We start from the raw sequence: 90,605 nt of genomic DNA, 5'->3' as shown, positions 1-90,605 counted from the left end.
GGGTTTAATGCAGATAAGGCTTCACGCTCTATCTCCTCGAACTGTTCGCGTCGGGAGTAGCTGCGCCCGGAGAAGGGCTTATTGTTGTGCATTTCAAGTGCCGGGAGTATCGATTCGTTAAGCGATACAAGGTTATCGAAGCTAAGACCTTCCAGACGGGTGTAAATGCTGCGGTAGATGAGTTTTACCGCACCTTCCACCAAAGACTTGTCACGGGGCTTATAAACGCGCGCAGGCACTATGGTAACACCGTAGTGCTCGGCAAAGGCAGCAAACTCATCGTTGAGTACTGCCTCATACTTGCTGCCCCGTGTTACTGCCGAGCGCAGGTTGTCCGGCACGATGGCCTTGGGCACCCCACCAAAGTAACGCAGGGCGTTTTGGCAGGCAAGGATCAGGTCTTCCTTACGCTGGCTGTCCACTGCTTCAACATAAGTAAGCTGGCTACAGCCCAGTATGGCTACAAAAACCTCCACCTCACGTGCAGCCTCTCCCTGGCCAACCCTGAGCTTGCTGCCGGCAAAGTCGATGTATATCTTATCACCGGCCTTATGTTCCACATGCATGACCGGTTTGGAGAGTTGAAGGTACGTATGGATGGCATTATTAAAACTCGAACGGCTATAGCCATCCGGATGTTTTTCGAGATATTCCTTGTAGAGGATCTCACGGGTCATACCTTTCTTTTTAAGCCTTTTACAGAGTTCAGGCAACAGTGGTTCCAGTTCCCGCATGCGCGGGCTGCTGTGGATTTTGGCAACAGGGGTGGTAAAGATAACCGAGAGTTCGCTGTCACTACGGGCGCTAAAGGCTTCAAAATCCATGTCCAGCGTGTTCCAGACCCGGACGTACTTCTTGATGGTGTTGCGGGAGGTACCCACCATCCCATGGATGGTCTTAATGCCTGTACCCTGGCAGTACAGACGGATAATCTGTCTTAATTTATTCATCTTTATCGGCTTATTGGACATGGTCTATCTCAGGATTAGTTTATCAAAACGCTAAACTAATCCTTGTTCCAAAAGCCCGCCACAAGACTACTTTTTCTACTTTTTTTGAGGGGTCAATTTAAACTGGCCAACAGGGGTCAGTTTGCTCCGGCGAAAGGGGGTCAGTTTCAGCCGGCGAGAGGGGTCTTTTTAAATCGGCCAAGAGGGGTCAGTTTGCACTGGTTTGTCCAGGCAGCGTCCAAACCCCAAGTACGCTTGACAGCTGAATAATATGCCCGCTTTTCTGCGCACGGAATATAGGCAACGCGGCTTGTGTTACCCAAAGCGTACCAAAAACATTCGCTTCAAAAATATCTTTAGTTTCCTGTTCCCCGGCTTCTTCTATCGCTCCAAATAAGCCATAACCAGCATTGTTTATAACCACGTCCAGGCTGCCAAAATGCCTATGAGCGTTGTTTACGGCTTCGGTTACCGCCTTTTTATCGGTAATATCTAACTGAATGGGCAAAAATTGTGTTGGGTACTGTTCAGTCAGGTCCTTATAGGCGGCTATGGTTCTTGAGGTTGCGGCTACGTTGTCGCCCCGTTTTAAAAGGGCTTCTACCCAAAGTTTTCCAAACCCTCTTGATGCCCCTGTAATAAAAATTGTTTTCATGATAATATATTTTTAATTTGTGATTTATATATGCAAATCTATTGCGGTTAAATGCGGTAGAATTGTCTGTTTGTAGGAAGAAATAGCACAGATTTACGTATCCTGTTTTTAATTATGATAAGGTTTATCCGTTCATAAACCTGTAAGGTTATGCCAGTCCCATTTTACTTTTTTTAAACTCAAGAGGGTTTAGTCCTACCTGTTTTTTAAACAGGCGGGTAAAGTAAGAACTGTTTTCAAAGCCCAGTAAATAAGCTATTTCGCTCACATTATTACCACTTGCCAAAAGCATGTTCTTAGCCATGGTTACCAAATGAATATGTATATGCTCTATAGCGGTTTTCCCTGTTTCCTGTTTTAGCAGGTCGCTCAGGTAGCGCGATGATATGTTTAACCCTTTTGCGAGCAGGTTCACCGATGGCAAACCCTGCTCTTTAGGTAAATCGCTGTCCATATACTTTTTAAGGGCGTCATTAAATTTTGTAATTGTTTTGCCCGAAAGATTGGTACGGTTTATAAACTGCCTTTTAAAAAAGCGCTGGGCATACGTAAGCATCGAGTCAATATGGCTCAGTATAATTTCCCTGCTGTACTCATCGGTATTGTTATAATATTCCCGTTTAATTTTTTCATACAGGCTTAGTACAGTTTCTTCTTCGGTGGGCGACAGATGCAGCGCTTCATTAACCTCATATTCAAAATACCCATACTTCTGTATGCTGCTGTGCAGTTCGTGGCCGTTTAAATAATCTTCGTGAATAAGCAGCATAAAGCCGTCTTCCTCCAGTTCCAGGTTTTTCATTTCTATAATCTGGCGCGGTTTTACAAACATCATTGCGCCATTACTGTGGTCATAACTTGTACGGCCATAAAGTATAACGCCCGACTTCAGCTTTTTAAAGCCTATCATATAACAGTCGGCTGTAAACTCCCGGTCTCCCAGCGGGCAGTCAGACTGGCAGCCTACAATACCCAGTAATGGGTTTTCCGGTGGCGGCCAGCCGTTGTCCCGGTGCATTTCACTAAGTGTTTTATAGTGTTTCATTTTTAGTGTTCAAAAATAAATTTATGTAACCCGCTGTTAGCACAGGCTCCTGATGCTGTGGGCCGTGGCCTGCATCGTTCAATATAATATGTTGTGCAGATGGCGCGTTGCGAAGCAGCGGAAACCAGTTTTCTACGGCAAAGCTTATATCGTGGTCACCAGAGATTATAAGCACCGGATTCTGTAGTGTTTTATATTGCCCGCGGAAGCCGTCTTTGTCTTCTTTTATCATGGCCGATCCGCCAAAATAGCGCTGAAACTGCTCTTGTGTTGCAGGTATTTTGTTCCTGTCAAGGCGCTCGGCAATGCGATTGTGAGAAGCTTTTGCCGCGGCTTTGCTTTGTTCAGATTCAGGCTCAAAAAACAGTACATATTCATCCTCAAGGTCGTTAACCGGTTTAAGGGCACGTTCAAAGAAGCTCTTTTCAAAAGGCACTTCGTTATTGCCTACCGGATTAGTACCTATAAGTATGGCTTTTGATATTCTTTGTTTGTTAAGAAACAATGCCGCCTGTGCAACCAGACCTCCATAAGACCAACCCGCCACATTATATGTGTCTATTTTCAGGTAATCCATAAGTTTAATGCCCGTACCTGCTACCTCATAAATATCGGTAGGCAATGTACCTTCAGAGTCGCCCACACCGGGATAGTCAAAAAGTACTATGGTGTTTTTCTCTGCCAGGGTATCAAGAAAAAGTGGGTCCCAGGTGTCAAGTATACCGCGGAAGCGATTGTAAAAAAGCAGGTATTCCCCTTGCCCGAAAACACGGTATGCTATTTTATTACCATTGATTTCAGTAAATTTTGTTTCAGTTTTTGATGGAGATGTTTTCATGATTTTCATAGTTTAATTATCTGATGTAAAATTACTTACTATCTGCCCAGCATGATAATACGCTTTAACGGGATGATAGCACAAATTTACGTTTGGGTTTAAGCGCTTAGTAGTTCAGGAAATAGTTTGCCTGGTTTACAAATACTTCCGGATACTGGTAAAAAGAGCCGTGTGCCGAATCAGGATAATAATTTAGCAGCGCATTGGGCAAGGCTTTAAACAATTGGTATGAATTGTCAGAGTCCATCATTTCATCTTTACTGCCCTGTACTATTAATATCGGGTGCTGTATGGTTTTAAGGTCTATAGTTACCGGGTCAGATCCCCAGCGGGTGATAGCAGTCATTTGTGCCAATACACTTTCCTGTACCGTTTCGCGGTCGCGGTCTTCTGTCCTGGTAAATAGCCTTTGCAGGGTTTCTTTACCTTTGGCACGGCTTGCCTCAGTAGCGGTGAAGAAAATATATAAAAAGCGTTCAGCCGGGTCTTTTTGCATGGCTTTGTATATAAGTTCAGGAAAACGTTCTAAAACCTTTACTCCCTGTGGTGCTGCACCTATAATTATGATTTTTCGTATCAGGTCAGCATACTTATCCGCCAAATATTGTGCAATGAACCCGCCAAGCGAAAACCCAAGTACATCAATTTTAGTTATGCCCAGTGCTTTCAAAAAGTCTGCGGCATCGTGTGCCATATCGGCTACGTTATCAGGTGTCTCTCCGGTGCTATTTCCTACGCCTGCATTGTCAAAAATCAGTATCTCGCGTTCCTGTGCCAGGCCATCAAGAATTATGGGGTCCCAATTATCTAGCGTACCTGTAAAGTGCTGGAAACCTACGAGGGGAATATCAGACGGTTTGCCAAACCTTCGGTAGGCGTAGTTAGTGCCATTTACATTTATGTATTGTGTGGGTGCCGATATTGCATTTATTAGAGTGCTCATCTTGTTTATTGTTTTAATGTGTTGGTAATGATTTATTATTCGAAGCTTACATCAAGTATGTCTATAGACACCAGTACAGGGTCAGTCTGGTAGCTGTTGTCGGCATCGTTAAGGATGTAGATGTTTCTTTTGGTACCGGTTTTTACACCCTGAAATTCTTTATAATCTTCTATTATTTGCGTTGCAGATGAGCCACCCAAAACTACCGGCCAATAGTCATGGCGCTTTAGCAGGCTGTTTTCATCAAAATAAAATACCTGGCGTTTGCTGTGTGTGGCAAAACCATCGGGGTATATAACCTCAAGCCTACTAAGGGTTTCACCCTTTTCATTCCACGGCTCCAGCTCGTTGATTTCTACGCCCAGTACAAGAAAGTTAAAAGGCGCGGTAGCATAATTCCATGTGGCATAGCTCGAAAAGTATACCAGTTGCGCCCTTGTCCATGGGGTTTCTACGGTATGGCCTTTAAATGATTCGCGAGGGTTTATAAGCTCTTCGAGTACTTTACCGTTTTCATCAAGCAGTTGTACTTTTCCTGGTTCAAATGTAGAGGTATACCCCGGTTGAAAAAGGTTTTTCCAGCTGCTCTTCTGTTCGGTTAATGAGCCGGTAAATGCTACATCGGCAAGGGCGCCGTCGTGCCCTTTTATGGGCCATACCACACCACCTATATTGGTGTGTATTTTTAATGTTTTATAGTTGGCTGCGTTGGCGCCTCCGTGTGCGGCAATAACTTTGTTTACTAATTGTTGGGTTGAAGTTGTCATGATTGAATATTTTTTAATGTTGATATAATGGTTTAGATGGTAACAGATTAATGTCCGTGGGCGGCTATGCTTACTTCTTTCCAAGCCTCTATGTTGTTTAGCCTTTCGGTATACACCTGTTTTACTACGTTATAGGCTATACGCCCAAACAGCAGCCTTTGCGGCGGGTTTGCATTATCTGCAAGGTCAAGCACTATGCTTACCGTGGCTTCGGGCTTGCCCCAGGTATCAGGATTTTCGCCGGTGGTAGCAAATGCCTCGCGAACCGGATTATAATCTGTAATACCGTTATCGGTTTGGTTTGCCGATGCCCCGGCCCAGTCTGTAGCATAACCGTTAGGCTCTATAAGTGTAACCTTAATGCCCAGGTGTGCTACTTCGGTAGCTATAGTTTCGCTAAGCCCTTCCACTGCAAATTTTGATGCGTTATACAGGCCCAACATGGGCAGCGTGGTAAGCCCTAAAAAGCTTGAAACCTGAATAATATGGCCGCTTTTTTGAGCCCTCATTACCGGCAGTACCGCCTGTGTTACCCACAGCAGGCCAAAGAAGTTAGTTTCCATTTGCGCCCTGGCCTGTTCTTCAGTAGTTTCTTCAACGGTACCAAACAAGCCATATCCTGCATTGTTTATAAGTACATCTATGCGGCCAAAATGATTTACAATATTGGCTACAGCCTCATTTACACTTTCGCGTTTTGTAACATCAAGTTTTACAGGCAAAATGTTATTGCCATACGTTGCCACAAGATCGGCAAGGTCTGCCGTATTGCGTGCGGTAGCGGCTACTTTGTCGCCGCGTTTTAAAAAGGCTTCTGCCCATAGTTTTCCAAATCCTCTTGATGCTCCGGTAATAAAAATTGTTTTAGACATGATTATAAGTTTTTATGGTTATTGTTTTTTGATATAGCAAAGTTAGTGTCGTGACTAAAGGCGGAATGGTTCATTTGTAGGGAGTAATAGCACAAAACAACGTTTAGGCTATCCTGGCTTTTACATAGTGCTTAAAAGCAACTATTACCATTAGCAAAAGCGCTACAATGCCAAGGTTTACAGCCGATAGGGCGTGAACTGATTTAATACTCAGGGTATTTATGAGCCCATAGCCCACTACAGAGCTAATTACATAAATACTGCCTCCCGTAAGGCCACTGGCTGTACCGGCATTGTGCGTAAAACGCTGTAGGCTGTAAGCGTACACATTATTAAATATAAAACCCGACATAAGGTGTATGGGTACGGTAAAGCCTATTAATACCCAAATGCTTGTTGCAGATATAGATGTAAGCAACATGGCTACGGCAACTATAAGCTGTATTGCAATTGCGGTATTGAGTTTTGTAAACAGAGGTTTGTTTAACAACGATTTGCTTATAATGCCACCACTCATGAGTGATACACCCGATAGTAGCGAACTGTACCCGGTTTCAACCGATGAGTAGCCGTAAACCTTTTCAATAATAAAGGGACTTACCATGCCATAGATTACAAGCAGCGAATAAGTAAACCCTATAATAAGAAGGCCGAGGCTAAAATCGGGTGTGGAGAGCATTGTTTTATAAACCTTTGATATGTTTACCCAATTAAACGGCTGGAAGTTTTTTAACGATTCTCCTGTATACTTCAGCTCAAAAAACAGCACTATAGCGGTTAAAATGCCAAGCAGGTAAAAGTTAGATTCCCACCCAAATAATTGCTGAAGATAGCCTCCTATAAATGGTGCCACTATGGGCGCGGTTGCCCATACTATAGAAAAAAGGCTGGTGTAGTTTTTTAGTGCATGCCCGGTGTACATGTCTACAAAAAAGGCACGCTTGCCCACTATTATAAGCGATACGGTTATGCCCTGTATTACACGCATAGCATAAATCAGGTATATGTTTGGCACCATGGCGATAATAAAACTTGATAAGGAAAACAGTACAAGTGCAACAATATTAATTTTATACCTGCCAAAGCTGTCAAGAATACTGCCTATGAACAACTGGCTTAAGCCGGAACTGATCATAAAAATCAGTAAGGATAATTGTACCGACTCAACCGAAACACTGAGCTGTTGTGCCATTGCAGGGAGAGATGGTATATAAATATCTGTTGTAAGGCCACCCAGCGGAATAAGTATAAATGCCAAGAGGCTGCTGATGCGAAGAAACTTGAGGTTTTGACTTTTCATGATTACAGGAATTAGTTTCGCTTATTTAATACATCAAAATTAGTATTAGCCCTGCCAGAAAAATGGTTCATTTGTAGGTAAGAATGGCACAAAACAACGTTGCTGGTAAAATCAGGATATTTTATACTAACAGTTGCGATTCACAGGAATTTGTGTTAATTTTCGTAATCTATAAACACAAACCCTACCATCTATAAAACCACCTATTATGGAAAAAATAGCCCACTACAAAAGCATTACTGAGCTGCATGAAAAAAGTGGTTTTGAACCGCCCTTGCACCCGCATATAAGTATGATGACCTGTAAAGAACTTATGACCTACTCTGTAGGGCAGTCAAGGTTTACGGGCGATTTTTATATGATAGCTCTAAAGAAGATTATGGATGGTTATATGCTTTACGGCAAAACCAAATATGATAACGACAACGGCTCTATGGTATTTGTAAAACCAAGGCAGATTATAGAGGTAAGCAATGTAAAGTTTGCTGAAAAAGGCTTTGTGCTGTTTTTTCATGAAGACTACCTGTCTGGCCACCACCTGCATGACCTGATTAAAAAGTATGGTTATTTTGAGTATGAAATTAATGAAGCGTTACACCTCTCGCCACAGGAAGAAACTGTAATATGGGACTTATACTATAAAACCCGAGCCGAATATGAAAACAACGAAGACGAACTTAGCCGTGATATTATACTAAGCCATATAGATTCGATACTTAAATATTCTGACCGTTATTATAAAAGGCAGTTTATTAACCGCAGTACCAATGTATCGGGCACTACGTTAAAAAAGTTTCAGGATTTACTGGGAAGCTATTTTGAAACCATGCTGCACCAAAGTAAAGGCTTGCCCACGGTAAACTACCTGGCTGATAAGCTAAGCATATCGCCCCGGTACCTGAGCGACGTACTAAAACAGGAAACCGGTAAAACCGCGCTCGACCACATACACATCTACCTTATAAAAGAGGCCAAAAACCTGCTCCTGAGCAGTGATAATAACGTGGCGCAAATAGCTTATGATCTGGGTTTTGAAACCCCTTCTTATTTTACAAGGCTGTTTAAAAAAGTGGTAGGCCACACACCGGTGCAGTACAAACAGCAATATGGAGCGCAGGTTTAACTATAGTCTGTATATAAAACAAAAAGATAAGCTGTTTTGGCTTATCTTTTTTGTTTAACGCAGTTGCTTAACACTACTTATTTTAGCGTGTTTTTTATTACCGTAGCTGCCTGTAGCACAGCTGTTTTTACTGCCGGTACACTCGCTATAGGGTTTAGCAGGCCATAGTCGTGTATAAGACCGCTGTAGCGTGTAAGCGTCACAGGTACACCTGCCTGGTCAAGCTTGCGTGCATAGGCTTCGCCTTCGTCGCGCAATACATCATTTTCTGCGGTTTGTACCAATGCCGGTGGCAGGCCTTTAAGCTGATCTAAGCTTGCCTGTAGTGGCGATGCATATATTTCTTTTCTTTTGGCTGCATCAGGCAGGTAGCTGTCCCAAAACCATTTCATCATGTTTTTAGTAAGGAATCTTCCGTTTGCGTAAGCATTGTAGGATGTTGTTTCAAAGTTAGCATCGGTTACGGGCCATAGCAGTACCTGTAGCTTTATTTCAGGGCCTTTTTTGTCTTTCGCCATTAGGGCAATTACTGCCGACATATTACCACCTACGCTATTACCCACCACGGCAAGGTTTTTACCGTCAACTCCTATCTCTTTACCGTTTTTAGCAACCCATTCTGTTGCTGCATATATTTCGTTTATAGCGGTAGGGTACTTAGCCTCGGGCGACGGGCTGTAGTCAGGGAATACGGCTACGGCACCGCTTTCTACCACAAGGTCGCGCACCAGCCTGCGGTGTGTAGGGTAATCGCCCAGTACCCAGCCACCACCGTGTATAAAAATAAACACCGGTGCATTGGGCTTAGCTCCTTTAGGTTTGGTAATGTGTATTTTTACCTTATAACCGTTTTGGGTAATTACCCTTTCAGACTCTTCAATGCCTGAATAATCAACCTCCACTGATTTTTGAGCACCTATCAGTATCTGTCGTGCCTCAGCCGGAGTCATTTGCTCCATAGGTTTACCACCACCTGAGTTAAGCGCTTTTAAGAAAGATTGTACTTCTTTAAAAACCTCAGGATCGTTTTCGCCTTTATATGGCCTTTCCTGTGCCATCAGCACATTTGCGGTTAGCAATACAATTGCCAGTACCACGTGTTTTAAATTTAAAGCTTTCATGGTTAAAATTTTATTGTGTTGTTTTAATTAGTTAAGTGCGGGTGCAGCGGGAAAGTCTACAGGGATTTCGGTTTGGGCATACACATAGTTTGTAAAGGTGCGCACGGTAATTATACCTATAAGGTCTATAAGGGCAGCTTCGGTGTAACCTGCGGCAAAAAATGCATCTTTAACGTCGGCATTGGCAGCGCCTTTATTTTCGGCTATAGATTTGGCAAGTTGCAGCGCGGTTTCAAATTTAGCATCAGAAGAAAAACCTTTACGCATGGCTATAACTTCATCGGCTTTAAAACCTTTAAGTCCGGCAAGCATGGTGTGGGCAGCCAAACAGTAGTCGCAGCTGTTAACCTGAGAAACCACAAGGTTAATACCCTCACGCTCTTTAGCGGTAAAGGCACTGTGGCTAAATGCCTCTTCAAACTCCAGTATACCTTTAAGCGCGTTTGCCGAATAGCCTATGGTAGCATAGAGGTTGGGCACTTTTCCCATTTTTTTAGAAATGGCTTCAAATAGTTGTTGCGATTGTTCGCTTACCTGTTCTTTTGCAGGAACGTTAATTGCTTTCATGATTATTAATTTTTTAATGTTATTGATTGTTTCAATTTGATAAGGCAAAGTTATGATGCCTGTTTGCCACAGGATGCTTCATTTTTCGGGAAGAATAGCACAGAATTACGTAGCTGTAATTTTGTGCAAAACGTTATGCTTTATTTCTTTTCAGGTAAAGCTGTGCCGACTGGCTCATGGTAATAAGCGCACCGCCCAGTATTACAAGGTCTTTAACAACCAGCCTGCCACGCCCGGACAGGAATGGGAAACCATAATCAGTATCGCCCAGGTTAGGTACCCAGCTTTCGGGTGTGGTAATAAGAAATGAGAGTGTACCCAGCGTCATTAAAAACACCAGCAGGCTGCCCACCATACTCCATAGCGGTGCAACTTTGTGCAGGGCAACAAGAACGCCCACGCCAATTAAAAAGATGCCAAGCCCTTTAGAAAAACCATAGGTATTGTTTTCAATATGCCACTCATGGTTTTCGGCTATAAATTCGCCTTCTTTATTCTGGTGGGTTTTATAATCTTCAGGGTGATTATAAAAGGAGCTCATAAAAGGGCTGTTTGCCACAAAGGGCACTATACCATCGGCCTCGTAGGTAAAAAACTTAAGGCTGCCTATCCATATAAAAACTACTACTATGGCAAAACGGGTTGCGTTTTTGGCAAGGGATTCTAAATGGGCTATTTGTTGAATTAATCGTTTCATAATGTAATTTGTTATTGTTGAAACAAAGTTACACCGGGCATAAACCCTGAAACATGGACAAAGAAGGATATTACCTGTACAAATCTGCCACTATAGATATGCCTGTTTTATCTCTAAAGGTTTGGGGAGACTCATTAGTATGTTTTTTAAAAACGCGGCTAAAGTAAAACTCATCCTGAAAGTTAAGGGCGTAGGCTATTTCCTTAATGCTTTTTCGGGTAAGGTGCAATTGTTTTTTTGCTTCAACAATAAGGCGCTCTGTAATAAGTTGCGAAGGTGTTTTTTTAAAGTACTTTGTACATCGTTTAGTAAGTGTGTTAGGTGCCATGATAAGTAAATCGGCATAATCGGCAGGTTTGCGCAGGGTAAGGAAATGGGCTTCCAGTAGCTCTTTAAAGCGTTCCATTTCGTCATCGCGCTGGCTTATGTGGGCGGTACTGTTCAGCTCCCTGTTTTTTACGCGGCTCGATTTTGCCAGAAACAGTTGCAGTAACGATTTTAAAACAATATCCGAAGGTGTGGTCATTGTAAACTCTTCGGTTATCTGCTCCATAAGCTGGTTAAAACCCTTATGGTCGGCATCGCTAAGTTGTAGAGAAGGCTCTATATATATGTTGTTAAACAACAGGCCGTTGCACGCCACTTCCTCACGGTGGTATTCCATACAATAAAAATCACCATGAAACTGTAGTACGGTATATTGAGCGGCAATTATCTCTTCTATATATATTAGTTGCATGGGTGTGGCAAAGAACAACATTGGTCCATTGAATGGAAATGCGCCAAAATCTGAATAGAATGTGCCCTGTCCCGCGTTTACAAAAATTATACTGTATTCGCTGAACCGTATTGGTGTACCCAAAATATTTTCGCCTGCATTGTACAGGCTTATTAGCTTGGTTCCCGTTCCAGATGTTAACTGCCCCATAAGTGTGTTTGGTTTGTTGCATAATGCAAGCACAAATTTAGTTTCCTTTTCAATAAGTTGAGAATAAAGAATACAATTATGTCTGGATGTAAATTGGCCTTTTTTACAAAGTTGTTTTTGGCCTTTTTAGCAAAGTAACCAAGCTGTAATCTGCTTACCTTTGTATAAGCAATTAAGTTTTAACTATGATTAAGCAAGATACATTTACCCCGGTTAGTTTTGCATGCCATGCTTCAGACTGGAAAGATGGCGAAGAGTTTGTTGCGCTGCACAGCTTGGGCCTTGTGGTTTCCGGCCAAATGGAACTGGACTACGGCACTACCAAAAACGTGCTTACAGCAGGCGATCTGTTCTTTATAAAAAAGAACCAACTACTAAAATTTAAAAAGCTTAATGGTTCTGAAACCGATTTTAAAACTATTACTCTCTTTTTTGATGATAATACGCTGCTTGACTTAGCTTCAGAATTTGGCTATAAAACAGCGGGGACTGCGGGAAAGCCGGAAATGAAAAGCCTGGGAAATTATGAAACCATAAAAGTTTTTATGGAATCGCTTTTGGCTTACGAAGGTTTCCTTGAAAATGATATAAAGTTGTCGCAACTAAAACAGAAGGAGGCATTATTACTGCTCATGCAAAATGCGGCTACATGGCAGGATGTGCTGTTTGATTTCACCCAGCCTGTAAAAGCCGACCTGAGCCCGTTTATGGAACAAAACTTTTTGTTTAATGTGCCTTTAGAACGTTTTGCCTACCTCACCGGGCGAAGCCTTACATCTTTTAAGAGAGCAATGGCTATCAGTTAGTGCCTAAGCAATGGCTGTAACACGCAGCAATACTGAATAGTTAAACTATAATCCTGTCCACAATCCTTCTGGGCAGGATTTGTTTTATGGGGCAGGTAAATAAACCTGTTTTTATACCTGCCTAACCCAGAAACGTACCATAAACACCACCCTCTTGCTACCGAACTTTGCATTGTAAGGTTAACGTACCTGCAATAACAATTTTAAAACATTAATTATTAGTACCATGAAAACTATTTCATCTGTAAAAAACATTTTTTTAGGCACGCTGTTATTAGCAGCAGTTGTGCTACAGGCGCAAACATCTCCTAAAACATTTACCCTTAAAAGCGCTACGCTGGGCGGGCAGCTAACTAACGATTTTTATTATAACGACTGGGGTGTAAAAGGCGGCAACATTTCGCCCGACCTGAGCTGGGATAACGCCCCCGACGGCACCCAGGCATTTGCCATAACCATGTATGATGCCGAAGCCCCAACAGGTAGCGGCTGGTGGCACTGGGTGCTGTTTAACCTGCCTAAAGATACAAAAGCGCTAAAGGCCGGTGCAGCCAGTACACACCCAGAACTATTACCTGCCGGCAGTATATCGTCTTTAAACGACTTTAAACAGTATGGCTACGGTGGCCCGGTTCCTATACCCGGCAGCGGCTACCACCCGTATGTAATTACGGTATATGCCCTTAAATCTAAACTTAACCTGGACAAAGATGCAAACCCCGCGCTGGTGGGCTTTAATCTTAGTGCTAATGTTATAGCAAAGGCATCTATAATAGCATATGTTTATGTGCCTTAATGTGGGTTTAATACACCGCCCGGATACGGGCGGTCACCCTTTTTTAAAAACAAGAAACGTGATTTTGTACTATTAAATCCTAAAAACGTACTAGACTAACGGCATACCCCAAAACTAACTTTGTAACATCAAAATACATAAACCCACAGTATCATGAAAAAATATATTATAGGATCTGCACTTGCCATAGCAGCTTTGCTTTTGGCCTGCGGTAACAAAGAAAAAACAAATGAAATGGCACAACCGGCTGCTACTGATACTATTCAGGAAACGCCTGTAGCCCAGCTTGAGGAGGTGTTTGCAGACAGTACCTATCAACTTACCGGCGTGGCAGTATCGCCGGACGGCAGGGTGTTTACTAACTATCCGTACTGGCTTGATAAACACAGCTATTCGGTTGTTGAAGTAAAAGACGGCAAACCGGTGCCTTACCCGGATGCCAACTGGAACAGCTTTAAAAAAGGCGACAACGGCGACAACAAATTTGTTTGTGTACAGGCAGTGGTGGCCGATGAAAAAGGCTACCTATGGGTGGTAGACGCGGCGGGTATAGGACTTGGCCCGGTATACCAGAAAAGTAACAAGGTCATTAAAATAAAACTTGCTGACAACAGTATAGAGCGCATATACAAATTCCCCGAAAGCGTAGCCGGAAAAGACAGCTACATAAACGACATAAGGATAGACAACACAAACGGTTTTGCATACATGACTAGTTCTTCTAACGGTGGTATTGTAGTGCTTAATACTAAAACGGGTGATTCACGCTTTGTACTGCACGATTCGCCATCGGTACTGTCTGACCCGGCCTATCATTTTACTTTCAACGGAAAAGAATTTGCCAAGGTAGACGGCAGTATACCTAAAATAAATTCAGATGGTATAGCGCTTTCGCCCGATAAAGCATGGCTGTACTATAAACCCCTTACCGATGATAAGTTGTACCGCGTAAACACCACGTTATTGAGAGATTTTACTACTCCACTTAAAACCATTAACGATAAAGTAGAAGACCTGGGGCATTTTATAACTACCGATGGTATGGAGTTCGATAAAGACGGTAACCTCTACCTGGGCGACCTTGAGAAAAGCAGTATTGTAAAAATGACACCCGACCTTAAAATGCATACGCTGATTACCGATACAGATAAACTGATTTGGCCGGACAGCTATAGCATTTCTAACGATGGCTACTTGTATATATCTATATCGCAAATACAGCTTATGCCGTGGTTTAACAACAACGTAAACAAAACCGAAAAACCGTATAAAATTTTAAGGTTAAAACTGTAATGCCATGGCAAAGAATTTAATAACAGCCATAGCCCTTGCTATTGCATGGGTAGGGCAGGCGCAGCAGGTACAGCACTTTTCGTTTAAAAGCCTCCCCGTAAAACAGGTAAATGAGTTACTGACTCGCGGCACTATTTCGGGCGAATCAGGCACCATAGGTTATTTTACCTATAAAAAAGGCGCAGTGGTACCCGTACACCAGCATATAAACGAGCAATATTCGGTCATAACACAAGGCAGTGTTAAGGTTTTGGTTGAAGGAAAGGAAGTAATTGTAAAAGCAGGCGAAGGTATCATCATTCCAGCTAATGTGCCACACAGTTTTATAGCTCTGGAAGATAATACTATAGACATCGATTTTTTTACTCCTGCCCGTATGGACTGGATTGCCGGAACCGATAATTATTTTACCAAGACAGATACAAAAGCAACCGTGTCTGCCAAATGGAACGGCAAAGTAACCACACCTGAAGTTTATGCAACGGTAGAAAATGCCGTAGGTAACATAGCCTACACATCACAGGGTGATCTGGTTTACAGCAACCACCCATTTTTTAACCCTGATATAAGAGTTGTGAAATATGATGCAAAGGCCAAGACAAGCAGCCCATTTCCTAACCTGGAATGGAATACCCCACGGGATACTGACGACCATTACCTGAGTAATGTATTGGGCATCCGCAACGATGCTAATGGTATTATCTGGATGCTCGATATGGGGCAGCGCAATGCCATAACTCCTAAAATTGTAGGTTGGAACACGCGAACCGATAAGCTTGAAAGAATTTATTACCTGCCACAAACGGCAGTTGCTACTACATCGCAGCCTAATGATATGGTGGTAGATACCAAACACGGTGTGTTTATTATTGCAGATGAAGGCATAGGCAACGGCGGCGACGGCAACAAAGCAGCCCTTATTGTGGTTGATATGAAAACCGGAGCCACACGCAGGCTTCTGGAAGGCACCCGCACCACTTTGCCGGAAAATACCCCCACAGTTATTAATGGAAAACCGTTAGCCATAAACGGTAAAAACCTTTTGGTAGGTGCCGATGGTATTACTGCCGATGCAGGGTTTGAATGGCTGTATTATGCACCTCTAAATGGTAGCAAGATTTACCGTGTAAAAATTGATGATATTTTAAACGAAACCTTTTTGCAAGCGGAGTTAGACAAGCGCGTTGAAACCTATTCAGCTAAGCCAAACAATGGCGGACTAAGTATTGATGCTGAGGGTAATATTTATCTCACAGCACTTGAAACAAATAGTATAGATGTAGTATTGGCTAAAGACCGCAGTGTGCACAGATTTGTAATTGATAATAACATGCTGTGGCCTGATGGCGTAAGCTACAACGCTGCCGATGGTTACATGTATGTATCGGCAGCGCAGGTGCACCTGGGCGAAGTGTTTAACAATGGCCAAAACAAAGCAACGGCGCCGTTTTATATTTTCAGGTTTAAGCCACTTGTAGCAGGCGTGCCATTTAGGTAATCAAATAAAAAAATCAACATTAAAATACATAACAACATGAAAGCTATTATTATAAACGAACCGGGTGATACTAAAAAACTGGTTCATACAGAACTTCCTACACCATCTATAAACGAAGACCAAGTGCTGGTACAGGTTAAAGCCATAAGTATAAACCCCGTAGACGTAAAAAGCCGTGCCGGCAAGGGTGTTTTTGGCAGGCTTAAAGAAGAACTTCCACTTATACTGGGCTGGGACATCAGCGGCGTGGTAGTCCAGGCAGGCAGTAATTCAGGATTCAAAAAAAGCGATGAAGTTTTTGGTATGGTAAACTTTCCCGGTCATGGTAAAGCTTATGCCGAATATGTTGCCGCACCCGCTGCACACCTGGCACTTAAACCAGCCAACATTAGCCATGAAGAAGCCGCGGCAGCTACGCTCGCAGCACTTACCGCTTACCAGGCTATAGTACACAACGCTAAGGTGCGGCCGGGGCAAAATGTACTGGCTCACGCTGCATCGGGTGGTGTGGGGCACTATGCCGTACAGATAGCGAAACACCTGGGTGCTAATGTTACGGGTACCTCATCGACTAAGAATAAAGATTTCGTGCTGAGTCTTGGCGCTGATGCCCATATTGATTATCACGGCTACAACTGGGCAGAAAGCCCATACAGTTTTGATTTTGTTTTTGATACCGTAGGCGGCGATAACATAGACAATTCACTTGAAGTGGCTAAAAGCGGCGGTACGGTCATCAGTATCCCAACAGGGCTTAACGAAGCTGTAACCGAAAAAGCGAAAGCGAAAGGCGTAAACGGTTACTTTTTTATGGTTAGTTCTAACGGCGATGATATGAAAGTAATTGCAGACTGGCTGGCAAAAGGGTATATAAAATCGCACGTATCTGAAACCTTTGCTTTTGCAGATATGGATAAAGCACATCTGCATGTAGAAAGCGGTCGTACCGTAGGTAAAGTAGTAGTAACGCTATAATACTGCTAAAGCAACACAACGGCACATCTGCGGCTGCCTTATGGCGATCGCAGATTGTGTATTTATAATTCTCAAAATCCGGGTCATTATGCAAATGTATTATTCTGTAAAAAGCGGGAAAGTTTTATATTTGTTTACCCCTTCCTGTTATCTAAAAGAAACCAATATGCATATAGAAAATTCATTGCAACCCTTTGACATTGAAAAAGAAACCCTAACGGAGTGGACACGCCGTCCGCACCGCCATAATTTCTTTGAATTGGTTTTTATACAGGAGGGCAACGGCAACCAGTGCATCAATGGCAGTATACTGCCCTACAGTGGGCAGAGCATTTTTTTGCTGCCTCCTTACGACTGCCATTCGTTTGAGATAGACAAGCCCACAACGTTTGTGTTTATTAAATTCAATGCCCTGTTTTTTAAGGAAGACAAGCGCACCATGATGGATTACAGCCAGTGGTTTAGTAATCTACACTATATACTGAGTACCTATAACCGCACGCCCGGGGATGTCATTCATTCTGATGCCGATAAGGCAGTAATGATTAGCCTTATAAACAGTATGCAGCTTGAAAGGCAGCAAGCTAATTTTTCGGAGTCTATACTCCGCACAAACATGGTGGCAATGCTCAATATACTGCTCAGGAATTTCGAAAACAGTTTCTTTGAAAAACATAAAGACAAAGACAACCAAACACGTGATGTGTTACAGTATATACAATTTAACCTATTTGATAATAATAAGCTTAAGTCCGATGTTATTGCGGGCGAGTTTAACCTTTCGCCAAATTATGTAAGTGAATATTTTAAAAAGAAAACGGGTGAGAGCCTTAAAGAATATATACTGAAATCACGTGTAAATGTGGCGCAAAGCCGTATGGAATATTCTGGGCAGAGCCTTAAGGAAATTGCCTATGACCTTGGATTTACTGATGCCAGCCATATGACGAAGGTCATTAAAAAATATTATGATGATGCGGGGACCAGTTGTAGTAGTTTTGCAGGATAATATTAATGATAAGTCCCTGAAATATATCTTTAGGGTAAAGTTAATGTAGACAAACGCTCCAAATCCTCTTTAAAATAGTTCGACATTTGTTCGGGTAACGCTACGAGTTGTAGTAAAACCCTTTCAGGAAACTGAGAGGGTTTTTTGTTTATAAGGGACGTCCAAAATCACCAGGTAGAGGCAGGTCTATGCGTTTGTGCTTCATCAGCATGGTTTCTTTGGCTTTGGTCAGTTTAAGCTGTGCCGAAAATTGGTAAATCAATAGGTTTAATGCAGATTAAGTTTTTCGCTCTACTTCTTAGAAAGCACACAAATCATCTCATTTTTCAACCAATCATTTCAATCTATTATTAAACGGAGTGATATTTTAGGTATCGAAACAATTTGAACAAAGATTGAGACACCATTATGGGAATACCTCACAGTGTAATAGGCTATTTTAGCAGATTAAAACAAAAAACAGCATGAAATTTAAACTGGTTGCCTTATTTATTTTAACAACATTTTCATTAAAAACGGTAAATGCCCAAGGTGCTAAAACCTTTAAGACCTCTTATTACGAAGGAGAAAACCATACAGGTAAATCACCTGACTGTACAATTGGCACGTCAAATTTCCCGTATGTTGGGTCTGGGTATCTTGATATGGGAGGTAAAGATTCTTATGTTGAATGGAATAACATAAATAGTGCAGCAGCTGGAGACTATACTTTATTAATTAAATATGCAAATGCAGGCGGAACGGATCGTCCCTGTAAATTAACCGTAAATGGTAAGGTAGTGAATGACTTAAAATTTCCATCGCGTTTTGATGACTGGAACTATTACTGGATTGACAGGGTTACCGTGCATCTTAACGCAGGAAATAATACTATCAGGCTTTTAGCCAACACTTCAAATGGTGGGCCTAATATAGATAATATTGCGATTTCAGGTAATGAAGGGCTTTGCAGTGCAACGGGAACTCAATATAATGTTAAAGATTATGGAGCAAAAGGCGATGGAAAGACAAATGATACAAAAGCCATACAGGCAGCTATAGATGCCTGTTCAAACGGTGGTTCTGTAATTGTGTCTGGCGGAACATATATGTCTGGCCAAATAAGGTTAAAATCTAACATGACTTTGTGGATTGACCGTACCGCAATACTCAAAGGAATACAGGATAATTCGCTATACCCAGCCATAACCCGGCATGCAGATAATGCAAATGTGTGGTTGCCCGGAGTTCTTGGCGGCGGTGGCTGGGAACTAAAGGAAGCCTTTGTGTATGCCGAAGGAGCAAACAACCTAACCATTGCAGGCGGTGGTGTTATTGATGGTAATGGAGATTGTGCTATATGGGATCATGATAAAGATGAAATCCTGAGGCCAATGGCTTTATATGTAGCATATTCTAATAATGTTAGGGTTGCTAATATAGACATAGTGAACAGTGCCATGTGGGATTTTGTTATTTTAGAATGCCATACCGTAATAGTGGACGGAATCAACATTAATACTTCTGCTTATGGTGTAAATAAAGATGGTATTGATATTTGTGATTCTCATGACGTAAGCATTACTAACAGTACCATTTTATGCCAGGACGATGCCATTTGCCCCAAAAGCGGTTCGGCAACGGGTGTACATAATATGACTATTAAAAATGTTACAATTAATGGCACTACAGGCAATAAAATAAAATTCGGAACTTTAACTTACGGGGCTTTTACCAACTGTTTACTTCAGGATATAGCCATAAACGGATCAGGCAGAGGTGGTTTATGCGCCATTTCATTACAAGGATTAGATGGTGCCGATTTTTCTGATATTACTTTCGATAAGATAAATTTAAACACCTCTGCAAACGCTTTTTTCCTATTGCATTCAGCCGGAAAACGAGGCCATAGGCCTAAAGGTGCCCCGGCAAAAACCGGCAGTATAAGTAATATTAAATTTTCTAATTTAGATTTCAGGAATATTACTGACAATATTGGCAGTTGTATAAGCGGTACAAATCTGGAGGGTACTGTTTACAAAGTAAAGGATGTTACTTTTGATAATGTAAAAGTTCATTCGTTTAAAGGCGGTGCAACTTCAATTCCCCAAACACCTGGCCAATATAAAGGAAATTACCCCGAGTACAGTGTTTTTGGCATGCTCCCTGCATGGGGATATTACATCAGGTATGCAGAAAATATTAATTTTATAAACAGCAGCCAGACAGTATCACCGGCAGATGCAAGGCAGGCAATAGTTAGGGAAGAATAAATTTTTATACAATTAACTTATGAATTGTATGAGCATTACCTAAATAGATGTTGAACTTTTTTGAAGACCATTTGAGCTGTTAATATAGTTAACCCTTTCAATAATTTTGAAAGGGTTTTTTGTTTTTTATTGTTATTAAAACAAGATTACCTGCTTTTCCAAAAGAAGTTTATCGCAAAGAAGCCCTTATCTCTTTTCATGAAATTATCCGGCAGCATAGTTTGGCGTATAATTATAAATCCCTAAAAAGAACTTGTATAAGCTCTTTTTAGGGATTTATATTTTTTGTTACACGTTATTGAGTGGCCTCAACAGTATAGGTTGTTCCTTTTTTACTGTTAAAAGTAACGCTATATCCAATTTCTGACTTTTCGCTTTTAAGGCCGGTTTCTTTTATAATAAAAGGCTGCGCTGCACGAATAGAGCATTTACCTCCATTGTTAGAGGTTATTTTTCCAACAGCCAGCTTGCCGTTTTGCCATTTAATAGCTACTGTAAAATTACCTTTGGCTTTTAGGCCTGTAACATTTCCTTCAGCCCATGCATCGGGCAAGGCAGGCAACAAGTGCAGTTCGTTATTCTGGCTTTGCAGCAGCATTTCTATCACCCCAGCCGTACCGGCAAAATTACCGTCAATCTGAAAAGGCGGGTGGGCATCAAAAAGGTTGGGATAGGCACCGCCGTGGCCGTTATAGTTGGTGTCGTTATCTTTAGTAAGGCGCAGCTGGTTTCTGAAAAGGGTATAGGCATGGTTGCCATCGAGCAGGCGTGCCCACATATTTACTTTCCAGGCAAGGCTCCACCCCGTGCCGTCATCGCCGCGTAGTTCAAGGGTTCGGCGGGCAGCGTTAGCCAAATCGGGTGTGGTTAAAGGCGATATGCTGGTGGCAGGGTGCAATGCATACAGGTGCGATGTATGCCTGTGGTGAGGGTCTTCTTCCTCAAACTCTCTATACCACTCCAGCAACTGGCCTTTACTGCCTATTTTATAAGGCAGTAGTTTTGAGTTGGCGCTTTCTAAGGTTTTGGTAAAGTCGTTATCTGTATTAAGAATTTTAGCCGCCGCCATGGTATTGCTAAACAAGTCTCTTATAATAGCCATATCCATGGTGCTGGCTACGGTAACAGCACCTTTCTTTTTACCGTCATAATAATACCTGTTTTCGGGCGAAGTAGAAGGCATGGTAACAAGATACCCGTCTTTATCCTGCTGAAGCCAGTCAAGCGTAAATAAGGCAGCACCTTTCATAATAGGATATACTTCTTTTAAATAGTTTTTATCGCCGGTATATTCATAGTGCTCCCACAGGTGCCTTGTTAGCCAGTTGGCCCCCATATACCAGTTTGCCCACATGGGGTCTCCTTTACCAAGGTCGCCTACGGGGTTGCTGGTGCCCCAGATATCAGAATTGTGGTGCAGCACCCATCCGTTAGCATGATAAAAGCTTTTTGCGGTTTCGGTTCCGGTAACAGATATGTTTTTTATGAGGTCGTTAAGCGGCGAAAACAGCTCAGAAAGGTTGCCGCTTTCTACCGGCCAGTAATTCATCTGTACATTAATGTTTGTGGTGTAGTTGCTGCTCCACGGTGCGCGCAGTTCTTTACTCCATATACCCTGAAGGTTAGCCGGGGCATCTTTAGTGCGCGATGCCGAAATAAGCAGGTAACGCCCATACTGAAAAAACAGTGCCTCAAGGTTAGCGTCTTTTCCGCCGGCGGTATATTGTTCCAGCCTTACATCTGTAGGCAGGGCTGATTTGTCTTTTTCGGTATCATTAAGTGTTAAGGATACGCGGTTAAAAAAGCCATGAAAATCAGCAAGGTGGTCTTTTAGCAGCTTTTCATATTTTTTGCCTTCTGATTTTTTAAGGTGTTCAAGGGTTAGTTTATGTTCGTCTTTGCCCTGGCTGTCGGGGCATTTATCAAACCCGTTAAAGCTTGTAGCGGCCGAAACAAACAGCAATACTTCTGTGGCATCTTTTATAACAATCTCGTTATTTTTTGTGTACGCTGTACCGTCTTTAACCTGTTGTTTGACAATAAGCTCAAAACGCATTCCGCGGCAGCCTGTCGTGTCAGTATAAATTATGGGTTCTTTGTTGTAGCTTATATAACTGGGGTCGGCATGGGCAGGAGCTTTGCCTTTTAGCATAATAAGTCCATGACCGGCCGATATTATATTATTCAACTGGCTTGCAGCCGAAACAGTAAGGGAAAGACTCTTAGTCTTGCTTGCCGTAAGTCGTATAATAATACATTCGCCCGGTGCCGATGCAAAAACTTCGCGCTTGTATTCAACTCCGTTAACCGTAAACGTAGTGGTGGCCACCGCATCCTGAATGTTAAGCCCACGGTAGTAGGCAGTAGGCTGTGCATTGCCAAAATCCTGTTTAATTTTAAGGTCGCCCAGCGGCATATAGCTCTCACTGTAAAGCCCCTGCATTTTTTTAGTAAGCTCATAGGCTTTTTCATAATCACCTTCTGTAAGGGCCTGGCGGGTAGGGGCAAGGTTGTTAAACGCATCAGGGTTTACGTTTTTAGATACCGGCCCGCCGCTCCATAATGTAGCCTCGTTAAGCTGTATAAGCTCTTCATTTACACGGCCAAATACCATTCCGCCAAGCCGGCCATTGCCCACAGGCAGGGCTTCGGTCCACTCTTTTGCGGGTTTATCATAGTGCAGTGTTAGTTTTTGCTGTGCATGGCCGGTGGCGGCCAGCAGTAGTAAAAGGCTGATTTTTTTAATTTGTTTAAAAAGCATCTTACAGGTTTAAAGGTTATAAAAGGTTATGGCGTTGCTGCTAAAAACAGCATCCTGCTCTTTTTGCGAAAATTGCGAGGTATATTGTTGTACAAGGTTTTTCCATTGTGTATAATGCCCGGCTAACAGCATTACAGGCCAGTCGCTGCCAAAAAGAATTTTGTTTGTACCGAAGTTTTCAAATATAACATCAAGGCAGTCTTTTAGCTGTTTTTCATTGCAGTTGTGCCAGTGGTCTTCGGTTAGCAGGCCAGATAGTTTGCAGTAAATATCGGGGTTTAAAGCCAGTTCTTTCATTTGCTGTTTCCAGGTAGAAAGGTTGCCGGTGCGCAATGCCGGTTTGGCGCAATGGTCTATTATTAAGCGCTGCCCCGGTAATTTTTCAGATAATGAAAGGGCATCGTTAAGCTGGTGCTGCTTCACTAATATATCATAGGCATAACCGTGGCGGCCTATGTGGCTAATGCTGTTTAAAACATCTTTGCGTAATAAAAAGCCTTCGGGTTCGCCCTCAGCAATATGGCGAAAGCCTTTCAGCTTTTGTTCGTTTTTATAAGCATCGAGTTGCTGTTCTATATCGGCGGCTGTAAGGTCTATCCAGCCTGAAACGCCTTTTATAAAGTCATTTTCAGCGGCAAGTTTCAACAAAAAATCAGTTTCAGCAGGGCTTTGGTCGGCCTGCACCGCTACACAGCCATGTATGTTGTTTTCGGTAAAAATACCCTGCACATCTGCGGGAAGAAAGTCGCGCTGAATAACGTTCATGTCGTTGGTTATCCATGCATCCCTTACCGGGTTATAGTTCCAAAAATGTATGTGTGCATCAATAATCATGGGCAGTGGCTTATTCTTTTGCGGCTAAAATTACAATTAATAGTAAGCCGGGTAGCAATACTAAAACGATTGATTAGCAAATTAAAATAAAAGATAAGACAAAAAAGTAAATGATATTGCTAAATAATTAAGCTGTATTATGTATCTAAGGTCAATAGCATGTAGTTTTGAAGCTAAGCCTGTTTTTAGCAAGTAGATTTCAGTATTTCAGGCTGAAGGATGTGTGCAGGTTACTTTATTCTGTTAAAATCTCATAGATTTGTAGGGAAACAAAAATCAATCAACTTTATATGCTCGACCACTTTCCTTTTTACCTGGGCATGATAGTGCTTATAGTACTGCTTATTATGCTGGCCAATAAAATCAGGGTTGCCTATCCGGTATTGCTGGTAATAGCAGGCCTGCTTATTAGTTTTATTCCGGGTATCCCGGCACTTAAAATAGAGCCGGAGCTTATTTTTATAATATTCCTGCCGCCGCTATTGTATGAAGCATCGTGGGCAAACTCATGGAAAGAACTGTGGCACTGGCGTCGCATAATAACCAGTTTTGCTTTTGTAGTGGTGTTTTTTACCGCCATATCAGTAGCGTTTGTGGCTAATTATTTTATACCCGGTTTTTCGCTTGCGCTGGGTTTTTTGCTTGGGGGTATTGTATCTCCGCCAGATGCCGTTAGTGCCGGCGCTATACTGCGGTTTGTTAATGTGCCAAAACGGATGTCATCTATACTTGAGGGCGAAAGCCTGCTTAATGATGCATCATCGTTAATTATTTTCAGGTTTGCGTTTATAGCAGTGGCTACCGGGCAGTTTATATGGCATGAGGCGGCCCTGAGTTTTGTGTGGATGGTACTGGGCGGTGCCGGTGCAGGACTGCTGGTGGGATTCATCTTTTTAAAAGCACATAAATGGTTGCCTACCGATGTTAATATGGATACAGTGCTAACCCTGGTAACGCCTTATGCCATGTACATAGCAGCAGAAGAAATACATTGCTCGGGTGTTTTAGCGGTAGTAAGCGGAGGGCTTTTCCTTTCTTACCACAGGCATAAGTTTCTTAGCGGGTCTTCGCGGCTTAGGGGAGAAAACGTATGGCAAAGCCTTGTGTTTTTGCTCAATGGCCTTGTGTTTTTGCTTATAGGGCTTGACCTGCCTGAAATTACCGAAGGCCTGGAGCAAAATGGCATTAGTATATCAGAAGCTACGCTATATGGGGTAATTATCACCTTAGTGCTTATAGTGGGCAGGACAATTGCTGCATTTGGGGCAGTTATTGTAACAAAACTTGCCAGTTATTTTATTACCGTGGCCGATGCCAACCCCGGGTATAAAGCCCCCTTTATATTAGGGTGGACCGGTATGCGTGGTGTGGTTTCATTAGCTGCTGCGCTATCTATACCTGTAACGCTTGATGATGGAACACCCTTCCCGTACCGTAACCTTATACTGTACATAACTTTTGTGGTAATATTACTTACGTTAGTGGTGCAGGGGCTAACACTTCCGATGATAATAGAAAAGCTGGGGCTTCCGCATTTTGATGACCATATGGAGGAGGAGGAAACAAAAGTTCTCATCCGCGAGAAGCTTGCCGCAGCGGCTCTTGGGTGCCTTGAGGGTAAGTATAAAACCGAGTATGAAGGCAGCCAGGTATTACAGCACCTGGCCCGCAGGTGGGGGCTTTATCTTGAGCCGGGAGAAAACCGAGATATTCCTGATGATATAAAGCACATTTATATGAACATATTAGAAAAGCAGCGCATTACCCTGCTGAAATTAAATGAGGGCGATGTGCGTATTGATGAAGATGTAGTAAGGATGTTTATACACCAAATAGACCTTGAGGAAGAAAAACTTAAAGGCTGATATTAATAAAAAATGCCGGAGATTGTCCGGCATTTTTGTTTTGTGTAAAATACTACTGCTTTATAACTTTTTGTGTAAAGGTGGTATTACCTGCTGTAGCTTTTACAAGGTAAATACCGTTAGTGTAAGCGCTAAGGTCAACCTGTTTTACAGCATCTGCAGTTATGTGCTGTAATAATTTTCCATAAATGTCATATACTTCTATAGCTGTAATGTTTTGTGTTGCACTAATATTCAGTGTGTTATTTACAGGGTTAGGATAGAAGCTAATGTTAGCGGTATTAAACACAGGTTGAGACAGTGCTGCATTTGTAGCTACCCAGCTTGTGGGCAGGCTGTTGTCCAATGCTGTATCTGTAAGTTGCAGGTACAGGCCACTGCCATCGGCATCGGGCCAGGGTTCGTCATCATCATAAGTAACGGCGTCTATAATATTGCCAAAAGCATCGGCCAGTACAAGGGCTTGTGTGCTGTTGCTCAGGTTGCGCTGAAACTGTCCAAAAGCCGTTGTGCCATAGCGTGCTTCAAAAACTTCCGGGTTGCTTGCTAAATGGATAACACCACCTGCTGCCAGGCTGCTTCCGGCAGGAAACTGGTATGATACTCCAAGTTCCCTTAAATATATCCCGGTAAGGTCTACAGCAGTGGTGCCTGCATTTTTTATTTCTATAAACTCCTGGTCATCGCTTTCAGGAAATTCAGAAGTTTCATCAGGATTGTAGTTTATGGCATTTATAACCAGTTGGGGTAATTCCGGCGTGGCACAGGCATCAAAGCTGCCCAGGTTATCGGTCATCCAGTTTAACCTGTCAGAAATCCAACTTTTCATAAAATTCAGTTCGCCTTCCAGGTTTGGTACAGTGCCCCAGCGCAACTGTTCCCGGGCACTGGCTTCTTCAATCAGCTCGGCGGTTTCATCTATAAAAGCAGTAATACTATTATAATTTAGGGGTTGTCCGGTGGCAGTAACCTCATTCCATCTGCGGGAAAAATAGCATTTAAATTCTGCGTTATTAAACAGGTCTGTCCAAAATTTTGGTCCATCATTATCATTATTAGCAAACTGCCATACATCAGTATGGCTACGGTCGCCAAACACATCAAGGCCTATGCTCAGGTTAAAATCCCAAACCGGGCCTGCGCGCAGCTTACCACCTTTATCTTTGTGAAAAAATGTACTAATCTGGTAGGCATCTACATTGCTGGAAAACTCATTTAGTACCATAAAATCTACAAAGGTAGGAATATCTATTACCGATGTAAATCCTGTGGCAGGATTGGTGTTACCTGTTGCAGCCTGGGTTTCAAGGTCAACAAAGACACCGTGTATATAGTCATTTTGTGCTGTAGTGATGTCTTCAGGCTTTGGCAGTTCGTGTATAAAATCTGAAAATGGAGAAAACTCGGCATAGCTGTCCATAGTCCAGGCTACAGGATCCCCGCCGGTTGTTTTATCGGTTTTGGTTATGTAGCCTCCGGTAAGCGCCATCCCTTCAAGTGCATCTTCGTCTATTTCTTCAATATTAACCCTTTTAGAATCGTCTTTAATTTTTTCCTGTAAAATGTAAAGCCCGCGGTAATCGCCGTTAATAACAACTTCGCAGTATTGTGTGCGTGTGGCATACTGGCCTATCTGGCGGGCAAGGTTGTAGCACAGGTAGTCGCGCATTAAAGATGCATCATAGGCAAGGCCGTTAAGTATCCAGTCATTTTCGCTGGGCATGCCTAAAAGGCTTACATTTTGCTTTTGGCCGGCATCATCATACGTAGTCCAGCCGTATTGTTTTTTATCCAGCCATTGCGATGTAGACCCCCTCAACTCAATTTTAATACGTGAATCATAGTTTAAAAAATCAGGATTATCCTGATCAGTCATATAATTTCTGCTGCCATCTTCATGATAAATAATTTTCAGGTCGGCCCATATTTTAGGGTCATCCGGTATTTCCATTGGCAGGCCGGTATCAGGGTCAGTATCAGTAGTAATAATAAATATGGGCAGGTTGCTGTCAGTAAAATTTACCTGCCCGTAGCCCGTTAGTGTGCATAGCGGCAAGAACCACAAAAGCGGTTGTAGTAGTTTTAGTTTCATTGTGTTAGGGTTTCGTGTTTGTGCAAATGTATAAGTATTTGCATATAGTTGTTAACATTGGTTAAATTTTATTAAATCTTGCAGTATCTATACCGTTTACGTAGGATTTTTGCCGTTAAACATAAAAAATGTATAGAGAAGTAAGAAATTCTTATCTTGCATCAAATAATCATCAATCAATATGAAAATACCTATTTCAATCCTTGCAGGCATAGCATCTGCCGGCCTGTATGCGCAGGATAAACCAGGAAACCCTGCCCTTGTTTCATCTGAAACCGAACTTGCCAAACTGGCCGCCGCCGAAACCGGAACCTATAAATATTCTGTAGAAGACTATTTTAAAAAACCGGCGCAGTCTTCTTTTCAGTTTTCGCCAAACGGCCTTTACTTTTCGTATAAAGAAAGGGATGCCACCGGTAAAAACCACGTGTATGTAAAAAACACCACTACCAATGAGGTGAAACGTGTTATTGAAGAAAAAGACCAGCTTATAAGGGGCTATTTCTGGAAAGGCAACAACCGCCTGCTGTTTATGATGGATAAGGGAGGCGACGAAAACTACCATGTGTATGCTGTAAACCTTGACGGTAGCAACCTTAAAGACCTTACCCCGTTTGACGGGGTGCGTGCAGGGGTATCGCATATTCTTAAAGACCAGGGCGACTTTGTTATTATGGACATGAACAAAGACAACCCACAGGTTTTTGAGCCTTATAAGGTTAATATTAATACAGGTGAATATACCCGCCTTTTTGAAAACAAAGACCCTCAAAACCCTATTATGGGCTATGACTTTGATAAAGATGGCGAACTTAAGGCCTATACCCAGCAGCAAAACGCTACCGAAACGGTATTGTTTTACCGCACCGCCAAAGACAAGCCGTTTGAAGAGGTAAACCGTAATTCGTGGAAAACCGATTTTTATATTATTAGCTTTGACTATACCACCCCAAACCCTAATGACGCTTACATACTTACAAATAAGTTTGGTAACACCCGCGAAATTTTGCTGTATGATTTTGGCACACGCAAAACCATTAAAAAAGTATTTTCAGACAAAACGTTTGACGTAGACGGGCTTACTACATCACGCAAGAGGGGCTATGAGGTAGATTATTACTTTTATTCGGGTGAGAAAGATGTAACCGTGCCGGTAAGCGCCACGGCAAAAAAAATACATGCCCGCTTTAAAAAACAGTTTGGCGATAAAGACTTTACCATAACCGGTATTACCGATAATGAAGACAAATACCTGGTGTATGTAGGCAGCGACAAGCTGTATGGCGTGTATTATTTTTATGATGCCACTAAAGATACTTTTAAGGAAATCATGAACCTGGCCCCGCAGCTTAAGGAAGAAGATATGGCCGAAATGCGTCCTATTAAATTCAAGTCAAGGGATGGCCTTACCATTTATGGCTATCTTACCATACCTAAAGGCGCTTCTAAAACCAATAAAGTACCGCTTATCCTTAACCCGCACGGTGGACCTTATGGCGTGCGCGACAGCTGGGGCTTTAACCCCGAAACACAGCTGTTTGCAAGCAGGGGTTATGCAACCATACAAGTTAACTATCGCGGCTCAGGAGGCTATGGTAAGGAGTTTTTCCTTGCCGGTAACAAGCAAATAGGCCGTAACATGCTTAACGACCTTGAAGATGGTGTGGCGTATGCCAAAACACTTGGCTTTATAGATGAAAATAAAGTGGCAGTGTATGGCGGCAGCTACGGCGGCCTGGCTACCCTTGGCAGCCTTGTTAAAACGCCTGACCTGTATACCTGTGGTGTTGACTATGTGGGGGTGTCTAACCTGTTTACGTTCTTTAAATCGTTCCCGGAGTACTGGAAACCATTCCTGGGGCAGGTGTATGAGCAGTGGTATGACGAAAACAGCCCGGAAGACCAAAAGATAATGACGGCTGTTTCGCCAGCGCTTAATGTAGATAAGATTAAAAAGCCACTATTTGTGGTGCAGGGCGCTAACGACCCAAGGGTTAATATAGATGAGAGCGACCAGGTAGTACAAAACCTGCGCAAGCGCAACATTGCCACACCTTACATGGTTAAGTATGATGAAGGCCACGGTTTTGGCCACGAAGGCAACCAGATTGAAATGTATAAATGCATGATGGGTTTCTTTGTCCAACATCTTAAGTAATAATTACAAATCCCCCTTGCTATGGCAGGGGGATTCTTTTTAAAACCTGATTGTATGGCCGTTGTCACAGGGTTTGTAAGTGCATCAATATCTATAGTTTTTACTTTTGCCATAGTGGGTATGATTGTAAATAAGGCTATAATAAATAAGCCGTTTTATGCCAGGCTTACACATCTGAATTTTATTAAGAATGAAAAACTCAATAAAATACTGGGTGTAACGGTATTGCGCTATATTATTTTACATTCTTTCTGGAAGTTTTTAAACCCCGCTTTAAAGCTGGATAAAGCCAAAGGGCGTGAAAAGCTGCTGTGGCTGCGCGCTGAAATGACCAATGCCGAAATTAGCCACCTTATAGGTTTCGCACTTGGGCTAATGGTTATATCAGCAAGCTTTTTAGCAAATTACCTTACAGGAATAATAGTGCCCTTATTTATTGCCAATACGCTGTTTCATTTGTATCCGGCGCTGTTGCAGCAATATAATAAACGCAGGGTAGATTTACTCTTAGCACGATATAAGTCATAAAAAAAACCTCCACATTGCGGAGGTTTTTTTATATAGCCTTTCGACTTTCTGACTTTTGTCTTTCGACTGATGTCTTACTTGCTCAGGTACATTTTTCTGCGGCTGTACAACTCATAGAACTGGTCATCCTTAAGGTCGTCTATAAACAGGATGCTTTCGCCTGTAGATTTCATCTCTGGCCCAAGCTTTTTGTTTACACCATGGAATTTGTTGAATGAGAATACCGGTTGCTTAATGGCATATCCTTTAAGTTGCGGGTTAAAGCTAAAGTCTTTTATCTTTTTAGCACCCAGCATTACTTTGGTAGCATAGTTTACATAAGGCTCACCGTATGCTTTCGCGATAAACGGCACGGTACGGCTCGCCCTTGGGTTGGCCTCAATTATGTACACAATATCATCTTTAATGGCAAACTGTATGTTGATAAGCCCTACCGTTTTAAGTGCAAGCGCAATCTTTTTGGTGTGGTCTTTTATCTGTTGCATTACAAACTCGCCCAGGTTAAACGGTGGCAGGGTAGCGTTACTGTCGCCACTGTGCACGCCGCATGGTTCAATGTGCTCCATGATACCAATGATGTATACATCTTCTCCGTCGCAAATGGCATCTGCCTCAGCTTCAATGGCACCATCAAGGTAGTGGTCAAGCAATAGTTTGTTGCCCGGTATGCTCTTAAGCAGGTCAATTACGTGCTCTTCAAGCTCCTGTTTGTTGATTACAATCTTCATGCCCTGGCCACCCAGTACATAACTTGGCCTTACCAGTAACGGGAAGTCAAGCGTATCGGCAAGCTTGCTGGCTTCGTCTGCACTTTCTGCCACACCAAACTTAGGGAATGGTATGTTAAGCTCGCTAAGCAGCTCGCTGAAACGGCCACGGTCTTCGGCAAGGTCAAGCGCATCAAAGCTTGTGCCTAATATCTTAATGCCATAGCGGTCAAGCTTTTCGGCAAGCTTAAGGGCGGTTTGGCCACCCAGCTGCACAATAACGCCCTCCGGCTTCTCATGGCGGATAATGTCATATATATGCTCCCAGAATACCGGCTCAAAGTACAGCTTGTCTGCCGTATCAAAATCTGTTGAAACCGTTTCAGGGTTACAGTTAATCATAATGGTTTCGTAGCCGCACTCGCTGGCTGCAAGCACACCGTGCACACAAGAGTAGTCAAATTCAATACCCTGGCCTATGCGGTTAGGGCCAGAGCCCAGTACCACAACCTTTTTGCGGTCAGATACTATACTTTCGTTATGTACATATTTAGTACCGTCTGCCTTTTCAATTTCAGCCTCAAAAGTAGAGTAGTAGTAAGGTGTTTTTGCCTCAAATTCAGCTGCGCAGGTGTCTACCAGTTTGTACACACGCTTAATGCCCGTTTCTTCGCGCTTGTTGTAAACTTCGCTTTCAAGGCAACCCATCATGTGGGCCAGCTGCCTGTCGGCAAAGCCTTTTTGTTTGGCTTCAAGAAGCAGTTCTTTAGGAAGGTCGGCTATTTTATAGGTAGAAATTTCTTTTTCAAGCAGGTACAGGTCTTCATACTGCTTCAGGAACCACATATCTATTTGTGTAATTTCGTGAATGCGGCTCAACGGTATGCCCATTTGTATCGCATCATAAATTACAAACACACGGTCCCAGCTTGCGTGGGTAAGTTTGTCTATAATCTGCTCATAGTTAGTGTAGCCCTTACCATCAGCGCCAAGGCCGTTACGCTTAATTTCAAGCGACTGTGTAGCCTTGTGCAGCGCCTCCTGGAACGAGCGGCCAATGCCCATAACCTCACCAACTGATTTCATCTGAAGGCCCAGTGTGCGGTCGGCACCTTCAAACTTGTCAAAGTTCCAGCGTGGTATTTTTACAATCACGTAGTCAAGCGTAGGCTCAAACAGGGCCGATGTAGACTTGGTAATCTGGTTTTGTAGTTCATCAAGGTTGTAGCCTAAAGCAAGCTTGGTGGCTATTTTAGCAATAGGGTAGCCTGTAGCCTTAGATGCCAGAGCCGATGAGCGTGATACCCTCGGGTTGATTTCGATGGCTACAATGTCTTCTTTTTCATCAGGGCTCACGGCAAACTGCACGTTACAACCGCCGGCAAAGTTGCCTATGCTGCGCATCATTTTTATGGCCATGTCCCTCATTTTCTGGAATGTGGTGTCGCTAAGGGTCATGGCAGGGGCAACGGTTATACTGTCGCCGGTGTGTATGCCCATAGGATCCATGTTTTCGATAGAACAGATAATCACAACGTTATCGTTTTTATCGCGAAGCAGTTCCAGCTCATATTCTTTCCAGCCGAAAAGCGCCTTGTCTATAAGCACCTCGTGTATTGGGCTGGCTTCAAGGCCGCGTGTAAGCAGCTCATCAAAGTCTTCTTTTTTGTGAACAAAAGCGGCCCCTGTACCCCCCAGCGTAAACGATGGGCGAATTACAAGCGGGAACCCAAACTCCTGTGCAATTTCTTTACCTTTTAGGAAAGAGTTAGCTGTTTTAGCCGGTGCAGCAGGTATTTCTATACGCTCAAGCAGCTGTTTAAACTGTTCGCGGTCTTCGGTAATGTTTATGGCGTTAACGTCTACACCTATAAGGCGCACGTTAAAATCGTTCCAAATGCCTTTTTCTTCGGCTTCAAGGCACAGGTTTAGTGCGGTCTGGCCACCCATTGTAGGCAATACGGCATCAATATTTGGGTGTGCTTTAAGAATTTCTATTATAGACTTGGTGGTAAGTGGCTTCAGGTAAATCTGGTCGGCCATACTTGGGTCGGTCATAATAGTGGCAGGGTTAGAGTTTATAAGTATAACCTCTATGCCTTCTTCTCTTAATGAACGTGCCGATTGCGACCCCGCGTAGTCAAATTCACAGGCTTGTCCGATAACGATTGGGCCTGAGCCGATAATTAGTACCGATTTAATAGATGTGTCTTTTGGCATTTGTATTGTGTAGTTGTGTTATTTAATTTACAGCCCCAAAAGGCGCTGTGCAAATTTACGGTTTTTTAGCCTCTCCCCCAACCCCTCTCCAAAGGAGAGGGGAGTAAAGGGCTGATATTTTTTCAAAAATTGTTTACACTCTCTATATATAAGGGTGCAGTGTAGCTGTTCCTCTCCCTTTCGGGGAGGGGTTAGGGTGGGCTTAGGTATAAAAAAAGGCGTTACCAAAAATAAGTAACACCTTTATTATGTTTTGTTTCAAACATTATTTTTTGTGGCGTGGTTCGCTAGAAACAGTTAGTTTGTGGCGGCCTTTAGCCCTTCTGCGAGCAAGCACTTTTCTACCGTTGGCAGATGCCATTCTTTCCATAAAACCGTGCTTGTTTCTCCTTTTTCTTTTTGATGGTTGAAAAGTTCTCTTACTCATTGCTTTGTATCTTTAATCTTTGTGAAATATCGTTAGCGGGACTTTAGATTACCGTTTTTCTAAAACCGAGTGCAAATATACAAAGGTTTTTTTTATGTGCAACTCCTTTATTAAAAAATATTTCTAATTGAAATTGTTACATTTGCAGCCGCAAAATTACAATAATTATGTTCAATAAAAATATCAAGCTGGTAATAACAGCACTACTTATAGGCGTTGCAGTGTGGCAATTTACAGAAAGCAACATAGGCAACGGCATTTTTTTAATATTACTTTCTTTAATATTTGTACTGCTGTATTTTAAAAATGAAATTATTATCCTGGCGTTCTTTAAGCTAAGAAAACAGGATTTTGACGGTGCTAAAAAATGGCTTGATAAAATAAAAGACCCGCATGCTGCCCTTGTCCAAAAGCAGGAAGGCTACTATTATTACCTTAACGGCCTTATGCTGAGCCAGACTAACCTTAACCAAGCTGAAAAACATCTTAAAAAAGCAGTAGAGCTTGGCCTTAATATGGACCAGGACCTGGCTATGGCAAAACTTAACCTTGCCGGTATTGCCATAAGCAAACGCCGTAAAATTGAGGCTACCGCACTACTTGCCGATGTTAAAAAACTGGACAAGCAAAATATGCTGAAAGACCAGGTTGCCATGATGAAGCAAAACCTTAAAAGGATATAATTTTCTTATTTTATATACAAAAAAGACCGCCTGAACAAGGCGGTCTTTTTTGTTTTATACCGTGTTTATGGGCAAGGACTTTCCATTGCGTTAATCCATTCTTCTATAAGCTGAACTCCTTCGGTATGTATGGTAACGCGGCCCAGAGGCGGCATCATTTCTGCTTGTATGGTGTTGTTCATGCGCCAGTACATTAAAGAGTTAGCTGTTTCCTGGCCACTTACAATATATTCTTCCCTGCCCGATACAAAATCAACAGGCTCACGGCAAATGCCCAGGTTTTCAGGGGTAATGCTGTTAGCAAAAGCTAAGTCCATAGGGGTATAGCCGCAGTCTGCCCCCTGGGTGTGGCAGTGTGCACAGTTTACATCAAGATAAGAACGCACGCGCAGTTCAAGCGGCTGTGCAGTATCTTCCCAGTTTACGGTGCTAAGTATTTGCTGCGGATAGGTATCAAGATAGCCAAACTGTTTCCACCTGGCCAGCTGGTTCATGCTGCCATCGGCGTAAGCATACATTTTATTAATGTTTTGTGGCTTAGGCCCAATAGGCATTTCAATATCGTTTTGGGCGTGACACTGCATACACTGGTTGTGAGTAGGTATTTTATAATCAACACTATCTTCCACACCGTTGTGCATCCATGTAATTTCTTTTGTACCTCCTGTTGTGTTCAGCTCGGCTTCGGTCTGGGCATCATTCCAAACATAATTGGCCATGTGCCAGCCTGCAGCCTTTTTAATAAGCAACCTGGTTTCTATAATGATTGTGGTATTATTGGGCAGGGTGTTTTCATAATAAAAATTCTTGATAAGCACCGTACCCACAGGAAAATCAGGTACCTGTCCATCGGTAGTGTAATGGGCGGTTTGGCCGGCAGGCATCCATATGAAGCGTTTTTTAAGCGCATAATCAGTAAACAGGCTACTGTTTAGGTCATAAGGTAAAACGCCATAAGCCGGTTCGAGGTTTTTAAGCTCGCCCTCAAAAAAGTGGTAATCAGATAGTTTTGGGTGAGGCTCAGCTTCAGGGTCGAGTACTACGGGGCTTTCGGGCAGGGGGATATACTCTTCTGCATCATCTTTACCACAGGAATATAAAATAGCAGAAATGGCAGTAACCGCTATAAGCGCCTTGGTGTACAGTTTTTTCATGTAAAGTAACGTGTTGAGGCGCAAATATATAAAAATACCTATAACTCCAGCTTTACACGATATCCTTTTAAGCCGTCAATAGCTTCGGGGCTTCTGTGGTTAAAGGTTTCCTCATGGCGGCTACGCTCATTTTTAAGGCTAATGCGCTTTAAGGCATTGTAAAAACGGCGCACATCAGTATGGCTGCTAAGCTCCAGGGCAGGTACGGTAACATTGTTGCCGTTAGCATCTTTTGCCACCATGGTAAAATATGAAGAATTACAGTGCTTTTCTACCCCGGTTTGTATGTTTTCGCTGGTAACGCGGATGCCTACAATCATGCTGCTGTTACCCACATAATTAACCGATGCCTTTAGCGTAACCAGTTCGCCTACTTCAATAGGGTTAAGAAAGTCAACCGTGTCTACACTGGCCGTAACACAGTAGCTGCCACTGTATTTAGACGCTGCGGCAAAGGCAATCTGGTCCATAAGCATAAGGATGTAGCCCCCGTGTATTTTTCCGCTGAAGTTTTGGTGGCTGGGTAGCATCAGTTCGCTTATGGTTACTTTGCTGGCACTTACTTTCTGGTAACGCTGTTCCATGGTTTAGGGTAGTAGGGTGGGATTAGTATTTTCGTCTTCAAAAAGCGATTCATCTTCCTGCTGAATGGCGCGGTTTAGTATGGTTTCGGGTAGCGACTTCTTGGCCTTTGCACCCATTTTTTTAAGCTTTTCTATGGTGGTAATGATATTGCCACGGCCGTCAAACAGTTTGCCCATAGCGTTTTGGTATTCGCTTTGTGCATCGCGCATTTTGTTGCCCACTTTGGTAAGGTCGCTAATAAAGCCTTCAAATTTATCGTAAAGGGCACCCGCCTGTCGGGCAATTTCATAGGCATTTTCCTGTTGTTTCTGGTTGGTCCACATGCTGTCTATAGTGCGCAGGGTGGCCAGCAGCGTGCTTGGCGTTACAATAACAATATTGCGCTCAAAAGCACGGTTGTAAAGGGTGGCATCTTCGCGTAAAGCAATGGCAAATGCCGGTTCCATAGGTATGAAAAGCAGCACGAAATCAGGACTTTCTATGCGATACAGGTCGTAATAATTCTTTTCGCTAAGCTGGTCTACGTGGCGGCGAATGGAGTTAACGTGCTCTTTAAGGTGTACCATGCGTAGTGGGTCATCTTCTTCATTTACATAACGTTCGTATGATACAAGCGACACCTTGCTGTCTACAATCATTTTTTTGCCGTCCGGCAGGTTAATTACCACATCCGGCTGAATGCGGTTGCCTTCCTCAGTAGTATGGCTTTGCTGCACATAATATTCACGGCCTTTTTCCAGACCCGACTTTTCCAGTACACGTTCCAGCACCAGTTCGCCCCAGTTGCCCTGCATTTTTGTATCGCCTTTGAGGGCGCGGGTAAGGTTAATGGTTTCGCGGCTCATGGCCTCGTTCATATCTTTTAAGCCTGATATCTGCTGGCGTAGCGCGGCGTGATAATCAATACTTTCCTTGTGGGTGTTTTCAACCTTTTGCTCAAAAAGCTGTATTTTTTCCTGTAACGGAGAAAGGATGTTCTTAAGGTTTTCACGGTTTTGCTCGGTAAACTTGGTGCTTTTTTCCTCAAGAATCTTATTGGCAAGGTTTTCAAACTCTTTGGTAAATTTCTCGCGCAGTTCATCAGTTTCCTGGCGTTGTTCGCGCATGCGCTCCAAAAGGTTGTCAAAGTCGGTTTCCTTTTTGGTAAGCTGTATAGAAAGGACATCTTTTTCCTGGCGCAGGCCATCGCGCTCCTGCTGTATAAGGGTAAACTGCTTGTTTATAACCTCTTTTTCGCTTTGGGCCTGTGCCTTAAGCTGTTCCAATTGCAGTTGCTGGTTGTTGTGGCGTTCTTCCATAACCTTTTTATCGGCAGCGGCCTTAGCGGTAAACAGGGCTTTACCTATAAAAACGCCTATGGCAAGGGCTATGATAAAAGCGGCTAAAAGTACAAGGGTATCGGGCATTTGTGCTGTAATTTAAAGGGTAAAGGTAAGAAAATAATCGTAAAAGTTTTTGTGGTATATTTGGGCAAATCACAAACCAGCCATGCAACAATTTGTCTCTTTTAAAAAATACAATAATGCCGTCCAGGCCCGCGAAACCCAACAGTTGCTGGAAGCCAACGGTATAGTAACCCGTTTTGCCGATAACGGTGCATCACTCGACGGTAGTTTTGGGCGTGCCTTTACTGACTATGAAATACAGCTAAACCCGGCCGATTTTAAGCGGGCAGAGGCTTTGCTGGAAGAGCAGGCGGGTAAATGGATTGCCGAGTTGCCGGAAGATTACTATCTTTTTTCGTTTACCGATGAAGAGCTGTTTGAAGTGATTCAAAAAAAAGATGAATGGAGTGAGATTGATTATGTGCTGGCTAAGAGGCTTTTAGCAGAGAGGGGTAAACAAATTGATGATAAGGAAGTAGAGAGGAAAGAAATGGAGCGGTTGTATGAACTTGAAAAGCCCGAAGAAGTAGGCATTGCATGGATTATTATTGGGTATTTTACGGCACTTCTTGGCGGTTTGTTTGGTATATTTACGGGTTATATGGTGTATTATTCTAAAAAAACATTACCTAATGGCGAAAGGGTGTTTACCTACAACAGGAGTAACCGTCAACATGCTAAAATCATCTTGCTGCTTGGTATAGTGGTATTAATTATGACTATATGTTCGCGTATTGTTAGAATAATGTAATGTTTAAGAGATTTTGTACTTATTAATTTATTGTTTTATCCTGCCCATGAGAATGTAAGAATTACTCCCCACATATTGCTTAAATATGATGCTGACCGGCTGGCGCAAACGCTTGAAATCATAAAATCAGGACTTTAACACTCCTAAAAGCTTTAATACAATACTTTTTGGCAGGCCATTTGCGTTTATGTTTTAAACGCACCTAATTCCCTTTTGTATTGTATGAAAAGCCTTAAAATCTGCATTTTAACTGTTATGCTGTGCTGTATTATGCCGGCATTTGCACAAAAAAACTTTGGAGACGCCAAATACACCTCTATGTGTAGCTACTATGGCGAACAGATTACCGGAACCATTACGGCTTATGATGCCGATGTCGAAACGCAGGATATTGTTACTAACATTATGGCAGTCATTGGGTTAAAGCCCAATTTTGAACTGCGTATTGCTAATGTGCCAAATGCCGCTGCCGTGTTTATTAAAGGCAAGCGCTACCTGCTGTACAACCCTAAATTTATGCAGCAGATTGAAAGCCAGAGCGGTACACGCTGGGCAGCTATTAGTATTTTGGCGCACGAAATAGGCCACCACCTTAACGGGCATACACTCGACCAGGTGGGCAGCCGCCCTAAAACTGAGCTTGAAGCCGATGAATTCAGCGGGTTTGTACTGCGTAAAATGGGTGCGTCACTCGAAGAGGCTCAGGTAGTTATGAGTATTATAGCATCGCTTAAAGGCAGCCACACCCACCCCGCAAAAGGCGACAGGCTGGCCTATATTGCTACAGGCTGGAACAACGCCTCTGCAGATAATACTGCAGTTGCCTACAAGCCCAAGTCCCAGGCTGCACCCAAAACAACGGCTACACAGCCCAATACCACTGCTCAAACAACTGTAAAAGCTTCAACACCAAAGGCTAATGCTACTCCTGCACCCAAGCCTAAACCAGCCGCTGTTGTAACCACCACCCAGCAAAAACGCCAGCCTGCCCCCGCAAGGGCTACACCACCTAAGCCTGCCGCCAGGAACACCGTAGCTACAACACAAACGTCTAATAATAAAGATGTTGTAAACAAACCGCCGACTGATAAAGTAATGTCTGACGTGTACCTGAGTTCGAGTCCGCAAGGTAAATATTGTGTTACTGATAAAGGCAAACTCGTTCAGGTTGAGGGAGATAACGTATATCTTATAGCTACCCTTTACAAGAGCGACCGCCAGGGGTACTCGCTTATGTTTGCCGACAACAAGTCGACCAAGATATATGTAGGCAACGGTGGTGCTTTAGTAAACGAAAAAGGTGCCCGTGTGGGTTATGTAAAAGCCAGATAATTAGTTTTTTATAGTATTATAGGGTTTGTAGTTTGTTGTGTTTGGGGGAGCGCAAATGTAAGCTACAAACCCTAATTTTTTGCTTAAAGCTTTCTTAAACAAAATCAGGTAATTACAGAAATTTCTTAACTTGCAGTAAAAAGCTACAGTATGCAAAAGAGCATAGTTTGGGAAGGGTTACACCTTGATACTGAGGAACATTGCGCAGTAAACTATACTGATACCGGCATTGTGGTGCGCAGTGAGATTGAGGGCTGGGCAGGCACCAAAGCCGTATATGTAGACTATGTGCTGGAACTTAAACTAAACTGGACTGTAAAGTGCATTGACATCCGTTTTACGGTAGGTACTGAAGCGCAACACTTTGATTTTGAGCATACTGAAGCGGGTTGGGTAGACAACAATGGTGGCGATTGCGCTGAGTTTGCCGAATGTAACTATGTAGATATTTCGCTAACGCCGTTTACCAATTCATTGGCTGTTAACGGGTTAAAGCTTCAGGATGGGCAACAGACGGAAGTAGAAGTACTGTATTTTGACATCCTTGCCGGGGAGGTGCGTAAGGACACCCAACGCTACACACGGCTTACCGATGGCTTGTATCGCTTTGAAAATGAGGGTGGTAACTTTAGTGCAGATATCACTGTTGATGCCGATGGCTTTGTTACCCACTACCCCCAACTGTTTAAAATGCTAATTCCCCACTAAGATATGGATACCATAATGCAAATAGAAACCCTTGATGCACAGCTAATTGAGGCTATGAAGACCAGTAATGTAGCCGTGCTTGACAGCCTCCTGCATGAGGGCGTTATCTTTACCAACCATGCAGGGCACCTGGTTACCAAAGGAGACGACCTGGAGACCCACCGTTCGGGTAACTTGCAGATTTTCAGCCTGGAAACCGGCGCGCAGTTTATACAGGATTATGGCGATGTAGCCGTGGTATCGGTAGTGGTAGATATAAGTGGTTCATTTTCAGGACATACCTTTGCAGGTATCCACCGCTACACCCGGGTATGGAAAAAGAACGAAGCCGGCAGCTGGCAGGTTATCGCCGCACACGAAAGCCAGGTCATTTCGTAATTAAAAACCTACAGATTTACCGGTTTAATTTTTCACTTTCTGCTAAAAAGGGCACTTTTTGGCATGAATTGCTGTGTCTGGCCTATCCATTTCGAGCCAAAAAAGGCTGTTTTTGGCTTAATATTTCACAATTGGAGTTTGAGTTACGCTAAAAACACCCCATTTTGTGCAAAACCGGCAAACGGGTGCCCCTATGGTGTGAAATATTAAATCCCATTACGGGCAAAAGCAAAATTTTGAATTTCGGATAAGTAGGGAAGTTTTGGATATTTTATATTGGCTTTGGAACCGAAATTAATTGCCTACGGCAAAAAAGCAACGATGCTAATTTTATTCCTACCGAAATCTTTTCCCTAACGGGAAAAATCGAAGGGCATATTTAATCTACAGGGTATTGGTATCGCGTAGCGATTTAATTTCGGTAGCACTGTTAATGTTTATTCCAGATTTCCCGTTAGGGAATTCATTTCGGTAACAAAAAATCCGCAGGAACAGCACCTTAAAATGCATCCCGCGGAACCTTTAAAAAAACTAATATTTTATTACGGCTTAACCGGTGTTACAGGGGCCTGGGTCTGGGTTTGTGTACCCTGCATCATTTGCTGTAGCGGCTTAAGCTGGTTCATATCGAGCCCGCCCTTGCTTATCAGCCCGGCAATGGTCATTACGTTAGCCGGGGTCATATCCTTTCCGGTAACGCGCACAAGGCCCAGGCCGTTATCTTTTTGATGCAGGTAAATAATAAACTCCTCCAGGTGTTCGCCTTCGCCCTTGGTGTTTATAGAGCCGCTGCCTTCCTTGCTGTTAAACTTTATCAGCTGGTCATACTTATCGGTTTTCAGCAGGCTTTTTACGCTCGCCTGTTCCTTATCAAGTATGCCGGGGTTTAGCGAGTCTGCCTTATACACCAGCACGTTAATATGGTGCAGGCTGTTTACGGCTGTTTTTTCCTCGGGCGTAAGCTTCAGCTTTTCGGTTTGTATAATGCTTGGTGCAATATCTACCGCCATAAAGCCCTTTTGGCCTGATTTCTCTACAAAATACTTTTGCACGGTGGGCTCGTTACTGCACGATGCCATAAGCAGTGCAGCCAGTGCGGCCAGCGATGTTATTATAAAGCGTATCATATATTACTGTTTTTTAGCGGCCTGCTTTAGTTGCTCGCCACCCGGCAGCGCCATTTTTTCGGTAAGCACACTCAGGTCGTTCAGGTCAAAATTACCGGTAAGCGATAGCAGTACGGTTTCGCTTTTTCCACCGTCCATAAACATAAGCAGCTCTTTAACCTGGCTGGCAGTAGCCCCGTTTTTAATATAGATTTTAATGTTCTGGCCGCCCTCGTTTACACGCATAAGCTCTTCCAGCGGGTGCGATTTAAGGTAGCCCGTAACCGCATTTTTAAGCTCGCCGGAGTATTTATTGCTGCTGGTGGTAAACACCCTCAGGTGGTCCAGCTTTTTAACCAGCGCAAGGTATTTTTGGCCCTCTTTATCTTTAGGGTCAAGCTTTACCTGGCCCATAAGCTCAAACATCTTTTTATTTACAATAATTGAGGTTATCTCGGTTACATCTTCAAATTTTGCAAAGGCATCCTGCGCAAAAGAGGCAACAGGCAGCATAGCAATAAGTAAGGCAATTACAAACTTTTTCATTTCAGTTAAAATTTATGGTCTTTGGGTAATAAGTAGTAGTACAATTATTTTTTGCTTTCGGTAAGCGCCGCCAGGTCAAGGCTGCCCGTAAAGGAGAATACCATAAGCTCTTTATCTTCAGCATCGTCTATAAACACAAGGCCTTCGCTAATAATGCTGGTGGCGGCATCCTGCTTTACATAGATTTTAATTTTAGAGCCCTCTTCGTTAATACTCATCAGCTGCTCAAGCTTGTTGGTTTTCAGGTACTCATCGGCCGTTTCGCGCAGTTGTTTCTTGTATTTTTTTACCGTGGTGGTATACAGTTTAAGGCTTTTTATGTTTTTAATCTGGTCTTTAAGCTTATCGGCCTCGCTGCCGGCTTCTTTTTTAACCAGGTCGCCTATCATGTCAAACATAGAGCCGCTAATGTCTACGGCTTCAATGCCCTCTACATCGTTAAACTTATCAAATGCGCTTTGTGCAAAAGTAAAGAATGGCGCAAGGGCTAAAACGGTGGTGATTACAAATTTTTTCATGATTTTTAAATTTAAAAGGTTGATTGATGATTATAGTTTATTCTTTAAATACGGTTTGTTTGGCGCGTTCATACTCGCCCAGGTAGTTAACCCCTTTTACGCCCATGTTAACCTTGCTGCTCAGCAGGCCCAGTGCCTTTTGGGTTTCCCTGAAGGCCACCTCGGGGTCATCATAAGTGCCCAGTTCCTGTTGTTGCTGCGGCGGGTTGGTGTTTATAAACCAGGCCAGCATGCCGCACAGTAGTACCAGGCTTGCCGCTACAGATAGCCATTTTGTATAGTTAACCTTTGTTTTTAGCGGCAGGGGCTTATCAAAATGCTGCTCCTGCTGTGCGGCAAAGTAGCCAAACATTGGGGCATACTGCGCCAGGTGCGGGGCTATATTGCCTGCGGCAAAGTAAGCCTTAAGCGTGTTTTCTTCAGCTATAGTGGTTTCGGCGTCAAAGTATTTATCCAGCAGCGTTTCAATTTCTCTTAATTCCATAACTGTGTGTTTTTGTAAGTTCTTCCCTCAGTGTTTTTCGTGCCCTTGATAAAGCTACGCGCACTGCGGTTTCGTTCATATCCATTATTTTGGCAATCTCTTCAAATTCGTATTGCTCTATATCCCTCATTTGCATTATCAGGCGTTGCTGCTCGGGCAGTTGTGCCATAATTTTTTCGGCCCAGCTCCAGCTGTCGCGGTCTTCGGCCTGTTGCTGCAACCCTGCATCGTGGCTGGAGTAGTTGCTGTGCACAATACGCATTTCGCTTGCCTGCTTGCTTTTAAGCCTGTCCAGGCAGTAATTCTTGGTCATGGTCATGGCCAGAGCCTCTACGCTTTTATAGTCACTAAGCTTCTCGCGGCTGTTCCACAGCTTAACCAGCACCTCCTGGGTGGCGTCTTCGGCCTCCTCAGTGCTAACCAGCAGCCTGCGGGCCAGCCGGAACACCTTATCCTTAAACGGCGATATTGTTTTTATAAACTCCGCCTGGTTCATAATTAACGTGGTTTGTTGTTGGTTTATACAGTCAAGACGAATAAGTATTTTTTTTGTTACAACATAACAGTAAAAAAATTAAATTTACGTTTTGATAATAAAAACTGCAATGAAAAAGATTTCGCTTTACATACTGTTATTACTGGCGGTTCCGGCTGCTTTTATAAGCTGTGAAGACCAGGACGACACCGCCGTGCCCATTAACGATTTTATTTGGAAAGGCCTTAACCTGTACTACCTGTGGCAGGCAGATGTACCCGCCCTGAGCGATGACCACTATACAAACCAGGAGGTGCTTAATAACTTTATACAGCCCTTTACACCCGGCGAACTTTTTGAAAGCCTGCTCTATCAGCGTGGCACAGTAGACCGCTGGAGCGTAATGTACAGCGACTACAATGTGCTTGAAAATGCATTACAGGGCACCTACAAAATACACGGCGCCGAGTTTGGCCTGGTGCGCCCCTCTGCTGGGTCTAATACGTTGTTTGGCTATGTGCGCTATATTTTGCCTAACAGCGATGCCAGTACTAAAAACATACACCGCGGCGATATATTTTATGCCGTAAACGGAACAGCCCTTACTGTTGACAACTACCAGGAACTGCTTTCGGCAGAAACCTACACCCTTAATTTTGCCGATTATAACGGTACTACCCTTACGCCAAACGGGCAGGAGGTAAGCCTTACACGCTTTGAATATTCTGAAAACCCTATTTATACCGGCAGCGTGGTAAGCCAGGGAGGCCACAACATAGGCTACCTTATGTACAACGGTTTTTACAGCGGCTACAACAACGCCCTTAACGATGCCTTTGGCCAGCTGAAAGGGGCAGGGGTGACCGACCTGGTGCTTGACCTGCGCTACAATGGCGGGGGCAGCGTGCAAACCGCCACCTACCTGGCCAGTATGATAACCGGGCAGTTTAACGGGCAGCTTTTTGCCCAGCAGGAGTGGAACGCCAAGCTTATGGCACACCTTAACCAAAACGACCTGCAAAACCTGTTTACCGATAACATAAACGGCACTGCCATAAACAGCCTTAACCTTAATAAGGTATACATACTAACTACCGGCAGCACGGCATCGGCCAGTGAGCTGGTTATAAACTGCCTTACACCTTATATAGATGTAGTGGTTATAGGCACTACCACCACCGGTAAAAACGTAGGTTCGGTTACGTTGTATGATTCTATGAACTTTTCAAGAAGCAACCGCACCTCGGCACACCGCTATGCCATGCAGCCCATTGTACTGCGCACTATTAATGCCGATGGCTTTGGCGACTACAGCGCCGGTATAGACCCTACCATAGAGCTGCCGGAAGACTATACCAACATGGGCGAGCTGGGCAATGCATCAGAACCGCTTTTTGCCGCCGCCATAAGCGATATAACAGCAAATGGCCGCCACGGCAACTTCCGTACGGCACAGGGCGGTGCAACACTGTTTAAAGGCGCTAAAGAGCTGCGCCAGTTTGGAACAGAAATGTATATAGATAACCTGCCGCAGAATTTGCCGCTTCGATAAGGTATTTAATGATATAAAAAAACCGGGACGCAAACATCCCGGTTTTTTTTATATTCTGATTTCTAACTTCTGAATTTAAAGCTTAAAAGTAAATCCGTCGCTTACCTTGGCGTTATACTTTACTTCATCAAACATATAAAGAAAAGACCCCTTGCGCGATGATTTCATGTCCTTCTCATCTGTTTTAAGCAGTATGTCAAGGCCGTTAATCTTGTTTATAAAATTACGTTTGTCCAGCTTTTCGCCCAGTATGGCTTCATACAGGGTTTGCAGCTGTTTCATGGTAAACTTTTCGGGCAGCAGCTCAAACCCAATAGGCTTGGTGCCGGCACGGTGGCGCAGGCGGCTCATGGCATGGCTAATCATATTAGTGTGGTCAAAAATAAGGTCGGGTGCCTCATTAATGTCAAACCATTTTGCCGAAAAGTTATCGTTAAGCTTTGTTTCCTCCGTAATATTAATAAGCGCGTAGTAGGATACCGATACCGTTCGTTCAACCGGGTCACGGTCTATGGCGCTGTAGGCACGCAGCTGTTCCATGTATACATTATCAAGCCCGGTAAGGTGGTTTAGTACACGGGTAGCGGCTTCATCCAGGGTTTCTTCGGGCTGCAAAAAGCCCCCCATAAGCGACCACCGGCCCCTTTCTGGCTCAAAATCACGCTTTATTAAAAGTATTTTCAGGTGTTTTTTATCAAACCCAAAAATAATACAGTCTACTGCAAGCAGGGTTTTTACCTGGTCATTATAATTATCCATCCGGTATTTTAAATTGCTGCAATTTATTAAGAATAAAGCTATTTTACAACTATTGGCATATTACTAATATAATAACTATTAATTATTTGATAACGTTGTAGTATTGCAGGGTTGCAGATTATTTTTAAAATAATTTTTAAATAATGAAAAAAATATTTGGTTTATTCAGGAATCTTTAATTACATTTGGAAGTGTAAAAAATACATTTATAAAACAAACCAAATTTCATGTTTATGATTAGAATTACTAATTTAAGTATGGCTGCCACAGGGCAACTTTCTAAACTGAAGGTGGCACTGTGCGCGGTTTTTTTGTTGGCGGCTGTAGCACTACAGGCCCAGAACGTTACAGTTAGTGGGCAGGTAACGGCCGCCGAAGACGGTTCCGGGCTTGCTCTCGCAAACGTTTTAGTTAAAGGTACAACCAAAGTGGTTAATACCGATATTGACGGCAACTACTCTATTGAAGTAAAAACTACCGATGTACTGGTGTTTTCTTACATGGGGTATGCCGAACAGGAAGTTGTGGTAGGCAACCAGACCACAATTAATATCTCCCTTTCACAAGATGCTACAACCATGGATGAGCTTGTGGTGGTAGGTTATGGTACACAAAAGAAGTCTGACCTTACCGGTGCGGTAGCCGTGGTAAACGTGGCAGACGCTAAAAAGACCGTAACTTATGATGTGGCTAAAATGCTACAGGGCCAGGCTGCGGGTGTAACCGTACAAAGCAGCGGCGAACCGGGCGGTTTTGTAAACATCAAAATACGCGGTATGTCTTCGTTTTCAAACAATAACCCGTTGTTTGTGGTAGATAACATACTGGTAGACAATCCGTATGACTTTGCACCCGGCGATATAGAAAGCATACAGGTGCTTAAAGATGCATCTGCGGCAGCTATATATGGTGTGCGTGGTGCTAACGGTGTGGTTATTATTACCACTAAAAAAGGTAAGGCAGGTAAAGTAAGCATTAACTTCCGCTCGCTAACCGGTTTCCAGAATGTGGGCCGTAAAATAGACGTTACCAACCGCGAGCAGTACCAGGATATTACAAATGCTGCCTACCTAAACTCTGGCCAGGCCATACTGCCGGGTAACGACCCTAACAGCCCGTCTTACATTAATAATGTAGATACAAACTGGCAGGACGAGGCGTTCCGTACAGGGCGCATAGAAAACCACTCGCTTAGCTTTACAGCAGGCAGCGAGGCGCTTAGCTACAACTTTAACGTAGATTATTTTAAAAATACCAGCTACCTTAAAGTGCCGCAGGCTTATGAGCGTTACTCTACAAACCTTAACGTAACAGGCCAAAAGGGCAGGTTTAAATATGGCGGTAAAATAAGCTACACCAGCAGCGACAAAGAAAACTTTAACTCATACAACGGCGAGAGTGCCATGATGGCGCTGCTACAGGCCATACCTACCATGCCGGTGTACGACCCTAACAGGCTGGGGGGCTACGGCGGTGCCGATAACCTTACCCAAAGGGCCATTACCCTTAACGTTATTGGTTTTAACAACCTTATAAATAACAATACCGACAGGAACAGGTTTGTGGGTAACATTTGGGGCGAATTTGAAATTATAAAAGGGCTTAGGTATACCCTAAGGGCCAGTGCCGACCAGTTTAACGGTTTCAACAGGTTCTTTACCCCGCCAAGCGACCTTGGATGGTACTACATTACAGAAAATGCCGAATCGGCACTTAGCATCAATAACGATAAAAACGTGCGCACCATAGTAGATAACCTTTTAAACTATGATGTAACACTGGGCAAGCACAACATATCTTTAATGGCAGGCCACGTTATGGAAAGCGAATCATACCACAACCACTGGAGCCGTGGTGTGGGCTACACTCCGGGCGAAAACAGCCAGCTTAACTATGCCGATGCTATTTCGGGTGGTGAGTACCAAAGCGAAATCAGGCGTAAATCATTACTGGGCCGTCTTGTATATACTTTTGATGATACCTATATACTTACGGCAAACTTCCGCCAGGATAAGAGCTCGCTTTTCCCTGAAAACAACAACACCGGTAACTACTACTCGGTTTCAGGAGCATGGAAAGCACAAAACGACCTTAAGCTGCCGGAGTGGTGGAATACCCTTAAAGTGCGTGGCGGTTATGGTTTATTGGGTAACAACACCATTGGTGTATATGCTTATGCACCTACGGTTAACCCTTTTACCAGCTATGTATTTGGCACTTCGCTTGCCCCGGGTACTTCGGTTATCAGCGCGTTTGACTCGTCTATAAGCTGGGAAGAAACCCAAACAAGCAACATTGCTATAGAAACCGGTATGTTTGACAACAAACTACAGTTCTCTGCAGAATACTACGTTAAAAAATCTACAGGCCTGCTGCTTGCTGTGCCGCTGCCATTCTCTACCGGTGCATTCCCTGCAAGTATCAGGACAAATGCCGGCGATATCCGCAACACAGGTTTAGAATTTACACTGGGCTACAGCAATTATGACCACGAATTTAAGTGGGGTGTAAATGCTAACCTGGGTACTATTAAAAACGAGGTACTAAGGCTGGGTGACGAAAACGACCCGCTTTTCGGTATCAACTCTAAAACAGCCGTAGGCCGTTCAACAGGCGAAATATTTGTATATGAAGCCGAAGGTATTTTCCAGAACCAGGCCGAGATAGATGCACACGCCTTCCAGCCTAATGCACAGCCGGGCGACGTTAAATTCCGCGATGTTAACGGCGATGGCCTTATTACAGATGAAGACCGTACCTACCAGGGCACTACAATACCTAAATACAGCTACGGCCTTAACTTTAATGCAGAATACAAAAACTTCGATTTCTCATTTGCATTTGTGGGCCAGGGTGGCAACAAGGCATACAACGGTACTTACAACGGCCTTATGATAGGCGGCCTGTTAAACCACAGTACAGATATGCTTAACTACTGGACACCGGAAAACACCAATACTAATGTGCCGCGCCCTGATGTATTAGAGCGCAATGCCAATGCAAGGCCGTCAAGCCGCTTTGTGCAGGATGCCGGTTATTTAAGGCTGCAAAACATACAGCTGGGCTACACGCTTCCGCTTAAGGACAACAAAGTGTTTGATAAGGTAAGGCTTTACACCTCTGGCCAAAACATATTTGTAATTACTGATTTTACAGGTTACGACCCTGATTTTATGAACGACGGCTTACTTTCAAGGGGCTTTGAATCAGGCTCTTTCCCTAACCCGCGCACCTTTATATTTGGTATTGAAGCAAGTTTCTAAAAATTAATTGAAAAGAAAATGAAAACAGTATATATAAAAAAGTTTTTACTACTATCGGCACTTTCTGTTGTAATGACAGGCTGTGTGACTGATGAAGACCTTTTGCAGCTTGACCCTAACCTTGACAGCGAACTGGCGTTCTGGAAAACAGATGAAGATGCCGTAGCCGGTGTTAATGCGGCCTACAGCGCCCTTATTGCCGATGGCACTTATATGAGGAGCACACCGCTTTTGCTTGACCTTAGGGGTGAAGATATGCGCAGCAACAGCCCGTGGGCCAATATGGCAAACGTGGGCAGGTTTAACAGCAGCGTGTCTGATGCGGCCATATACGGCTGGGCTTATGAAATGTATTACCAGGGCATTTACCGTGCTAACCAGGTGCTTGCAAAAGTGCCAAATATAGAAATGGATGAGGCGCTTAAGCAGCGTGTGCTGGGCCAGGCTTATTTTCTTAGGGGGCTGTACCTTTTCCATGCTGTTAACCTGTTTAAAAACGTGCCTATACCGCTAACTATAGATGAGCTTAAGCACCCGCAAAAAACACAGGAAGAAGGCTGGGCCCAGGTAAAGGCAGATTTCCAGATGGCGGCAGATATGCTTCCGGTATCATATAATGGCCTTACCGGCATTGATGCTAACCAGCCGGGCCGTGCCACTAAAGGTGCAGCACTTGCATTTCTTGGTAAAGCACAGCTGTTTACAAACGACTTTACCGGTGCAAAAGCTACATTTGAAAGTGTTATGAACCTTGGCGTTTACAGCCTGGTGCCTAACTACCGCGATAACTTTACAACCGCTAATGAAAACAACTCTGAGTCGGTTTTTGAAATACAGTTTGCACGCGAGGCCGGCGGCGTAGCCCTTGGCTGGGGTGGTATACCTGCTTCTGACTGGGGCAAAACCAGCGCCCGTGCCATTACTTATGCACCGCGCAGCTTTGGCTGGACCGATGCACAGCCTACATGGGCACTTTATGATGATTTTCATCTGGAGCAAACCGAAACCGGTGATGAAGACCCAAGGCTTGATGCCACTATGTTTTACAACAAACCGGGCATGATGCTGTATGGCGTTAGCTTTGCCACACATTATGCAAGCAGCCCGGCCGACCTTAACGACCTGTTTTGCCGCAAATATCAAAACTCTGATGGCGATTTTGCAAACGAAATGGACTGGAGGAGCGGTATAAACGAGCGTATACTGCGCTATGCAGATGTATTGCTTATGTATGCCGAGTGCCTTAACGAAACCGGAAACACAGCAGGCGCTTATACCTATATTCAAATGGTGCGAGACAGGGTAAACCTGCCTAACCTGGCCACAACAATGCCGGGCATGACACAGGCACAAATGCGCGACCAGATTGCCCACGAAAGGCTGCTTGAGTTTGCTATGGAAGGCCACCGTTTTGATGACATCCGCCGTTGGGGCTGGCTTCAGGACCCGGTTAAGCTGGCATGGCTAAAAAGCAGGGACCCTGAATTTAATACGTACCTGGCCGGCAGGGAATACTTCCCAATACCGCAGCTGGAAAGAGATACTAACCCGGGCACAGAGCAAAACCCCGGTTACTAAAATTTATTTATAACAACTTAATATCATGCAGTAGGTACACTTTTTACCTGCTGCGTGATATTAAAATTTTAATACACTATGAGCCAAATCAAGCACTACACAACTGTTTTACTCCTTGCCGCAGGCAGCTTACTGCCGGCTACGGCACAACAAAAGGCAACCATTAAGGTTAACCCTTCGGCCGATGCGCCTACCATTAACAAGCACATTTACGGGCATTTTTCTGAACACCTGGGCCGTTGTATTTACGATGGTTTTTATGTGGGCGAGGGTAGTGCCATTCCTAATACAAAAGGTGTAAGGAATGATATTATTGCCGCGCTAAAAGAACTGGGAATACCCAACCTGCGCTGGCCGGGCGGCTGCTTTGCCGATACCTATCACTGGAAAGACGGCATTGGGCCAAAAGAAAAAAGGCCTACCATAGTAAACCAGTGGTGGGGGGGCGTTACCGAAGACAACAGCTTTGGTACACACGATTTTCTTGACCTGTGCGAGGTGCTGGATACAGAGCCTTACCTGGCGGCTAACGTGGGCAGCGGCACCGTTCAGGAATTTACAGAGTGGATTCAGTATGTAAACCATGGCGGCAAAAGCCCAATGAGCGACCTGCGCAAGCAAAACAACCGCGATACTCCATGGGGTGTTAAGTTTTGGGGTGTGGGCAACGAGGCCTGGGGCTGTGGTGGCAACATGACGGCCGAGCATTATGCAAACCTGTACCGCCAGTATTCTACCTTTATGACAGACTGGAGCAACACAGGTAGTTTGTTCCGCATTGCATCGGGCGCTAACGTGGCCGATTACCACTGGACAGAAGTGCTTATGCGCGAAATCCCTAAAAACCTGCTGGATGGTGTGGCACTACACTCATACTCGTTTGTAACCTGGGAAAAGAAAGGCTCATCTACAAAGTTTGACGAGCAACAGTATTTTACCACCATGCAAACCGCCCTTAAAATGGAAGAGCTGGTTACAAAGCACACCGAAATAATGGATAAGTATGACCCTAAAGGCAAAGTAGCCCTTGTGGTAGACGAATGGGGCGGCTGGTATGACGTGGAAGAAGGCACAAACCCGGGCTTCCTGTACCAGCAAAACACCATGCGCGATGCCATGATTGCCGGTACTACGCTAAACATTTTTAACAACCACAGCAGCCGCGTGCGCATGGCAAACCTTGCCCAAACGGTAAACGTGCTTCAGGCGGTAATCCTTACCAAGGGAGACAAAATGCTGCTAACGCCTACCTACCATGTAATGAAAATGTACAAGGTGCACCAGGATGCAAAGCTTATCCCAATCGAGCTTGCCACACCTGATTATAAGGTAGGTAGCGAAACGCTTCCGGCGGTTTCGGCATCAGCCTCTGTAAAAGATGGCAAAACGCACATCTCTTTGGTTAACATCCACGCAAAAGATAAAGAAACCGTAGAAATAGACCTTAACGCCCTTAAGCTAAAAGACTTTACCGCCCAGATACTTTCATCGGGCAAGCTACAGGACTATAACTCATTCGAAAACCCTAACGCCATTACGCCTAAAGCATTTAAAGACTTTAAGGTTAAAAACGGTGTGCTTACGGTAACGCTTCCGCCATTCTCTGTAGTGGTGCTTGAGGCCAAATAATTAACAACAACAGGCTTATGAAAAAGAATAAAGCAATGCAGCTGTTTGCAAACGGCACCAGACTGTTTGTTGCCCTTGCGGTAGCGGGGCTTGTGGCCACCGGCTGCTCTAAAGACGAAAACGAGCCTACCACCGGAGGCACCGATAATGATGATAACCCACCCGTAGGCCCGGTGTTTAATGGGCCTACCTATGCCGATAACTATACGCCCATAGCCGGCTGGGAAAACCGCAGCCAGTGGAACCTGGCTAACGTGCACGACCCTACCGTGGTTAAAGACGGCGCCTATTTTTATATGTACCAGACCGATGCTTCTTACGGCAATGCACATGCAGGCCACGGGCATTTTCATGCAAGGCGTTCTTTAGACCTTATAAACTGGGAGTATATAGGTTCTACTATGGATGAGGCACCTGCATGGGTAAAAACCACCATGAATGCCCACAGGGCACAAATGGGCCTTCCGCCTATAGATAACCCTAAGTATGGCTACTGGGCGCCGTGCATCCGCAAGGTGGGCAATGTGTTCAGGATGTACTACAGCATTGTGGTAGATGAGCTTATTACCGGTACAGACCCTGCCGCCTCTTGGGGCGAAAGGCCTTACATAGGCATGATGGAAAGCACCAGCCTGGCTTCTAACCAATGGGTAGACAAAGGTATGGTTATAACCTCTGAACCCGATGGCGTGGTAGATTACCACCGAGATGGCCCTAACGACTGGAATGGCTACTATAAATTTAACGCCATAGACCCCAGCTACATTGTAGCCGAAAACGGCCAGCACTGGCTTATTTACGGTTCGTGGCATACCGGTATTGCTGCCGTGCAGGTAGACCCTGCAACGGGCAAGCCTACCCAGCTTAATACTATAGACGATTACGGAATACGCATAGCAGGCCGTGGCAATGTAAACACCGAAAGGTGGCAGGCGCTTGAGGGGGCAGAGATTATCTACAACCCGCAAACGCAGTACTACTACCTGTTTTTTGCTTATGATGAATTATCCATTGCCTATAATACCCGTGTGGCAAGGTCAACAAACATAGAGGGCCCTTATGTGGGCATGAACGGGCAGGATATTACCCAGGGTGCACAATGCTGGCCTATGCTAACGCATCCGTATAAGTTTAACAACCACACCGGCTGGGTGGGTATATCGCACTGCGCGGTGTTTCAGGATGATGCCAACGGTAAATGGTACTTTGCATCGCAGGGCAGGCTACCGGCAAACGTGCCGGGCATAAACGCCTCTAATGCCGTAATGATGGGCCACGTGCGCGAAATGCAGTGGACTACAGATGGCTGGCCCGTTGTATCGCCGGAGCGTTATGCGGGTGTGCCAGCTACCGAATTTACCATGGCAACCATTGCCGGTACTTACGAAATTATAACCATGAACTACCAGTACCAAACCATGCAAACATCGGTTATGGTAAGCCTTAATGCAAACGGCACCGTGGGTGGCGGCATGACCGGCAGCTGGAGCTATGATGATACCAATAAAGAGGTGCTTATAAACGGCTCTAAGTGCAAGGTATTTGATTCGTGGGACTGGGAGTCGTCTCCGCGCAAGGTAACCCTGGCCATATCGGGCCTCACTGCAGATGGCAAGCCCATCTGGGGTAAAAAAATGTATTAATTCCCAAAATTAAACCATGAAGAAAGTTGTATTGGTTGTGCTTGGCGCTGTAGTAACGTTAGCCTGTTCATCCCAAAAACAGGTTGTAAACAACAACAGCGGTGTAGAGAACAACCCCATAATAAAAGATAAATATATAGGCGACCCTGCCGCCCTGGTGTATAAAGATTCGGTATACCTGTATGGCGGGCACGATGAGGCGCCAAACGATTTCCATTTTTATAAGATGAACGAATGGGTGGTATATTCCAGCGCCGATATGGTTACCTGGAAAGAGCACCCGGTTCCGCTTAAAACGACTGATTTTGCATGGGCAAAAGGCGATGCATGGGCAGCACAGGTTATAGAGCGCAACGGCAAATTTTACTGGTATGTAACGGTAGAGCACGCCACCATTCCCGGCAAGGCAATAGGTGTGGCGGTTAGCGATTCGCCCACGGGGCCGTTTAAAGATGCCCTGGGCCATGCGCTTATTACTAACGATATGACCACCCAAACCGGCATAACCTGGGATGATATAGACCCAACCGTGTTTATAGACAACGGCCAGGCATACCTGTACTGGGGCAACACCGTGTGCAAGTATGTAAAGCTAAAAGATAATATGCTGGAAACCGAAGGCGATATACACGCTATAGACCTTCCGCATTTTACCGAAGCACCGTGGATTCATAAAAAAGGCGACTGGTTTTACCTGTCGTATGCCTATGAGTTTCCGGAGAAGATTGCCTATGCCATGAGCAAAAGCATTGAAGGCCCGTGGGAGTACAAAGGCATTTTGAATGAAATTGCAGGTAACAGCAATACCAACCACCAGAGTATTATTGAGTTTAAAGGCAAATGGTATTTTATTTACCACAACGGTGCATTACAGCCCCATGGCGGCAGTTTCCGCAGGTCGGTTTGTATAGACAGGCTGTTTTATAACCCTGACGGCACCCTTAAGCGTGTGGTAATGACAACCGAAGGCATAACAAAATAAGTATGAAAAAAATTTTAGTTTGGGTTAGTTTAGTTTTAGCTTGTGGCAGCGCCCTCTCTCAGGAGGCGCTGCCCATAGGCGAAACTATTGTGCACGACCCAGTAATGATACAGCAAAACGGTACCTACTACCTGTTTTGCACCGGGCACGGCATATCGGTATTTTCGTCTAAGGACATGAAAACCTGGACAAAGCAAAAACCGGTGTTTGATGCCCCTCCTGCATGGGGCAAAACCGTAGCCCCTGATTTTAAAGACCACATCTGGGCGCCCGATGTTTCGTTTCATAACGGGCAGTATTATTTGTACTACTCGGTGTCGTCTTTCGCAAAAAATACATCAGCCATAGGTGTAGCGACTAACAAAACGCTCGACCCTGCCAGTAAGGATTTTAAGTGGACAGACCATGGTATTGTAGTACAATCTGTACCCAACCGCGACCTTTGGAACGCCATAGACCCTAACCTGGTTATAGACGAAAAAGGTACGCCGTGGCTTACATTCGGTTCGTTTTGGGATGGGCTTAAAATGGTTAAGCTTACCCCGGAACTGACTAAAATTGCCAATCAGCCCGAAGAGTGGTATACCGTAGCACGCCGTGAGCGCAGCTTTAGCCTTGAGGATGCAAACCCGGGCGATGCCGCACTTGAGGCGCCTTTTATTTTTAAGAAAGACAACTATTATTACCTGTTCCTGTCGTGGGATTACTGCTGCCGTGGCGAAAACAGTACCTATAAAGTAGTGGTAGGCCGCAGCCAGAGCGTGCACGGGCCTTTTCTTGATGCCAACGGAAAAGACCTTAACCAGGGCGGCGGCACACTGGTAATAGAGGGCAATAAAAACTGGGCAGGTGTGGGCCATAACAGTACCTACACATTCAACGGAAAAGACTACCTTGTATTCCACGCTTATGAAATTGCCAAAAAAGGCAGGCCGGTGCTTACCATTAAAGAAATTACATGGGAAAACGGCTGGCCTAAAGTGGCACCTATGAATTAAACCAAACCCAAAAAAAGAATGAATATAGTAAAGAAATTAAGCCTTTTACTGCTTGTTGGCGTTGCCGGTGCAGCCCACGCGCAGGAAAGCTTATCGGCTTACCCCATACAGCCGGTGCCTATTAAAAATGTAAAGGTGACCGATGATTTCTGGTTGCCCATCATAAAAAAGGTACAGGAAAAAACCATTGAATATGCCATACAAAAGTGCAGCGAAGAAGGCAGGTTTGAAAACTTCCTTATAGCCGGCGGGCAAATGAAAGGCGAAGTGCGCGGTCAGATGCCGTTTGACGACAGCGATGTGTACAAAATTATAGAGGGTGCCTCTAACTCACTGCTTAGCGCACCAAACCCCAAGCTCGAGGTGTTGCTGGATTCGCTTATTTCTATAGTAAAAATAGGCCAGGAAAAAGACGGCTACCTTACCACATGGCGCACCATAAACCCGGCCAAGCCGCCTGCACCGTGGGTTAAGGTAGAAAAAGGCGAACGCTGGGAATACATGAACATGAGCCACGAAGAGTACAACGCCGGCCATATGTATGAGGCTGCTGCTGTGCACTACTGGGCTACCGGCAAGCGCAACTTTTTAGATATTGCCCTTAAAAATGCCGACCTGTTTGTAAAAACCTTTGGCGAAAACCCGGGGCAGATACTGGCAGTACCCGGCCACCAGATTATAGAAACCGGCCTTGTAAAGCTGTACATGATTACAGGTAAGGAAGACTACCTTAAGCTGGCCAAGTTTTACCTTGACCACAGGGGAGACCCGCGCAAAAAAGAACAGTTTGGCGCTTATGCGCAAGATCACGTTCCGGTAACGCAGCAGGATGAAGTAGTGGGCCATGCCGTGCGTGCCGTATACCTGTATGCCGGTATGACCGATATTGCCGCTATTTATAAAGACCAGGCGTACCGCACTGCCATAGACAAGCTTTGGGACAACATGGTTGAAAAGAAAACCTACATAACCGGGGGCATTGGGGCAAGGCACGATGGCGAGGCTTTTGGCGAAAACTATGAGCTGCCCAACCTTACCGCCTACAACGAAACCTGCGCCGCCATAGGCAGTGTGTACTGGAACAACCGCCTGTTTAACCTTACGGGCGATGTAAAATATTATGATGTGCTGGAGCGCACCATGTATAACGGACTTATAAGCGGCATTTCGCTTAAGGGTACTGAGTTCTTTTACCCTAATGCGCTGGAGAGCGATGGTGTGTACCTGTTTAACCGCGGTGCCTGCACCCGCCAGGGCTGGTTTGACTGCTCGTGCTGCCCAACCAACCTTATTCGTTTTATTCCGGCTATACCGGGGCTTATTTATGCTACCGAAAAAGATGTGCTTTATGTAAATTTGTATATGTCGAGCACTGCCGATACCGAGCTTGAAGGTAAAAAAATCAGCATCAGCCAAACCACACAATACCCGTGGAATGGCAAGGTTAAGGTTACGGTTTCCCCTGAAAAAGAGGGTGCATTTACGGTTAAGTTCCGCATACCGGGCTGGTCGCGCAATGAGGTTATGCCAGGCGGGCTGTACAGCTATGCCGATGCCTACACGGGTAAGCTAAGCCTTACCGTAAACGGCAAAAAGGTAACCGGTGTTGAAAAAGACGGCTACTATGTAGTAAACCGCACCTGGAAAAAGGGCGATGTGGTTACCCTTGACTTCCCTATGGAAGTGCGCGAGGTGGTAGCCAGCGACAAAATTGCCGATGACCGTGGCAAGGTATCGCTGGAATATGGGCCTATTGTATATACTGTAGAACAGGCAGATAATGCTAATGTAGACGCCATAACCATTAACAATAAAACAACCTTTAAACTTAAGGAACAGCCTAAAATGCTAAACGGCATCCTTACCATAGAAGGTAAGACCGGCAACCAGAAATTTATAGCCATACCGTATTACTCATGGAGCAACAGGGGCATTGGCAAAATGAAAGTATGGCTGCCCGAAACCAAATAAGAAGCTTTAACAACAAACACAATATGAAAACAAACTTTGTAAGCAACGCAGCCCTGGCACTTGCCCTTAGCGGTAGCCTGCTGTGCACTGCCCAACAGAAAAACAGCTATGTACTTGATTTAAAAAACACCGGTGTTAAAATACAGCCCACCATGTATGGTATCTTCTTTGAAGATATTAACCTGGGTGCCGATGGCGGCCTGTATGCCGAACTGGTTAAAAACCGCTCGTTTGAGTTTGCTAACCCTATGATGGGGTGGAGCCAGCCCAATAGCGACAAGCATTCGCTTAACGAGAAGTCAGGTTATGCAACGGTTATCAAGACCGAGAAAGAAATTAACCGCCACATGATTCGTGTTGAGGTAAACAATGCCGCCGGTTACAGCCTGGTTAACGAGGGTTTCCGCGGTATGGGCATTAAGGCTAACGATACCTACAATGTGTCGTTTATGGGGGCTGCACAAAGCGGCAGCATCTCTAAAATAAAATTCCAGTTGGTTGATGAAAAAGGCGGCGTTATTGGCGAAACTACCATTAGCGTAAGCGGTAAAGACTGGAAAACCTACAAAGGCCAGATTAAAGCCACGAAGACCGATGCCAAAGGGCAGCTTAAAATTACGTTTGACAACACAGGCGTTTTTAATATGGATATGATTTCCATTTTCCCTAAAGATACGTGGAACGGCAGGGAAAACGGCCTGCGCAAAGACATGGCGCAAAAGCTGTATGACCTTAACCCGGGCTTCCTGCGTTTTCCCGGTGGATGTATTGTAGAGGGGCGCACGCTTGAGCAGCGCTACCAGTGGAAAAAAAGCATTGGCCCTGTTGAAGACCGCGAAATGATTATAAACCGCTGGAATGTTGAGTTTGGCCACAAGCAAACCCCGGATTATTTCCAAACGTTTGGCCTTGGTTTCTTTGAGTACTTCCAGCTTTCGGAAGACCTGGGTGCAGAGCCGCTACCGGTACTGAGCTGCGGTATTGCCTGCCAGTTTAACACAGGCGAGCTTGCCCCAATGGCCGAGCTTGACCCGTTTGTGCAGGATGCCGTAGACCTTATTGAGTTTGCCAACGGCGCTGTTACCACAACATGGGGTAAAAAACGCGCCGAAATGGGCCACCCACAGCCTTTTAACCTTAAGTTTATAGGTGTGGGTAATGAGCAGTGGGGCCCTGATTATATAGAGCGCTACAAGGTGTTTGAAAAAGCCATACACGCTAAATATCCTAACATCAAGATTATTTCTACCAGCGGGCCGTTCCCTACAGGCGAGCATTTTGATTATGCCTGGAAAGAACTGAAAGCCCTTAACGCCCAGATTATAGACGAGCACTACTATGCCAAGCCGGAGTGGTTTAAGCAAAACGTAACCCGTTATGATAATTATGACCGCAAAGGCCCTAAAGTGTTTGCAGGTGAATATGCTGCACAAACTGTAGCCATTGCAAGCCCTGAAAACAAAAACAACTGGGAGGCCGCCCTTAGCGAAGCCGCCTTTATGACCGGCCTTGAGCGTAATGCTGAGGTTGTACACATGACGAGCTATGCACCGCTTTTTGCCCACGTGGAAGGCTGGCAGTGGACGCCCGACCTTATTTGGGTAGACAACCTAAACAGCTTTGCTACACCTAACTACTATGTACAGCAGCTGTACGGCCAAAACCCGGGTACTGATTTGGTAAGCATTACTACAGGAGGCAAGGCCATTACCGGGCAAAACGGTATGTATGCCACTGCGGTGACTGATGCAGCAACAGGCGAGGTTATTGTTAAAGTGGTAAATACAACAGCCAAAGCCCAAAAAACAGATATTGCTGTTAAAGGTAAAAAACTGGCTAAAGAGGGTAAGATGATTATGCTTCAAAGCGACGACCTGCAGGCTGAAAACAATTTTACATCAGAAAAAGTAACTCCAAAAACCAGTACCTTTACGCTAAACGGCAGCAAAATTGACGTTGAAATACCTGCCCAGGCCGTAGTGGTATTCAGGGTTAAGATCAAGTAAAAATAAAAAGTGTAAAAATTACATTTATTTAAAATAAATCCTATATTTGTTATGTTGTTACAACGATTTCTTAAAGGCATAACGGTAGGGGAGTAATAACTAAACAACCAAACCATGAAAACAATTAAACAGGGCGTTTGCCTGCTTATGTGCAGCCTGATGCTTTTAAGTTGTAAAGACGAAAAAAAAGAGGATATGCAACCAACCACCGAAGCTAAAGCTAAAAGTTCTATAGTTAAAAGCGATTATGCCACTACTAAAGATGGTGTAAAGGTTGAAAAGTATACGCTTACCAATGCCAATGGCATGACCATAGAGGTAATTACCATGGGTGGCGATATACTTTCGTTAACCGCGCCCGATAAGAACGGTAAGTTTGCCGATGTGGTGCTGGGCTACACCACGCCAGACCTGTACCTTGACGGCAACCCGTATTTCTTTGGTGCTGTAATAGGCCGCTACGGAAACAGGATTGCAAAGGGCAAGTTTACGCTTGACGGAAAAGACTACCAGCTTACCGTAAACGACGGGCCTAACAGCCTGCACGGAGGTAAAGGTTTTGATAAAAGAGTATGGGACGCCACGCCTGTTGAAGGCGATGAGCCGGGCTTAAAGCTTACCTATACTGCTAAAGATGGCGAGGAAGGCTATCCGGGCAACCTGAAAGTAACGGTTACCTACACGCTTACCAATGCTAACGAGCTTGCCATAGCTTATGAGGCTGAAACCGATAAGGCTACTGTGGTAAACTTAACGCAGCACTCATATTTTAACCTTTCGGGTGATTTTAGCAAGAGCATAGAAAGCCAGGAACTGGAGCTTAAGGCGGGTAAATTCCTTCCGGTAGATGGCACGCTTATCCCTACGGGCGAGCTTAAGGCTGTGGCCGGTACGCCGTTTGACTTTACTAAGGCTAAGACCATAGGCAAAGACATTAATGTGGCCGATGACCAGCTTAAAAAAGGCCTGGGGTATGACCACTGCTGGATTTTTGACGATGCGTCTAACAGCCTTAAAGAAATAGGCAGCCTGTATGATAAGGAGTCGGGCCGTTTTATGCAGGTATACACAACAGAGCCCGCCATACAGTTTTATAGCGGTAACTTTATAGATGGTACAAAAGACAGCAAAACAGGTGGCAAGTATCAAAAGCGCAGTGGCCTGTGTCTTGAAACACAACACTACCCTGATAGCCCTAACCAGCCGTCTTTCCCTACCACGGTGTTGAAACCGGGAGAGAAGTATACCACTAAAACTACGTATAAGTTTTCTGTAAAGTAGCTGTAGAGAGAATAGATTAAAGATAATAGATGATAGACGAATGACTGCCATCGATTATCAATGAGAAATATAAAAGTAATTGGGTTAGTTTCTAAACGCGTAATAAACGTTATTTGGGTTGATATTTATTACAAAGGGTTAATGTTTAGCAATTATCTGTAAAGCCGGTGTTTTAGCACCGGCTTTTTTATTATGCAAAAAGAGGTATGATTTAAAACCATACCCCTTTAATTTCTTTTGTTGCAACCCGTTACATTTTAATTACTTGCTGCGTGGTTACTTTTCCTGTGGTGGCTTTAAGTGCAAGCACATAGTTGCCCACCGGTAGCGCCTGTATGTTTATACTGCCCTTGTTGCTGTTAAGGCTGCCTTTAAGCAGGGTTTGCCCCAGCATGTTTGTAAGGGTGTATGATGCAATTTCTTTAGTGCTTTCAAATTCTATGGTATTATGTGCCGGGTTAGGATATACCTTAAGCTGTTGCAGGCTGTTTTCGTTAAGGCCTGTAGTTGTGCCCGTCCCGCAGGGCACTTTGGCAAGCTTGGCTATAAAAAAATCGGTAAAACTGGTAATGTTGTTTACTTTTTCAAGGGTTTCTATCCCATCTTCGGCATCGGTAAAAAGCTGGCTGCGGAAGTAACCGCCGGTAATATAGTTCCCGTCTTTATCAGTAGCTATGGCGGTAAAAGAATCTTTAAAGCCAAAGGGTCCCTTAACATCGTGTATGGCAAAAGCATTGCCGGTTTCTTTGTTTATGCGGAGGATAACCGGGTCGGTAAGGTAATTCTGCCCGCGGTTTATGGTTATGTCGTCCCAGGTTTGCTGAAACATCTCGGTAGCAACGGCAATTTCATCGCCGTTAATGGCAATGTCATAAATAAAGTTAGAGGAGGTTTCGGTTTGCGGCGAGGTACCCCATATAACGGTGCCATCGGGTGCCATTTTAAGTACATACACCACATTGCCCAGTGTAGATGGAAAGGTGTAATTGCCTAACGATACTACTGTGTCGAATACCCTGAAATATTTTCCGACAAGGTATAGGTTTGAATCGTCATCAATAACAAAAGCCTGTAACTGGGTGGCATTTAAACCCGCACTGTTTACTTCTTCCACGCGCCATATTTCGGTGCCGTCTTCTTCAAGGGCCAGAATAAAAACGCTTTTTGTAAAGTCTACCCCGCCATAGGTTGTAGGCATAAGGGTGTTGTAGCCTGGGTAGGTCCTGAAGCCTGCTATATAATACCGGTTGAGGTTTTCATCATAATTAAAGCAAAACTGAGACATCTCTAACACACCCTGCATGGGCAGCTCAGTTACATCAAGGTATTCGCCTTCAGGGCTTAATTTAACAATATAAAACTGGGTAGTGTTGGTAAAACTATCCGGTACGGTTACCTGCCCGTCAAGGTGTGTACCCCTGTACAGGCCCACCAGTACCCGGAGGTTGCCGTCGGTGTCTACAATTATATTGCTTATAATAGACGACATGTAAGTGGGGCTTACAGCGCCCTGCAGCATTTTGTACCATACAAGTGCACCGTCCTGGGTATTGTACTTAACCACGGCGGCAGTTTTGCGCCCTTCCTGCGGGTCTAAGTTGTTTTCACCTTCCGGCAATGCAACATTGGGCGAAAAATGGGGCGGTAAATACATTTGTCCCGGTGCAGAGAGGTTCATTACATAAGCCGAAAGGTACAGGCCGCCGTTGTTATCAAGCCCCAGCTTGTAACTAAAATCGTTATAGCCCCCGCCTATGGTTTGTGTCCACCGCAGGGTGCCGTCGCACGTGGTGGAAATAAGCACAATATCAATACCACCGGTATTGCCCTGTGGTGCATTGTATACCGGTATGGGCAGGCCGTCATATTCGGTATTTTGTTGTGTCATGTAGGCTAAAAAATAATAGTTGTTATCGTTGTCTACTACTATATCATTAATTTGTTCACTCGTAAAGTCGTAACCGGAGACGCTTTCGGCAGGCGAACTTTTAGTGCCGCCACCGCGGGTAGCCCATTGCCAGGAGTAGTCTTGAGAAAATACAGGGGTAATAAATAAAAATAACAGAATGGCGTGTAATGTGTTTTTCATATTTCGATTGGTTTATTATATGATAACAGCTTAACATTCAATTTTCCTAATAAAAAATTGTAAATAAAATTTACAATTGTATTAAAACAAAAATGGGAGCCTTTCGACTCCCATAAATTAAAAATTTGCAGTATTTATTTGTTAAAACTTCATTACAAATCCGCCGTATGGTTTAAATGATGCTGTAGTTTTACCCGGTTTTACCGTTTTGGATTCCCACTTATCGGTAGCGCCATCGGTAATTATAAAACCATCCTTTTTAATAAAGCTCAGGTCTATATCAAGGGTTTTGGCTTTGTTTTCGCCGTTAATGCCGGTTATGTACCAGGTTGTGCCCTTGCGGCGTGCCATAACCACATCTTTACCGGGATAGCCGGCCAGGAGCTTGGTTTCATCCCAGGCGGCAGGTATATCTTTAAGGTAGTTTACCACATAATCGGGCTGCTTAGCCATGCCTTCCGGAATTTCAGCCAAATGCTGTACACCCGAAAGGAACAGGGTAGGCAGTGCCAGCTCAAAAGCGGCTGTACTGCGGCGGTTGATGTTTGGTATTACATCAAGGCTCATAGGCGTGAAGTCCATAGGGTCATACAGGTTACGGCCAAAGGGCAGCATGGCGCAGTGTTGCGGGGCTGCATCGGCCACATTTTGTTCAAACGATATGAATTCAAAACCTTTAATGGCCTCAGCCGTCATAAGGTTAGGGTAGGTGCGCTGCCAGCCGCGCGGCAGGGTAGCCCCGTGAAAGTTAACCAGTATTTTGTGCTTTAATGCCGACTTCAGTATGTCATGGTAATAGGCAATCATGCTTTGGCCATCGCCGCCAAAAAAGTCGATCTTAACGCCGGCAATGCCCATGTCGTGCAGCCATTTAAACTCTTTTTCGCGGCTTTCCTCGGTAAGGAAACGGTCTTTAGGCGTGTACTTAACCGTGTTCCAGTCGCCTGCCGAGTTGTACCAAAGTATCAGTTTTACGTTGCGCTCTTTGGCGTAGGCCACCAGCTCTTTTATTTTATCGATGCCAATGCGCCAGTCCCAGCCTGCATCAATAAGGCAGTACGGCCATTTCATTTGGTGGGCGTAGTCTATAAATTGTTTAGTGGTATCATAGTTAACCGAATCATCTTTAAGTATGGCCCAGCTCCAAGACGAAATGCCCGGCTGTACAAAGGCTACGTCGGTAGTAACGGCTTTATCAGCCAGGTCAGTGCCCAGGGTAGATTGTGCCACGGTTTGCAGGTCGCCAATGGCTAAAATGCGCCACGGGGTTTCCCACGGCAGCTTGCTTTCGGGGTTAAGGGCGGCGCCTTTGGCAAATACCTCTTCCGGCTGCGGGAATACCACTTTCATGGCCTTCTCTGCCTCGTCATATTTAAGGTGCGTGGCGCAGTAGTTGCTGCCCAATTCTGTTTCTGAAACCGATACCCATGTATCGCCGTCTTTAAACAGCGCAGGATAAATCCAGCCTTCGCCAATGGGCGATGTGGCATTTACAGGCACATCCATCTGGTAGTATTCTTCATACGCCGGGTTACAGCCTTCCCAGCCGCTTTTAGCCTTGCTCATGGGCTGAAGCCATGCTTTGGTAGAAGATTTAAAGTTATAAGCCGTTTTCTCGTCGGTAATGTATTTCACATCGCCCGATGTTTCGGGGAATTTATACTTAAACGCCACACCGTCGTTTGACACGTTAAAGACGATATCCATCTTTTGGCCGCCTGCATTTTCAAGGTGCAGGGTTTTTTGGTTGGCACTGTAAGTAATATCTTTAGCCTTGCCGGTAAGCATGGTGTATGTGTCTTCTACTTTTTCCGATTCTGAGATATCAGCCACTTTAAGTGCCTTGCTAAAATCGGCATCTTTGCGCACAAGGCCCAGTGATGAGGTGTCTATTACTACCTGGCTGTTGCGTTTTACAAGATACCAGGCCTGTTGCTTGGCATTTACGCCAAAGTCTACTGTTAGGTTGTTGTCAGGGCTGTTAAGGCTGTCATTTGTTTTACTGCCGGTTGAGCAGGAAGCCATAAGCAGGGCCAGCAACGCCCCGCCGCAATACATTTTATACATTATGATGAGTGTTTGGTTATAGCTGTTATTTACTGATTTTTATAAGCGTACTTGCATGGGGTGCAAGGGGCTGTGCAAACTGAGCCGATGCCTTGCCAAGTGATTTACCACTCCACATATCGGTAATTTCAGCGCCTTCTTTAACGCCCAGTTCAGCAAGGTTTACCTGTACATTTACGTTAGGCGTGTCAGACATATTAAAGATAGCCAGGTAAGTTTCGCCGGTCTTACTGTTTTTAGACGTAATGGCCACTTTACCATCTTTTTGGAACAATTGCTTTACTGCGGTGCTTTCGCTGTGCATTTTAAGCACGTCTTTATTGGTAAGTAGCGATTTTGTAAAAGCATCGTTACTCGGCAAGTCGCCGCCAAAGAACAGGGGAGAACGGAAAATGGTAAACAGCGTCATAAGCGTGTACTGTTCGTCTTTGGTTAAGCGTGTCATGCGGTCTTCGCCACGCTCGCCGCGCACCGATATGCGCCCAAGGGGAATCATATCGCAATCCGGCCAGGTGCCCGGGGCAATGTACGGGTACCATTTTTGGCAGACTTCCATAAGGTGGGTAATGTGCGGCCAGGTATCCCAAACATCATCAACCATGCGCCACATATTAGCGTGCGACTTTACATGTGCTGCTTTTTCAACAGGTGTTTCGCCCGGAGAAGTGCTCAGCACAATTTTGCGCCCGCAGTTGTCAATGGCGTTGCGTATAAGGTTAATCTCGCCCTCATGGTACGGCCTTGAAAGGTCGTCTATCTTAATAAAGTCAACGCCCCATGCGGCATACAGTTCGAATATCGAGTTGTAGTATTCCTGTGCGCCGGGCTTGCTGGCAACAATAGTGTAGTTGTCTTTCAGCCATTCGCATTGCAGTTCGGTGCTGTAAATCTGGTCGGCCGTAATGCCGTTGGTGCCTTTAATGGGCATTTTTTCTTCTACCGCCTTTTTAGGAATGCCGCGCATAATGTGTATGCCAAATTTCAGGCCTTTGCTGTGCACGTAGTCGGCCAGTTCTTTAAAGCCCTTTTCGCCCTTGGCAGATGGAAAACGGTTGGTAGCAGGCTGGTAGCGCCCGTACTGGTCAATCACATAAATAGGGTTGGTCTGGTTGTAGCCGCCTGCCTTGTCGTTCTCAACAAACCAGCGGATGTCTACCACCACATATTCCCAGCCGTAGCTTTTAAGTTCTTTGGCCATATAATCGGCATTGGCCTTAACTTCGTGTTCTTCAACGGTAGGGCCATAGCAGTCCCAGCTGTTCCAGCCCATGGGCGGGGTTTGTGCCCATTCTTTAAATTCGTCTTTGGCAAAAGCCGTTTTTTTTGTGGGGGAGCAGGCTGCAACTAACAGTGCCAGCAGCGCGCCACCGCAATACTTTTTATACATATAATAAGTGTTTGGTTTACATTTATAAAAGTAGTGTAAAAAGTGGAAGGAAAAAATCGTTTTCGATAAAATATTAGCCTCTCCCCAACCCCTCTCCAAGGGAGAGGGGCGAGCTTCACTCAAAATTATTAGAAACGAATTAAATGCAAGCCTTAATTAAAATGTTGGGCATTAACGGCAGAGTGGAGCCCCTCTCCCTTGGAGAGGGGTTGGGGAGAGGCTCTTAAATCTTTGCCCTCGACGTAAACACCACCACCAGCGCGGCCATTAATGCAAGGAAGGTAAACGATATCCTTAAACTGAAAATCTCGGCAAGTATGCCTATAACCGGCGGGCCAATAAGGAAGCCAACAAAACTTATGGTGCTTACGGCTGCAATGGCGGCACCCGGCTGCATGGTAGTACTGCGCCCTGCTGCGCTGTAAATCATGGGTACCACGCTCGATATACCCGCGCCTACAAACATAAACCCTATAATGGCAGGCACCAGCTGTGGGAAAATAACGGCAATGAGTAGTCCCGTCATGCTCAGTGCGCCGCTAACCTGCAGGGTGCGCTTTAACCCGAAACGGTGGCTAAAACCATCGGCTACAAAACGCCCGGCGGCCATAAAGCACATACCTGCGGTGTAACCGGCGCCCTCCCAGGCTTTGCTTGCGCCCACGGCTTTTTTAAAGTAAATGGTAGTCCAGTCAAACATGGCGCCTTCTACCACCATAGAGCATAAGGCTATGAGTCCTAATATAATAAGCGACTTATCGGGCATTACAAATACCTTTCCGCCGCCGCCAACAGGCTGTTTGTCGTTATGCAGGTAGCGCCAGCAAATGAATATGCTCACGATTATGATACACGTCATGATGATAAAATGTACCTGTGGCGATACTTCCTGGCCAATCATGAGTGTGCCTACGCCCGCACCCAGAAAACCCGCAAGGCTCCACAACCCATGAAAGGAAGCCAGGATAGGCTTGGGGTACATGGCCTCGGTAGCCACGGCCTGCGTGTTGACTGATACGTTTACGGCATTACTGCCCAGGCCAAACACCACAAGGCAGGCGGTTAGTGTAAAAACATTCGGCGCAAAGCCAAGGGCTATCAGCGTAAGCGCATACAAGGTAAGTGCTACGGCCAGTACCAGGCGGCTGCCTACTTTTGCAATGGCCCAGCTGGCAATGGGTAAAGACAGCATGAGCCCCACGGGAATGGCAAACAGCACAGTGCCCAGTTCGGCTTCGTTAAGGCCGTGCTTTTCCTGTATGGTGGCAATGCGCGATGCCCAGCTTGAAAAACAAATTCCGGCCATAAAAAACATGGCACCCACCGCGCTGCGGTACACTTTTGGCTTATGCATACGTATATGTGGAAGTATTAAATGTAGTTTAAGACTGCAATAATATTAATAACAGTTTAATTATCCATATTATTTATTAGTGTATATTTATACATTTATTTTTAAGAAATCCTTAAGAAGCAAGGTTACAACGTTGTATTGATGATTTTTTTCAGATTTTGATAATTACGCAAATGTTTTTTTGAAGAAAATTTTTTGAAATACATTTGTTTTTATCAAAAAATTAGTGTTATTTCGACACTTATTAATTTTGGTATAATTATGAGCGATAAAAAGTATGTAATCGGGGTAGACTATGGTTCCGATTCGGTACGATCAGTAATAGTAGATGCAGCTAACGGACAAGAGCTTGCATCATCAGTATACAACTACCCGCGCTGGCAAAAAGGCCTGTACTGCAAGCCGGTAGAAAGCCAGTTCCGCCAGCACCCGCTTGATTATATAGAGGGGCTTGAAAACACCATTAAAGAGTGTATTGCCCTTGCAGGTGGCGAAGAAATTGCCAAAAACGTAAAAGGCTTATCTGTAGATACTACGGGTTCTACGCCTGTTGCGGTAGATGCTACGGGTACGCCGCTGGCGCTTATGCCCGGGTTTGAAGAAAACCCGCACGCCATGTTTGTGCTGTGGAAAGACCATACTGCGCTTAACGAGGCTGCCGAAATCAACGAACACGCCACTAAATTTGACACCAATTACCTTAAATATGTAGGCGGTATCTATTCATCTGAGTGGTTCTGGGCAAAATTGCTAAGAACGGTAAGGGCCGATAAGGCTGTTGCCGAAGCCCTGCACTCGTGGGTAGAGCACTGCGACTGGATTCCGTTCCTTCTTACCGGCGGAAACGATGTTACCAAAATAAAACGCAGCCGTTGCGCCGCGGGCCACAAGGCACTTTGGGCAGAAGAATTTAACGGGCTACCGCCACAGGAATTCTTCTCAAGCCTTGACCCGGTTCTTGACGGCATTACCGATAAACTTTTTGTTGATACCTACACCAGCGATGTAGCTGCCGGAACGCTTAGCGCGGAATGGGCTGCAAAACTGGGCCTTAGCACCGATGTGGTAATAGGCGTGGGTGCTTTTGATGCGCACATGGGCGCCGTGGGCGGACAGATAGAGCCGTACCACCTGAGCAAAGTTATGGGTACTTCTACGTGTGACATTCTTGTGGCACCGGAGGCCGATATTGAAGGTAAACTTGTTGCCGGTATCTGCGGACAGGTAAACGGTTCGGTTATTCCGGGTATGGCAGGCCTTGAGGCAGGCCAGTCGGCATTTGGCGATACCTATGCGTGGTTCAAGAACATTTTGAGCTGGCCGGTTAAAACCCTGCTGGACCAGAGCGAGGTAATTGACGCAGCAACCGCTGAAGCCCTTAAGGAAGAATTTGCAGAAAAAATTATCCCTGAGCTAAGCCGCCAGGCTGCGCTTATCCCCATAGAAACTACTAACGAGCTTGCAATAGACTGGTTTAACGGCCGCCGCACACCCGATGCCAGCCAGGCGGTAAAAGGCGCTATTACAGGCCTTCACCTTGGCAGCGATGCGCCGCGCGTGTTCCGTGCACTAGCCGAGGCTACCTGCTTTGGCGCCAAGGCAATTGTAGACCGTTTTATTGAAGAAGGCATTCCTGTAAAAGGTATCATTGGCATTGGTGGTGTGGCTAAAAAATCGCCGTTTGTAATGCAAATGATGTCAGATGTTTTGGGCATGCCCATACGCATCCACCAGTTTAAGCACACCTGCGCCCTTGGTGCAGCTATGTTTGCAGCGGTTGTAGCCGGTATTTATCCTAACGTAGAAGCCGCTATGGAGGCCATGGGCCGTGGCTTTGACGTAGAGTATGACCCGAACCCTGAAAACGCTGCGGTGTACCAAAACCGTTACAACCAGTACAAAGCCCTTGGTGGTTTTGTAGCCAGCCAGGTTAATCAAAAACAAGAAACTGTATTAGCATAATGAGCAAGTACCAGCATATAAAACAAAGCGCCTACGAGGCTAATATGCAGCTGCCCAAACTTGGGCTGGTGCTGTTTACCTTTGGCAATGTGAGCGCTGCCGACCGCGAACTTGGCGTTTTTGCCATTAAGCCCAGCGGCGTTCCGTATGAAGATTTAACGCCTGAAAGTATGGTAATTGTAGACTTTGACGGCAATACCGTTGAGGGCGACCTAAGGCCGTCATCAGACACGCAAACCCATGCGGTGCTGTACAAGCACTGGCCTAACATAGGCGGTATTGTACACACGCACAGCACTTATGGCACGGCGTGGGCACAGGCACAGCGCGACATCCCTATTTTTGGCACTACACACGCCGACCACCTTACGGTAGACATCCCTTGTGCGCCACCTATGGACGACGAAATGATTAAAGGCGATTATGAATATGAAACGGGCTTCCAGATTATGAACTGCTTCGCCGAAAGGGGTATTAGCTATGAAGAGGTAGAGATGATACTGGTGGGCAACCACGCACCGTTTACCTGGGGCAAAACCCCGCACAAAGCCGTTTACAACAGCGCGGTGTTAGAAACCGTTGCGCAAATGGCACTTTTAACAGAACAAATCAACCCGCAGGCGCCTAAGCTTAAAGATGCACTCATTAAAAAGCACTACGAGCGCAAGCACGGCCCTAACTCATATTACGGGCAATAATAACAACCTCATTCCACATTTTATTACAAACACACATTATGACAGATTTAAAGACTTATGAAGTTTGGTTCGTAACCGGAAGCCAGCACCTGTATGGCGAAGAAACCCTTAACCAGGTTGCCGAACACTCTAAAGCAATTGCCGCAGGCCTTGATGGTGCTGCCGGAATACCCGTTCGCGTGGTATTTAAGCCTACCGTAAAAACTACCGAAGAAATATATGACACGCTTCTTGCCGCTAACAGCGCCGAGAATGTAATAGGCGTTATTACCTGGATGCACACTTTTAGCCCTGCTAAAATGTGGATTCGCGGCCTTAGCATACTTAAAAAGCCGCTACTGCACCTGCACACACAATACAACCGCGACATACCGTGGAGCTCTATAGATATGGACTTCATGAACCTGAACCAGAGCGCCCACGGCGACCGTGAGTTCGGTTTTATGGTATCGCGCCTGCGCAAAAACCGTAAGGTGGTTGTAGGCCACTGGCAAGACCCTGAGGTTATTGCCCAGATAGGCGGATGGAGCCGTGCCGCTGCCGGATGGTATGACTGGCAGGGTGCCAAGTTTGCCCGTTTTGGCGATAATATGCGTTTTGTGGCTGTAACTGATGGTGATAAGGTTGAGGCTGAACTTCAGTTTGGCTTTGCCGTAAACAGCTACGGTATTGGCGACCTTGTGGCGCTTATAGACAACGTGAGCGATGCCGATATCAAATCACTAATTGAAGAATATAAAACACAGTATACTATTGCTGCCGACCTTCTTGAGGGTGGCGACAGGTATGCATCGGTATACGAAGCGGCCAAGATTGAAATCGCGCTGCGTAAATTCCTTGTAGACGGCGGCTTTAAAGGCTTTACCGATACATTTGAAGACCTGCACGGCATGGTGCAGCTTCCGGGGCTTGCGGTACAGAGGCTTCTTGCCGATGGCTATGGCTTTGCCGGCGAAGGCGACTGGAAAACCACAGCCCTTGTGCGTGCGTTTAAAGTTATGGGCTCTGGCCTTGAAGGCGGTAACGGCTTCATGGAAGACTATACCTATCACTTTGACCCGAATAACGAGCTTGTATTAGGTTCGCACATGCTTGAGGTAGATGCCTCGCTTGCCAGCACTAAGCCAAGCCTTGAGGTACACCCTCTTGGAATAGGTGGTAAGGCAGACCCTGCAAGGCTTGTATTTAACGTGGCCGGTGGCGCTGCACTAAACGCATCTATTGTAGATATGGGCAACCGTTTCAGGATGATTGTGAACGAAGTAGAGGCTGTTGAGCCGCAAAACGACCTGCCTAACCTACCGGTGGCACGCGTACTGTGGAAACCGCTTCCGGATATGAAAACAGGCTGTGCTGCATGGATATATGCCGGTGGCGCACACCACACCGCATACAGCCAAAACCTTTCTGCTGAGATAATACAAGACTTTACAGATATGGCCGGTATTGAGTTTCTTCGCATAGGTGCAGATACCAAACTTGACCAGTTCCGCAATGAAATACGCTGGAACGATGCTGCTTACAAACTATAATATGTTATATTAGCCGCGCTATTAACCAAACCACAAACATATTATGGAGAAATTTGCACCTATTGATTACATTATATTCTGTATTTACTTTGTTTTAGTATCCGGTTACGGGTACTGGATATACAAAAGTAAGAAAGCCAAGGAGGGTGAAGTATCAGACTCTAAGGATTTCTTTCTTGCCGAAGGTTCGCTAACATGGTGGGCCATTGGCGCCTCGCTTATTGCCAGTAACATTTCTGCCGAGCAGTTTATTGGTATGAGCGGTAACGGCTTTACCGTGGGTGTTGCCGTTGCAGCTTATGAGTGGATTGCCGCCCTGGCCCTTATTATAGTGGCCGTGTGGTTTATACCGGTGTATCTTAAGAATAAGATATTTACCATGCCGCAGTTTCTTGAAACGCGCTATAACCAGACTACTAGCCTTATTATGGCTATTTTCTGGTTGTTTTTGTATGTATTTGTAAACCTTACCTCAATCCTTTACCTGGGTGCTATAGCCATTTCGGCCATGGCAGGGCCTGAGTATTTCCATGCTATTGTAATAGCCATGGCTATCTTCTCGCTGGTAATTACCCTGGGTGGTATGAAGGTTATCGGCTTTACCGATGTTATACAGGTAGTGGTGCTTGTAGTGGGTGGCCTTGCCACAACTTACATTGCCCTTACCATGGTGAGCGAGCATTTTGGCCTTGGTACCGATGCCCTTGCCGGTTTTAAGAAAATGATGGAAGTTGCGCCGGACCACTTTAAGCTAATGGTAGACAAACCGGCTACAGATGCCCCACAGGCAGATATAAACAAGTACCTTATGCTTCCGGGCATTGCCATGTACTTTGCCGGTATCTGGATTGTAAACCTTAACTACTGGGGTTGTAACCAGTACATTACACAGCGCGCCCTTGGTGCCGACCTTAAAACAGCGCGTACGGGTATACTATTTGCAGGTTTTATGAAACTGGCTATGCCAATTATTGTAATGCTTCCGGGTATTGCGGCTTATGTATTGTACAGCAACGGTGCCCTTCAGAATGAAATGGGTATTGGTGCCGACCTTAAGCCTGACAATGCCTATTCAGCCATACTTGGTTTCCTTCCTACGGGGTTAAAAGGCCTTTCGGTAGCGGCGCTTACTGCTGCTATTGTGGCATCGCTTGCAGGTAAGGCAAACAGCATCTCAACTATTTTTACGCTTGACATTTACCAAAGGTATATCAACAAAACAGCCGGCGAGAAAAAGCTGGTAAACATGGGCCGTATTGCCATTTTGGTTGCTATACTGTTCTCGGTAGCCCTAACGTGGAATGACGCATTAGGCATAGGCGGCGAAGGTGGCTTTACCTTCATACAGAAATATACCGGCTTCTTTAGCCCGGGTGTATTTGCAGTGTTCTTCCTTGGTATGTTCTGGAAACGTACAACAGGTGCTGCAGCTGTAGCGGGTGTAGTAGTAGGCTTCCTGCTATCGGTATTCTTCAACAGCTTTGCCGTAGAAATGTTTGGCAACGAAACCCTGCTTTGGACGGCTTACAAAAATGCTTCGGGCGTATATGAAATTCCGTTCCTTATCTGTATGGGCTGGGCGTTTGTATTTACCCTGCTGCTTATGATAGGCATGAGCCTTGCAGGCCCTAAAGTTAATCCTAAAGCCTTTGGTATAGACACGGCCATGTTTAAGGTAGCACCGTCTACACTTGCACTGATTGTGGTAACACTGCTGTGCCTGGCCGGACTTTATGTAACATTCTGGTAAAATTCCAAATTTCAAAAGCCAAATAACAAACACAGTACCTAAAACCAAAAAAGGACAAATATGAAGTTTTTTATTGACACTGCTAACCTTGCCCAGATTAAGGAAGCGCATGAGCTTGGTGTGCTGGATGGTGTTACCACCAACCCCTCGCTTATGGCTAAGGAAGGCATAACCGGCCAGGAAAACATCCTGAACCATTACAAAGCCATTTGTGAAATTACCGATGGCGATGTGAGTGCCGAGGTTATTGCCACCACATTTAACGAAATGGTAGCCGAAGGCGAAGCCCTTGCTGCGCTGCATCCGCAAATTGTGGTAAAGCTGCCTATGATTAAAGACGGCGTTAAGGCTGCAAAGTACTTTTCTGAAAAAGGCATTAAGACCAATGTAACCCTTGTGTTTAGCGCAGGGCAGGCATTGCTTGCGGCTAAGGCTGGCGCTACGTATGTATCGCCATTCATTGGCAGGCTTGATGATGTTTCTACAGACGGGCTTAGGCTTATTGAAGAGATTCGCGAAATTTATGACAACTACGGTTATGAAACCGAGATATTGGCGGCATCTGTGCGCCATGCTATGCACATTGTAAACTGTGCCAAGATAGGTGCCGATGTTATTACCGGGCCGCTTAGCGCCATTGAGGCATTGCTGAAACACCCGCTGACCGATAACGGCCTTGCACAGTTTTTGGCAGACCACGCAAATGCCGCTTCAAAATAATATGATTTTAGGTTACGGATACGTTGAATAAAACGTATTCGTAACTTTTTTACAGCACTTTTACAGGAACTTACCGGTAAATTTTTACTTTTGGTCAAAAATACCATAAGTATTTTTAATATTGATTTTCAGGGCCATTAACCAATAAGGCTTTGGGTATAACCACCCGGGCCGCAAACACAAATTATGGAGAAAATAACAGACATAACAAAATTAGAGCAGATAGCCAGCCAGGTGCGCCGAGACATTGTGCGCATGGTGCACGGGTGCCAAAGCGGCCACCCGGGAGGTTCTCTGGGCTGTGCCGACTTTTTAACGGCACTGTACTTTAACGCCATGAACCGCAAGGAAGGTTTTGATATGAACGGTAAGGGAGAAGACCTTTTCTTCCTTAGTAACGGGCATATCTCTCCGCTTTTTTACAGCGTACTGGCACACGCAGGCTATTTTGACAAATCAGAGCTGGCTACGTTCCGTAAGCTTGATTCAAGGCTTCAGGGGCACCCTACCACGCACGAGCACCTTCCGGGTGTTCGCATTGCAAGTGGCTCACTGGGCCAGGGTATGAGTGTGGCTATTGGTGCTGCACTTGCCAAAAAGCTTAACGGCGATAACGGTACGGTATATGCACTTTTTGGCGATGGAGAGCTACAGGAAGGCCAGATTTGGGAAGCCGCCATGTTTGCACCGCACAACAGGGTAGACAACCTTATTTGTACCGTAGACTACAACGGCCAGCAGATTGACGGCCCTACAAGCCAGGTGCTTAGCCTGGGCGACCTTAAGGCTAAATTTGCCGCGTTTGACTGGACAGTACTGGAGTGTGAAGGTAATGACATGCAATGTATTGTTGATAAACTTGCAGAAGCCAAAGCGCTTGGCGGACAGGGTAAGCCTATTGTTATACTGCTTAAAACCGGCATGGGGCATGGGGTTGACTACATGATGGGCAGCCACAAATGGCACGGTGCCGCACCAAACGATGCACAGCTTGAAGCAGCGCTTGCACAGCTTGAGGAAACGCTTGGGGATTATTAAGAGCCCCCCGACCCCGGAGGGGGAGAGTGGGACTGGTCAAAATATTATCTAAACATCCTGTTACCCCTACAGGAATTCCCCCGTTAGGGGGTTAGGGGGCTGATATGAAAAAATATACATATACCGAATCAAAAGATACCCGCTCGGGTTTTGGTGCAGGCCTTTTAGAAGCCGGCAGGAAAAACGAGAATGTGGTTGCCCTGTGTGCCGACCTTGTGGCATCATTAAAAATGCAGGACTTTATTAACGAGTTTCCTGAGCGTTTTATTCAGGTGGGCATTGCCGAGGCCAATATGGTGGGCATTGCGGCAGGCTTAACCATAGGCGGTAAGATTCCGTTTACGGGTACGTTTGCCAACTTCTCTACCGGCAGGGTGTACGACCAAATACGCCAAAGTGTTGCCTATAGCGACAAGAACGTAAAAATATGTGCCTCTCACGCCGGTTTAACACTTGGCGAAGACGGTGCTACCCACCAGATACTGGAAGACATAGGGTTGATGAAAATGCTTCCGGGCATGACGGTTATAAACCCGTGCGACTACAACCAGACCAAGGCTGCTACTATGGCTATTGCCGAGTATGAAGGCCCGGTGTACCTGCGTTTTGGACGCCCCGTGGTGCCTATTTTTACAGATGCCGACCAGAAGTTTGAAATTGGCAAGGCATGGATGGTAAATGAAGGTGCCGATGTATCAATCTTTGCAACAGGCCACCTGGTGTGGGAAGCCATACAGGCAGGCGAGAAGCTGGCTGAGATGGGTATTGATGCCGAAATCATAAACATACACACCATTAAGCCGCTGGATGCTGAGGCGGTATTGAAATCGGTTGCCAAGACCGGCTGCGTGGTTACGGCTGAAGAGCACAACCGCCTGGGCGGCCTGGGCGACAGTATTGCCCAGCTGCTGGCTACTAACACCCCTGCTCCGCAGGAATACGTGGCCGTAAACGACAGTTTTGGCGAAAGCGGCACCCCAGCCCAGCTGATGACTAAATACGGCCTTGACGCCGATCATATCATCAAGGCGGTGCAAAAGGTTATTGCACGTAAAAAAGCATAATAATTTGTTCTTTGTAAAGTGTCCGGGCTGCTGAAAAGCGGCCCGGATTTTTTGTTTATGGCAATGGGATTCATTTTTAAAAAATTCACGATATATCGTGAATTTTTTGAATTGGGAAAAAGGTTTTATAGAGTAAAATACTTTGAAATCCTGTACTTGTAAAAATACGATAGGCACTTGTAAAAATACAACATTTTGAGGTTTTGAATCTCGAACTCCAAAAGTGAAAAATTAAGCACTTTTTTAGTGGGTTCAGGCTGAAAAAGTGTATAAAAGCAAAAACGCCTCAGTTTCCTGAAGCGTTTTTTTATTGAGCCGATAGAGGGACTCGAACCCACGACCTGCTGATTACAAATCAGCTGCTCTAGCCAGCTGAGCTACACCGGCATCTCAATACGGGTGCAAATATAGGCTTGTTTTTGAAATTTCCAAAGCTGCACCCGTAAATTTTTCTAATATTTTTTGCTTACAGCGCGTTTATTTTCTCAACAAGCTGAGTAGCAGTTTCTTCAAACTTTTTGTTGATAGCAGCAAAATGTGCTTTTTTGTTTTCAACACCTTTAGCGTTGATTTGCTTGATAAGCGCATCAAAAGTTGCAATAGCCTCATCTATAATGGCTTCGCCTGCTTCAGTAGCTTTTCCGCCTGCTGCAATGGTATTGATGTATACAGCCTCGATAATATCGCCAAATACAAAATTAAGGTCTTTTTTTAGTGTCCTAACATTTGCCATGTTCTAATGTCTTTAAGTTATGGGTACAAAATTAGTGCTAATTGGGCTAAAATCTGTTAAGAAATATATATTTCTAACAGGGTGGCGTTTCCGGTCAGTGTAAAAGCGGTTACAGCAGCAGGTATAAGTACGGTGTCGCCTTTTTTAAAGGTGTATGTACTGCCTTGTAAATCAATAGTATATTCGCCTTCAGTACAGATGTATACCGTAAAGCTGTCGCCGTTTTTGGCTACCTCGGCTTTTCCGTCAAGCGGAAGGAAGTTAGTGGTAAAATAAGGGCAGTCTACCATGCTGTTGCTTTTGTTAACTTCCTTGGTGTACTCTTTCTGGGTATCGGTAGTGTTGTAGTTCATGGCGTCAAGTGCCTCTTGTACATGCAGTTGACGGCCGTTTCCGTTGGCATCAACCCTGTCCCAGTCATAAATACGGTAGGTAATATCGCTTGTTTGTTGTATTTCGGCAATTACAATACCTGCGCCAATGGCGTGAATGGTGCCTGTTTCAAGAAAATATACATCGCCCTTTTTAGCCGGAACCTGGTTCAGTATGTCTATAAGTTGCTTACTTTCAAGTTTTTCCAGGTATTCCTGTGCGCTTGATTTATGGTTGAAACCCACAATAATGCGCGAACCCGGGTCTGCCTGCATTACATACCACATTTCGGTCTTACCGAATGAATTGTGGCGTTGTTTAGCCAGCTCGTCGTTAGGATGCACCTGTATAGAAAGGTCTTCGCGGGCATCAAGGAATTTGAACAACAGTGGAAACTGCTTTCCAAAACGGGCATGTACAGCTGTGCCCAGTATGTCATTTGGGTACTGCTCAAGTAGTTCGGTTAGTGGTTTACCTGCAAAAGCACCGTTTTCTACAACGCTTACATTACCTTTAACAGCGCTCAGTTCCCAGCTTTCGCCGGTTGTGGGGGTAGGAATGTTCTTGCCAAGGTCGTCCCTAAGCTTTGTGCCGCCCCAAATGCGGTCTTGTAAAATGGGTTCAAATACCAGTGGGTAATGCAGTTGGTTCATAGTGAGAGATTTATTGTCCTTTATATGTTACAAAATTTCGTGGCGTTTCATAGAGCGTTACCTCAAGCTCCATTTGAGAGTCTATGCGGCGGCGAATGCGGTTCCAAATCACTACCACAATGTTTTCGGCAGTAGGGTTAAGGTTGGCAAACTCCGGTACATCAAGATTCAGGTTTTTGTGGTCAAAGGGTTCTTCAACCTCCTGTGTTATAATGTCTTTAAGTATTTTGATGTCTATAACATAGCCTGTTTCGGGGTCAATGGCACCGGTAACACTCACAATAAGCTCATAGTTATGCCCGTGGTAGTTAGGGTTATTGCACTTGCCAAAAATTTCGGCATTGCGCTGCTCGTCCCAATCCTTCCTGTACAGGCGGTGGGCGGCGTTAAAATGGGCGCTACGGCTTACGGTTACTTTCATCAGTTGTTGGTTGTCAGTTATTGGTTGTAGGAAGCTGCTATCTGATCACTGAATACAGACCACTATAACTTGTGTTCTTCCAGAAAATGGTAAAATTCATCAAATATAATCCTGAACCACACGGTGTAAACTTCAGGGTGTAGCTGCATATCAGCTTTAATATCTTCAATGGCCATCCACTTCCAGCTTTCGGCTTCGTCACGGTTTAAAACGGGCTCATTGTTATAATAGCCTATCATTACATGGTCAAACTCATGCTCGGTTAGGCCATTGTCAAAAGGCGCTTTGTATATGAAGGAAAACAACTCTTTAAGTGGTGTTGTAATGCCCATTTCTTCCTGTAAGCGGCGGGTGCCGGCGGCAAGGTTGGTTTCGCCATCACGCTGGTGGCTACAGGTAGTGTTGGTCCACAAGAGGGGAGAGTGGTACTTATTGGCCGCGCGCTGTTGCAGCATTATCTCGTTTTTAGCATTGAGAATAAACACCGAAAAGGCACGGTGCAGCAGCGCTTTTTCATGCGCCTCCATTTTAGGCATAAGCCCTATGGGCTCATCGCGTTCGTTTACCAGTATTACTTTTTCTTCTTCCATAAAGCTATCAGCTTTCAAAAATAAGAAAAGTTTTGCGTAAAAGCAGCGATTAACGTTTTGTTAGTACGAAAGGGTAAAGAAAGCCACGAATTTCACGAATTAGCACTAAGCCAATTCATAAAATCCGTAGCTACTTTTGTTATTTGTTATTTGAGATTTGGAATTTTTCGAAGTTAGAAATCTCCACCTCTGCCTTCAGGTCAAAAAGCAGGCTGAACAGCCCGAAGAACGTGCGGTTTACATAAATAAAGTGCCTGCTGCCGCGGTTGGTGTTCATTTTTCGAATGTTCTTATCGTTGGCAAAGCGTTCGCTAAGCCCCGCAATAGCAGTATTAAAGTGGTTGTTTGAGAAGTCGAAACGCTCGTGGCGGTAAGGCTCTACAAATATGTTTATCATTTCATGGAAGAGTTCCTTAAAGTAAGTAAACTCCTCGGGCTTATCGTCAGGTTTCAGTACATGTAGGGTAATCATTTTTTCGGTAAAAAGCGCATCGTCCTCCAGTGTGGCAGGCTGTATTACTTCAAAATAAGGCTCGTAGAACTCTTTTGGCAGCTCTTTCATACAGCCAAAATCAATGGCAATCAGGTTGGCATTTTCATCTACAAGGAAGTTACCGGGGTGTGGGTCGGCGTGGAATTTATGCAGTACGTGAATCTGGTACATGTAAAAATCATAGAGCGCCTGGCCCAGTTTGTTTCGCTCTTCCTGGGTGTGCGGTTGTTTGCACCACTCACTTAGGTGAATGCCTTCCATCCAGTCCATGGTAATGATCTTTTCGCATGAATATTCAGGATAGTATTTCGGGAAACGGATGTTTTCCAATACAGCACATTCCAGTCTAACGGCTTCGCTTTGCTGTAGCTCCAGTGTATAATCAGTCTCTTCGGTAAGCTTGTTTTCTACTTCCTCAAAATATTCGTCAGATGTTCCTTTTAGGTTAAACATCTTCAGGGCAATGGGTTTTACAATGGCAATATCGGTGCTGATGCTGTCGCGCACGCCGGGGTATTGTATTTTTACGGCAAGGTCTTTACCGTCTTTTTTGGCGCGGTGCACCTGACCAATGCTTGCGGCATTAACCGAATCAGGGTTAAACTCATCAAACAATACCTGTGGCTCTGTGCCAAAGTATTTCTTAAACGTTTTGATAACCAATGGGGCAGACAGTGGTGGTACCGAAAACTGGCTCAGCGAAAACTTGTCTACATAGCTTTGCGGTAGCAGGTTTTTTTCCATGCTCAGCATTTGGGCAACTTTAAGGGCGCTGCCTTTCAGTTCTTTAAGGCCGTCATAAATATCGGTAGCATTGTTTTCGTGCAGGGTGTCTTTGCTCAGTTCAGGGTTAACCATTTTCTGGCCATAATACTTAAGGTAGTTACCGCCAATTTTTACACCTGTAGATACAAGCTTGCTTACCCGCTCAATTTTATTGGTGGGTATAGAATCTAACTTTTTCATGGTGATGGATTTAAACGGTAAACTTTTCTTTCCACATAAACTTACCCAGGTCTACAATGCTTTGCAGCGGGGTGTTGTACACAATATCAGCCCCCGCTTTAACTGATTTTTCAATGAAAATATCAGTCTTTTCAAATCCGGGAGAAGTATCTTTAACCCAAAACCTGAAGATGGTTAAAAACTGTAGCCAGGCACCTTCACGCAGGCCTTTTTCCTGTAGTTTTTCCAGCTTTTCGTGGGGTAGGGCAATGGGCTTTTCAAGTGCCGACTGGGCAAAATCTATAAACAGACTGCGCAGTTCCCTTAGTTTAGGCAGGGTGCTAAAATCACGGCCATTACCCAGGCTGTACAGCACAAAGCTGCGGTTTGCCGTAGCCATTTCAAAAAAGGTAAAGTAAAAGGCAGAGAGCTTTTCAATACCGCTAAAATCGGCATACGATGGCGACTGTTGCAGGGTTTGCAGCGAATGGTTAAACATTTCGGCAAAATAGAAACGTTCCAACGCCTCAAAAGACGTGAAGAAGTTGTAGAATTCGGCCTCTTCAAAGCCATTGTCTTTTGCAAATTTATACACGCTTGCGGGTGGTGTGCAGTTCATAAGGCAGTAATCGGCATATTTTTCTATTATAGAGTCTTTGGTTACGGGCTGTGCCGCTGTTTTTTTTGTTGCCATAATTGTTGAGGAATTTAAGATTGACAATCCGTGAGTTTTCAAAATATTCTGAAACTTTGGTATAACAAATGTAAGCACCAAATAAATATCAATGTATTGGTATGGTGTTAATTATCGTTCAAAAAAAATGAAAGATGTTAAGACGTTTTAATCTCAAGCAAATGCTCCAGTCCCAGTTCGGCAATTGATATTTCACGCATTTCTATCTTGCGCACCTTACCCGTAATGGTAATGGGGAAAGAATCGGTAAACTTCCAATACCTGGGTACTTTGTAGTGTGCAATTTTTTCTTTGCTCCAGGCCGTTATGCTTTCGGCGCTTGGGTTTTTGCCTGCTTTCGGCTTTACCCATGCCATAATAACCTCGCCATATTTTGCATCGGGCACTCCAATTATCTGTACGTCTTCAATTTCAGGGTGGGTGTAGTAAAACTCCTCAATTTCGCGAGGCGATATATTCTCACCCCCGCGAATAATCACATCCTTAATGCGCCCGGAAATGTTTATGTAGCCTTCATCATCCATTATAGCCATGTCGCCGCTGTGCATCCACCGGGCTTCATCAAGCACACTGTTTGTAGCCTGTGGGTTGTTCCAGTACTTCAGCATAACGCTGTAGCCGCGGGTACACAGCTCTCCGGCAATGCCACGGGGCACAATTTCGCCCGTTTTTGGGTCGGTTATCTTAATCTCAAGATGGTCCTGCACAGTGCCTACGGTGCCCACCTGCTTGTCAAACGGTGCGCCAATAACGGTTTGTGTACTAACAGGCGATGTCTCGGTCATGCCATAGCAAATAGAAACCTCTTTCATGTACATTTTGCTCTGTACCTGTTTCATAACTTCTACAGGGCAGGGCGAACCCGCCATAACGCCGGTGCGGAGCGAGGTAAGGTCATACTTGTCAAAATCAGGCAGTGCCAGTTCGGCAATAAACATGGTAGGCACGCCATAGAGCGATGTACACTTTTCTCTCTCTACGGCCTGCAGGGTAAGCGCCGGGTCAAAACTTTCACACGGAATAACCATGGTAGCGCCGTGGCTGGTGCAGCACAGGTTGCCTATTACCATACCAAAACAATGGTAAAACGGCACGGGTATACACACCCTGTCGGTACTTGTATATTTAAGGCGTATGCCAATAAAATAGCCGTTGTTGAGCAGGTTGTGGTGCGAAAGCGTTACCCCTTTTGGGAAACCCGTTGTGCCTGACGTATATTGTATGTTAATGGGTTCGTCAAATTGCAATGTGTTTTCAATAGCGGCAACAGCTTCGTCTGTAGTATTTTCGGCAGTAGCCAGAAAAGCATCCCAGTCTTTATCAAGGTAAATGGCGGTAGCAAGAGAGGGGCATTTACCAGCCACTTCCTCAACCATCTTTTTATAATCGCTTGTCTTGAATGTTAGCGCCGAAACCAGCATCTTAACCCCGCTTTGATTCAGCACATACTCCAGCTCACTACTTCGGTAGGCCGGATTTATGTTTACCAGTATAGCACCTATGCGTGCCGTGGCATACTGTAATAATACCCATTCTGCACGGTTGGGCGACCATATACCTACACGGTCTCCCTTTGTAATGCCGTTTGCCAATAACGCTTTTGCAACTGTTGTGGTTTGGGTGTAAAACTGGCTGTAGGTAGCGCGGTAGTGCTGCTGCACGCACACAAGTGCATCGTTATCAGGAAATTTATCTACAGTTTGTTTCAGGTTAAGGCCAATAGGCTGCCCAAGAAGTGGTGTGTGAGACGGGCCGTTTGTATAAGAAAGCGTTTTCAAGGCGTGTAAATTAATAAAGAATAAATTTAGGTAATAAAAACGTAAGCCGGTAAATACTAAAACAACTATTTTTATAGTTATACGTAAAACCTTACGCCTTAGCTATATGAACCGACTATTCCTTTTACTGATAACCGCCCTAATTGGGTGTTCTAAATATTCGCCTGATAAACTGCTTGCCGAAGCCGGAAAAACTACTAAAGACTATACTGCCAGGCACACTGAGGCACTTGCCTATTGTAAGGAAAAGAAGTTTAACGAAGACTACTATTTTTTGATTGACCTGAGCCAGCACAGCGGTAAAAACCGCTTTTTTGTATATGATTTTAAAACCGGTAAGGTAACCGACCAAAACCTGGTTACACACGGTAGTTGCGACATGTCCGATAATTATAGCGATAAGTGGGAGAAAGCCCGCTATAGTAATAAAGACGGCAGCCATTGCTCGTCTTTAGGAAAATACAAGGTTGGTTCGCGCGATTACAGTTCGTGGGGAATTAAGGTAAAATACTGGCTGCACGGGCTGGAAGAATCTAACAGTAATGCCAAAGACAGGGTGGTGGTACTGCACTCGTGGGACGCCGTTTCTGATTTTGAAGTATATCCAAACTATAGCCCGCTAAGCTGGGGCTGCCCTGCGGTATCTGATAATTTTATGCGAAAGCTTGATACTAAACTACAGGCTGCTAAAAAGCCGGTACTGTTATGGATAGTGGAATAAAAGCCACTTAGTTTCTGAGCAGCTTAGCTACTTAGTTTTATGCTGCTTAGCTTCTTCAGTAAGGTCGCTAAGGTGTATGCGCAGCGCGTAGACTGATATGCTTATTTCCCAAAATGATATGGCAAGTGAGGTAAGCATAAACAGCAGGCTTACGCCAAAAAGGTACGTGCCCCAGTCCTGTATGCCAAAGAACAGCAGCATCATGGCAAACACTGAGAAAAACAGGCTCAGCACGCCGCACATTTGCATATATTTAATCAGGCTTAGGCGTTTGTTAAGGTTGTGTATTTCCAGCAGTATGCTCTTGGTGCGGTTTTGCTCATAGCTTACCTTAAGGCCGCGTACTATTTGTGCCACGGTTAAAAAACGGTTGGTATAGGCCAGCAGTATTAGCGATGTGGCCGAGAACAGCAGGGCCGGGGTTTCTATAGGGAGGTTCATAAGTTCAGGTTTGTAATTTGTTTTTTGTTATTTGGTGCTTTGACTAAGTTACAAAACATTTCAGAATATTAAAGGCGGGTTAATTGGCAAAGTGCTAACAGGTGTTGCGGCTGTAAAGCGCTAATTTTAAGGAACAAACTTTAAATACAACCGTTATGGACTCTATTAACAAGCAACAACCCGAACATAATTTTAAAGACCTTGTAGGTGCCGAAGCGATTGAAAAAATCACGCAACTGGCAAAGAAAGCCGGTAGCAGTTTCTTTTGTACCAAGATAAAAACAGGCGAATATTTTAATACCCGCCCTATGGCTGCCGAGGTTATTGACGATGAAGGTAACTTCTGGTTTTTGAGTGCTAACGACTCCCAAAAAAATGCCGATATTGAGGCCGACCCGGCAGTGCAAATGCTGTTTCAGGGGTCGTCATACTCTGATTTTCTTACCCTTTATGGTAAGGCTACCATTAGCACCGATAAGCAAAAAATTGAGGAACTTTGGGATCCAACCATGAAAACCTGGTTTACAGAAGGCATAGATGACCCACGTATTACCGTGATTAAATTCAGCCCGACTGAAGGCTATTATTGGGACACCAAGCACAATATGCTTGTAGCCATGGCTAAGCGTGCCTATGGTGCCCTTGTAGGCGAAACGTATGACGACAGCATTGAAGGCGAAATAAAGCCTTAAGATTTTCCATTTTGAGCGTAGCGCAGCGAAGTCGAAAAATCTCAAGTATTGTTTCAGGTATTTCACTTTCGTCGAAATGGAAAAAGCGCAATTAAAGCATCTCAACTTAATAAAGGTTGAGATGCTTTTTTTATCCATTCCTCTCAGCAAAATCAAGTAGCCGCAGTGCCAGGTCAATATCGGTAAGGGTTTCGTTTTTCTCGCCTTCGCGCACGGCATTCAAAAAGTAGTAGAAGTTAAACAGGCTGTAAAATTCAGAGCCGTTGTAGCTGTACTGCGTTTTGCCGGCGGTTTCTTCTTCCTTAAAAAACTCCAGCTTGCTGTTTAGCCCAAACGGTTTTTGCGCAAAGATTTCAATGGCATAAGCATCGCAGTTCAGCCCGCGGGGTTTGCAAAAGTCTTCGTAGGTATTGCCTATCCAAAAATAGTTTATGAGTTCGGGTAGTGTCATGTTTTATTAAATCGTTTATGTATCGCAGGAAACGTCATCCCAATCCTGGTTCATATAATTTATCAGCCAGTTAAGCGCATAGTGCCTTTCATATACCACACCGGGGTTCAGGTTTTCCAAGCTTATTCCGTTAAGGCGGGCATCTACTACGGTCCAGTCCATCCTATAATAAAGGTCGGCAGCGTCAAGCACAACGGCTTTGGACCTTACATCCCAGCTTTTATTTATAAAGTTGTTGGGGTTCTTGCCGTTGCCTATAGGGTAATCCGTTTCGGCAATATCATTAAGGTTACACAAATGATCCGGAAACTTCAGGTCGTCTACCAACTTCAGCGCCCATGCCAGCACCCATATGCATTCGCACTTCCAGCTTTCCTGGTTCTTTTTTTCGGGCGTAGGATTGGCTAAAAACTCCTGCTCTTCCGGTGTAAGGTATTGCGTAAGATTATACTCACTAAGGTAAGAAAATGCCTCTGCACCACTCAGGTTGTTAAAAGCTACAAGGTTTGTAATGCATAATATTACAAACCGGCTTGCTATTTCGCTGCCCGTGCGGATGGTTACATCTGTATCATTTTCTATATGAGGCAGGTTGTAATTAATTTTAATGCGGTGTTCTTCAAGTATGGCTTCCGACTTTTCTTTTCGGGATGCCCCTTTTTTCTTCTTAAACAGGTTAAACATATACAGGTGGTTATATGCCAAATATAAACAAAAACCCACGGCTCTCACCATGGGTTCTGTCTATTATCTTACATCTATTATCTAAATGTCTCTATTTAATCATCTCAAAGCTTCTTTTCACAAACGCTGTAAGCTCTTCGCCTTTCAGCAGGTTCTGGCTTAGTTTGGCAAGGTCAAGTGCTTGTTTAACCAGGGCTTCTCTTTGAGAGTCGTCTGCCTTCAGGATGTTTCCGGCAAGTTCGCTGTTAGTGTTTACCACCAGGTTATACATATCAGGGAAGTTACCCATACCAAACATACCGCCGCCGCCGGTTTGGCTCATTTCTTTCATGCGGCGCATAAACTCAGGCTGGGTAATAATAAACGGTGCCGCCTGGCTGTCCATAGCCTCAAGCTGAACCGTGTAGGTTTGTTTTGGTACAATAGTTTCAAGCTGTGTTTTAAGCGTTTCTTTTTCGTCGTCGCTTAGCTTGCTCAGCTGTGCCTCATCTTTGTTGATAAGCCTGTCTATGTGGTCGCCATCAACGCGGGCAAAGGTAAGGTTCTCGTTATCGCCTTCCAGCTTCTGGATAAGATGGCTTACAATAGGGCTGTCCAGCAGCAGTACTTCATAACCTTTATCCTGTGCAGTGGCAATAAAGCTGTGCTGTGCATCTTTGTTAGAGGCATACAGTACTACCAGTTTACCGTCTTTATCGGTTTGTGTGGCAGCCAGTTTTTCTTTAAGTTCATCAAGGGTAAAGAATTTGCCGTCTACCGTTGGGTACAGTACAAAAGCACCCGCTTTTTCGTAGAACTTAGGCTCGCTCAGCATACCATATTCCAGTACGATTTTAATGTCATTCCACTTTTGCTCAAAGTCTTCGCGGTTTTCGGTAAACAGCGATTTAAGTTTATCGGCCACCTTGCGGGTAATGTAGTTGCTGATTTTCTTAACAGCACCATCGGCCTGAAGGTAAGAACGCGACACGTTTAGCGGAATATCCGGGCTGTCTATAACACCACGCAGCATGGTAAGGAACTCCGGTACAATGCCCTCAACGTTATCGGTTACAAACACCTGGTTTTGGTACAGTTGTATCTTGTCTTTCTGAACCTGAAGGTCAGATGACAATTTAGGGAAATAAAGAATTCCCGTAAGGTTAAACGGATAGTCTACATTAAGGTGTATGCTGAAAAGCGGTTCTTCAAACTGGGTTGGATATAGCTCGTGGTAAAACGCTTTGTAATCTTCGTCTTCAAGCTCGCTTGGCTGCTTGGTCCACGCCGGGCTTGGGTTGTTGATTATGTTGTCAACCTCTACGGTTTCAGCAACATAATCTTCCGGGGCATCTTCCGGTTTGGCAAGTGTTTCTGTCCTCGTGCCAAATTTAATAGGCACCGGCATAAACTTGTTGTATTTTTTCAGGAGCTCGCTAATGCGGTACTCTTCAAGGAATTCGGTCGAATCCTCTGCAACGTGCAGTATTATTTCGGTACCGCGATCCGTCTTATCAGCCGGTTCAAGGCTAAATTCAGGGCTACCGTCGCAAATCCAGTGTACAGCGGGTTCATCTTTGTAAGACTTAGTGATGATTTCTACTTTTTCTGCTACCATAAAAGCAGAGTAGAAACCAAGCCCAAAGTGGCCTATTATGCCTGAATCTTTAGCGGTATCTTTATATTTTTCAAGGAATTCCTCAGCACCGCTAAAGGCTACCTGGTTGATGTATTTTTCAACCTCTTCGCCCGTCATGCCAAGGCCCTGGTCTATAATATGTATTTTTTTGCCTTCTTTGTCAACCTTAACTTCAATTACCGGGCTGCCATATTCTACTTTGGCTTCGCCAATGCTGGTAAGGTGCTTTAGCTTAAGGGTAGCGTCTGTTGCGTTGCTAACAAGCTCACGCAGAAAGATTTCGTGGTCGCTGTATAAGAATTTCTTGATTAAGGGAAAGATGTTTTCTACCGAAACATTGATTTTTCCTGTTGTCATATGTCCAGATTTTAATAGTTCGTTTGCAGGGCTGTGTCAAATAAAATACCAAACTGTTTTGTGGTGACAAATTGGCGCTTTTGTTAAAGAAAATCTCCTTTAAGAAAAGATTAATATGGTTAAAATCAAAATCATCAATAACGCACAAAGCTTGTAAAACGTGGATTTAAGCTAATGAAGTTATTGTTATTATATCGATAACATAAATATTTTCTCGTTAAAAAACGATGTTGCCTCTTGTAAAATAGCCTGTAAGAAACGTATCTTTATACTACAAAAAATGAGTGTTTAAAACCTAACTGTAACGTATTATGAAAAAACTATTGTCACTATGCATGCTGGTGGTGCTGGCTGCCTCGTGCGGGTCGCTTGACCAAAAGGCCCAGGTGGGCATTAAAGGAGACTGGACCATAAGCAGCGTAACCTATCCCGGCAGCGATTATATTAAAGTAACATCTTTTGATGTGGCTGATTCGCAATGTTTTGTGGGCAGCTCGTGGAATTTTATATCAAACAATAATAAAGGCACTATGAGCCTTAGCAAGGCCGGATGCCCGTCTTTTACAAGCCCAATTGTATGGACAGTAACTAAAGATGGTAGCTTTACCCTTAAAATTACCGAAGGCGAAAAAGCCAAACGTGTAACACAAGGCTATATTCTAAAAGTACAAAATCAAACCGAAACATCTTTCCAGCTTGTTGATAATGTACAGGTTGGTGGTAAAACCGTTGAGGTGGTATATAACTTTAGCAAACTATAATCAGTAAAACATCAAAAAAATACAGTCATGAGAAAAGTAAAAATTTATGCATTAACCCTTGCGTTTGCAGGCGGTATAGGCCTTACATCGTGCGAGGCCATCAAAAACACTAACAATACCCAGCGTGGTGTGGCCATTGGTGCTACGTCTGGCGCTGTTATTGGCGGTGTTTTGGGTAATAACGTGGGCAAAGGCGGCAATACAGCCCTTGGCGCTATTATAGGTGGTGTTGTAGGTGGTGCTGTAGGTGGCGTTATTGGTAACAGGATGGACAAGCAGGCTCAGAAAATTGAAGAGGCGCTTCCGGGTGCTGAGGTAGAAAGGGCAGGCGAGGGTATTAAGCTTACACTGGGCGAAAACTCGGTTAACTTTGACCTGAATAAGTCTACACTTACCTCTAAAGCTAAAGGCAACCTTGACAGGCTTGTACCGGTATTTAAAGAATATCCTGACACCAACATCCTTATCTTTGGTTATACCGATAGCAGCGGTAGCGACGAATACAACCTGAAACTAAGTGAAGAAAGGGCTAATTCGGTTAAGGCCTACCTTGGTACTAAAGGTATTAGCGCTTCAAGGTTTACCATTACCGGTAAAGGCGAAGAAGATCCTATAGCATCTAACGATACTAAAGAAGGACAGGCACAAAACCGAAGGGTAGAGTTTGCTATTGTAGCTAATGATAAGATGATTGAGGATGCCCAAAAAGAGGTAAAGAATTAATTTATAGTTTCTTATAAAAAACA

Annotated in this window: 78 protein-coding genes and 1 tRNA gene; 37 read left to right on the top strand and 42 right to left on the bottom strand. The window is 44.6% G+C overall.

The window, feature by feature from the left end; all coding sequences use genetic code 11:
• From istA to AM279_RS08820, 8 genes are all read right to left on the bottom strand, one after another.
• Window positions 1-950 (bottom strand): IS21 family transposase (gene istA, locus AM279_RS08855; protein WP_160316439.1); only part of this gene is annotated, 950 nt, incomplete at its 3' end.
• 208 nt (window positions 951-1,158) lie between these two features.
• On the bottom strand, window positions 1,159-1,605 hold the full coding sequence (locus AM279_RS08850; protein ID WP_054407619.1) for an SDR family NAD(P)-dependent oxidoreductase: 447 nt from the start codon (window positions 1,603-1,605) through the stop codon (window positions 1,159-1,161).
• Window positions 1,606-1,753: 148 nt separating this feature from the next.
• Window positions 1,754-2,650, bottom strand: a complete 897-nt coding sequence (locus tag AM279_RS08845; RefSeq protein ID WP_054407618.1) for a helix-turn-helix domain-containing protein — start codon at window positions 2,648-2,650, stop codon at window positions 1,754-1,756.
• Window positions 2,637-3,488, bottom strand: a complete 852-nt coding sequence (locus AM279_RS08840) for an alpha/beta fold hydrolase (protein WP_054407617.1) — start codon at window positions 3,486-3,488, stop codon at window positions 2,637-2,639. Before AM279_RS08840 ends, AM279_RS08845 begins: the two co-directional genes overlap by 14 nt.
• A 106-nt stretch (window positions 3,489-3,594) precedes the next feature.
• Complete coding sequence (locus AM279_RS08835; protein WP_054407616.1) at window positions 3,595-4,431, bottom strand: alpha/beta fold hydrolase; 837 nt, start codon at window positions 4,429-4,431, stop codon at window positions 3,595-3,597.
• Between the two features lie 35 nt (window positions 4,432-4,466).
• Complete coding sequence (locus AM279_RS08830; protein ID WP_054407615.1) at window positions 4,467-5,198, bottom strand: hypothetical protein; 732 nt, start codon at window positions 5,196-5,198, stop codon at window positions 4,467-4,469.
• Between the two features lie 47 nt (window positions 5,199-5,245).
• Window positions 5,246-6,070, bottom strand: a complete 825-nt coding sequence (locus AM279_RS08825; protein ID WP_054407614.1) for an oxidoreductase — start codon at window positions 6,068-6,070, stop codon at window positions 5,246-5,248.
• 103 nt (window positions 6,071-6,173) lie between these two features.
• Window positions 6,174-7,370: an MFS transporter gene (locus AM279_RS08820; protein WP_054407613.1), complete on the bottom strand. Its 1,197-nt coding sequence runs from the start codon at window positions 7,368-7,370 to the stop codon at window positions 6,174-6,176.
• Window positions 7,371-7,578: 208 nt separating this feature from the next.
• On the opposite strand from AM279_RS08820, the gene AM279_RS08815 reads away from it, so the two are divergent.
• Window positions 7,579-8,493 (top strand): helix-turn-helix domain-containing protein, encoded by a 915-nt coding sequence (locus AM279_RS08815; protein WP_082344203.1) that lies wholly within the window; start codon window positions 7,579-7,581, stop codon window positions 8,491-8,493.
• A 77-nt stretch (window positions 8,494-8,570) separates the two neighbouring features.
• Here AM279_RS08815 and AM279_RS08810 read toward each other — a convergent pair whose 3' ends face one another.
• From AM279_RS08810 to AM279_RS08795, 4 genes are all read right to left on the bottom strand, one after another.
• Window positions 8,571-9,614, bottom strand: a complete 1,044-nt coding sequence (locus AM279_RS08810; protein ID WP_173571678.1) for an alpha/beta hydrolase — start codon at window positions 9,612-9,614, stop codon at window positions 8,571-8,573.
• Window positions 9,615-9,641: 27 nt separating this feature from the next.
• Window positions 9,642-10,181 (bottom strand): carboxymuconolactone decarboxylase family protein, encoded by a 540-nt coding sequence (locus AM279_RS08805; RefSeq protein WP_054407612.1) that lies wholly within the window; start codon window positions 10,179-10,181, stop codon window positions 9,642-9,644.
• Window positions 10,182-10,314: 133 nt separating this feature from the next.
• Window positions 10,315-10,878, bottom strand: a complete 564-nt coding sequence (locus AM279_RS08800) for a DUF417 family protein (RefSeq protein ID WP_054407611.1) — start codon at window positions 10,876-10,878, stop codon at window positions 10,315-10,317.
• Between the two features lie 70 nt (window positions 10,879-10,948).
• A complete protein-coding gene (locus AM279_RS08795; RefSeq protein ID WP_054407610.1) occupies window positions 10,949-11,806 on the bottom strand; it encodes a helix-turn-helix domain-containing protein in 858 nt (285 codons plus the stop codon).
• Window positions 11,807-11,991: 185 nt separating this feature from the next.
• Between AM279_RS08795 and AM279_RS08790 the strand changes: the two genes are divergently transcribed.
• From AM279_RS08790 to AM279_RS08760, 7 genes are all read left to right on the top strand, one after another.
• Window positions 11,992-12,612, top strand: a complete 621-nt coding sequence (locus tag AM279_RS08790) for a hypothetical protein (protein WP_054407609.1) — start codon at window positions 11,992-11,994, stop codon at window positions 12,610-12,612.
• Window positions 12,613-12,838: 226 nt separating this feature from the next.
• Complete coding sequence (locus AM279_RS08785) at window positions 12,839-13,408, top strand: YbhB/YbcL family Raf kinase inhibitor-like protein (RefSeq protein ID WP_054407608.1); 570 nt, start codon at window positions 12,839-12,841, stop codon at window positions 13,406-13,408.
• Between the two features lie 153 nt (window positions 13,409-13,561).
• Entirely contained in the window at window positions 13,562-14,701 is a 1,140-nt protein-coding gene (locus AM279_RS08780; protein WP_054407607.1) for an L-dopachrome tautomerase-related protein, read from the top strand.
• A 4-nt stretch (window positions 14,702-14,705) separates the two neighbouring features.
• Window positions 14,706-16,199: an L-dopachrome tautomerase-related protein gene (locus AM279_RS08775; protein ID WP_082344202.1), complete on the top strand. Its 1,494-nt coding sequence runs from the start codon at window positions 14,706-14,708 to the stop codon at window positions 16,197-16,199.
• Between the two features lie 36 nt (window positions 16,200-16,235).
• Window positions 16,236-17,174 (top strand): NADP-dependent oxidoreductase, encoded by a 939-nt coding sequence (locus AM279_RS08770; protein ID WP_054407606.1) that lies wholly within the window; start codon window positions 16,236-16,238, stop codon window positions 17,172-17,174.
• A 166-nt stretch (window positions 17,175-17,340) separates the two neighbouring features.
• The gene (locus AM279_RS08765; protein WP_054410214.1) at window positions 17,341-18,183 is read left to right on the top strand and encodes an AraC family transcriptional regulator; all 843 of its coding nucleotides are present in this window, start codon (window positions 17,341-17,343) and stop codon (window positions 18,181-18,183) included.
• 464 nt (window positions 18,184-18,647) lie between these two features.
• Window positions 18,648-20,435 (top strand): glycosyl hydrolase family 28 protein, encoded by a 1,788-nt coding sequence (locus AM279_RS08760; protein ID WP_054407605.1) that lies wholly within the window; start codon window positions 18,648-18,650, stop codon window positions 20,433-20,435.
• Window positions 20,436-20,730: 295 nt separating this feature from the next.
• Here the strand turns inward: AM279_RS08760 and AM279_RS08755 are convergent, their stop codons facing one another.
• Entirely contained in the window at window positions 20,731-23,196 is a 2,466-nt protein-coding gene (locus AM279_RS08755; RefSeq protein ID WP_054407604.1) for a glycoside hydrolase family 95 protein, read from the bottom strand.
• A gap of 9 nt (window positions 23,197-23,205) precedes the next feature.
• Window positions 23,206-24,030, bottom strand: a complete 825-nt coding sequence (locus AM279_RS08750; protein ID WP_054407603.1) for an amidohydrolase family protein — start codon at window positions 24,028-24,030, stop codon at window positions 23,206-23,208.
• Window positions 24,031-24,320: 290 nt separating this feature from the next.
• On the opposite strand from AM279_RS08750, the gene AM279_RS08745 reads away from it, so the two are divergent.
• The gene (locus tag AM279_RS08745) at window positions 24,321-25,895 is read left to right on the top strand and encodes a Na+/H+ antiporter (RefSeq protein ID WP_054407602.1); all 1,575 of its coding nucleotides are present in this window, start codon (window positions 24,321-24,323) and stop codon (window positions 25,893-25,895) included.
• Window positions 25,896-25,947: 52 nt separating this feature from the next.
• Here the strand turns inward: AM279_RS08745 and AM279_RS08740 are convergent, their stop codons facing one another.
• Complete coding sequence (locus AM279_RS08740) at window positions 25,948-27,987, bottom strand: CotH kinase family protein (protein ID WP_054407601.1); 2,040 nt, start codon at window positions 27,985-27,987, stop codon at window positions 25,948-25,950.
• 181 nt (window positions 27,988-28,168) lie between these two features.
• On the opposite strand from AM279_RS08740, the gene AM279_RS08735 reads away from it, so the two are divergent.
• Entirely contained in the window at window positions 28,169-30,145 is a 1,977-nt protein-coding gene (locus tag AM279_RS08735; RefSeq protein WP_054407600.1) for a S9 family peptidase, read from the top strand.
• Window positions 30,146-30,199: 54 nt separating this feature from the next.
• Window positions 30,200-30,673: a glycosyl-4,4'-diaponeurosporenoate acyltransferase CrtO family protein gene (locus tag AM279_RS08730; RefSeq protein ID WP_054407599.1), complete on the top strand. Its 474-nt coding sequence runs from the start codon at window positions 30,200-30,202 to the stop codon at window positions 30,671-30,673.
• A gap of 74 nt (window positions 30,674-30,747) precedes the next feature.
• Here AM279_RS08730 and carB read toward each other — a convergent pair whose 3' ends face one another.
• Together carB and rpmH are read right to left on the bottom strand one after the other, a co-directional pair.
• Entirely contained in the window at window positions 30,748-33,600 is a 2,853-nt protein-coding gene (carB, locus tag AM279_RS08725) for a carbamoyl-phosphate synthase large subunit (protein WP_054407598.1), read from the bottom strand.
• A gap of 265 nt (window positions 33,601-33,865) precedes the next feature.
• Window positions 33,866-34,027, bottom strand: a complete 162-nt coding sequence (rpmH, locus tag AM279_RS08720) for a 50S ribosomal protein L34 (RefSeq protein WP_026979292.1) — start codon at window positions 34,025-34,027, stop codon at window positions 33,866-33,868.
• Window positions 34,028-34,194: 167 nt separating this feature from the next.
• On the opposite strand from rpmH, the gene AM279_RS08715 reads away from it, so the two are divergent.
• Window positions 34,195-34,710 carry a tetratricopeptide repeat protein gene (locus AM279_RS08715; protein ID WP_054407597.1) on the top strand — a complete coding sequence of 172 codons (516 nt, stop codon included), beginning with the start codon at window positions 34,195-34,197 and terminating at the stop codon, window positions 34,708-34,710.
• Window positions 34,711-34,775: 65 nt separating this feature from the next.
• Here the strand turns inward: AM279_RS08715 and AM279_RS08710 are convergent, their stop codons facing one another.
• Genes AM279_RS08710 through rmuC form a run of 3 tightly spaced genes read right to left on the bottom strand, consistent with a single transcriptional unit; the run spans window position 34,776 to window position 37,855 of the window.
• A complete protein-coding gene (locus AM279_RS08710; protein ID WP_054407596.1) occupies window positions 34,776-35,864 on the bottom strand; it encodes an SO2930 family diheme c-type cytochrome in 1,089 nt (362 codons plus the stop codon).
• Between the two features lie 38 nt (window positions 35,865-35,902).
• Window positions 35,903-36,448: an acyl-CoA thioesterase gene (locus AM279_RS08705; protein ID WP_054407595.1), complete on the bottom strand. Its 546-nt coding sequence runs from the start codon at window positions 36,446-36,448 to the stop codon at window positions 35,903-35,905.
• A 3-nt stretch (window positions 36,449-36,451) separates the two neighbouring features.
• Complete coding sequence (gene rmuC, locus AM279_RS08700) at window positions 36,452-37,855, bottom strand: DNA recombination protein RmuC (RefSeq protein ID WP_054407594.1); 1,404 nt, start codon at window positions 37,853-37,855, stop codon at window positions 36,452-36,454.
• An 82-nt stretch (window positions 37,856-37,937) separates the two neighbouring features.
• Between rmuC and AM279_RS08695 the strand changes: the two genes are divergently transcribed.
• From AM279_RS08695 to AM279_RS08680, 4 genes are all read left to right on the top strand, one after another.
• Window positions 37,938-38,585: a hypothetical protein gene (locus tag AM279_RS08695; RefSeq protein WP_054407593.1), complete on the top strand. Its 648-nt coding sequence runs from the start codon at window positions 37,938-37,940 to the stop codon at window positions 38,583-38,585.
• A 222-nt stretch (window positions 38,586-38,807) separates the two neighbouring features.
• Window positions 38,808-39,917 (top strand): M48 family metalloprotease, encoded by a 1,110-nt coding sequence (locus AM279_RS08690; RefSeq protein ID WP_054407592.1) that lies wholly within the window; start codon window positions 38,808-38,810, stop codon window positions 39,915-39,917.
• A gap of 150 nt (window positions 39,918-40,067) precedes the next feature.
• Complete coding sequence (locus AM279_RS08685; protein ID WP_054407591.1) at window positions 40,068-40,625, top strand: putative glycolipid-binding domain-containing protein; 558 nt, start codon at window positions 40,068-40,070, stop codon at window positions 40,623-40,625.
• 3 nt (window positions 40,626-40,628) lie between these two features.
• A complete protein-coding gene (locus AM279_RS08680; protein WP_054407590.1) occupies window positions 40,629-41,003 on the top strand; it encodes a nuclear transport factor 2 family protein in 375 nt (124 codons plus the stop codon).
• A gap of 542 nt (window positions 41,004-41,545) precedes the next feature.
• On the opposite strand, the gene AM279_RS08675 is transcribed toward AM279_RS08680, so the two are convergent.
• Genes AM279_RS08675 through AM279_RS08655 form a run of 5 tightly spaced genes read right to left on the bottom strand, consistent with a single transcriptional unit; the run spans window position 41,546 to window position 44,153 of the window.
• A complete protein-coding gene (locus AM279_RS08675; protein ID WP_054407589.1) occupies window positions 41,546-42,130 on the bottom strand; it encodes a DUF4252 domain-containing protein in 585 nt (194 codons plus the stop codon).
• A gap of 3 nt (window positions 42,131-42,133) precedes the next feature.
• Window positions 42,134-42,655, bottom strand: coding sequence for a DUF4252 domain-containing protein (locus tag AM279_RS08670; protein ID WP_054407588.1), 522 nt, complete (start codon window positions 42,653-42,655; stop codon window positions 42,134-42,136).
• A 44-nt stretch (window positions 42,656-42,699) separates the two neighbouring features.
• Window positions 42,700-43,173, bottom strand: coding sequence for a DUF4252 domain-containing protein (locus tag AM279_RS08665; protein ID WP_054407587.1), 474 nt, complete (start codon window positions 43,171-43,173; stop codon window positions 42,700-42,702).
• 37 nt (window positions 43,174-43,210) lie between these two features.
• A complete protein-coding gene (locus AM279_RS08660; protein ID WP_054407586.1) occupies window positions 43,211-43,657 on the bottom strand; it encodes a hypothetical protein in 447 nt (148 codons plus the stop codon).
• Window positions 43,638-44,153, bottom strand: a complete 516-nt coding sequence (locus tag AM279_RS08655) for an RNA polymerase sigma factor (protein WP_054407585.1) — start codon at window positions 44,151-44,153, stop codon at window positions 43,638-43,640. Before AM279_RS08655 ends, AM279_RS08660 begins: the two co-directional genes overlap by 20 nt.
• 109 nt (window positions 44,154-44,262) lie before the next feature.
• On the opposite strand from AM279_RS08655, the gene AM279_RS08650 reads away from it, so the two are divergent.
• On the top strand, window positions 44,263-45,684 hold the full coding sequence (locus AM279_RS08650) for a S41 family peptidase (RefSeq protein ID WP_054407584.1): 1,422 nt from the start codon (window positions 44,263-44,265) through the stop codon (window positions 45,682-45,684).
• A gap of 75 nt (window positions 45,685-45,759) precedes the next feature.
• On the opposite strand, the gene AM279_RS08645 is transcribed toward AM279_RS08650, so the two are convergent.
• Window positions 45,760-46,443, bottom strand: a complete 684-nt coding sequence (locus tag AM279_RS08645; protein ID WP_054407583.1) for an NUDIX hydrolase — start codon at window positions 46,441-46,443, stop codon at window positions 45,760-45,762.
• A gap of 233 nt (window positions 46,444-46,676) precedes the next feature.
• On the opposite strand from AM279_RS08645, the gene AM279_RS08640 reads away from it, so the two are divergent.
• The 9 genes from AM279_RS08640 to AM279_RS08600 all read left to right on the top strand — a co-directional run bounded on the left by AM279_RS08640 (window position 46,677) and on the right by AM279_RS08600 (window position 61,794).
• A complete protein-coding gene (locus tag AM279_RS08640; protein ID WP_160316438.1) occupies window positions 46,677-49,706 on the top strand; it encodes a SusC/RagA family TonB-linked outer membrane protein in 3,030 nt (1,009 codons plus the stop codon).
• Window positions 49,707-49,724: 18 nt separating this feature from the next.
• A complete protein-coding gene (locus AM279_RS08635; protein WP_054407581.1) occupies window positions 49,725-51,284 on the top strand; it encodes a RagB/SusD family nutrient uptake outer membrane protein in 1,560 nt (519 codons plus the stop codon).
• 78 nt (window positions 51,285-51,362) lie between these two features.
• On the top strand, window positions 51,363-52,913 hold the full coding sequence (locus tag AM279_RS08630; protein WP_054407580.1) for an alpha-N-arabinofuranosidase: 1,551 nt from the start codon (window positions 51,363-51,365) through the stop codon (window positions 52,911-52,913).
• A 17-nt stretch (window positions 52,914-52,930) separates the two neighbouring features.
• Window positions 52,931-54,556: an arabinan endo-1,5-alpha-L-arabinosidase gene (locus AM279_RS08625; RefSeq protein ID WP_054407579.1), complete on the top strand. Its 1,626-nt coding sequence runs from the start codon at window positions 52,931-52,933 to the stop codon at window positions 54,554-54,556.
• Between the two features lie 16 nt (window positions 54,557-54,572).
• Complete coding sequence (locus tag AM279_RS08620; protein WP_054407578.1) at window positions 54,573-55,538, top strand: glycoside hydrolase family 43 protein; 966 nt, start codon at window positions 54,573-54,575, stop codon at window positions 55,536-55,538.
• Between the two features lie 2 nt (window positions 55,539-55,540).
• Window positions 55,541-56,536, top strand: coding sequence for an arabinan endo-1,5-alpha-L-arabinosidase (locus AM279_RS08615; RefSeq protein WP_054407577.1), 996 nt, complete (start codon window positions 55,541-55,543; stop codon window positions 56,534-56,536).
• Window positions 56,537-56,554: 18 nt separating this feature from the next.
• Window positions 56,555-58,507, top strand: coding sequence for a glycoside hydrolase family 127 protein (locus AM279_RS08610; protein WP_054407576.1), 1,953 nt, complete (start codon window positions 56,555-56,557; stop codon window positions 58,505-58,507).
• A 23-nt stretch (window positions 58,508-58,530) separates the two neighbouring features.
• On the top strand, window positions 58,531-60,513 hold the full coding sequence (locus tag AM279_RS08605) for an alpha-L-arabinofuranosidase C-terminal domain-containing protein (protein ID WP_054410212.1): 1,983 nt from the start codon (window positions 58,531-58,533) through the stop codon (window positions 60,511-60,513).
• Window positions 60,514-60,627: 114 nt separating this feature from the next.
• Entirely contained in the window at window positions 60,628-61,794 is a 1,167-nt protein-coding gene (locus tag AM279_RS08600) for an aldose epimerase family protein (protein WP_054407575.1), read from the top strand.
• 250 nt (window positions 61,795-62,044) lie between these two features.
• Here the strand turns inward: AM279_RS08600 and AM279_RS08595 are convergent, their stop codons facing one another.
• The 4 genes from AM279_RS08595 to AM279_RS08580 form a co-directional block, all read right to left on the bottom strand.
• Window positions 62,045-63,883, bottom strand: coding sequence for a T9SS type A sorting domain-containing protein (locus tag AM279_RS08595; RefSeq protein WP_054407574.1), 1,839 nt, complete (start codon window positions 63,881-63,883; stop codon window positions 62,045-62,047).
• Window positions 63,884-64,024: 141 nt separating this feature from the next.
• Window positions 64,025-65,950, bottom strand: coding sequence for a glycoside hydrolase family 97 protein (locus AM279_RS08590; protein WP_054407573.1), 1,926 nt, complete (start codon window positions 65,948-65,950; stop codon window positions 64,025-64,027).
• A gap of 25 nt (window positions 65,951-65,975) precedes the next feature.
• Window positions 65,976-67,337: a glycoside hydrolase family 27 protein gene (locus AM279_RS08585; RefSeq protein ID WP_054407572.1), complete on the bottom strand. Its 1,362-nt coding sequence runs from the start codon at window positions 67,335-67,337 to the stop codon at window positions 65,976-65,978.
• Window positions 67,338-67,560: 223 nt separating this feature from the next.
• A complete protein-coding gene (locus AM279_RS08580) occupies window positions 67,561-68,691 on the bottom strand; it encodes an MFS transporter (RefSeq protein ID WP_054407571.1) in 1,131 nt (376 codons plus the stop codon).
• Window positions 68,692-68,952: 261 nt separating this feature from the next.
• Between AM279_RS08580 and AM279_RS08575 the strand changes: the two genes are divergently transcribed.
• The 7 genes from AM279_RS08575 (at window position 68,953) to AM279_RS08545 (ending at window position 77,455) form a co-directional block, all read left to right on the top strand.
• Entirely contained in the window at window positions 68,953-70,653 is a 1,701-nt protein-coding gene (locus tag AM279_RS08575) for a ribulokinase (protein ID WP_054407570.1), read from the top strand.
• Window positions 70,653-71,351, top strand: a complete 699-nt coding sequence (locus AM279_RS08570; RefSeq protein ID WP_054407569.1) for an L-ribulose-5-phosphate 4-epimerase — start codon at window positions 70,653-70,655, stop codon at window positions 71,349-71,351. Before AM279_RS08575 ends, AM279_RS08570 begins: the two co-directional genes overlap by 1 nt.
• A 38-nt stretch (window positions 71,352-71,389) precedes the next feature.
• Window positions 71,390-72,883, top strand: coding sequence for an L-arabinose isomerase (araA, locus tag AM279_RS08565; RefSeq protein ID WP_054407568.1), 1,494 nt, complete (start codon window positions 71,390-71,392; stop codon window positions 72,881-72,883).
• A 43-nt stretch (window positions 72,884-72,926) separates the two neighbouring features.
• Complete coding sequence (locus tag AM279_RS08560) at window positions 72,927-74,633, top strand: sodium:solute symporter family transporter (RefSeq protein ID WP_054407567.1); 1,707 nt, start codon at window positions 72,927-72,929, stop codon at window positions 74,631-74,633.
• Window positions 74,634-74,693: 60 nt separating this feature from the next.
• Entirely contained in the window at window positions 74,694-75,353 is a 660-nt protein-coding gene (gene fsa / locus AM279_RS08555; RefSeq protein WP_054407566.1) for a fructose-6-phosphate aldolase, read from the top strand.
• A gap of 195 nt (window positions 75,354-75,548) precedes the next feature.
• Window positions 75,549-76,391 carry a transketolase gene (locus AM279_RS08550; protein WP_201782577.1) on the top strand — a complete coding sequence of 281 codons (843 nt, stop codon included), beginning with the start codon at window positions 75,549-75,551 and terminating at the stop codon, window positions 76,389-76,391.
• Between the two features lie 104 nt (window positions 76,392-76,495).
• The gene (locus tag AM279_RS08545; RefSeq protein ID WP_054407564.1) at window positions 76,496-77,455 is read left to right on the top strand and encodes a transketolase family protein; all 960 of its coding nucleotides are present in this window, start codon (window positions 76,496-76,498) and stop codon (window positions 77,453-77,455) included.
• Between the two features lie 313 nt (window positions 77,456-77,768).
• Here AM279_RS08545 and AM279_RS08540 read toward each other — a convergent pair.
• From AM279_RS08540 to AM279_RS08505, 8 genes are all read right to left on the bottom strand, one after another.
• A tRNA-Thr gene (locus AM279_RS08540) sits at window positions 77,769-77,842 on the bottom strand.
• Between the two features lie 79 nt (window positions 77,843-77,921).
• Complete coding sequence (locus tag AM279_RS08535) at window positions 77,922-78,188, bottom strand: hypothetical protein (RefSeq protein WP_054407563.1); 267 nt, start codon at window positions 78,186-78,188, stop codon at window positions 77,922-77,924.
• Window positions 78,189-78,244: 56 nt separating this feature from the next.
• Window positions 78,245-79,213, bottom strand: coding sequence for a type I phosphomannose isomerase catalytic subunit (locus AM279_RS08530; protein ID WP_054407562.1), 969 nt, complete (start codon window positions 79,211-79,213; stop codon window positions 78,245-78,247).
• Window positions 79,214-79,223: 10 nt separating this feature from the next.
• The gene (locus AM279_RS08525; protein ID WP_054407561.1) at window positions 79,224-79,634 is read right to left on the bottom strand and encodes a 6-carboxytetrahydropterin synthase; all 411 of its coding nucleotides are present in this window, start codon (window positions 79,632-79,634) and stop codon (window positions 79,224-79,226) included.
• A gap of 62 nt (window positions 79,635-79,696) precedes the next feature.
• Entirely contained in the window at window positions 79,697-80,224 is a 528-nt protein-coding gene (idi, locus tag AM279_RS08520; RefSeq protein WP_054407560.1) for an isopentenyl-diphosphate Delta-isomerase, read from the bottom strand.
• Window positions 80,225-80,363: 139 nt separating this feature from the next.
• On the bottom strand, window positions 80,364-81,683 hold the full coding sequence (locus AM279_RS08515) for an ABC1 kinase family protein (protein ID WP_054407559.1): 1,320 nt from the start codon (window positions 81,681-81,683) through the stop codon (window positions 80,364-80,366).
• A 10-nt stretch (window positions 81,684-81,693) separates the two neighbouring features.
• Entirely contained in the window at window positions 81,694-82,356 is a 663-nt protein-coding gene (locus AM279_RS08510) for a TetR family transcriptional regulator C-terminal domain-containing protein (RefSeq protein ID WP_054407558.1), read from the bottom strand.
• 137 nt (window positions 82,357-82,493) lie between these two features.
• The gene (locus AM279_RS08505; RefSeq protein WP_054407557.1) at window positions 82,494-84,134 is read right to left on the bottom strand and encodes an AMP-binding protein; all 1,641 of its coding nucleotides are present in this window, start codon (window positions 84,132-84,134) and stop codon (window positions 82,494-82,496) included.
• Window positions 84,135-84,240: 106 nt separating this feature from the next.
• Here AM279_RS08505 and AM279_RS08500 point away from each other — a divergent pair, with 106 nt between their 5' ends.
• Window positions 84,241-84,855, top strand: a complete 615-nt coding sequence (locus AM279_RS08500) for a murein L,D-transpeptidase catalytic domain-containing protein (protein WP_082344200.1) — start codon at window positions 84,241-84,243, stop codon at window positions 84,853-84,855.
• 27 nt (window positions 84,856-84,882) lie between these two features.
• On the opposite strand, the gene AM279_RS08495 is transcribed toward AM279_RS08500, so the two are convergent.
• Window positions 84,883-85,296: a DUF2721 domain-containing protein gene (locus AM279_RS08495; protein ID WP_054407556.1), complete on the bottom strand. Its 414-nt coding sequence runs from the start codon at window positions 85,294-85,296 to the stop codon at window positions 84,883-84,885.
• A 155-nt stretch (window positions 85,297-85,451) separates the two neighbouring features.
• Here AM279_RS08495 and AM279_RS08490 point away from each other — a divergent pair, with 155 nt between their 5' ends.
• Window positions 85,452-85,988, top strand: coding sequence for a pyridoxamine 5'-phosphate oxidase family protein (locus tag AM279_RS08490; protein WP_054407555.1), 537 nt, complete (start codon window positions 85,452-85,454; stop codon window positions 85,986-85,988).
• Between the two features lie 130 nt (window positions 85,989-86,118).
• Here AM279_RS08490 and AM279_RS08485 read toward each other — a convergent pair whose 3' ends face one another.
• The 3 genes from AM279_RS08485 to htpG form a co-directional block, all read right to left on the bottom strand.
• Entirely contained in the window at window positions 86,119-86,439 is a 321-nt protein-coding gene (locus AM279_RS08485; RefSeq protein WP_054407554.1) for a hypothetical protein, read from the bottom strand.
• A 15-nt stretch (window positions 86,440-86,454) separates the two neighbouring features.
• Complete coding sequence (locus AM279_RS08480; protein WP_054407553.1) at window positions 86,455-87,123, bottom strand: DUF4272 domain-containing protein; 669 nt, start codon at window positions 87,121-87,123, stop codon at window positions 86,455-86,457.
• A 91-nt stretch (window positions 87,124-87,214) separates the two neighbouring features.
• Entirely contained in the window at window positions 87,215-89,098 is a 1,884-nt protein-coding gene (gene htpG / locus AM279_RS08475; protein ID WP_054407552.1) for a molecular chaperone HtpG, read from the bottom strand.
• A gap of 311 nt (window positions 89,099-89,409) precedes the next feature.
• On the opposite strand from htpG, the gene AM279_RS08470 reads away from it, so the two are divergent.
• Window positions 89,410-89,859: a lipocalin family protein gene (locus AM279_RS08470; protein WP_054407551.1), complete on the top strand. Its 450-nt coding sequence runs from the start codon at window positions 89,410-89,412 to the stop codon at window positions 89,857-89,859.
• Window positions 89,860-89,886: 27 nt separating this feature from the next.
• The gene (locus AM279_RS08465) at window positions 89,887-90,582 is read left to right on the top strand and encodes an OmpA family protein (protein WP_054407550.1); all 696 of its coding nucleotides are present in this window, start codon (window positions 89,887-89,889) and stop codon (window positions 90,580-90,582) included.
• Window positions 90,583-90,605 lie beyond the last annotated feature (23 nt).

Source organism: Flavobacterium akiainvivens (genome assembly GCF_001278115.1).
GTDB lineage: Bacteria > Bacteroidota > Bacteroidia > Flavobacteriales > Flavobacteriaceae > Flavobacterium > Flavobacterium akiainvivens.
This window is presented reverse-complemented; position numbering and strand designations above follow the sequence as displayed.

Excerpts from the sequence above, each read along its gene's own strand:
- AM279_RS08850 (WP_054407619.1), bottom strand. The coding sequence starts at position 1,605 with ATGAAAACAATTTTTATTACAGGGGCATCAAGAGGGTTTGGAAAACTT.
- AM279_RS08845 (WP_054407618.1), bottom strand. The coding sequence starts at position 2,650 with ATGAAACACTATAAAACACTTAGTGAAATGCACCGGGACAACGGCTGG.
- AM279_RS08840 (WP_054407617.1), bottom strand. The coding sequence starts at position 3,488 with ATGAAAACATCTCCATCAAAAACTGAAACAAAATTTACTGAAATCAAT.
- AM279_RS08835 (WP_054407616.1), bottom strand. The coding sequence starts at position 4,431 with ATGAGCACTCTAATAAATGCAATATCGGCACCCACACAATACATAAAT.
- AM279_RS08830 (WP_054407615.1), bottom strand. The coding sequence starts at position 5,198 with ATGACAACTTCAACCCAACAATTAGTAAACAAAGTTATTGCCGCACAC.
- AM279_RS08825 (WP_054407614.1), bottom strand. The coding sequence starts at position 6,070 with ATGTCTAAAACAATTTTTATTACCGGAGCATCAAGAGGATTTGGAAAA.
- AM279_RS08820 (WP_054407613.1), bottom strand. The coding sequence starts at position 7,370 with ATGAAAAGTCAAAACCTCAAGTTTCTTCGCATCAGCAGCCTCTTGGCA.
- AM279_RS08815 (WP_082344203.1), top strand. The coding sequence starts at position 7,579 with ATGGAAAAAATAGCCCACTACAAAAGCATTACTGAGCTGCATGAAAAA.
- AM279_RS08810 (WP_173571678.1), bottom strand. The coding sequence starts at position 9,614 with ATGAAAGCTTTAAATTTAAAACACGTGGTACTGGCAATTGTATTGCTA.
- AM279_RS08805 (WP_054407612.1), bottom strand. The coding sequence starts at position 10,181 with ATGAAAGCAATTAACGTTCCTGCAAAAGAACAGGTAAGCGAACAATCG.
- AM279_RS08800 (WP_054407611.1), bottom strand. The coding sequence starts at position 10,878 with ATGAAACGATTAATTCAACAAATAGCCCATTTAGAATCCCTTGCCAAA.
- AM279_RS08795 (WP_054407610.1), bottom strand. The coding sequence starts at position 11,806 with ATGGGGCAGTTAACATCTGGAACGGGAACCAAGCTAATAAGCCTGTAC.
- AM279_RS08790 (WP_054407609.1), top strand. The coding sequence starts at position 11,992 with ATGATTAAGCAAGATACATTTACCCCGGTTAGTTTTGCATGCCATGCT.
- AM279_RS08785 (WP_054407608.1), top strand. The coding sequence starts at position 12,839 with ATGAAAACTATTTCATCTGTAAAAAACATTTTTTTAGGCACGCTGTTA.
- AM279_RS08780 (WP_054407607.1), top strand. The coding sequence starts at position 13,562 with ATGAAAAAATATATTATAGGATCTGCACTTGCCATAGCAGCTTTGCTT.
- AM279_RS08775 (WP_082344202.1), top strand. The coding sequence starts at position 14,706 with ATGGCAAAGAATTTAATAACAGCCATAGCCCTTGCTATTGCATGGGTA.
- AM279_RS08770 (WP_054407606.1), top strand. The coding sequence starts at position 16,236 with ATGAAAGCTATTATTATAAACGAACCGGGTGATACTAAAAAACTGGTT.
- AM279_RS08765 (WP_054410214.1), top strand. The coding sequence starts at position 17,341 with ATGCATATAGAAAATTCATTGCAACCCTTTGACATTGAAAAAGAAACC.
- AM279_RS08760 (WP_054407605.1), top strand. The coding sequence starts at position 18,648 with ATGAAATTTAAACTGGTTGCCTTATTTATTTTAACAACATTTTCATTA.
- AM279_RS08755 (WP_054407604.1), bottom strand. The coding sequence starts at position 23,196 with ATGCTTTTTAAACAAATTAAAAAAATCAGCCTTTTACTACTGCTGGCC.
- AM279_RS08750 (WP_054407603.1), bottom strand. The coding sequence starts at position 24,030 with ATGATTATTGATGCACACATACATTTTTGGAACTATAACCCGGTAAGG.
- AM279_RS08745 (WP_054407602.1), top strand. The coding sequence starts at position 24,321 with ATGCTCGACCACTTTCCTTTTTACCTGGGCATGATAGTGCTTATAGTA.
- AM279_RS08740 (WP_054407601.1), bottom strand. The coding sequence starts at position 27,987 with ATGAAACTAAAACTACTACAACCGCTTTTGTGGTTCTTGCCGCTATGC.
- AM279_RS08735 (WP_054407600.1), top strand. The coding sequence starts at position 28,169 with ATGAAAATACCTATTTCAATCCTTGCAGGCATAGCATCTGCCGGCCTG.
- AM279_RS08730 (WP_054407599.1), top strand. The coding sequence starts at position 30,200 with ATGGCCGTTGTCACAGGGTTTGTAAGTGCATCAATATCTATAGTTTTT.
- carB (WP_054407598.1), bottom strand. The coding sequence starts at position 33,600 with ATGCCAAAAGACACATCTATTAAATCGGTACTAATTATCGGCTCAGGC.
- rpmH (WP_026979292.1), bottom strand. The coding sequence starts at position 34,027 with ATGAGTAAGAGAACTTTTCAACCATCAAAAAGAAAAAGGAGAAACAAG.
- AM279_RS08715 (WP_054407597.1), top strand. The coding sequence starts at position 34,195 with ATGTTCAATAAAAATATCAAGCTGGTAATAACAGCACTACTTATAGGC.
- AM279_RS08710 (WP_054407596.1), bottom strand. The coding sequence starts at position 35,864 with ATGAAAAAACTGTACACCAAGGCGCTTATAGCGGTTACTGCCATTTCT.
- AM279_RS08705 (WP_054407595.1), bottom strand. The coding sequence starts at position 36,448 with ATGGAACAGCGTTACCAGAAAGTAAGTGCCAGCAAAGTAACCATAAGC.
- rmuC (WP_054407594.1), bottom strand. The coding sequence starts at position 37,855 with ATGCCCGATACCCTTGTACTTTTAGCCGCTTTTATCATAGCCCTTGCC.
- AM279_RS08695 (WP_054407593.1), top strand. The coding sequence starts at position 37,938 with ATGCAACAATTTGTCTCTTTTAAAAAATACAATAATGCCGTCCAGGCC.
- AM279_RS08690 (WP_054407592.1), top strand. The coding sequence starts at position 38,808 with ATGAAAAGCCTTAAAATCTGCATTTTAACTGTTATGCTGTGCTGTATT.
- AM279_RS08685 (WP_054407591.1), top strand. The coding sequence starts at position 40,068 with ATGCAAAAGAGCATAGTTTGGGAAGGGTTACACCTTGATACTGAGGAA.
- AM279_RS08680 (WP_054407590.1), top strand. The coding sequence starts at position 40,629 with ATGGATACCATAATGCAAATAGAAACCCTTGATGCACAGCTAATTGAG.
- AM279_RS08675 (WP_054407589.1), bottom strand. The coding sequence starts at position 42,130 with ATGATACGCTTTATAATAACATCGCTGGCCGCACTGGCTGCACTGCTT.
- AM279_RS08670 (WP_054407588.1), bottom strand. The coding sequence starts at position 42,655 with ATGAAAAAGTTTGTAATTGCCTTACTTATTGCTATGCTGCCTGTTGCC.
- AM279_RS08665 (WP_054407587.1), bottom strand. The coding sequence starts at position 43,173 with ATGAAAAAATTTGTAATCACCACCGTTTTAGCCCTTGCGCCATTCTTT.
- AM279_RS08660 (WP_054407586.1), bottom strand. The coding sequence starts at position 43,657 with ATGGAATTAAGAGAAATTGAAACGCTGCTGGATAAATACTTTGACGCC.
- AM279_RS08655 (WP_054407585.1), bottom strand. The coding sequence starts at position 44,153 with ATGAACCAGGCGGAGTTTATAAAAACAATATCGCCGTTTAAGGATAAG.
- AM279_RS08650 (WP_054407584.1), top strand. The coding sequence starts at position 44,263 with ATGAAAAAGATTTCGCTTTACATACTGTTATTACTGGCGGTTCCGGCT.
- AM279_RS08645 (WP_054407583.1), bottom strand. The coding sequence starts at position 46,443 with ATGGATAATTATAATGACCAGGTAAAAACCCTGCTTGCAGTAGACTGT.
- AM279_RS08640 (WP_160316438.1), top strand. The coding sequence starts at position 46,677 with ATGATTAGAATTACTAATTTAAGTATGGCTGCCACAGGGCAACTTTCT.
- AM279_RS08635 (WP_054407581.1), top strand. The coding sequence starts at position 49,725 with ATGAAAACAGTATATATAAAAAAGTTTTTACTACTATCGGCACTTTCT.
- AM279_RS08630 (WP_054407580.1), top strand. The coding sequence starts at position 51,363 with ATGAGCCAAATCAAGCACTACACAACTGTTTTACTCCTTGCCGCAGGC.
- AM279_RS08625 (WP_054407579.1), top strand. The coding sequence starts at position 52,931 with ATGAAAAAGAATAAAGCAATGCAGCTGTTTGCAAACGGCACCAGACTG.
- AM279_RS08620 (WP_054407578.1), top strand. The coding sequence starts at position 54,573 with ATGAAGAAAGTTGTATTGGTTGTGCTTGGCGCTGTAGTAACGTTAGCC.
- AM279_RS08615 (WP_054407577.1), top strand. The coding sequence starts at position 55,541 with ATGAAAAAAATTTTAGTTTGGGTTAGTTTAGTTTTAGCTTGTGGCAGC.
- AM279_RS08610 (WP_054407576.1), top strand. The coding sequence starts at position 56,555 with ATGAATATAGTAAAGAAATTAAGCCTTTTACTGCTTGTTGGCGTTGCC.
- AM279_RS08605 (WP_054410212.1), top strand. The coding sequence starts at position 58,531 with ATGAAAACAAACTTTGTAAGCAACGCAGCCCTGGCACTTGCCCTTAGC.
- AM279_RS08600 (WP_054407575.1), top strand. The coding sequence starts at position 60,628 with ATGAAAACAATTAAACAGGGCGTTTGCCTGCTTATGTGCAGCCTGATG.
- AM279_RS08595 (WP_054407574.1), bottom strand. The coding sequence starts at position 63,883 with ATGAAAAACACATTACACGCCATTCTGTTATTTTTATTTATTACCCCT.
- AM279_RS08590 (WP_054407573.1), bottom strand. The coding sequence starts at position 65,950 with ATGTATAAAATGTATTGCGGCGGGGCGTTGCTGGCCCTGCTTATGGCT.
- AM279_RS08585 (WP_054407572.1), bottom strand. The coding sequence starts at position 67,337 with ATGTATAAAAAGTATTGCGGTGGCGCGCTGCTGGCACTGTTAGTTGCA.
- AM279_RS08580 (WP_054407571.1), bottom strand. The coding sequence starts at position 68,691 with ATGCATAAGCCAAAAGTGTACCGCAGCGCGGTGGGTGCCATGTTTTTT.
- AM279_RS08575 (WP_054407570.1), top strand. The coding sequence starts at position 68,953 with ATGAGCGATAAAAAGTATGTAATCGGGGTAGACTATGGTTCCGATTCG.
- AM279_RS08570 (WP_054407569.1), top strand. The coding sequence starts at position 70,653 with ATGAGCAAGTACCAGCATATAAAACAAAGCGCCTACGAGGCTAATATG.
- araA (WP_054407568.1), top strand. The coding sequence starts at position 71,390 with ATGACAGATTTAAAGACTTATGAAGTTTGGTTCGTAACCGGAAGCCAG.
- AM279_RS08560 (WP_054407567.1), top strand. The coding sequence starts at position 72,927 with ATGGAGAAATTTGCACCTATTGATTACATTATATTCTGTATTTACTTT.
- fsa (WP_054407566.1), top strand. The coding sequence starts at position 74,694 with ATGAAGTTTTTTATTGACACTGCTAACCTTGCCCAGATTAAGGAAGCG.
- AM279_RS08545 (WP_054407564.1), top strand. The coding sequence starts at position 76,496 with ATGAAAAAATATACATATACCGAATCAAAAGATACCCGCTCGGGTTTT.
- AM279_RS08535 (WP_054407563.1), bottom strand. The coding sequence starts at position 78,188 with ATGGCAAATGTTAGGACACTAAAAAAAGACCTTAATTTTGTATTTGGC.
- AM279_RS08530 (WP_054407562.1), bottom strand. The coding sequence starts at position 79,213 with ATGAACCAACTGCATTACCCACTGGTATTTGAACCCATTTTACAAGAC.
- AM279_RS08525 (WP_054407561.1), bottom strand. The coding sequence starts at position 79,634 with ATGAAAGTAACCGTAAGCCGTAGCGCCCATTTTAACGCCGCCCACCGC.
- idi (WP_054407560.1), bottom strand. The coding sequence starts at position 80,224 with ATGGAAGAAGAAAAAGTAATACTGGTAAACGAACGCGATGAGCCCATA.
- AM279_RS08515 (WP_054407559.1), bottom strand. The coding sequence starts at position 81,683 with ATGAAAAAGTTAGATTCTATACCCACCAATAAAATTGAGCGGGTAAGC.
- AM279_RS08510 (WP_054407558.1), bottom strand. The coding sequence starts at position 82,356 with ATGGCAACAAAAAAAACAGCGGCACAGCCCGTAACCAAAGACTCTATA.
- AM279_RS08500 (WP_082344200.1), top strand. The coding sequence starts at position 84,241 with ATGAACCGACTATTCCTTTTACTGATAACCGCCCTAATTGGGTGTTCT.
- AM279_RS08495 (WP_054407556.1), bottom strand. The coding sequence starts at position 85,296 with ATGAACCTCCCTATAGAAACCCCGGCCCTGCTGTTCTCGGCCACATCG.
- AM279_RS08490 (WP_054407555.1), top strand. The coding sequence starts at position 85,452 with ATGGACTCTATTAACAAGCAACAACCCGAACATAATTTTAAAGACCTT.
- AM279_RS08485 (WP_054407554.1), bottom strand. The coding sequence starts at position 86,439 with ATGACACTACCCGAACTCATAAACTATTTTTGGATAGGCAATACCTAC.
- AM279_RS08480 (WP_054407553.1), bottom strand. The coding sequence starts at position 87,123 with ATGTTTAACCTGTTTAAGAAGAAAAAAGGGGCATCCCGAAAAGAAAAG.
- htpG (WP_054407552.1), bottom strand. The coding sequence starts at position 89,098 with ATGACAACAGGAAAAATCAATGTTTCGGTAGAAAACATCTTTCCCTTA.
- AM279_RS08470 (WP_054407551.1), top strand. The coding sequence starts at position 89,410 with ATGAAAAAACTATTGTCACTATGCATGCTGGTGGTGCTGGCTGCCTCG.
- AM279_RS08465 (WP_054407550.1), top strand. The coding sequence starts at position 89,887 with ATGAGAAAAGTAAAAATTTATGCATTAACCCTTGCGTTTGCAGGCGGT.